This is a genomic window from Microbulbifer maximicatervae (SeqCode), from assembly GCF_052467825.1.
The window spans coordinates 755,485-870,827 of record NZ_CP174327.1 but is presented as its reverse complement, the minus strand read 5'-3'; the positions used below and the strand labels follow the sequence as shown (position 1 = coordinate 870,827).

Here is a 115,343-nt window from a genome sequence, read left to right as displayed (position 1 = left end):
ATGACAAGTAGAAAGTACCAAAATCCCCGCGTTCAAAAATAGGATTGTTTCCCTCGAGTGTATAAGCGTAGGAGATTTTGTCACCGGGTCGGATATCCTCAAGAATGTAAAGCGCATTCCACATTTCAGAGTAGAGTTTGCTGGACAGCTCCTGCTCAGACTGGAATAACTTGAAGTCCTGTTTGTCCAGGCGATCAATCACTTGATCATTGCGGGAGACGGTAATTTCGTGAACGACCAGCTGCTGGAATGCGGGGTAAAAACTAATGTTCAGTTCCGACACCTGTTTAACCCCCTGCTGATTGAGGGGCTCCATCACCAACTGAAAATAGTATTGGTGTTGTTCGTTCGTATGGGATATCTGGGAGTTGCTCAGGTGATACCTAACACTGCCTTCGGGTGCAGTGACACTACTCGAGAGGTCGACGGCATCCACCCAAGTGGGTGTTGGGGCTATGTTAATTTCAGGGGTAGCCTGGGCCAGCGATACAGCAAATAAGAGAGTCACAGCCAGAATTTGGCCGAAGGAACGATATTTCAAAATGAGCCTCGATTGTTATCTACAGCCTATACCGGCGGAGACAGAATAGATCTTGGGTGGGGAGTAAGCAGAAGGGGGCACGCAGGGCACCCTACGATTGATTCGCTCCTGTTGAACCCTGGATCTTTCCCTATAGGGCAGTGCCTGTTGCCGTTTGGCAGCGGCGCTCCGTTACCGCTTGGTGTTGGGATCGTTTAGTGAACAGCCGGTAATATACCCCAATGGCTATGGGCTGAGTATCGGATGGCTATGATCGCTGGCGTTTTGAATAAGTTTTTCGGCGGTTCAAATTGATGAAGGTAGGGTTTGTTGTGTCTGGGCGATAAAACGGTTAAAAAATAACCGAATCTTGAAGGTGGGAGGCCACCCAGCTTGTAAGCTGAGTGACCTGAGATCTGCTTATTGGGTTTGCTCCTGAACGGGCATTTCTTCGAGCTTAGCCTTTATCTCTTTCAGCTTTTCCTTAACTCGGGCTGCATTTTCGGGGCCCATGCGGATCATCAGCTTTTGTATTCCAGGGAGTTTTTCCAGTTTTGGGTCGGCAAATTTGTAATACACCGACGGGCGTATCAATTGAATCGGGCCTTCAACATCTGGCGCTGCCAGCACATTGTCGATTGCTCCAATCACCACCTGGTGGAATGACTTGTTGCGAATCCCCAGCTCGCCGTAGGCCTGGGCTAAACGGGGGTACCAGTATTGATACAAGGTGATGATTGCATCAGTGTTAGCCAGTGCGAACAATCGTACTGGTTGGTCGTAACGGCGATAGTTCTCCGGGGACAGCTGGTAGCCCTCAGCGGATGACCCGGTAACGGTGATGGGGCCGCGAATGGTTTTCAGCGGGCGATGCTTGTGAATCAGCTCACCACGGGATGCTGCGTTGGCAGCGGCCACCCATTTACGTATTACTTCGTCGGGTACCAGCCAGCGGGACAGGGCGCCGTCGGGTGCCAAGGACATTAATTCGTCATATGCGGCCTTGTCGCTCTCGTTCAGGGGGGGAGGCGGCTCTCTACCAGGCTCCTCTTCAATGACCGGCTCCTCGGGCGGCTGGGCTGGTTCCTGACTCTCAGGTTGTGCCAGGGCTTCCGGCTCGGGAGCAGTTTGGGGTTCTTCGACAACACCGATGGTGGGAATTTCTTTTTTCTTTTCCTCGCCGGTCCAGAGCCAATAGGCTGCTGCAGCGACAACGACCACCACAATAATGCCGATGATCCACCCTTGCCTAGATTGTTGTTCCGACATTCCCTGCCTCCTTTGACTGCTAACAGAATGTGACGCTTGGACCACGACAAAGCGCTGCGGTTTCTCGCGATCTGCTGGTTTTACATTACTCTGCAAAAGCGCCGCTCGCAAAATAGTTTTACTATGGGGTAATTGCACAACCTTATCGCCGGTCTTGAACCCTGCGCAGTGCCTACGCCCCCGCGCGGGAGGATGTTTGATTTACTGGGCCTATTAGAGTGGCCTGGGGAGCTTCTGAATAATTCTGAGCGGCGAATAAAAGAGAGAACAATGGGAAAATTCACCAGCTTATTGATTGGCCTGATGCTGGGTGGTGTACAAGCTGCCGTGGCTGCAGAGCCGGTAGATCCTTTTTGGCGCAATGCGACAGTCTATTTTATGTTGCCGGACCGTTTTAATAACGGCGATCGCAGCAATGACTTCCCCTACGGCCGCAAAGACGATGCGGCATACCTGCGTGGCTTTGAGGGAGGGGATCTGCGCGGCGTTATCGAGAAAATTGAAGCGGGGTATTTTAATGATCTCGGAGTCGATGCTATCTGGATGGCCCCGGTGATTGAGAACATCCATGGCTACAATGAGTCCGATAAACGCACCTACGCTTTCCATGGCTACTGGCCTAAGGACTGGACTGCCGTAGATGCCAACTTTGGCACTGAAGCAGACCTGGCGGAATTGATTGAGGTAGCTCACAGCCAGGGGATTCGCGTATTGCTGGATGTAATTCTCAATCACACCGGGCCAGTCACTGAACAGGACTCCAGATGGCCCTCGAGTTGGCTGCGCAATAGCCAGCAATGCGATTGGTCCGACTATGCCGGCAATGTTGAGTGTGCAATTCACGCGAACCTGACGGATATCCTCACGGAGAGCGAGAAAGATGTCGAGTTGCCGCCGCAACTGGTGGCAAAGTGGAAAAAAGAAGGCCGCCTGCAGCAAGAGCAGCGTGAACTGGATGCCTTTTTCGAGCGCACTGGCTATCCCCGCGCCCCCAAATATTACCTGATCAAGTGGTTAACCGACTGGGTGCGTGAATACGGTGTCGATGGTTTTCGTGTGGACACCGTCAAACACGTAGAGCCACAAGCCTGGGCAATACTGAAAAACGAAGCGGATATAGCCCTGGCGGAGTGGAAGGCTGAGAACCCGAAGAAGAAATTGGACGATCGCAATTTCTTTATGGTGGGTGAGGTTTACCATTTCGGCGTTAACAACTTTGGTCCCAGTGTTGGTCGCTCTTACGATTATAGCGATCGGAAAGTGGACTATTATCAGTACGGTTTTGACAGCCTGATTAACTTCGATTTTGCCCAGGTTGCGGGCAAGCCAGCGGAGGATATTTTCTCCAGCTATTCCTCCTCCTTGAACAGTGGTGAACTAAAAGGGCTCGGTGTCCTAAATTATCTAGGCTCCCACGATGACCATCACTCATTTGACCGCGAGCGCCAGCACACACTGAGTGCCGCAAGTAAACTGATGTTGGCGCCCGGTGCAGTGCAGATATATTACGGTGATGAACTGGCGCGCCCCATGATTGATGATCGCGCATTCGGCGACGCCTCTATGCGCACCAATATGAACTGGGATGACTTGGAAAAGCCGGAAACCCGTGCATTGCTGGCTCATTGGCAGAAGCTTGGGCAGTTTCGTCGATCGCACCCGGCAGTTGGAGCTGGTGTACACCAGAAGCTGGAGGATAAGCCTTATACATTCTCCCGCACCTTATCTGGTGAGCAGCCGGTAGTTGTGGCGATGGAACTGTCCGCGGGTGAGAAGAGCGTATCAGTTAAAGGTGTGTTTGCCGATGGTATCGAACTGACCGATTACTACTCGGGCAAGCGAGCCAAAGTTGAGGATGGCAGGGTGAATTTCGATACAGAGGGAACTCTGCTACTGCTATCTGCTAAATCGCAGTAAATCCAAAAAAGAAAGCCCCTGCAGATAGCACTGCTGGGGCTTTCAGCATCCTTGAAAATGGGATGACTTAATCGTTGTTCATTGTTGTTGTGGTGAACTGGTTACATACCATCACATCAACGTCCAACTGGCCAATTACACGCTCGGCAGTATTGCCACGCAGGAATGAGCCGGTCTCGCCGTACTGATTCATGGTTCCCATCACGACCAAGTCTGCATCGATCTCACGGGCCACCTCCTCAACAACATCACTGGTATAGCCGCGCTTTACGTGAATGCGATGGGTGGGGACACCGGTTTTATCGGCAAGCTTGGCCAAAGCACCGCGATCTGGGTAGAGCATGGAATCCAGGAAAGCGTTTACGAGGTGTAGCTCTGCTCCGTAATGACCTGCGATATAGGTCGCGCGTTCGCTGATCTGGCGATTGAGCTCGCGCTGCTCGAGGGTTTTTGCCTGGTAGTTAACGGTAGCCAATACAACTTTGCGCTCGTCCTTGGCGCCGGGGCGAATCAATACTACTGGGCAGCGCGCTGTTTTCAGGACTCGCCATTTGGATTCGGCGAAGGTAAAGCGACGGCTGCTCTTCGCGTGTACTGGTAGGTAGATCATTTCTGCGTTGCAACGCTTTGATTCCTGCACGATGGCCGCCTGCCAATCACTGGACCAGCAAACAGTGATCTCACAGGAAAGACCAGCTTCTGAGATGGGTTCACGAATTTGTTCACGGAACCACGACTCATCGCGAAATAGGTGGTCGTTAACTGCACGGGTATCCACCGCTTCACCATCAACTGCGACGAATACAGCCAGTCGCGGCTGAGGATTGCGTCCACGTGAAGTGATCAGGGCTCGCTCCAGAGCTACATGCTTCTCATCGTTAGGGTCCACTACAACGAATACGGTGCTTTGCTGCTCCATTTTTTCTCCTCAACTAAGCGTGTTACTGGCCAGTGCGACCTGCAGTTGACCAAGAGGTCTAATCTATCATGATGGGGTGGTCAGCCCGAGTACCTGACTGTCCCATTTGTCGAATTTGGCGCCTATCTCATCGAATAATTTTGTTGCGCATAATGGCGAAGTTGGGGGTGGGGGTATTGAGGTAGATCAAGTTTATAGGTAGCGCGTGCAAGCCCTACTAGAACCAAAATGCGGGTGACCAGAATTCAAAATGTATTCTTGCCTGGTAGCGTTATTGAGAGCTGGTTGGAGTATGTTGGGATTGGAATTACTTAGAGAGTGGGGGGCTAACTACAACACCATAAGTAACTATCGGCTACAGGCTCTTTGAGTTAAGCCGTGATTGGTTCTTTTAGTCTTTCCCAAAGAAACTTACTCGGTGAAGAGGGAGCGCGCACTATACGCGCGTCCCTAGTGCTCAATTCGTAAGGTTTAGACTTCCCGATACTGGTCAATGAGCGCTTTGATATTTTTCTTAAGTACAGCGCCAATATCTCCACCTGCACCGCCCACGGACAGATCACTATCGGCGTGAGCCTTGTATTTAACATCACCGGTTTCGGAGTCCTTAACAGTCAGGACAGAGTCAACGCCTCCCTTTCCTGCGCCAAAGCCAACAGCCCAGCGCAATGCGCGATTTCCGTATTGAACCTTCACATCAAGATCAACGAGCAAAGTCTTGCCTTCAGCTTCATCTAAGGAATTGACGAGTTGATAATCGCTCTCTCTGGCAAATTCCTCGAGTTCACTGCGGGTATGGAGCTCCCAATTTTTCATTTTTTCCTGTAGGGCACTATTGTTTTTGGCTGCACTTTCATTTGAGTACACCCTTACATCTTGTATTAATATATTTTTATAGTCTTCAAAACTTTGCGCTTGAACGTCTGTTTTTACGTGTGCGACACCACATCCGTATAAAGCTGAAAGTGTCACGGCAAGGCAAAACACCTTTATTCCTTTGAAAAATTTCATCCTTTTCCCCTTAATTTGAATATAAAAGCTGAAGCTTCACAGTAGGGATCGAGCCCTAGCTGTCTATTTCAGTTGCCGGCTGAGCAGTTTTATAGTTAGTGCAGATGGAATGAAGTACATGTTCACTGCCCGGTAAGTTTACAAGGAAAATACATTACTTTCTCTACTGATAAGGTTAGATCACACTTGAATGAAGCTATGGTGCCAAGTTGTAAGGCAATTTCCTTCAGATACACTATGCCAAAACTTGAGCCTGCAGTCTGAGGAACTAATCAAAATTGTCTAGCGCAATAGCTTAGATGCATAGCAGGTTTTGTATGGCAGATTGCCACATCTACTGTAAGAGGTAGGTAGATAAACTTAGTGATTTGGGTGTTTAAGTGACAAATTGAAGTGTTTTTAGAAAGGTTCTATGTTTAACGCCCGTCCCTCTTGCTAGCGACTGGTAGAGAGATCAAAACGCAAAACATGTATTTGTACCGTCGTTTGTTATATATTTTTAGCTACTGATTGAACTGACACAAATCCAGTTCCCGACCATTAAGGTAACCGTACTGGGTACCTAAAACGTAGTTAAACAAAATGTAAGCCCTGAAATGTCGCAGAGGTGTAGTTCATTGGCTAGTTATATGCTATTTATCAATTAGCAATTTCTTTATTCATTCTACTTGACTCATAACGCGCTATAAAAGGTTTAAGCGTTACAGAGAAACTGCGAAGTGAAGCTCCAGCCCTGTCTGCGTGACTTTCATTAATCTGTTATGAATTTTCGATATTCCAGTTGTCTACGACATTTGAGTAGATTAATTCTCTAATGCTAATTATTAACGTCGATATACCCAGGGCTAGCGCACCCATACCCAGTTTGAAAGTGTAGTCGCATAGCGAACTAGATAACTCGGCTAGCCGGAAGCAGTTTAACTTTTCACTTAGCACCATTTCATCTTGTGCTACAGTAAATGCGCCTTTGCAAAAATCTTTAATATTAAAATGAGCACAAGAAGATGCAGCACTGAGTGCGTACCATGCAACAAATGCAGATAATAAGGCAAGTGAAAGAAAGGTTAATTGACGCCAGCTAAACTTCAATTGCTGCCTCCATTTATACTCGTCGAACAGTCGAGTTATTTCTTGTAAGCCCAGCGCACATAATGCAGGATTATGTCGATTTTCTCGATATCCTGGATGCAATATTACTCTAGACTAGGGGAAATAAGGCATTACTACAGCTATAACGGAGCTGTGTAAACATCCAAATCATATGGAGACGCTATAGCTATAGAGTTGGCTGAAGAGCTTGCTCGTGGAGATAGACCTTGAGGTCGGGCGATTGAATAGGTGGGGGAAGGTTGGGTGGCTGAAGAGGCTCTTGTTATTTCAGTTTACTGTGCCCTTAAAGCTCCAAGCTTCAAAGAAGCGTTGCTGATGGCTGTTAATCACGATGGCGATCTAGATTCTACAGGCTCTATTAGCGGAATCCTGATTGGTGCCAATTAGGGTGTGGGTGCAATTCTTGCAAACTGGTTGGCTCAACTTGAGCTATCTGATGAGATATCAGAAATAGGTCAGGATCTACTGGAGTTTTGAGATTGGCCTGTAAGTGAGTTTGATGAACACTGTGATTATGCTCATGGAATAACTAAGAAATATCTGGGGTATTAATTTCTATCTATCTAGAGTCATTGCTAAGAAGTGCTCACATACCGTCATTACTTCAAGCATTTAAAGCTAGAGTTGTGAGTGATTCTGATTTCCCGTCTGTTTAAATTTTGGTCTTAAAAGCCAAATTATCTTCGCTATTTAGACCTGTAGCACAAATATCTACTACGCCCCCTATAGGGAGGATGTGCTCTCAAGCACTGATTATTAGCCTTCCAAATGCCCGAATAGTTGTAATTTCGGGTTTGCAGTAGCACAGGAGGTGCATATTGCCGCTGCTGTTCGGTATCTGTTCACATACTACCGGTTTATTGATGCCTTTGGTGGTCTGTGGATATCTCAGGATGAGTGATCAATTGGCCGGGTATTGAAATCCAGCGGTTTAGATACTGCGTAGTTGGGGTTTCCAAATATCTGGCTTGAATTGCAAAAAATAATAAATGGTCACCTGTGATGATAAGCCTGAACTTTTCTTCGCCGCTTTCGGTGCTTCCCACAAATTCTTTTCTTGAGCGAATGCCTATTGGTTGTGTCGCTTGAGGAGAATATTTCTAGCTCCTACTGTGGGGCGAATGCAATCCAAGTATTTGCAAGTGCCTGGGAAAAGGCGTGCTTATAGGTTGACCCTATTTATGTAGAAATGGAGAGCCATTAATCATTGGTGGGCAACTGCTCCAGGGGTTCTCCTTATACAAAAAAGATAACGACTACAGATGAGAGAAAAAGGAAAGCTAAAATGAAAAAACAATTTCCGTTAAAAGGGCTTCTGGGAGGCGCGAGTATCGTACTCGGAGCCATGTCCAGTACCCATGCCAGCGCAGGCACGGCCTTTGTACACCTGTTCGAATGGAGCTGGAATGATATCGCCAGTGAATGTGAGGAGTTCCTGGGGCCGAAAGGTTTTGACGCGGTGCAGATCTCCCCGCCCCATGAACATATCAGCCACTCCACCTGGTGGGCGCGCTACCAGCCGGTTTCCTACACTAACCTGACCAGCCGCAGCGGTACCGAGGCTGAGTTACAGAGCATGATCAGCCGCTGTAATGCGGCAGGTGTAAAAGTCTACGCAGATGTAGTCATCAACCATACGGCGGCCTGGAATGGTGGAGGCACGGGTTGGGGCGGTACCGAGTGGACATTGTTGAATCACCCCGGTGAGTTTTCCTCTTGGGATTATCACTCCGATTGCACTATTGATAACTATAGCGATGCGAATAACGTCTGGAATTGCCGCTTGAGTGGACTTCCAGATTTGGATACTGGTTCCAGTTATGTTCAGCAGACCCTGGCCGATTACCTAAATAAATTACAGGGTATGGGCGTTGATGGTTTTCGTGTAGATGCGGTTAAGCATATGTCTCCCAGCGATATGTACAGCATCATGAGTAAAGCTGGTAATCCCTGGATCTTTTCTGAAGTTATCGGCGCAGCTGGCGAAGCCTCTGAAATCCAGCCATCAAATTATACATTCCTGGGCCGTGTGACTGAATTTAAGTACGGCACTGATGTAGCGAGTAATTTTAACGGACAAATTAAAAACCTCGCCAGTATTGGTGAGAGTTGGGGACTTTTATCTTCCAGCGATGCAGTTCACTTTATTGACAACCACGATCGTGAACGTGGCCACGGTGGTGGCGGTAACCTGACCTATCACGATGGCTACAAGTACAACCTGGCCAACGTTTTTATGTTGGCACACCCCTATGGCTATCCGAAGGTAATGTCAGGTTATGACTTTACCGATACCGATATTGGTCCCCCCAATACTGGTCCGGAGAGTTGTGAAAACAACGAATGGGTATGTCAGCACCGATGGGGCAATATTGCCAATATGGTGGGTTTCCGTAACTACACCGACGGCACCAGTATGGAAAATTGGTGGGATAACGGAGATAACCAGATTGCCTTTGGACGCGGTGATAAAGGCTATGTCGTTATCAATAACGAGGGTAATTCTTTCAGCCAGACACTGTATACAGGCCTTCCTGCTGGGGACTACTGCAATGTCCTGGCGGGAGATGATGAGTGCAGTGGCGATGTTATTTCCGTAGGCAGCAATGGCTTTGCAACTTTCAATGTTGCAGCTTATTCCGCTGCTGCCATTCACGGTGGGCAGCTATCTGGTTCCTGTGGTGATGAATGTTCTGGTACAGGTTTCCCCAGCCTTTATTTCCGTGGCACAGCCAATAATTGGGAAGCAACGGCTTTTGAATTGGTAGCAGATAATACCTGGCAATTGGTGGTCAATTTTGATGGCCAGGCAGACCAACGCTTTAAGTTGGATATCTACGGTGACTGGGCCGAAAATTACGGTGACGATGGTGCTGATGGCACGCTGGATCAAACCGGAGAAGATATCTATACCTCTGTAACCGGTAACTACTTAATTGAAGTAAATGATGAGACTCTGGCCTATTCGATCACCGAGGTCTCTTCCCAGCAAGCACCCACTGCAAGTGTGACTCCAGTATCCAGCACCGTAGAAGTCAATCAGAGTGTCACCCTGGATGCCAGCAGCTCTACTGATAGCGACGGTAGTGTGATTTCCTATAGCTGGAGCAGTGGCGGTAGTTCTTCCTCGACGACTTTGAGCTTCGCCAGTGCGGGCACTTATTCCGAGACAGTCACTGTTACTGACAACGATGGCTTAACCGATAGTGCTACGGCAACCATTACCGTGACTGATCCCAATGCTGGTTATGCTCAAAACTTTACGGCATTAAATTTCCGCGGTACGCCCAATAGCTGGGGCACTCAGGCGATGACCCTGGTTGCAGATAATACCTGGCGTGCCACTGTGGTGTTTGATGGCAGCAGTAACCAGCGCTTTAAGTTTGATGTCAGCAGTGACTGGGCTGAAAACTACGGGGATAACAATGCGGACGGCTCTCTGGAGCAGGGTGGGGATGATATCTACACCGATGTATCAGGGACTTATATTGTTGAGGTTAATGATGAAAACCTGAGCTACAGCCTAACCTGTGCAGACTGTGGTAGTTACGCATCCAACTTTTCCTCACTTTACTTCCGTGGCACGCCAAATAGTTGGGGTGCTGACGTTATGGAATTAGTAGCCGACAATACCTGGGAAATCCAGGTAAATTTTGATGGTCAATCGCAGCAGCGTTTCAAGTTTGATGTTAATGCTGACTGGAGTGAAAACTACGGCGATAGCGACTCCGATAGTGACTTGGAGCAGGGTGGGTCTGATATCTACACTTCTGTAAGCGGAAGCTACAAGGTGCAGGTGAATGATCAAACTATGATGTACACACTGATCACTTTATAGCTTTTGGAGCCAAGCAGGTTGAAATTACGACCTGCTTGGCTTCTGGTCTTTAAAGTATGAAGACCAATTAATTCAGAAGCAGAATTCTATCTTGTGATATTTATTGAACCCTCTTCAGTAAGCCAGCCTAACTCATAAATACCATCATTGTTGCTATCGATAAATCTTAAGCTATTTTCGACCATCATAGGGCCTAGTTCCGGTGATGTGGAAATTATTTTTCCGGTCCATGGGTCCATTTCTACAATATAGTGCAGCTCATTATTTTCGACATTTAACAGTAGATTGCGATGTGAAGTTCCGTAATTTTGTACGACAATAGAGCGAACGTCATATCCTTCTAGGGAAGTTAAATTCTTGAATTCCAAACTGCTGTTGACCACTATAATCCATGCTTTGGAATAATATTCCATTAAAATAATAACTTCATCGATAGAATCTCCGTCTAAATCTCCTGTGCTTAATTGAGATATCTTTGAGTTAGGATTCCCTTGGCCTTCAGGAATGTCGGTGTGAATGTTGAATTGGGCTGAAATTGACTGATAGTCATCATCGCTGGTAAAGAGGCTGATAGTTTCCGTATCGGTAGAAACTACGTCTAGTAGCCCATTATTATCAATATCTACAAGCTTTATATCTATGCCTCCACCAACGTCATGGCTCCAGAGTAATTCGTAGCTATCCATATCGTAAGCATAGATACTAGCGTCCTTAGTTGTTGCTATCATGCTGGTTTTGTCATCGCTACCAAGCTGGCCTGCGGTGAGAGCAACTACTTCTTCACTCATGGGGCTACCAGACCAAACAATAGATTCCGAGAAAATGTCATAAAGCCCCGGGGTTTTCTCATTTACAAAAGCAAATTTTTCGGTGCTATCATTTTGAAGGTCTAGCATAATACCTGCTGTTATTTTATTTTCAATCTCCGGTATTGCAGAGCTAAAAGAGATAATATTTGTATCGGGGTTTAAAGACATTATGTGAGGATCTTCCCTGACGCCTTCTCCTAGACTCAAAGCAGATATCTTGGAGCTGTCTGCAGATTTTGATTTTATATCAACAAGTTTCTCTTCGAGGTCCCTCATATTAATACCAATTTCCCATTCTAATTCTAAATCTTCGTCACCTGAAAGATCTGAATAAATTTTTATTTCGTCACGGTTTCCGAAAAAATATTCTAGTTCAGGATCTGAATCCAGATTGGCTACTCTCATATTGTCCCCCCAGGCTGAGGGACGTGAATTCCATTCAGGGATAAATTCTTGAGCATCTATGTCAAATGAGTATAGCTGTGATCTGCCGACACTATTCTCTGTTGCAAGAATTCTTAGAGTTGTGTCCTCTGGTGATAAGAAAGTGGTAAATTGATTAGTTTTGACTTCATTTTCTATTTTAATTGCCTGAGTATTGGCGTCGAATAGTGTTAAAAATCCTGAGGTTGGGTGGATGCTGATTATTTCACCGATCCCATCCATGTCGATGTCTATAATATCAAGATCTGGGTTGTCCTTATCAGCATCTGTAAATCCATCTTCATAGTGCCAGCTTAAAGCATAATTGCCATCGATGTAGTCAAATACATAACCGCCGCCAAGTACAATTTCCAGTTCGCTATCACCGTCGAGATTGCCGACAGCAAATATCTCACCCAATTGAAGAGCTTCAGATTGCCATTTTACTGAATAGTCATCACTATTTAAAATAACCAGTTGCATTTGATCTTCAATATCACCAGGCTCTGAGTCGTACGAAGTATATATATCGACAAGGACAATAATTTCTAAACTCTGATCGTTATTTAAATCTGTAACGGAAACTTGCTCAATTTCATTACCTGTGAGAGTGGCTACTCTTTTAGGTTTTAAGTTGTTATCGAATAGAAATAATCCCGTCGTATCGTGAGACTGATTAAAATCTCCCTCAAGTCCTGCTAAAAGCTCTTCTTTACCATCGTTATTTAAGTCTGCGAAGGTAAGGCTAGATATGTAATAATTATTATTTCTTTTAGTGGAAATTTCTTCACCACTAGTTAATAAGTAGGGATACTCCCACTTAATAGCATATTCTTTACCATTAGAGCCGAATGCATACAACCTGCGCTCACCATTGGTGGCTACGATTTCCTTGATTCCATCGCCATCAATATCCCCAATTGCCACATCATTTGGCCAGTGTGAGATTTCAATATAGCCATTTGATAACGGTATTTCCCGTTCTGCATCTACGACTTTTAATACCCTGCTTTCGCTATGGGAGTAGTCTTCTTGAAACAGTGAAACTTCCCATTGGACGTCCATTTCTTTATCAAACATTGGTCCAGTGGGCGTCCAATTAATATTACCCTCTTCATCAATTTCCATACCATTTGGACGAGCTAGAAAATCTAGGTTATAGGGGTCGTTATCAAGGTCCTCTACTATTACCTGAAAGGCTGTCGGAATTCCATACTGGACAACGTCCGGCATATTAACAATAGACATTACAGGTAGTGCATCTTGAATCTCTGTACTAGCCGTTGCTTCACCTGTAAGCTCTCCATCCGAAACAATCACTTTTACTGCTACTTCATCATTTTTCAAGAAATGAGTAGAGGGTAAAAGATTGGTTGTGATATTAGAAACTTCTTCGTTGTTGACGGTCCAATAATATTCAATATTTAAGGGGTCGTTATCTATATCTGAAATACTGATCGTGGCTTCAATATCAGTGTTCGTGAAAGCAGGTAAATTTGAGAAGCTTAAGCTTTCAACTATAGGGGCTCTATTTTGAATAATGATGGAAGTATTTTGCGAAACAGAATCTTCACCGTCAGTGATATAAGCTTCTATACTAATTGTATCCCCGTGATTAAAATGGGATGCAGCTAGTTTAGATTCTGTTTCTTCACTGATGATTTGATTATTATTTTTCCAGGTATATGTAACTTCTAGTTGATCTCCGTCTTCATCTGAGGCATCAAGTTGAACAGATAGAACATTATCGTTGTAGGCTGGGTTTGGGGTGATAGATAAACTATTTATAACCGGAGGTGTATTACTAGCTCCACCGCCTTGTCCCGATCCTCCACTTGAATCACTACTGGATGATCCTCCGCCTCCACATGCGGTAAGTATCGAAGAAATTAGTATGATGCCTACGGTGTTAGTAATAGGTTTATCATGAAAAATACACACATCACTCTCCATATGTAAGTACCAAGTTCAGTTCTTTGCGTTGATATAGAATTGGTATTTTAGTGCCAATTTTGATGGACTTAGTAGAGCACATTATGAACAGATAAAAATTTAATTTATATACGTGTTGGTTGGATAATTGTGGGGCTTATCACACTTTATTAATGGTTTTTTACTTGTGTTGTATTTGTTGGAACGATTGTTTTATATATTTCGGTGTAGGATGTAATAATCGATGATAGGTTATAATTTTGGTAAGTTGAATTTTTTATAGTCAGTGATTAGGTTGTGGTTTGCTTTGATGTTTCTGACTAAGAGTTTTAAGTTTGTGTTGCTTTTTTTAGGTATATTTTTAATCTTTCTTGAAGCTGTAAGTTAATTGCCTTTAAGGAATAAAATAAAGAGTAAGCAAACTTCTATTACGGTCTGCTTGCTCTTTCCTTATTTTAGTAAATAGTTTTACTGCCTAGATTTCACCGTTAACTTAATTGCTCTCTCCTTCCTTGGGTATTAATGCTTGTTGTAGCGCCTGCAATTTTGCAATCTCTTCTTGATTTAACTCTGGGTTCGATTCACAACGAGGATCGGTTTTTTGCAGCAAGGCGAGTATTTCTTTTGTCAGTGGTATGGGTTCACAGCCGTGTCCGGTTTCGCAAATTAAATCCCACTGCGGTCTGGCTTGGACATGACAGGCAAAGCAGTTACCTCCAAAACGGTTAACTACATCAACAAAACCTCGCTTACGGATTTTGCTGCCTTCCTCAGAAACATCCAGTTCAAAAAACTCCCAATCTTTAGTGGCGGGGTTAAAGCCTTTTTGGTGTTTGACCATCACTTCCCCGGGGACTAACTGGACCACTGATCCAGGAGGATAAACACCTCCAGTGTTGGAGTTTGCGACCTCTAGAGTCCCATCCAGATCTCCCAGTAAATTATCCACATAAAACCCCCGCACCTTGGTCATATCTCGGATGCAGTTAAAAGTCTCGTCTGCCACCTGGATAGGTGCTTCGCTCTGTTCAGCCTTGTTAGTTTTAGCCATTGTAGGAAGTGCTACTGATGCTAAAAGTGCAGCCAAAATTATGTTTAGTGGTGAAAAATAGTGGCTAGGTTGTCGGTTCATAATCTCCCCTTGCATATCAATTTCGGCTTTTATTTAAATTGTGCGCAATATAGTTGTGGGCAATATACATGAGGTAGTGTTTATGTCAAGCGAGTTACCTGATGAGTATGGTTAGGGATTGTCGGGATTATGTTGTGAGAAAGGGGGTAGGGTGGGTATAAATTGCTGTGCTTAAGCGTTCTTGGAGGGGAGTAGTCCCCTCCAGGGCTGAGTGGCTATTTCTGGGGAGCAGTGGATATTGCAAAGATATGGCTTTCGTAGGGTGCCAACAGGATCTTTGTGGAGGCTTGGTCTTTTTCCAAGATAAGGTTTGCCACCTTATTGGATATCTGGCTTTCAGCCAGGTAGCTGCCCGGTTGTAGTTTCCAGGCCTCTAGAAGTGCTGTAGGCAACTGAAAATCAAACTCCACTGCCCTGTTATCGAAGTTGGCGATTACCAACAATTTTTCATGTTCACTCCAGCGGGCAAAGGAGAATTGTTTTTCCCCATAGCCAGAGTTTTGCTTGCGGTTGTAGCTGTGCAAGTCCAGGTAATCGCCAAGTAAGGCCGGGCTCTGTTTGGAGAAATTAAGCAGGCGCTGGTAGAAGCTGCGCAGCTCTTTTTCTTCTTTTGTCAGCAGTGCAGTGTCAAAAGCGCCCTCATTGTTCCAGCGGCGCACACTGGGTACTGACCAGTAGTCGAAAATGGTGGTGCGGCTGGCTTTGCCGAACCCAGCATCTTTGTTGGCGGGTTCTCCCAACTCCTGGCCAAAGTAAACCAAAGTAGGGGCTGGAGAGAGCGCGGCAGATACCAGCATTGCAGGTTTGCCTGCCTCTGGGTTGCCAGAAAATTGTGGGCTGGCAATACGCTGCTCGTCGTGGTTCTCCATAAAGCGCAACATATGAGAGGAGATATCTACCAGGCTTGCCTGCACCTCTGCGATTTTATCTGCGCTGCCCTTGTTCTCCATGACCGCACGAATAGCGTCGTAAGTGCCGACTTTATCGTAGAGATAATCCATTTTGCCCAGGTGCAGATAGTCCCGATAGCGTTCCGGAGTATAGATTTCGGCAAGTAACAGTGTGTTGGGGTTGTGCATTTTGATGGAGGAATTCAGGTAGCTCCAGAATTCTACCGGCACCATACCGGCCATATCATAGCGGAATCCGTCCACGCCAAAGTCCAGCCAGTAGTGGGCGATATCGCGGAATTTTTCCCAGGTGTCTGGGACTTTCTTGTCAGCCCAAAACTGGGCGTGGGCCCGGTAGTCGCGCTCGGCATATTCCTGGGGTAGCTCAGAAAAATTCTTGCTGTCATCGGGGCGAACGCCAAAATTAATTTTGACGGTTTCATACCAGTCGTGCATGGCAGGTTGTGCACTGCGCGCGCCATTACCGGTCCATTTGGCTGGACTCTCTATAAACTGCCCATCGACAAGATCATTGGCCTCACCATTGAGAGGCTGATAACTGTCTTCTGCAACGGGCACGCGGAAGTCTTCACCCACCACATAGTAGAAATTGTTGTTGCGGGCGTAGGTGACCTGGGTGTTGTCGCCAGCTCCAAAATCCTGCACGCCTTGGGGCTTATCGAGAGAATGATAGGCGCGGGCTACATGGTTAGGCACTATATCGATAATTACTTTCAGGCCGGCCGCGTGGCTGCGTTCCACCAGTGCGCGGAATTCCTGTAATCGCTCTGCTGGGTTTTTGGCCAGGTCCGGGTTTACGCTGTAGTAATCCTTGATGGCATAGGGAGAGCCGGCGCGGCCTTTGACCACATCTGGATCATCGTTACTGATACCGTATTCGGTATAGTCGCCAACGAGCGCGTGGTGCAGGGCGCCGGTGTACCAGATATGGGTGGCACCCAGAGCGTGGATTTCACTCAGTGCTTTTGGGGTAAAGTCAGCGAACTTACCTACACCATTCTCTTCGAGTGTGCCCCAGGGTTTGTTGGTACTGTTAGTGTTGCCAAATAAGCGCGGTAGCACTTGGTAGATAACGGCTTTTTTCTCCGCAACTTTTTCAGCGGGCTGTATTTCTTCCGGGCTGCTCTCCTGGCTGCAGCCGGCAGTGCCGAATAGAGCAGCACCTAGTAGGGAAGCCGAAATAAGTTTGGCAATAAACAGGGAATGTAACTTCTTCATTGTTTCCTGATGACTTGAATTTTTTTGTCAGTGAACAGCGGTTTGCTGAATTATTGATTTTTGAGCATTAAATCCAGCGGTTCTTTGTGCCAGTCAAATTTAACCAGCAGTTGCTGCTTGCGCTTGTTGTACCAGGCCCCACGGGGTGCCTGAGCAAAGTCTTTTTCACTGTCGAAAATAGGCAGGGATTCGCCGGTAACATCGAGCTGCGCAGGCACTTGTTGCCAGTTGTGGATCTTTAAAGTGACCTTGCGGGATTCCGGCATACCGGTATAACCGTCTCCTTCGCGATTAAAGGCGAAGGTTAAACCCTGCTGTTTGTTTTCAGCTGAGAAATGCAGCTTCTCGTATTTGCCTTTTTCAAAAGCCTGTGCGGTAGCGCCATCATCTTCATAAACATAGCGCTCGGACTTTGCTGCTGATGGGTGCGCGTAGTAGTCCAGGGTCAGGTTTTTACTGGAGTAATCACGGCTGCTGTGGATATCGTCAATGGTGGGAATAATGGCGCCGGCCCGCACCAGCACAGGAATAGTTTTTAGGTCCACTTCTACCTGGGCCTGATCGCCAGAATATTGTTCATCAGTCCAGTAATCGAACCAGGTGCCGCCGGGCAGTTTTACCGCGACCTCATCCACATCTTCTTCCACGACCGGGGCGACGAGGAAGTCCTGGCCCCAAAGGTAGGCATCCTTGTAGTCCAGTAGGGAGAGGTCACTTTCGGTTTCGAAAAACAGCGGGCGCATCAGTGGCATGCCGGTCTGGCTGTTTTCGAAGGCGAGGGTGTAGTTGTAGGGCAGCAGGCGATAGCGCAGTTTTACATATTCGCGCAGGACATCGCGGGTGCGGCGATCGTGGAAAACCGGTTCGGAAGCAATATGCTCCTGGGCGTGCGGGCGGTAAACCGGTTGGAATACGCCGTACTGTAACCAGCGGATGTAGAGTTCGCGGTCAAATTTCTCACCGCCGGCAAAGCCACCCAGGTCTGAATGGGTGTAGCCAAAGCCCAGCAAGCCCATACTCAGAGCCAATTCCACCTGAGGCTGTAAGCCTCCCCATTCCCGAGCGACGTCGCCGGTCCAGGGGATCATTCCGTAGCGCTGGGAGCCGGCAAAACCGGAGCGCATCATAATAAAGGGGCGGCGCTCAGGGTGCTTTGCCGTTTGGCGTTCGTGGAGTAATTGCGCCCAGGCGTGGCCGAAGGCGTTGTGAATTTCATCGGCCATACCGATTGCGTGAACGGTATCGGAGGGGTGAACTTCCGGTTCACCCAGGTCGCCCCACCAGCCGGCTACGCCCTGTTCCAATAACCCGTCGTAAATATTCCAGAACCAGTCGCGGCCATCTTCGGAGAAGACATCGATCAGGCCGGTATTGCCGAAATAGAAATCAAAACGCTTGGGTTCTCCGGCCAGGTTTTTGGCCAGGGCATTATTCGCCACGGCTTCCTGCCAGCGCTCGGAGGTGGAGAGGACAAAAGGTTCGGTCACCAGGATGGTATTGATGCCGCGTTCTTTAAGGTCGGCCATCATCTTTTCTGGTTCGGGAAAGGCTTCCTTGTCCCAGGCCAGGTTGCCCATATGACCTTTTATATCTGGGCCAAACCAGTAGAGGTCCAACACCAGGGCGTCCAGGGGGAAATCTTCTTCGGCAAACTTATCCACGGTTGCGCGGACTTCAGCTTCGCTGTGATAGCCAAAGCGCGAGGCGAAGTTACCCAGGGCCCAACGGGGTGGCAGGGGCTGTTTGCCAGTTGTGGATACATAATTTTCCAGCAACTGTGGATAAGTATCACCGGCTACCACGATGTAAGCGGTGCGCCCGGCTACAGCTTCAAATTGCAGGATATCTTCTTCGTTTGCGCCCAGATCCAGGGTGCCGGTGGCAGAGTTGTCGAACAGCAGAATGTATTTGTTGCTGGACAGTACTGCTGGCAGGGAAAAATACATCTGGTTGGATTCGGTGGTGTATCCGTAATGGGCACGGTTATACAGGGGCAGGCGTTGACCGCGACGGTCCATCCCCATAACCCGCTCTCCGCCACCCAGCAGTTTTTCCTCTGGCGACAGTGCGAAACGGAATCCGCGCATCGTCTCGGTGGCAAAGAAACCACTCTCTTCACTCAGGATTTGTTCGCTATCGCGCAAGTACTCGATTCGGAAGGGAGACTTGTGGATGACCGCAGTAAGCGAGCCAGTGCGGTAAACGAGCTTGTCCCCTTGTTGCTCCAGCGTCGTCTCGGATCGGCCGGCAGAATTGGTGGCTAACGCGAATGAGGGCAACTGCTTCAGGCCTTCGCGGCGATAGTGCACCGATAGCGCTGACGGACCAACCGGGGTGAGAATGACCTCGCCCTCACTCGTCTGTACAGTTAGTGAGTCTTCGCTCATGGTGTGATCGCGGTAGTTGCGCTGTTCAGCGGCCAGGGATTGAGCGCTCAGGCAGAGTGTAGCTGCGAGGCACACCAGGCGCAGGAGTGGGAATTTTAGGATCATCGCGCGGGACTTCAGTTGCTTGATTAGGATTCACAGTTTCGTGTTGGCCCGGCGTATACGCATGGGCCTGAGTTTATCCTAAAGCGAAGGATCTGGCCCGCATCCCCCCCTGTGGGGGAGGATGGATGCTCCGGGAGTGCGTGTGAGAATGGCAGAATAAGCATAACTAGTGATGCGGTGACCTCTATGACCCAATCAGCAAGCAGCGCCGTTGCGCCGCAAGCCCAGCAACCGCGCTTGCCCTTTTGGCAGGTGTGGAATGTCAGTCTCGGTTTTCTCGGGGTGCAATTTGGCTTTTCCCTGCAAAATGCCAATGCCAGTAGAATCTTGTCTGATCTGGGGGCGGACCTTCACTCCCTGTCCCTGTTCTGGATAGTGGCGCCGCTCATGGGGCTTATTGTACAGCCGATCGTGGGTTCAGCTTCGGACCGGACCTGGAGTCGCTTTGGTCGCCGCAACCCCTTTATTCTTTTTGGAGCCATCGCCGCAGCCCTGGGGATGGCGTTTATGCCCAATGCCGGGATTGTGGTGGCGATAGTGGCCCCCATTATCTTTGGCGGCGTTATGTTGGCCCTGATGGACGCGGCCTTTAACGTGACCATGCAGCCTTTCCGCGCTCTGGTATCCGACATGGTGCCATCAGAGCAGCGCACCCTGGGTTACTCGATACAGTCTTTGCTGATTAACATTGGCGCCATCTTCGGCTCCATGTTGCCATTCATCCTGACTAATGTGATTGGTCTGGAAAATACTGCCCGTGCGGGAGAGGTGGCGCCCTCCGTTATATGGGCTTTCTATATCGGAGCCACAGTGCTGCTGGGTAGTGTGTTGTGGACTGTGCTGCGCACCAAGGAGTATCCGCCGGAGCAGTACAACGCCTATAAAGGTCTCGACTCCGCGCAACTTGAGCGGGAGAGACAGCAAAAAGCCCCACTGGCAAAGCGCTTGATCGGTTTTTTCCAGCTGCTAATTAAAATGCCGCGCACCATGCGCCAGCTGGCCCTGGTGCAATTCTTCTCCTGGTTTGCCCTGTTTATTATGTGGGTTTACACCACGCCTGCGATCACTCAGCACGTTTGGGGAGTGGAAGCCAAGTGGTTTGATCCCGCCTATCTGGAAAGTGTCCAAGAAATTCCCGCACATATCGCTGCTGCCAAGGGTGCTGCCGGTGACTGGGTAGGAATTATTTTTGCTGCTTACTCCCTGTTCGCAGCGATCTTCTCCATTGTCCTGGCCCGTTTGTCTCAGGTGCTGGGGCGTAAGCTCACTTACTCCCTATCGCTGGCACTGGGCGGTTTGGGATACATCAGCTTCCTGTTCTTCCAGGGGGGTGATCCCACACAGGTGAATCTGTTGATTACAGAAGTTTCCGTACCCAGTGGCGCCCTGGGATTATTGCTACCGATGGTGGGTGTGGGCATTGCCTGGGCCGCTATTCTGGCGATGCCCTATGCGATCCTCTCCGACTCGCTGCCGGCGGATAAGACCGGTGTTTATATGGGGATTTTTAATTTCACTATCGCCGCACCACAGATTGTTTCCGCCCTGGTAGCTGGCTTGATATTGAAAACAGTTTTCGAAAACCAGGCAATTTACATCATTGTATTGGCGGGGGTGTGTATGTTGCTTGGCGCTATATCGGTGGCGCTTGTGAGGGAGAGTTCAGAACCCGAGCCCGCATTAAAGGCAACTACTACAGCTTGATAAGAAGTTGTAAAAGATCGTTAGAAAAGCCCCTATTTGGGGCTTTTTTATTGCCGGGATTCCAGGTTTTCCCAAATTTTTCGCATTTATGAGGCTGCGGAGTTTTATGGCGGCATTTTGACAGTCTGGTGTGAGCGTACCTAGACTGGGCGAATCTCACCGGAAATGAATTAAATTATGTCGATATTCCCTGCTATTGATCAGGCATTAGAGGCTTTTGCCAGTTTTGTCTGGGGTCCCCCCTTATTGGTGCTACTCGTTGGTGGAGGCCTCGCGCTATTAATCTATTCTCGTGGCCGTCCCTACCGCCATCTTGGGCACAGTATTGGGCTTTTAAGTGGCCGATACGATGACCCCAATGACCCTGGACAAGTGAATCACAGCCAAGCGCTATCCACAGCGCTGTCGGGAACCCTAGGGTTGGGCAATATTTCCGGGGTTGCCATCGCAATTACGATTGGTGGACCTGGGGCGATTTTCTGGATGTGGGTAACTGCCTTGGTTGGGGTGGCTACCAAGTTCTATACAGCGACGCTGGCGGTGATGTTTCGCGGTCGCGATGCCTCCGGGGAACTGCAAGGTGGCCCCATGTATGTTATTCGCGAGGGGTTGGGCCGACGCTGGATGCCGCTCGCAGTACTGTTTGCCGTGGCGGGACTCTGCGGTATGTTGCCGGTGTTTCAGTCCAATCAAACCACGCAGCTACTGCGGGAGTCTTTTGCTGAGCCCTTGGGTTGGGTAGCGCCCGGAGGTTCATTCACTTTTGATTTTGTTATTGGCTTATTAATTGCTGTTGCATCGGCCTATGTTATAGCCGGTCGTATCCAGCGTATCGGTAAATTCTCCGCAAGAGTAGTGCCGGGCATGGTGCTATTTTATCTGGGCATGACCCTTGTGGTAATTGCCAGCTTCTGGGAGCAGGTACCGGCAGCATTTGCGTTAATTTTCTCGGACGCTTTCAGCGGTCAAGCTATTGCTGGAGGTACTCTGGGTTCGGTCATCACAGTAGGGGTGAGCCGGGGCGCATTTTCTAATGAAGCGGGTATAGGCACAGAGTCTTTGGCCCATGGTGCAGCTAAAACCCGTGAGCCCGTTCGAGAAGGCGTGGTTGCCATGCTGGGCCCCATTGTAGACACACTGGTTATCTGCACTTGTACTGCCCTGGTGATACTACTGACTGGCGCTTGGCAGCAGGAAGGGGATATTGCCGGCGTTACCCTGACTGCACAGGCATTTTCTCAGGTGTTTGGGCAGTTCGGCCCAATTTTGCTACTGCTAATGGTCCTTCCGCTGGCTTTCAGCACTATCGTTACCTGCTGGTATTACGGCATGAAATGCTATGTTTTTCTTTTCGGTGGCCGCTGGCAGGGTCTTTATACCGGACTTTACATGGTGCTGATTATATTGGGTGCGGTGGCTTCTTTAAGTGCCGTAAACAGCATCATCATCGGGATGTATGCAGTAATGGCGATTCCAACAATGGTGTCTACTTTATTACTGGCGAGGCATGTTAATCGAGCGGCTCACGATTATTTTACCCGTATGGATTTAACAAAGAGAAAAGAGGCCGAGGCTTCCTAATTAAAAAAGGCGGACTAAATAGTCCGCCTTTTTTATGGTTGGTAAAAATTTACCTGTTACTTCCAATTCAAGGCACCACGGACACTTTGGTACCAACCTTGGCGTGGGCATAAAAAATCTTAGCCATATGCCAGGGGATACGAATACAGCCATGAGAGGCGGGATATCCCGGGACGTGGCCAGCATGCATGGTAACGGGGCCATTGATACGCATCATGTAATCCATAGATGCCCCGCGGAATCGAGAACCCGCAGGTTTGCGGTGGCGGCGCACATCCACATTGCTGCGCATTACATAGCCCCGTGGGCTGATGTAGTGACCGTACAGATTTGATCGATGGCTGTATTTCTTCTGTGAAATACGGAAGTTACCGGTAGGTGTGCGGTGTCCGGGTTTACCAGTAGATACTGGGGACATACCGGCCAGGCGCCCGCCTTTATAGAAGTATGCCATTTGATCACTGAGGTCGATCACAATACGCGGTGTTCCCTGAATATTGGACTTAAACCACATATGGCGGCTATGTCGTGGATTCGCCGCGTATCTGGAATGTGTTCCGTATCTGGAGTGAGCCCGATAATTCCTGTTGTATCGGGAATGCGCCCTGTAATTTCTGTTGTATCGGGGGTGTGCTCTGTAGTCCCGGTTGTGCCTTGAGTGCGATCTGTAATTCCTGCTATGCCGTGAATTTGCTCGGTAGTCCCTGCTATACCTGGAGTGTGCTCCGTAGTTTCCATGTCCATGTTGAGCGCTGTATCGCGAATTATAGCGGGAATTGGAATAATCCACGGCATAGGTCAGTGGGGCAAGAATTGCAGATCCCACAATCACTACGGCAGCGGCGAATGATGATTTTTTGCGTAGAGATCCCTTCTGTTTCGTGGAAATGGATTGATGATTTTGCAGCGAAGATCGGCTATGCATTACACACCTCTCTACTACCAGTGGGCCGTGTAAACAACCGTGGATTTTGAATCCAGCTACAGTTTGTCTTAGGGCAAGTATTTCTGCCCTACTACAGGGACAAGTCCATAGCTGGTGATTTCCCCAAAGCAGATAACCGTATACTCGGCCTCGGCTGCGGGTTGGTACTGCGGCGGCATGAACCACTACAAGTCCAAGGGATGGTAAGGTGGGTCTTAAGGGCTGGTGACAACAAAAAGGAATATACTGAGGTTCTCTTAGAGGATGCTCTTCTATTTGTTAGTGATTTTTAGGGATTTTGTCTTAGTTGCTAAGGTTTTATGAGTAATCTACCGTAACTTGCGAGTCAATTTCCAGCGTTCTTGAACCACGCCAGAATAATAGAAATAGCGTTCAAAAAGTTTTTATTATTTATTTCATCTTAGTAAGTGTCGCGACTATATCGTTATCCAAAATTATCCCCATTTCTCATTCTTGTTGTGCGGGCCATTGCGCATTAGAAAATTGAATGAAGAAATTTCCTTTTCGGGATCGCTAAAATATTTCTTTCTGGTTTGAAAACCAAGTAAACGAATCCACCCTTTTTGCGTTATGTGATAGCTGATTATTGGAAGCTCCCCTGAAAATGAAATACCAGGGTAGGGATGATTACTTTTAATATTTATTAAATAGGATTTGGCTATGACTGGAAGATCGACGTTACCCATATTTTTTCTAGTATGTATTGTAATGCTGTACAGCAATCCGGGCGTGAGTGTTGAGGTAGAGCAAGCGAATGAAGCTCTGCTTGCTTTGGATGACGAAGTAGAATTAACCCTTTCGATGCATCCACTAAATAGTTTAATGGTGAATGCGCAAGTATCGACTAGCAGTGAGTCGCGAGTGGCGATCAGGATCAACTCGGCGGTAACCGACCGTCGGCGAACAAATTATACCGACTGGGGCACAGAGCATGATATGACCCTAGTAGGTTTAAGGGCCGATACCACTTACCGTTTTACTGCACTGGCAATGCTGGAAAGTGGAGACGTTGTGCAGAGTTCGACTATTTCTTTCAAGACTGGTTCGTTACCTGAAGGCGCTCCCCCAGTTGAGGTAACTACATTTACAGAGCAAAGCGAAGGAGGTGTAACTATTTTTGCACCTTCAGGTGACAGGGATAATACCTTTTGGGGATTCGATGAAGAGGGTGAGGTTGTTTGGTACCTCCACGGAGACATTCCTCTCACCGGAGCTCCGGTAGTGCGCAATTTACAGGATGGCAATTTAATGTTGCTGTTGGATCAGGAAGCAAGGATTATCTCCTTTGCTGGTGAAACGCTGCAATCATTTGAGCTGCCAGCCTATCACCACGATGCAATTCTTCTAGAAAATGGAAATCTACTGGTATTAACAAACGCCTATGAAACAATTGATGGTCAATTGATAAAAGGAGATGCGATTCTTGAAGTGGATGGGCAGGGCAATACTGTATGGGAATGGTCTGCATTCGATCATCTCGATACTCAGCGTTTCCCCGGTGAGTTAGCCAGTCGAGAAGCGAGCAATGGTGCGCTAGATTGGACTCACTCTAACTCGTTACACTATATTTCTGCCGATAATTCGATTTTACTGTCAAGTCGCTCTCAAAGCTGGGTGGTCAATATTGATCATGATAGTGGCGAAGTAAACTGGATTATGGGTAGGGATTTGGATGCTTCCGAGGGATTTCTTGAGAAATTATTTTCATTGCAAGATGGCACCTGGATGGCTTCTCAGCATGCAGCTATGCTTGCGTCAGACGGAGACATTCTGATTTACGATAATAGGAATGAGTCCGAATACAGTGGTGAGGTCTATAATAGCCGCGCAGTGAAATTCTCTTTAAACACAGAGGAAATGGTGGCAGTGCAAACTTGGGAGTACGTTGCACCAAAGTACACCAATTCTTTAGGGGATGTAGATGAACTTCCCGGTGGGAATATTCTACTTTGCGCGGGCGGCCCATCCAGTGCTAGTACCGGCAACAATAGAGATGCATATATTGTTGAAGTCGCCGGCGATCAGACTGCAGAGACGGTTTGGGAGATGATAGTCAATGATACGAGTGTATATCGTGCTGAGCGTTTTACTTGGAATGATATATCAGTGGTAAGTGATTTATCACTTTAGATCCTCTAAATAGTTAGGCGCCAGTAACATACTTTGTTGCTGGCGATACTTATTAAAGGACTTCTAACCAGATTTGGCAATCAGTGCTCTATAGCATTGATTATGTTTCTAAAGCGGTATTCCCCCAGTAACCGTTGAATATCACTAGATAGGGCTTGAAGTGTTTTAATTAAATATGGCTTTAGCGTGATAATGTTAGGCTTTTTTTGGGGAAGTGTATGATTTGATGGAAACAGTTCTTCACCTCCTTCGAGGAACTCATCATTTATTTTTTTATTTTCCTGTGAATATCGATCTAAAAAATTAGCTCTATCTTCATCAGAGTTCCATAGGTGTGGTGATCTTGGTAGTGTTCGCTTGATTATATTTTGTGTATTGCTAGATTTTATCCATTTCAATAGTTTTGCATTTTCAGATTTTGAGTGTATTTGCTGGTTTAATATCTGTTTTAAAGCGGCCTCTTCATTTGATAGGCTCTCTCTTATGATTTTGTTAGAGTTTGGTAGGCCGGAAATCCCTAGAGCACGAAAGAAATTAACTGGTAGGTCGCCATTACATAGCTGCTCGTAAATGAGTATTTGTATATTGGGAAAGAACTTTTTGAATGCTGCTATATTTTTATAAAAGTTCAGGTTTCTATCTTCTATCTTTGATAGGAACTCCTTGAATGACAGTTTCGCTAGTGGAGATACTCCTTTCATAATATGTTCTTTGTATAGAGACTGGGCAAAATTATCTTGTCTGCGCAAGGTTAAGATGATTTTAGTTTGCTCTGGGGGTAATGTGTTGGAGAGTTGTTCTAAATAATGGTGCCGAGCCTCAATCCAGGAGCAATCTTTTGTTTTATAAGTGTGTCGACAAATAGGCTCTGCACTAATTAATAGATCAAGGTTGTTTTTCTGCGACTTTGACTTCCAATCATATGCTAGCAACTTTCCTCTGGAGATAGGTGGACTTTCAGGGTGATCGGAAAATGAGTGTGCAAAAAGATGGTGACCCTTATCTATGCTAATTAAATTTCGATGAATAATGGGATATAAAATACCTTTACTTCTTAACAGCCTTCTATATTTATAGGCGTAACATTGTATTGCTGTGGTGCCGGTTTTATGTAGCCCTGAATGTAAATATATAGTCATTATATGTTCTTTGTGTTTTATAGATCGTGATCTGGTATCTACTGCTGTTTAATAGGTGCTCATATCTATTTCGAATGATCTATTTTATATTTTATGTGAGTGTTGTGTTTTGGGGGCGTCAAAGAGCCAATATTGAAGGTTTAGTAAAAGATATTCTATTTTCTGGTCTCGGGCTCATTTTGATTTCGGTTGGCGTATGTTTTTCTATATTAATCCCAATTGTAGAGTCTATTGGTTTTAGTATAGTTGTATTTTTGTAAATTGTTTTTTCATGCCGATTTAATGTTAGGGGAGACTTATGGGTAATTTTTTCACTCAGCTACCAGGTGATCACTCTAGGGAGCATTTTGAGAGTTTGCTAGAGGGGAAAAGCTGCAGGGTTGAGCGGATTGTATCTTACGGGCAGTCCTCGCCTGAAACAGGGTGGTATGATCAAGATGAGCATGAGTGGGTGTTAGTACTTTCCGGTTATGGTGTTATTGAAATGGAAAACGGTGAGAGGCACCACCTGGGGAAGGGGGATAACTTGTTGATTAGGGCAAATCAAAGGCACCGGGTGGTGGAGACAGCTGCAGATGAGGCCACTATATGGTTGGCAGTTTTCTTTCAGTGAAGCAGTTATCTTTTAAGATATAAATCTTATGAGCTCCTATCTAGAGTTCTATACCTACCAATGTAAATCGGATCTAAAGTCCTCTGACGAGTTAGTATTGTTAGCTTTAAGACAGGTGTGTCTACTGACTAGCAGGTCAGCCTGTGCATATCTCCATATACCGAAGAGGTCTGTTAAAATTTTCGGGGCTTTGCTTAAATTGGATAGCTTTAATTTGGTCTGATCGTTTGATACCAAGTCAAATCCTTTTCTGCCAGGTAGTTTATGCTACCTGGTTTTTTATTTTAGCCTTACGTCAAGCAGTGATATCTGCATAGATTTTATAAAATTTTATTTTTGGTTATCTATAATCAGATCGACGGCTGGAGTATCTAGCGGTTATACCCTATGTATGTCTATTCTAGAGGTCTTTTTTATGGGCTAGGCCTTGGGGTGGATTTTTTATAGAAAACTATGTTTCAGTATATTTGGTACTAGGGTGAAAGACTTCAATAGTTATGGGTGGATAGATTCTGCGATAGAAGATAATTTCATTATCCCTGATAACAATTGAATACTTATTTGGGATCAGTGGCCAGAGGAAAATGATACTGCAGCTGATTTCGTATTGAGGCAGAGTGATTTTGTAAAATCTATTGGGAATGACGGCGAGCTGCCCAGCGCATCCACTTTAAGTCTTCTGATAGAAATCTATAATTAAAAGATAACTTGTTTATTATAGGTTTAGGGAATAATAGAACCTTAATTTTTTAGCTTTTAATTTGTTAAGAATTCTTAAGTTGATGATACTTGGTTTTTATCTCTTCCAGGTTGACGGTGGGTGCAGGAAACTGGGGGTTCAATTTTTTTAATGCTTCAGAAATAATTGAGGCTACAGCCAAGTCCCGGAACCATTTGTGGTTTGCGGGGATAACAAACCAGGGTGCGTATTCGGTGCTGCATTGATTTAGCATATCTTCAAAAGCACAGATATACTCATCCCAATATTTTGCCTCAGTATAATCACTTTCGCTGATTTTCCACTGTTTGGCGGGATCATCAATACGTTGCTTGAATCTCTCCAACTGCTCATCCTGGCTGATATAAAGGAAAAATTTCAGTATTATTGTGTTGCTTTCAGAGAGTAATTTTTCAAAGTTGTTAATTTGTTCATAGCGTTCGCTCCAAATGTCCATCGGAACCAGACTATGCACTCGTTCAATCAGTACGCCCTCATACTGAGAGCGGTTGAAGATTGATATATGCCCTCGGGCAGGGGTTACTTTGTGATATCGCCATAAGAAATCATGCTCGCTCTCTTCTTTTGAGGGTTCCTTAAAGGAGATCGCTCTACACATTTGTGGATTTGTTGCGCCTAATACATGCTTGATGGTGCCATCTTTCCCCGAGGCATCTATTCCCTGCAAGCAGATAAGTAGAGATGTTTTACGCTCAGCGTAAAGCTTGTAAGTGAATGAACGTATCTGCTCATCCATACGTTGGGTATCTGGGAGTGCCTCTTCACGACTTTCGTAACAATGCTTGAAGCCCGGATCTATTTCGGAGAGCTTTATCTTGCTGCCAGGCTTTACCCTGAAATCTTCGAAACAATTCATGGTTCGATTGCCCACCTTCGTTAGGCCTTTTGGGATGGCTCAGATATCACTTAATCTTCGATAAAGAAGTTTCTTGATCAGGTCCAGGAAAAACATCCAGATAATCATGTATAGCCATACCAGACCGATTATAGTCCAGGGTATCGCCGGTACCAGCCAGCCGAATCCACACATCAGCACGGTAAATGCTTGGGTGCCAATAATTGCGATAAACAGAGGGAATGCGGGTAGTGGTTTGGAAAAGAAAGCTGTACGAGAGCGCACAACGAATAACAGTAGATGTCCACCCGCTACGATCTGTAAAAATACGATAGTTTGAATTTGCTCTTTATTTAATGCGATCCAGGATTGCCAGTTGGTGTTATTGAGCCATTCCATTCCAATAAAGAGAATACCCATTGTTTGAGCAATAGAAAAAAGGCCGATAATGCTGGAGCCCAGTAATAGGTCTCGCATTTGCCAATGCACAGGTTCCTTGGGAAGCAGAGTATTATCGTAGGCAATGGTCATAATGGGAATGTCATCAAGAAGAGCCACTAGTACGATCATAACCGGGGTTAGGGGCGAGAAGCCGAACATTATGGTGGCAAAGACAACCACGACCATAATATCCAGGGTCATGGATACCCGGAAAAGTACGTAGTTAATAATGCGTTCAAATATTTTTCGGGCTTCATCAATGGCATCGACGATGGTTGATAGTCCGGGAGAGGTCAGGATAATGGCTGCAGCCGCGCGTGCGGCGTCGGTTGCTCCGCTAACGGCGATACCGCAGTCAGCTTGCTTAAGGGCCGGCGCATCGTTCACACCATCGCCAGTCATGGCAACCTGGTGACCTCTGCCTTGCAATGCTTTCACAATGGCATATTTATGTTCGGGAAAAACCCGGCCAAACCCATCTGCACGTTCAACGGTGTCGACGATAGTAGATGGCAGGTGGTCCATATCCTGGGACTTTGTAAACACACTACTGGCAGCGAAAATATTTGTTCCAATACCGACTTGGGTGGCGATTTCCTTGCCAATAGCCACATCGTCGCCCGTAATCATTTTTACTTGAAGCCCGTGTTCCCGTGCGCGCTGAATAGTGTCTTTGGAGTCATCCCGAGGTGGGTCTTCAAGAGACAGAATACCCAGGAATTGCCACGGTGAGCCGTTTGCCTTCTGCGCAACACCCAGGGAGCGTAGCCCCCTGGAGGCCTGTTGTTGCACACAAGCAGTGGCTTTGTCGGCCTCGGCACCACTCAAGCTACATAAGTCGACAATAGCTTGGGGGGCCCCTTTGCTGAAATATAGGGTTTGCCCATCCTGATTCTGTACCTTGACTTCAGTGCGTTTGCTCACCGGATCAAAGGGAGTGAATTCCTCAACCTTATATTCCTTCAGTTCTCCCTTATTTTTCAGGCCGGTAAAAATTGCCTGATCAATTGGATCACTGGCGCCTGCCTCAGAAGCGATAGCGGCGGCAAGAATTAACTGCTCGTTCTTTTTCGCGCTGAATAAGGTAGGTTCTTCGAGACATAATTGGTTTTTGGTGAGGGTGCCGGTTTTGTCTGAGCAGAGGATATCAACACCGGCCAACTCTTCGATGGACTCCAGCCGCGAGACGATCGCTTTTTTACGGGATAGTGCCAGGGCGCCGAGAGCATTGGTAACTGTGATGACCGAAGGCATGGCAACGGGAATCGAAGCGATCAGCAATACTAGTACGGTGCGAAGAATATTGATGATATCTGACCAGTGCCATGTTTCCGCAACCACGATATCGCGGTATAACTCTGTACCCACCAGAATAACGGCCAGCACTAAACACAACACGATGAGGAAGTCACCGATATGGGTGACGGCTTTCTGCGAATGTGAGGCACTTTGCCCAGCGCCTGCAACAAGTTGGGCGGTGCGCCCAAAGAATGTATTGTGCCCGGTACCAATGACAACAGCGGTCATCTCCCCCCGTTTGGCGATACTGCTGGAATAGCCGATATCACCGATGCTCTTACTGACGGGTAGAGATTCCCCGGTAAGGGCGGCTTGATCAATACTGATGGATTTCCCTTCGGTAAAGCGCACATCAGCGGGCACGACTTGCCCTAGCTTGATTCGCACTATATCGCCTGGGACCACCATCGCGGCATCGATAGATTGATACTCCCCATCCCTTAATACATTGGCTTTGGGGGCCATACTGGCCTTCAGTGCTGCCAGCGCATTGGCAGCTTTGTGTTCCTGCCAAAACCCGGCAATCGCGTTGTACAACAGCAGGGCCATAATGATGGCGAAATCGGGCCAGTGGCCAATTAATGCAGAGAGCAATGCGGCCGCTTCAATCATCCAGGGAATGGGGCCCCAGAAAAATCGCAAAAACTTAGCGAGTGCGCTTTGCTCCTTCTCCTGAATGGCATTGGGACCATATTTTTGCAGGCGGGCGCTGGCTTCATTTTTGGTGAGGCCGGCGGGTGATGTGTTTAGTTCAGTGTAAACTGCATCAATATCAGCGTTCTGCAAATCCAGCGATTGCTGGTCGCTGTTGTTTTGATTATTTGGCGACGATTCTTGACCTTGCACTTTGGGTTTCCCAATGACAAAGGTTTACCTGTGGAGTCTTTTCCAGCACTAGATAACTCAATCTAGCAGTTTGCGCCATTCGCTATGTGGACATTGGTGACGGTGGTAAGAGAAATTTGAAGGTGTAGAGTTAAAGGTAAAATAGCCGGCATTAAGCTGGCGTGAAAAACCATTATTCCTGCGGGCTATTAAAAAGGATATATCCGTAACAACTGATTAAGCTGCAGGATCAGCCTATCTTGATAACGTCGCGGTTTTTCTCCGGGGTTTCGAATAGAAAATCCGTGCTGTGGTCCTTGGCCAACAGGCCTAAGGTATAGGCTATATGCAGGTGCTTTCAGTATATGCCTAAGTTCTATTTAGCTTATAGTGCATTTCATGATAGGCCAAAACCCAACTATATAGGGTATCTACTATTAGTAGGTAAGTCCTAACCCTAGTGTTTAGGCGAACAGCACTAATTTGTTAAGCATCTACCTTTCAAGAGCGACATTAAATTAAGGATGCCACGTACCCATCTCGGTTGCTTGAACCACTGGCCGTTAAGTGAGGACTCGCAGCGATGACGATGGACATTTAGGTTGCTCTGTTATCATACCACTCGATCTATCCGTGAGTATTGGCTCTAGATCGAGATGTATCAAGGATCTGATACTATTTTAAAAATAGCGCGGCCCTCGATGAGGCCGCCTTCGAATCTGTAAACTGATTATTCAGAAATTATAGCTAAGCGCTAATGCAGAGAAAGATGGGGTTTCATTATCGACGTTATAGATTGTGTGTTCCAGGCTTATGGCCCAATTCTGATAATTCCAACCTGCTGCTATCCCATAGTACCAATCGTAACCATCGTTGCGCCATTTGCTTGATTCTGAGTATTCAACAGGTCCCCCAGTACCTGGAGCTCCAATAACAGTTGGAGCTGCAAGGTACTCCAAATACTCCCCTTTGAATTTATATTTAACATCCCAGCGCTGATATCCAAATCGAAGTACTGTATATAATGCTTTTTTCGTATCAGTAGAAATAGATAAGCCTAGTGTCTTTAACTTAATCTCTGAGTTGAGGTTTTCTGTAATGCTAAAGTTAGTATCTGTGCTTGAGTAGTGGTACATTTCACTAGACTTTCCTAAATCGCTAAATCCACCTTCTAAAGCGAGAAACCTATTGATCCGATAACCGGCTGAAAAGCTCCAGTCTTCTGAATCTGACAGTGAAAAACGATAACTATCTATAATTTCTTGGGCTTCAATATCTGTGTCAACGCTGCCATAAGATATTCTTAAGTAATAATTGTTTTCCTGAGCGATGGTATTGCTTGTGACAAATAGAGTGAATAAAAATAAGATTGTTTTTTTCAAGAGTTCCTCCGTAAGTAACGCTTCGCAAAAAGACAGCCAAATAATCGTAGCGTTTTAACTGTCTTTGAGGTCAAAGAGAGCGATTGCTACGACTTGTATGGTTGTTCTTGATCGATTCTGATGTTGAAAATCCTTTTCACTAACGGGTAAATTGAAATCCACCTTCGGCGGCCACCGAAGGCTTTGTTTGTCACAGTTCGTTGCTGCGCCGGTTTATCGAGATCGTTAACAAGTAGGAACGTGACAGACACTCGCTAGGCATAACTCGAACAGTCATGTGGGCCTTGAACCCGGATAGCAAGGCAGAGATAGCTTATCTTATGGAACCTCAAGAGATCAATGTCAGTATCGATACCGGTAGCAAACAACTGGATATTTATGTGAGACCTACTGATTAATTCTTTAGTTTTTCCAGTGATAAAAATGGTATTAAGGATACCATTAAACAACTACAAACTCTTCGCCATACAATACGATCCCATGCCAAAGCCGATGTATAAGCGATTAGTGGACTCTGGCAAACCTAAAAAGGTGGCTCTGATTTTCTGTATGAGAAAGCTGATTACGACCCTGAATACGAAGGTAAAAAATAACACCTATTGGAATGAAAGTATGACTTAAAAACTTGTTGAGCGACCATAGTCACTTATTATGAGCTACTGTACTCTCGGCTAAAATCTATACCTCCGCGTAATTTGTAATTCAAAGCTTTCCCACCCTGTAAAATTGGTGCTTTACGAACGTACATTTTGAAACCTGTGGCGCTTATTTTAAATTCCCCTTCCTGGCAGTCAAAACGAAAATCGTACTCATCGAAGCGACCATTCTTTGTTTTTCTCTCATTCACCATGTGCAGATCGGCGACTTCTAGCTCACCTTGCCTTGATTCAACGTCAAGTAAAATATTGTAAGCATTTTCAAATACCATCGTAACTGGAGCAACCCAGAACTTAAAATACGTTTCCCCTTCCCTTGGATGAATCCATTGAAAAATGTAATCGAGATCTATCATGAACTCGAAATTCTCCGTATCAGCCAGGAAACCTCATATTTTGGAGTCGTGCCACCCCATTAGGGAGAAGTCTTTCTCAGACCAAATGTTCTTTTCAAGTTCGTAGGTATACACTCTTATGCCTCATACCGCCCGCAGTATGCGAGGCTTTAAAATCAAGGCGAGGCCGAAATGGAAAAGCCGTCGATGTGCCTATCTCTCCATCAGCTTATGACCTTGGTAAGATTTCGAGTTGTCATCACTAACTATTGTCTAAAGTTCTCGATTTACCATAAACCATCCCCAAGTAAGCTACCGGCCAAACGAGGGGGCCAACAATGTATTCCTTCAAAATGAGCGAGTAGTTGGTTTTTTCCCTTATCCAATCACCAAATAGGGCAAAGAACATCGCAATCGCCATAACACTTAAAAAATACATCAGGAAAGCTTTTACTACTGGATGTACCGATTTAATCTGCATCGAAAGACCCTAGACACAAAACATTCCCAAAATGGCGGAGGTCCAGCAAATAGGTAGTATTTACGATCATGCCTGCGCTTGTCATACTTGATTACGATTAGCTTTAACTTCATTCATGACAACATGAATAAAGCCTCGTGCGAATACTACGATAGCAAAGACCAAAATTGAAATACCTAAAGCAGCACTATCGCCAACTATACCTACATCATAAATTGGGTTACTTTCACGCTCAGTTTGCAAGAAAAAGATAAGCCACAACAAAAACCATACGGCAGTACAATAAATCAGTAGTTTTTCACCCCAAGGTAATACTAATGGGAAAAATACTGTCACCGAAAGAATGCTCAATATGAAAAGTGCCATAAAGTCTCCTTACACATAACGCTAAGTGAAGGAGGGAGAGCGTAGCTCTGTGTCCCGCTTGCATGGATTGTTAGCTCATTCGCTAGCATCGGCTATATCTCCAATTTTTAGTGCCGCGTTAATCCAAGGGGTGACGTAACTGTTATTTGCTCCACCCTCAAGGATGATTGAACCACCTATGCTATCGGAGTAATACTCCAGTCGGTAGCTAGGGCCATCCATTATAATGATCTCTGACTCAGCCGGCATTTTTAATGCCAACAAATATCTCTGTTGTTTCAAATATGGCACGTTTAATTTCTTTGATGCCAATTTCTATTTGAGGGCAGTCTGAAACTTTGATAATGCGCTTGTCGAGGCCAACTTCCGGAGTATAAGCAATATAGAGCACACCATCATTTATGTGGTAACCGTACTCAGATCCAGGTGCATACCAAGGCCCTGTTAGGAAGGTGGTGCCGCCAAAGTAATCAAGGTCATCCCCGTATGCGGACTGCAATACATCCTCTTTATTCTCTTGTGACGTACAAGAAGACAAGATCATCGGTATCAGAAATGTAAATACTCGAATCTTCATAGAGAGCTAACGTTACCAGCTGGGGCCGAAAACCAGAGCAAAGCGGCGGTTTTTTGGCCGCCTCTGGCGGACTTAGTTATGTTTGTACTTGTTTATATGCATAATACTTGAACAGCATTGCTTGAATTAACGCAAAAGAACCATAAATTATTGCCGTCTCTACTACACCTGAGAAAATATATATAACGACAGTAAAAACCACTGCCGCGCCGAAATATAGAAAATAACTTCCATTGCCGTACCTGCAAATTAACCAATGAACAGGAAAACCAAACAATAGCCAGCCAACGATTGAGAATAGTAAGTAAACCCCCAGAAAAATTAATGAGAACAACCCAAAGCCCGCCCAACTATATAGATCTTGAGGAAGTCCAATTTCATACAATGTATAGATGAGAACAAGGAGCGCGGGGAAAAACACGCTCTTTAAAACTGCTGAATCCCACCTTCCTAAGTTCATCGGATGCACTCAAAAATAAAACGTCTTGCCTACAGGCTGACCGTCAGGGCGGTCCAGCCCGGAGGGCGACTGTGCGGCAACTGGTTATGTATTGATTGTAGTATAGTCATCTATGCTTTGGACTTTAAAAACTTTGTTATTTGAGAACTTAAACTCTATTTGCGCACCACCAGTTATGCAGTTTGCTGAAACTGATTTTATAACTGTACCTTCAATACCTAACTTTTTGCCCCAATCTATTAACGGGTAGCCAAAATCTGTGTCTCTACTGGCTTTAGGGTCTTCTAGGCCATTGTTACCTGAGCGCCAAAATAAAATTTCATAATCGAAGTAAACTCTGAACCAATCACCTGAAAGTTTTTATAAAGGATGTTGGCTTGATCTTCTCTTTTATTCTCACACCAAAATTCTTGAGCGATCAGCTTCTCAAGTTCTTTGTTTTCTATTTCTGGCCAATCGCCATTAATTGAAATTTTATCTATCACTTATAGAGCATAAGCTGTGCTAAACGGCACGCGCCTTTCGCTCGTCCAGTGGAGGCCGTTTTTCGGTCGGAACGGATTTTGAGTACCTTGTTATGGGCTGCATATATCAATACCCTTTTTCCTAAGATAGGTGATGAGATGATAGTTATATGTTTCCGCATATACCGGCGCAATTAATTGGTACTTCCTTTCTTCGAAGCTATCTATTACGTCGTCAATCTTTAAATACCTGACATTGCTGCCATATTCGCAACTCTTATCAATGAGAGGAACTTCATTAAGAAGCATGCCTGTAAGGCCAATCAGCCGTAAATCACCATTATCAGCCGCAGAGATAGCCTCGCTCTTTGGGTTGGCGTGTAAAATCCAGTCAAAACCCTCTTGGTAATTCTCGGGGCTTGAACAAGACGCCACTAATAAAGCTATAAAAATTACTCTAAAAATACTCATACTTTGAGAGGCTCATAACACCGTGAACAGCGGCAGATTTGGAGCGGCGAAGCCGTGGAAAAGCTTTCCAGCCCACGGAGTGAGCGATCCTGCTTTGCTTTGTTATAGCTCTTCAAGGTTATGTCACCAATGATTACACCCAGCCCTACAATCCGTAGATCGTCTACGACCATCAGCAATGGTAAATATTGCGAGCCAAAGCCTAAAGGCTTTGAGCCATTCATGGCTGGGCAGAGCTAGCACTTATGTCCGTGCATTATGGAAATTGTTCTTGCGTATTAATACAAAGGGCGTATAGGACCCCTTTAAGCTGGACAACTTGATGCCTTCTTCAATTTCAGACTCTTGTGGATGAGATTGATGAATGCATATGTTCATATCCCGAAGGGCGTCACGCTACCCTTCTTCCGGGAGGCCTTGAAACCACTCGATTCTTTGCTCTACAGGAATCTCACCTTGAGCGATACTATTTATTGTGAATTCGTATCTTTCCATGCGCAAAGTAAGCCGTCGGTCCGTCGCACTTTATTAAGTAACTAGGGCTACGCGAGTACAATTAGAGCTGCAATACCAAATACATACGTGAGCCAATACCATGCTCCAGATCCCTCTAGGTGATCTAAAAGCTTGAACACTCCTGATGCAATGGCGAAGGAAATAAGAACACCAATAATCGCACCCAGGTGAACTCCACCAAAGACCAAACTCAACAAAAGTACACCAACACCCCAAAAAATCGCCGCATTCAGCCAATTCGAAGAACGGGAAAAATACGTCATTACAGCTATTATTAAAACTATTTTTTAATCAATTGACTACTCTCACTGAACGCCCCGCACAAGGGCAGATAAATAAGTGCAGCGCTTTGGTTGTCCCAGGGACCAAAGGGGCGATTGCTGCGGCTTGTTAGCTGTATGTACCGAAACCATAACGGTATACCTCTGGAAACAGAAAACCCACCAACAGTAAAACAAATACAACAAGTACTCCAATGGCCATTGCCTTAATTGGATGAACTTCTTTTCCTTCTGGGTTGTCGGTAGCTCCTGGCATATTTTCAGGCATATGTACCATTTCGCCAAAAACTCCCAGAGCTGCAACTATAACAACACTCATATAGAAACTAATTTCAAAGAAAAATGAAATAGCAGCTGCAAGTACGACGACTAATACGAGCTTCAATGCTATCCCTTTTCCCCTAGTCATAATTTCACCAGTACAGTTAACGCCGCTATAAACGGCTCAGTAACAGTTGGCTATTATGTGAAGCGAAGCGGAGCCGGGTCAACTGTTATGTGTCCGCTTTTTTAGCAATTTAGCGGATGTAAAAAAAAACCACTTTTTTTAGAGAACTCTGATAGAGGTATTTGCTGTTTTTTGCCATTAATCATTAAATAAAACGATGAAAGCTCTATAGATTCGACGCCACGCTTGCTGACTATGAATGATTCATAGAAAATTTCATAATCCAAATTATTTTTCTTTTTCATGATTGTGTCTGCAAGATACGTTTCAGATGTAATATCATCATCGCCTTTAAGAATTAATCTATCGAAACTTTTGACTTCGATACTTGTTCGAGACGAATTAGCCGTTACGAAAAGTGATTGCTGAGGCCAGACCACTTCAGATTTTGAATAAAGCTTAAATGAAATGTCTAATCTAGTTATCTTCTGGTACTCCCAAACTTTCATTTTTACTTCGACTTCATCGAAGGAAAATATTAGCTGGTTATCAACCCCAACATGACCACGACACCATTCTTTTTCAACTTTACCGCCAGTAGCTTGTGGAAAGAAGTACTCCTCATGTAAAACCACACATGAGGAAATGAGCAAAGGTATTAACAAAATCGTAATTAGTTTGATAGCTTTCTCCAGAAGCCTAATGCCGCTATAAAAGGCGGGCAACTTGTTGCGAGTCCAGTGCGTGTAACGCACGATTTTTGATGGCTATGTTATGCATTTTTTTACAAACGCGAGTGTGCTTTTGATAATTTTGAGCTCCTTTGTAGAGCGCCAGCTGTCAATAGCCCAAACAAAGAAAAATATCCCTGGCATTGTATATAAAGTATTTAGATCTTCTACTCGCACCCACGAATAGTTATCTGGCAATAGAGGCAACGAAAATAACCAAATGCCTAGTAGCAATACCACCCATCTTGATAGTTGATGTTTCCTCTCCATTTTCTTAACCAATTCTTCTGTTTCTTTAATACCTATAATTATCTAGTATGCATAACGCCGTAATCAGACGCAGCTTATTTTGTGTGTTTTTTGCACGAATAGGGGCGCAACGACCACGCAAAAAGCGCAAAAAGTAAGATGTCGGCTGTATTGCTTTGTTATGCGCATTATCGGAGTGCACCAATGAAAGCAAATCCCGAAAATCCAATAATAAATACGCCTAGAAATGCAAAAGCTGAGATCCACTGCTTTCTTGTGGTTTTTGCTCTCTTTACATACCTAGAAAGTAGATAACCCAAGGTAGCGGCAGCAAATGCAGTAGCCATAGTAAACCAATATACGGGGTGGATCTCGCTGAAATTACCATAGATATTTAGCTGCTTATATAGCTGCCACAACGACATAAAAGGAAGAGCAATGGCTATTGCTATAGTAGAGCTTTGAATTTGATACATTATGTATGAATTTCCAGCATCTCGTCCTCTCCTATATATCTCTCTATAACTTACTTTTTTTTCCATAGTTAAAATTTTAATTCTTGGCTTGGAAGCGCATAACGTCGCAATCAGCGGCAGACTAGTTGTAGATTGTTTTGTGTAAGTATGTCGAATCCATGCACAAGACGAGCGACGACTAGGCTGTCCAAGCCACAAAGTGGCTGATGCTGGATTTCTTTGTTAGGGTTTCTTTCGGATAAATAATGTTCTTTCAGTATCACCTTCAAAAAGTCCGACTTCGTGACTTTCAGGATCAACAACTTGACCAAGACGTGATTTAGAATAACCCCAAATGACTCCTTCGTATTGAAACGGAAACTCCGAACCATTTGGATTATCGCTGTGTATGTAAATTGAGTTTTCCATTGTGTCTTCCTTTACTAGCGCAAAGCATTGAACATCGTTACCGCGATGTTCTGTAATAGACTCTGCTAGCTTTAACATTCTATAAGTTAGCTCATCACAACGGGGACGATTTTCAGGCCGAGAGCTTCCTTTCCCATCCCAATCTGGATGTGTATGCCAAAGGTCAAACCATTCGTTCGGATCGAGCTTTTTGAAAGCTTCACGACATCTCGCTTCCATCTTCTCCCAATAACGATTAATGCTTTTCTCGTATCTGCGATCCATATCTCTAATGATGCCTAACGCCTTGCTCAGCCGCTGCCGAAATGAAGCCGCTTTGTGTTAGCGTAACGTATAGCATAAAGCGCACGGAGTGTAGGCTGTCGAATGCGGTAACTTGTTATAAATTTCAATGATGTTAACTAAAAATTGAACCAATAGTCTCAAGCACACCCGTAACGGCACCAACCAAACCTTCTACGAAGGCTTCCAGAACATGAGTTAAAATCTCAACGATACCCACGGTAGACTCGGAAATAACAGTCGGTAATACAAGGCCAGCTATTGCGGACACAGCAATAGCTGAAGAAACCAATTCAACCCCATAGATTATGCTGTAGCAAATAACGGCAACTATAGATAGTGAGCAAATAGATTGAATAACCCTCAGCAATTTCGATTTTTCTTTTGATTCATTACTCATTATTTAGTCCTATTTATAACGCCCGTAGTACGCTCAGCGTAGCGAGTCAAGGCCGATGTGATTGCACTTGTTAACACATATTGATTCTCTCTCCTCCATTTTTTGCGACTTCAAAATCTTGAATAATAGCAATAATCGTTGCATTGTATTCTCGGTAGTCACATTCAATGCCTGTCGAAAAATTGGTAATCAAGAACTGAGCCGCACCTACAATTACATAGGGATGTTCTTGTAATACCAACACTTTATCTAGCTCTGGTGGCGAAGCAAGTTTTTTAGCTATTTCGCCAGAATTTCTGATCTCAATTTCTTTTGCAGGAATTGGCTTTATCTTTATTGGAGTTGGCAACTTGCTTATTTCATTTAAATTAGGGGTAAGAATAACAATCAAACCACTTTGATCAGGAGAGTTAGATGACCCCTGTATTGTATATTTCGAAGAAATAAGGTGCTCACCTGAAAAATAATCCCACAATCCCCCATGCGCAGAGTGTGAATACTTAAGTGATGAGTCTACGGGAATATTGTACACTTCTTGTGCCGTAGCAAACGTACAAATAAAAAGAAGTGTTAGAAGTCTCATTTGTTTCATAGGTATTAACGCCCGCCAACACGGGCCGGAGCTGTGAAGCAGCGGAGGTCCAGCAAATGTTTGTATTTACGATCGTGCTTGGCCTTGTTAACTGACACTCTCACTACCCGCCATATTTTTCTCATACCAAACAGGCAAATTGGGATTAACTTTCTGCCAAAGAACTCCATGATAGCTTTCTTTACGCAACTCTAATATCACCAGCACAAACGTTACAAATAAACTAATTCCGATTGTGGTGTACCAACTGACAATACCAGCTATTTCTGTAATAGTAGACATTGAAACGAAGACACCGGCCCAAATCAATTCAGGTATTCTAGACATACGGATCACGTTACAAAACAAGAAAAAGTGGCCAACGACGAACAGTACAATCGTTATCAAAATCATTGATCTGCTACTTGTCACATAAGCCAGAATAGCTGCGACGGTTAGCACCGCTATATCGAGTAACGAAGTCCTAAAGCCTGGCTTGAATTGACTCATATAGAAATTCCAGTGGTCTTGTCCACAAAAAGTAAACACTCTAGCTTTGCGTATTTTCGTTCATACTCTGCAGGACTTACATAGCCCAATGCAGAGTGCCTACGAACTCTATTATAGAAAATCTCAATGTATTCAAACACCTCAGATTTTGCTTGCTCTTCGCTTTCGAATGTTCTTGCATAGACCAGCTCGACTTTTAGCCTGCTAAAGAATGATTCCATTGCCGCATTATCCCAACAGTTAGCCTGGCGACTCATACTCGGCTTGCACTTACTTTCGGACAAGAGATCCTGGTATTTCTGCGATCGATATTGCACACCCCTGTCAGAATGAACTGGCAGTCCAGGTTTAATTGGTCGTCGCTCAAGGGCCATTTTCAATGCTCGACGTGTCAATTCATCGGTCATCTGCGAGTCAAATGCCCAACCTACAATACGACGAAAGTACAGGGCCATAACAACCCCGAAGTGCAACCACCGCTCCAGAACCCAGATATACGTAATGTCACTGGTCCAGCGGCTATTTGGTTGATCCACATCAAAGCAACGCTTAAGTAAGTTGGCGGAGACGTTAATGCTCCCCTCTACGGGCTGACTATATCGAAAGCCTTTGCCGTTTCTCGCTTTAATATGCTCCTGTTGCATAAGCTTATGCGACGTAGTTCCGCGATCATGGCTCACCTAACTCTTGAAGCTCGCAAGCAATTCTAGGCGCGCCATAACGACCTTTAAACTCAACAAACGTCTCTCGGATTTTCTCGATTGTTCGTATCTTTCTAATCGTGCGAGCAGATGGCAACCGCCCACGCCATCGATAATAACCCGATCTTGAGACTTCTAAACACCGACACATCAAGCTAACCGGGAATGACCCTACATGCTCTTGTATCAATGCGTACTTTACTCTTGGTGGTTCGCAAAGTACGCAGCTGCCTTTTTTAGAAACTCAACCTCCTGACGAGCTTCATGCAGCTCCTTCTTGAGTTTGCGAACTTCAGCGCTGCTTTCGTGTCTGGAATAGTCGACGCCATCTAAACTAATGAACTGCTTATCAGACAATCGATTAAATTGACGACGCCAGTTGTACATCTACTGTGCGCTGACGCCTAGCTCTCGCGCGACAGAAGCCGTTGTTACCCCAGGCTTTTCCGCTCTCTTAACTGCTTCTCTACGGAACTCCTCCGTATACGCCTGAGTTCTTTTCTTACCCATGATACACCTCCGTGTTAGGCCTAAACCTAACTATACAGGGTGTCTACTAAACGTGGGTAAGTCTTAACCTTAACGATTAAAGCACCTGCGACAAAACCAAAGCGAAGCGGCGGTTTGATGTCGGGTGCCTTTACATGTTATGGCTTTTACTCGCCACATTTTATACCCGATGATTCAGTAGTGTATTTTCCGGTGTTTACATCAATCGATATATAACGGCCCGTGGAATCAGTAAATTCAAAAACCTCATTTTCAAACTTAAATGGTTCATCTTGCCAGCATATCCAGGGGCGTGGGCCATTTAAAACATCGGAGCCCACATCTTGAATTTTCTTTAGCTCTGACTCACTGAAGAAATTGAGCCCAGAGAACTCAAATGAAACTTTACCAGTAACAGAATAGATAACGAGATCATGACCCGCAAATGGGTTTGCCCAGTCTAGCATGGTAACTAGCACCCCCTCGTTGCTTAAGTAAGCTGATTGTGGGGAAACCTCATTTAGCAGGTGAAAAGTTCTTTTAAGTTCATAAGTATTACCATTAAGTTGATATATCTCAGCTTTAGCATAGGGCTTATATTTATCGTCTACAGGCCACGCAGGGATGATCCTCGACATGAACTCCGTGTTCTCACTGAAAACCCCATAGGTTTTGGGCGACTTATAAAAAGTGGCCGCAGTGTTGATGGACAAGAAAAACAAAGCTGTTAGAAAAATAGAAATCCGCCTACTCATACGATGCCGCCTTTAGCCATAACGTTGCTAGCAAGGGCAACCGAAGCAACGCGTAGGCTGTCCAGCCCCGAAGGGGCTGAGCGAGCTTGACCAGCCTGGTTATGGCTGGCACGCTCGGGACTACCTACTGGCACTTTGCCAGCCATAGCTTGGCTGGCCCCTGCCCAATATTTACGAGGGAAGAATACTGCACTTTCCCCAACCAATTCCTATCTTACTGGCACCCCACAAATTTGCAGCGGACTGCCCGCATCTACCACACTTGAGCAAATACTCTTAGAACGAAACTGCTTGAATAACAACTAGTAAAAAGGGCTCAATACTGACTGCTATTTAGTGGCACTAAGCTTTCAGTTACCCGAAAAATCAATAAAGTCGACCGCCATAATAACGCCGCGGAGGGCCGAAGGCCGGGAGCTTCACTGTCTGGCATTATTATAAGCGATTTCTATGATGCACTCATTGGCACTACTCACCTGAAAACCGCACGAAGCCGCTCTCACGCTACATTTGTATTTGACAATGAATACTTCATAGCCATTTTTATCACACTTTTCCGTAGCAATTTCGACAACGTACTCTGCTTCCTTACGGGAGATTCTCCAGATTTTGTTACCTAACCCTTTGGGCAGTGAGCGAAGTGGAACCCCCGAAACCGAGACAGTGGCGCCTTTATTAAAGTATGCAATGAGTTCTTCAGACTGCTCTTGGGTTACCTCTCCTCTAAGCATTGGAGATGCCTGCCCAGGAGCTGAGATAAAAATAATTGTTACAAATAGTGCTATTGATTTCATGTCTTATAACGCCGGCGTCATTTGCCGACGCGAAGCGGCGGTCAAATGCACGCCCTTGTTATGAGGCGTTATATTTTCGGATATTTTCTGCAACTTCTTTCTGACTATCAAGCCATTCTTGGTAGTGTTTAAGAGATTTAAAATCGAACCTCTTCTGACCAGCGATAAAGTAAAAACGTTTATTGTAATCGTCTACTTCGTAGCAGTATATCGGAGGGTCTTGAGGTATCCCCCTGAAACCGGTAGCCGCTGCCCTGACTAGACCCGTAATAGCTTCTTTTTCGATCTCACCCCAAACATACGGATGATTATCTGTATAAAAGGTATAGCTCCCACCGAACGCATCTGGATATGAATTTCTGATCAGTTCGAGATGTCTTTTCGTAATCTTATCTATCTCTCGATCCTGGGATTTCATTACGAATATCATCAGAACCGATGCCAGTGCGACTGACCCGAATATTAGTAGGTATTCCATTACTCTTTAGTGCTCATAATGCCCGCGGAGGCCCGTAGGGCCGGAGCATTCTGCTTGCGTTTGTTATGCGTGATCATCATGGAACCGCGCTCTTCTGCACGAAGCACGCTGGAGTCAGTGAAAATTTCTCTACTGCACCATTAACTTCTTCAGTAGCGCCGAACCTCCATCTTTTGAAGCTTTTGATTATTGCTAGCCGTAACGCATCAGGGCTTGAATTTATAACGATGTTCTCTGGCTCACCCATTCTTAGGGAGAAGTGCACAACAAATGTCGCTCCGTCACATAGCTTACGATTCTCTCTACTAACCTTGGGAGAAACCATGACATGTATAGTGCCCTGTGGAGGGCAGTAATCATGCTCACTACAAGCTTCAATCGCCTCCGTTACACCTGACGCTGAAAATAGTAGAGCAATTAGTATCTGCTTAATTTTCAAGACGCATAACGCCTTTATAACCGGCCGCGTTGCTGCGAAGCAGCGCTTTTAGCGGTCCAGCCAGCTTGCTGGTGATGGTTTATAAACTTGTTAGGTGCTCTTTGGTATAGCGATAAAGTTTTATCTGGTGAGATAACTTTAACAGCGCCACCTTTTTTACACGGCAATAACAATAGCTCATTGCTATGAGTAAACTCAACATTGATACGAGAGCCGAAGAAATTGCGGCATATATATGTGTCGCTGTACTGATGCCAGTTGGGAACCATATCAGTTAGCGCATTGTTATAAGATATTTCAGTTACTCCGTTACTTATGGTTGCTCCGTGATAATGAAGTCCTCTAATCTTCTTTGTGCTTCCTGGTGCTATCGAATATTCATTGTGGGCTGCTTTTACCATTACCTCTGCATCCGAGCTATTAAGTACGTAGAAAGGCTCAATATAAGAACATCCGGCAATTGCAGCCGTGCAGATCATGATGAAAAATATTACGATGTTCTTCATTTTTTTTGACACCTAACGTTGCCAGCAGAGGCGGCCGGAGCGTACTGCCTGGCCTGGTTATATGACGATTGCTTCATAGCCATGGATCACGCTGCCACGGTAGCCATCCATATCTTCGCATTGAACCGCACCAAATTTATCAGCTACAACACTCATGACAAAACTTTTAAACTGATCTGACTCTTTAGCGTACGTGCCTTTTGCTCTTGGAAAGAAAGAAACTTCTGTACCAATCGGCCCAATCGGTGTGACATTGATAATATATTCTTTGTTTTTTTCTGCATACGTAATTCCATTTGGAGACGGCATACCTCTCTTTAGCGAGCGCTTTTCGGCATATTCATCTAAAACTGAAATTAACGTAGACACAAACATAAAGTCCTTTGCATCTGCGACTGCACAAAATGATGATACGGTTTGCCCAAAACCATAGCTCGGAAGAAAAGAAAATAGAATACAGATGGTTGATAATAATTTCTTCATAGTCATATAACGCCTAGCACACGGGCGGCCGAAGCAAAGCGTAGGCCGTCCAGCCCACATATTTTGTGGGCAATCGTGCTGCCTTTTGTTATGCATTAGCCTCTCCGCCAGTCTTTAATAGTTGCAATAAGTAGGGCTATGAAAATTACTAGAAGGAAAAAGGCAACACCATAGCCCACGGGACCATCTACTTTTGCTCCTTTAGCCTCCCAATGTCCATAGGTTATAAGCTGGTATAGCATTGCAAAAGATATGAAGCCACTAGTAAATACAGCTAGTAACATATGCCGCAAATTGAAAAGCTTTTTCCCAAAAGCAAGTTCCCCCCATGAAGGAGTCTCGATTTTTCTATCGAGGCCTTTTCGACGCCATCGGCGGTCTTTGAGATTAGACATAGTTTTTATTCATAACGCAGAGTGCAGGGGCGGCTGGAACGAAGTGTAAGCCGTCCCTGCGCGAAGCGCCCTTGCTGCCACGATTTATTAAGTGCTATTTTTGGCACACTTGGTCTCCGATTTCCCAGAGTGGCTTGTAAATACTAGTTTACTACCAGAATAAACGAAGAAGCTCGCCTCTTTTTCTGTGCTTAATGTGAAAGTTCCATTTTCATCCGTTTTGGTTTCTCCAAGTTTGCCAGGCAAGTGAAAAGGAATCCATTCGTTTTCCCATGCTTCTACTTCTGCTCTAGCAATCGGATTATCTTGGCAATCAGTTACCGTTCCGGTATAGGTTTGTGGTGTAGCGCAACCATTCAAAATTAATGTAAGTAAAGCAATTGCTACTGATGTTTTCATTCTCTCATGCACTTAACGACTACAACAGGGGCGGCCGGAGCGTAGCGTAGGCTGTCCCGCGAAGGGCCAAAGGCCCGCAGCAACCTGCTTGTACTTGTTAAGCATTTGCTAACACCCCAGCTAACCAAAAAATAGTGGTGTACATTAAAGCGGTAAAGCTGATTATAAATATAACTTGCAAAATGGATAGTTTGGAATGGATACCAAAATCAATGAGCTCATAAAGTTTTTTAGGGAAGTACTTTTTTATACTTAGTATAACCATAATTACTGCTATACCTACATAAAGCAACACGATACCCCAAAATCCCTCTGGTTCAATATCAATACTGATTGTTTCTGAGAGCCCAGCTCGTTTATAACCAATTACTTTGCCGCTCACAACAGCAAACACGCAGTAAGCTAACGTGAAAATGGCAAACAGTAGATGAATTAATCCAACTTTCTGCAGCATTGCTGTTCCTTACTTTAGGTGCTTAACGCCCCGCACAGGGGCAGACAAAAAAGCGTAGCGTTTTGGCTGTCCCAGCGACCAAGGGGAGCGATTGCTGCGGCTTGTTATGAGTACTACTCATTGATGTACTCTTTGATAATAAATACCTTCAAATACTCACATTCTTTCGGATGAATTGGGTTATGGTTTTTACAGTAATCTTCCTCATAACCAACTATGCGAACCGCATCCATTAACTTTGGACAGACATCCGTCGCATCCCCTTTTGCGAAGTAATACCAGCCTTGTTTTCGCGGTTTTGGACTAAAAACAACGCCTAACTCACCTTTTGCCAATGGACCACAGTCATCGACGACCAGCTCAATGTCAATTGCATTCACAGATGCGCTGCAAAGAAGAATTAGTAATACGAGATATCTAGCCATTTGAACTCATAACGCTAAGCTAACCGGCAGCCAGTGCGAAGCACGCTTTTGGCTGTCCGACGGAAGCCGCTTGCGGCCGGAGTGTAGTTGAGCGTTTTGTTATGAGTTTATGGCACATGGCTAATGCGACTGCACAAAGCTTGATGAATTAAAGCAGCTAAAGCAAATAAAAACATACACCATGCCGCAGTCCCCCAGAGAATAGTCATCACCCACTGAGTCTATTTGTGCGTAGAAAGTCATCTTCTAGCCACAACATTTTGGCCAGTCATCTTCGCCTTGCACGAAATCGGGATGGCCTCCAATTTTGTGCCCGAAGCCTGCCTCATCATTATACTTGAAGCCAATTGCTTTCTTGGCCTCAGCAGATTCAGGTGATGCCACTAGCTTTATTTCTGGAATCTTCATGACTCTCCTTGTGACCCTTAACGTTGCCAACGGGGGCGGCCGAAGCAAAGCGTAGGCCGTCCAGCCCAGCTGTCAGCTGGGCAATCCTGCTTGGCCTGGTTAAGAGGCATTTTTATTGCGATGCCACAACAAAAATAACAATATTAGAATTAGTGTATAAGATACCCCCATAACAACTACACTTCCCTCCAACTTACTTTGTGAACGACCTAAATAATCATACAAAGTGAATGGCACTGCAATGGGGCTAAAAAATAAGGCCATACTTTCAAAGTGGCTTTCTGAATGCTGGATAAGACTAATAGCAACACCAGATAAATACCAACCAAATGCTCCAATTAAGTACCAGGTTACACTATATTTAATCAGTCTCAAATTTGCCTCTTAACGCCCACAGCAGGGGCGGCTGAAGCGAAGCGTAGGCCGTCCCGCAGAGGCCCCTATAGGGGCCGACGCTAACTGCCTGTGATTGTTAGCATGTTCACTATTTGACTTCAATATCATGAATTTCCCAACTTTCAAAGTGGTTAAACCAACTAAGGATGAAAGAGCCACTAGGAGATTTTTTTACAAAGTAGCCAATTCCTTTGCCTGGCTGTTTGTAAAGGTTTACCTCACATGAGTACTCTGAAGCTCGGACATATTGTGGCGACAACGACTTTAGCACTTCTGGGATATCCTCATGCATTAAAGTGCGCTCTTCTCCATCCTTTATTAACTTCGAGCACTCATTAATTATTAGCTCGTGCTCGATACTGCCATGTTTGCTCAGAAGTTCTTTAGCCTCGCCGATTGAGTTTATATCCCACAACCAGACAAATCCTATAGTTAAGAATATAAGGATTACTGAAACTCCAATTGCTCCAAGAAACAGCCAACGCAGTATTCTATATAAAAATTTCATATTTACTGAATGCTAACGCCTGTCTCACAGGCATTTTTAAGTTTGTGAAGCGAAGCGGAGCAAGCTTACAAATGTCCTGTGCAGCCACTTGTTAGGCATGTTCGACCTCAATTTGCCATACAAACTCATGATCTCTTCCTTTCTTTAAAACCTCAACAAATGTTGTCACCTTCAGACGCTTGCCAACCTTGTAGTGTTTCATGTTTCTACGTCGATTCGCGACACAGGTATAAGAATAACTACCGCCATTATCTAGTGCTAGAGTAAAACCTTCTGCTTCATTATGCATACCTGTAAAATGAATATCTTTGATAATCCCTTGGTAAACCTTGCTGGGTACTTTACCGCTATAGATTTTTTCCCTCCATTCAGATGAGCCATATAGGCCATAAACTCCCTTTAACCCTAGGTGAGGTTTGCTTTTATCGAGAGATAGTTTCTGAGCTTGCTCAACTTGCCCAGGATGGTCTTCATGCTCAACTTCAAGGGAATAAATTTTTTTCATAGTTTAGATGCCTAACGCCAAGCTTTGGGGCGGACCGCGCAGCGGGCCGTCCCAGCAACCGAAGGTTGCGACAACAGCGCCTTGTTAGGCGTGTTGCTCGAAAACAAATTCATAGTGTGTAATTTCCTTAGGATCTAGTTTTAACAAGTTGATAGCTTCAATTAGAGACGGTTGCCGTTCTTTGCGAAAAGAAGCACCAAATTCCATGTGTGGCTGCCTTTTGCCATTAGGAAATACAGTAAAAGCATCGTACCCTAAAAAGTAATATTGGTTTTCGTAGATTAATTCTAGAGCTTTCGCTGCATGCTCTCTCGCTATCAAGTCGCCGCTTCCTATTTTGATGCTAGGAAGACCCCAACTCTTGTAGACTTCTTCTCGATCCATTTTTGACGCCTAACGCCCAGCGCAGGCGCAGCCAGCGCGGAGCGCATTTTGTGTTAATGTTTGAGCGCCAGCGAGTAACACAAAATGTGCGTAGCGTTGGCCGTCGCTCTGCCGCTGTTTGTTATGCATTTTCCCATGCAAAAGCCGGGAGCTATCTCGTGCATTAGTGGTCTTTTTTTAGAACTGACAACTTTTCTTCAAGCTGAATATTTTTTAGCGTTAAATACTCTAGAGTGTTCCATATTCTTTTGAGCTTTCGCCCATCAATTATCGCTCCTTCTTGAGATCTATTGTAAATATTAACCATATTATTGTAGATACTGGTTACATCGGAAGACGAGATACCCTCTTCCACATTAAATTTACAAAGAAATTCTTTAAATCTATCATCGTTACGAAAAATATTGAAGGATCTATTGATTTCTTCAAGGTATACCCTTTCAGCCTCATTACTCATCCGCTAAATACTCTATGCATAACGCCCACAGCAGGGGCGGCTGAAGCGAAGCGTAGGCCGTCCCGCAGAGGCCCCTATAGGGGCCGACGCTAACTGCCTGTGATTGTTAGCATGTTCACTATTTGACTTCAATATCATGACTTTCCCAACTTTCAAAGTGGTTAAACCAACTAAGGATGAAAGAGCCACTAGGAGATTTTTTTACAAAGTAGCCAATTCCTTTGCCTGGCTGTTTGTAAAGGTTTACCTCACATGAGTACTCTGAAGCTCGGACATATTGTGGCGATAACGACTTTAGCACTTCTGGGATATCCTCATGCATTAAAGTGCGCTCTTCTCCATCCTTTATTAACTTCGAGCACTCATTAATTATTTGCTCGTGCTCGATACTGCCATGTTTGCTCAGAAGTTCTTTAGCCTCGCCGATTGAGTTAATAGAGTTTATATCCCACAACCAGACAAATCCTATAGTTAAGAATATAAGGATTGCTGAAACTCCAATTGCTCCAAGAAACAGCCAACGCAGTATTCTATATAAAAATTTCATATTTACTGAATGCTAACGTTGCCAACAGGGGCAGCCGGAGCGTTTGCGTGCGAAGCGCGCCGCGTAGGCTGTCCAGCCTAGCCCCATAGGGGCTGGGCGAGCCTGCTTGGCCTGGTTATAGCTGGCGCGCGCTGAACGACCTACTTGCTCTTTGTCAGCCAACTTTGGCTGGCCACTGCCCGATAAATTTACTGGGAAAAATACCATACTTTCCCCACCAGTTAACTAACTGACTGGCACTTCACAATGGTGCAACTGACTTGCAGGGATCGTTGGCTTAAAACGAAGGCACTGGAACGAAACTGCAGTACCAGTTTGCAGGAGAGCTTTCTGGCGAAACGTGTTCAGGTAGAGATTGTTACTTGCAACAACTACAAACCATCTAAAAATTGACCGCCACAATAACAGTTAATTCAAAAGAAGCGTCTTTATATCACCCTTCTATATATTTCTGCTGCAGTCATCCAAGATTACCCAAAAAACATAGCAATATCAGTAGGTTAGAGGCTCTGGCGCAATCCTCAACAGGTAGATATATAACAGCGGCTATATATCTACCTGCTTTTCTTGCTCGTGACAATAGTGTCACCCCCTTTAAAGTCAATGACTTAGCTCGCTCTCTCCAGAAATAGGAGAAGCTTCTCTTGAATTCTGATATTGAAAGTAGAACAAGATATGAAATGCTGTATATAAGACAGTTTGAAGAGCAATGTTATGGAAGATATTCGCGGTTGAGTACCAAGTAAGACTGAATGTTTCACGGGAGTCTTCTGGTAGCATATTTCAAGTTAAGTACGGTTGTTTTAGGAAGGAGAGGTAAACTTATACTCACTGGGAGAAGCAATTCATGTATTTTGTTAAGGAAAATAGCCTCACTGATAGGGTGGGGAGATTGCGAGAGGCCTCTCTCACCTTGTACTTCAGGGAAGGACAGTCCCATTTCAAAATAGCTAAAATACAAGCCCCATTATCGGTTTAATATAAACGTTCTAAATTTTTCAATTTTTTATTTAAAAAATCATATGACGTGACTCTCCAATGGTAGTGCTTTAAATTGAGGTTGAAGGATTCTTAACTCGATGGGTTAGTATTTTTCATTAGTTGATGATTTTTGCCTTGCATTTGGTTATTTCCAATAGTGAAGACTTACCTTGAGAGGGAGCCACACCGGATATCTTTATCTGTTTTTTTATATTGCAGGCTACAGATGATGACGTGCTGGAATTAAACAGAAAAAAGCCGGCATTGTGCCGGCGGGAAAGCAGACGTCGAAAGGAAGAGACGTTGCAGAGAGACTGTAATTCTTACTCGATGCCCAGACTCGAAAATGAGCTGGGCATCTTTTAAACATTGCTAATCAATTAGGCTTTTTTACGCAGCAGCACACAGGCATCTGCGGCAGCTAGCTCTAAGCTATTTCCTTCCGCATTGCCAGCAAACAGTGCCGGGGTAATATTGTGCGCACAGGAGAACTCGGCAGGTAATTCCAGGGTGCCACTGTTTTGCCCCAGGTTGAGAACAACCAGCATTTCTTCGCTGTCGCTGCGCCTTACAAAAGCAAATAAATCACTGCCGGTGTCGATCACTTCCTGCTCTGCTGTAGCCAACGATTGGGGTAGCTCCCGGTGCCATTCGATCAGTGCGCGGAAGCGGTTGAGCATGGAGCGTTGGGCGTCCTGCTGAACCTCTACCGCCCGTTGCTGGTGTTCCCCAGAGACGGGTAGCCAAGGTTTTGCTGTGGAAAAGCCCGCGTTGTCTTCGCTGGTATTGGTCCAGGGCATCGGTGTGCGGCAGCCATCGCGGCCTTTGAATTCCGGCCACAGATTAATGCCGTAGGGGTCTACCAGGTCTTCATAGGCAATTTCCGCTTCCGGCAGGCCCAGTTCTTCCCCTTGGTAGAGGCAGACACTGCCGCGTAGTGCCAATTGCATCAACAGGAATAATGGGGCCCTGGCATCGGCTTGGTCATCGCTAAAGCCTTTGTTCCAGCGGGTTATTGAGCGGGGTACATCGTGATTGCTGATCGACCAGCAGGGCCAGCCCTTCTCGATTACGTCGCGGTTTTTTTCCAGGGTTTCGCGCAGGAAGCCCGCACTGCAATTCTCGGTCAATAGATCGAAGGAATAGGCCATGTGCAGGCGTTTTTCCGTGGTGTACTCGGCCATGATTTTATGGGTATTGTCGTCGCCAACTTCACCTACGGTCACAGTGCCGGGATACTGATCCATTAACTGTCGTACCCGCTGGAGAAACACCAGGTTTTCCGGCTGGGATTTATCATTCTGGTGCCACTGGTAGTCGTAGTGATTGACTGGTGGCAGGCCTTTATCGTCGAGCTTGAGCGGGCGCGCCGGGTTATTACCCAGGGCCTGCTGGTGGAAAATAAAGTTGACCGCATCCAGTCGGAAACCATCTACACCCCGATCGAGCCAGAACTTCATATCGGCGAGCAACTGCTCCTGGACTTCCGGGTTGTGCACATTCAGGTCCGGCTGCTCTTTAAGGAAGTTGGCCAAATAGTACTGGCGGCGGCGGGTACACCAGCGCCAGGAGCCTCCTCCGAATACGGAGACCCAATTGTTGGGAGGGGTGCCATCTTCTTGAGGATCAACCCAGACATACCAGTCCGCTTTGGGGTTGTCGCGGTTGGCGCGGCTCTCCTGGAACCAGGGGTGCTGGTCTGAGGTGTGGCTGAGGATTTGGTCGATAATCACTTTCAGGCCGCGCTCGTGGGCCGCTTCGATCATCCGGTCGAAATCTCCCAGGTTGCCAAAAATAGGGTCTACATCGCGGTAGTCGGCAACGTCATAGCCAAAATCCACCATCGGCGATTTAAAGAAGGGTGAGATCCAGATGGCGTCTACGCCGAGGGATTTTACATAATCCAGTTTTTGCGTAATTCCGGGAATATCACCGATGCCATCTCCGTTGGCGTCGCAGAAGCTGCGTGGGTAAATCTGATAAATAACGCTATTGCGCCACCACTCATAGCTGTTGCCGCTCATGGATTACTGCCTTGTTTCATTATTTGAAATGTGGAGATAGTCCACCTTTAAAGGATAGGGTGAGTATGGAGCAGTCATTGGCGGGCTTCCTCCTCCCCGGCGAGGGGGGAGAGGGGGGTAAAGGGTGACTGGCCTTGGGTGGCTTGGTATCGGCAGGCGGGGATGAGGAGCATAGTGGGCACGTCCCTGTGCCGCTGGAGCAGGACTGTTTAGGGCTTGTCCTGGACTGAGCGAAGCATTTGCTCGGCCAGGGCGATGGCCTCCTGGCGATCCTTGACGTCCAGCTTTTGGTAGAGGCTGCGAATATGGGTCTTGATGGTGCTCGGCGCCACCTTAAAGTGACGGGCGATTTTCTCGTTCGACAGCCCCGAGTGAATCGCATTCAGTACCTGCCATTCCCTTGGGGTGAGTGGGGAGTGGCGCAGGAAGTCCGGCACAGCATCGCTGGCCAGTATCTCGCGGATAATGGTGTCATCCAGTTCGATGCGAATACCACCGTCCAGCTCTGGCTGCTGTTGTGCCGCTTTGATCAGTTGTTGGGCTTTGCTGGACTCCGCATCTCCCAGGCCATTTTCCAGGGCGGCTTTTAGGATAACGATTAAAGGTTTGCCGATTTGCAGGAAACTGGCGCGAAAATCCCGCTCGTGGGAGAGAAGCAGGGCTTCACTAATAGCCTCCACAGATTGGGGGTATTGCTCCCGCAGCCACAGCAAGTGGGATTCCAGCACCCGGTTGCGCAGGCGATCTGTCTCCAGGCCGCACTCGTTGGCAACTTGTTTCAGGCGGCTCAATAGTCGATTGGCATCGGACCAGTGGTGCAGCTCAATCATCGCACGCACATGGTTGCGCCCGTGGCACTGCTCAAAGTGATTGCTGGGCCTGTCGGCGACGGGAGTAGCCTGTTCCAACCAGCTGGCGATGGCCTGCTGATTGCCCAGGGCGCGCCAGGTGCGGATGCGGGTGGCATCGGCGTTGGCGATCCAGTCCCGGTGGTAGCGCCCGTCTGTGAGCAGGCGCTCGATACGCTCCAACCACTCCAGGGCATCCTCTTTCTCCCCCCGGGCCTGGGCGATTTTTAACAGCAGGGTGTACTCAGGTAGCAGCCAGTGCTCGCCGACCCGGCGGTTGATTTGCATACCTCGGCGAGCGGATTGCTCGGCACCTTCCAGATCGCCGGACTCCCATTGAAGCTGGCCGCGCAGCCGGCACACAAATTCCGAGATGGGCAGTGTGGACAGGTGATTTTTCTGCACCAGGGTCTGCACCTTTTCCTGCAGTGTGGACGCTTTCTTCAGCAGGCCCTGGGCAAAGGCGATCTCTGTCTGTTGGCAAATGGCCCAGGCGGCACTGGGAATATCCCGCTCGGCGATCGCCAGGGCTTCAACTTCCTGCATATAGCGGTTGGCCTCTTGCAGGGCACCCAGGCAGAAGCTGGTCTCACCGGTGACCAGCAGAGCAGAGATTCTCTCGCCCAGCTGGTCTGCGCGGAGTAGGGCCAGGGCTTCTTCGGCATACTCCTTGGCTTGCAGTGTCTGCCCTCGGGCAATGGCCACCTGGGCGCGCATGGTGGCAAAGGCGCCTTCAAAGTTGCGCCACTGTGCCGGGTCCTCCCGCTGCAGCCAGCTTTCCGAGGCCGCCAGGTTTTTCTCGCACAGGTCGTATTCAAAATTCTCCCGCGCCATTTTGGCGGACAGGAGGGTAAAGCGGGCGCTGTGTTGCAGGGCTTCGTCACCGAGCCAGTCGAGGCAGTCCCGCAGCAGGCGCGATTGCCCCGCGCGCAGAAGTTGTTCCCCTCGGTCGTTAAGCAGTTGCTTTAACCGCTCGCGGTCGCCCCCGGCCAGAGCGTGGCGCAGGGCCTCCACTGGCTGGTCTAATTCTTGCCAGGTATCACAGGCAGTGCTGTGCAGTTGCAGCAAGTGTTCGCGGTCATTGATTTGCCGCTGCAGGAAGCGGGCGAAGACCGGGTGGAAGCGGAACCACTGGCGACTTGAATCCTGCGCCTGCAGGAATAACCCCCGGCGCGCGGCTTCTTCCAGCAACTGCTGACCATCCTGCCGACCGGTAAGGCGCTCTGCCAGTTGGGCATTCACCCGGGTGAGGATCGATGTGCAGGAAAGGAGCTGGCGCAGTTGGGGTTCCAGCCGCTCCAGCACTTCCTCAGCCAGGTAATCGAGAATATGACTGTGGCCCTGCTCCAGCTCTGCCAGATAGCGATCCACTTCGTTGCTGTCGCGCACCGATAAAGTGAATAGCTGTACGGCGGGGGGCCAGCCCTCACTGAGGTGATGCAGTTGGGCTGCGCGGTCGCCGTCGAGATTAAACGGCAGGCGCTGCTTGAGCAGGGTGGCGATTTCCTCAATGTTGAGGGCCAGCTCATTACTGCCCAATTCCAGTAATCGCCCTTGAACTCGCAGAGTGGCCAGGCCCAAAGGCGGTTGGCTGCGACTAGTGAGAACAATACCGACACCGGCGGGGGCGTGGCGCAACAAAAAGCGGGTAGTGTCGTGCACCTGCTGGTTGTCGATCTGGTGGTAGTCGTCCAGCACGATGCGCAGTTCGCTAGGCAGCCCCCGCAGTTCCGACAGCAGGTGGCTCACCAGGGTTGAGGGGTCTGGGCGCTGGGGCGCGGACAATAACTGGTGAGTCTGGGGGATACCATTGCCGGTCGCCCTGTGCACACTTTCCACCAGGTAGCGGCAGAATTGGCTCGGTTCATTATCGCTGGCATCCAGCGTATACCAGGCCACCGGGTTGTCCTGCTGTGAGGCCCAGGAGGTAACCAGCGTGGTCTTGCCGTATCCCGCAGGAGCCGTCACCAACAGCAGTTGATCACTGTGGCATTGGTTCAGAACCGACAGCAGGCGCGGGCGCGATAGGGCGTGCTCGGGGCAATCCGGCAGGCTGTATTTGGAAGTTAAAAGCATCGCTGCGGGAGGGATTGTTATAAATGTTTGATTTTTGTACAGCCACTATTATGCACCAGGACCCGGGTATTGTTACAGCACTGTAATAGGCCAGCTTTCTGGTGATTCCGCCTCTTGGGTGGCAAATTGGAGTGGCGCCGGTTTAGCTTTGGGCAGTATATTACTATTCGGGTTAAATCGGTCATCTCAACCCGTCGCAATGCAGTTTCTGCGGCTCACTAGTGGGTACGTTAGTTCATATTTACTGTGATGTATCCACACTGGCTCGTAAAGGGATGCATGACTGTGCAGCTTCCCCTCGCGCCACTTTCAGTATTTTTTCGATTTTTCTTTGGCAGTGAGAATGCCCCTTGTGCGGGTTTTCATCAATGTTCATTCAATTAAAAAAGCCGAGCGCTGCGAAGGCGCCGATAGAATAATAAGAAGAGGAAGCCATGGCGGATATCGTAATCCTTGCTGCTGCGGGTATGGGGGCTGTGGATAACACGTTTGCAAAGCCACTGTTTTTGGCATTGGAAACCGAGCTTGGGGAGGAGTGGTCGCGTCTCTACTGCGCTGAATTACCCGGTCTGGAGCACTTCCAGAGCAATATCGAACGCACCTTTGAGAGTATGCAGAAACGCGAACTGGACTTCCTGCGTGCACGAAAATATTTACTCTTGGGGATGTCGCAGACAGCGGCGCAGTCCGGCAATGTGGATCGTCGGGATAGCAACTACGAAAAGACCCAGCGCGAGATCTATGCGGCGCTGGCCAAGGCCGCTGATCAGGTTGATGAGCGGGCCCCGGTGATATTGATCAGCCATTCGGTGGGTTGTATCAACCTATCTAATTACCTCTGGGACGCCCAGCGGCCCAATGTCAGTTGCGGTGTTTGGCGTGAAGGCGGTCCCGCAGGAGTTCACAAAGGGTCGGCGCGTGAGAGGTTTTTGCGCCTCAAGACCTTGAGCCATTGGTACACCCTGGGGCCGACAATGCCCCTGTGGTGCGCCGATCGACCCCGGGAGCAAATTCAGGCGGTCACCTCCAATACCCGGGGATACAATTTTCGCTGGAAGAATTTTTATCACCCCAATGACCTGTTTGGCTGGCCCCTTAAACCCCTGAGCCCCTCCTATAACCAGGCGGTGTGCCGAGACTATGAGACTTGTTCGCTGAGCGATCACGGCGCTTTGAGTTCAGTGGCTTTTCCCTCGCCCCCTGAGGATTACTGGCGGAACCCGAAAGTTGTTGAGCAGCTGATAGAGGATGTGCGCTCCCTGCTCAAGACGGTGAATAAGCCCGCTCATCGGCATCCACAACCCTCTCAGCAGGCTCTCGCGGTATAATCCCCAATTACCTCAACAGTCTCCTGTAAAAGATGAAGGGCCGCTTTCTTATGTCGCTGCAATATCACCTGGTTCCGGTTACTCCTTTCCAGCAAAACTGCTCGTTGCTGTGGTGTGAAGACAGTAAGCGCGCGGCTGTTGTCGACCCCGGTGGCGATCTCGATAAGATTCTGGCGGCGGTGGAGGAGCGAGGTCTCAAGCTGGAGAAAATCCTGCTGACCCACGGCCACCTGGACCATGTAGGCGGCACTGCGGCGTTGTCCAAGCAGCTCCAGCTGCCGATAGAGGGGCCGCATAAAGGCGATGATTTCTGGATTCAGCAGTTGCCCATGCAGGCGCAGATGTTTGGTTTCCCCGCTGTCGAAGTATTTACTCCAGACCGCTGGTTGGAACAGGGAGATACGGTTACTGTAGGGGATCAGGAACTGGAGGTGCACCACTGCCCGGGCCATACCCCTGGCCATGTGATTTTCTTCCACCGCCCCAGCCAGTTGGCTCTGGTGGGAGATGTTTTGTTTGCCGGTTCGATCGGGCGTACGGATTTCCCCCAGGGAGACCACGATACCCTGATTCGCTCTATCAAAGAGCGCCTATGGCCGCTGGGTGATGAGGTTCAATTTGTACCGGGGCATGGCCCCATGTCCACTTTTGGCCAGGAGCGCCAAACCAATCCTTTTGTCGCCGACAAGCGCTTTGGTTAAGTGATACCTGGATTCCAATAACAGGCGGGAAGTACAGCGCCGGGAGTCCCATTTTATGTTTGCAGGAAAAATACGCCTTTTTCTCGCCTTGCTGGTGCTGGGGTTAAGCGGCTGCGCAGTGATTTCCGAAGAGGAGTGCCGTGCGGGGCTCTGGTATGAGCGGGGCCTGCAAGACGGCGCTCGCGGTCGCTCACAGTCGCTGGTGTACGATATTGCCCAAGAGTGTGACAGCTACGACATGCATGTGGATAGCGATGCATGGCTGCAGGGCCATGAAGAGGGTGTAGAGACTTACTGCACTGCAGAAAATGGCTATCACCAGGGGCGTAGGGGGCGTAATTACCAAGGGGTTTGCACTGGCCCTACTGCTGATTTGTTTTTACAGAATTACGAGCGCGGTCTCGCCGAATACCGTATAGAGCAGCATTACCAGCGCCTTTTGTGGCGCCGGGATAATTTAGAGCGCGAGTTGCTCTCCCTGCATTACGCCTATCGGAACACTGATAGTGAAGCCCAGGCCCAGGCATTGTACTTGCAGCGCAGCCGCCTTCGCTGGGAGCTGCGGATGTTGGATATGGAGTTGTTTCGTTATGGCTTGTTTGGCCCCACGCATTTAACGCCCGGCTATTATCCCCCCGGATTTTTTTCTGCCAGATTATTTTATTGGTAAGTAAAAAAAATTGTTGGCCCTGAATATATGTAAAGAAGTCCGGGTTAATGCTCCGGTATTACACGCACAAGAGATTTATTGTAATGGCAATTTGGCATTTAGATCCTTCACTGGAAGAACTGAACCAGGGAATATCCCAATGCATGCCCGGCTACCTGGGAATGGAAATTACGGAAATTGGCGATGATTACCTGGAAGGGACCTTGCCCGTAGACCATCGCACTCGCCAGCCCTTCGGTATTTTGCATGGTGGTGCCAATGTCGTATTGTCGGAGACACTGGGTTCCATAGGTGCCAACCTATTAGTGGATACCGATAAATTTTATTGTGTCGGTCAGGAGGTTAACGCCAATCACCTACGCCCTGTCCCTGAGGGAGAGGTTCGCGGTCGTGCAAAACCCGTGCATATTGGGCGTAGCAGCCAGGTGTGGGAAATTCTGATCTATGCACCCAATGGGAAACTCAGCTGTATTTCTCGCATTACCATGGCTGTTGTAGCTCATGGTGCCTAGTATTATCTCTTGGGTTGTGTGTGGAGATCCCGCTTGAAACAGGCCCAGGATTTTATTTTTGAAGATATTCCCTATCGCTTGGTGCGCTCGAGCCGGCGCAAGCGACTGGGACTGGTACTGTCTTCCGGTGGTGTGGAAGTGCGAATTCCACAGCGTTGTGCAGCCCGTTATGGGCATGAATTCCTGCAGGAAAATATCCAGTGGGTGAGAGCGCAGTTACTCGCAACCGACCGGCGCGCCGCGCAGGTGCCGCAATATCAGTACGCTTTTGGTGAGAGTTTTCCCTGGCTGGGACAGCAGCTTCCCTTACAGCGTGCGACAAGCAGTAAAAGTGCCGGTATTGGCGATGGTGCTATCGGGCTTTATACCCGCTATCGCCAGCCCGATGACACGCAACTGCAAACTGCTTTACAACGCCTTTACCAGCGGGAAGCATTGGCATTGTTAACGCAAAAATCCCATGTGTTGGCCGAGCAGCTGGGGTTAAGTATTTCATCAGTAAAAGTTCGTCGCACCAAAAGCAAGTGGGGTCACTGTAGTATCCGCGGTGAGCTGCAGTTTAACTGGCTTGTTTGTCTCGCTCCTGAGCCGGTGGTGGATTACTTGGTGGCTCACGAGGTCTGCCATTTGCAACACCATAACCACAGCCGCGCTTTCTGGGATTTAGTCCAAAGTGTGTGCCCCAGATTTAAAGAGTTGCGCCGCTGGTTGCGCGATAACGGTCACCGCCTGACCCTGTAACTTTTTTCTATTCTTTAGTTGTACTGAATTCTCCCAATTAATTATGAGTAAGAAGCCCCGTTTTATTACTGGCCGCAAGCCGGTTAAAAAAAACTTGCCGAGCCGCGCTGAAGCGACAATAGAAAAATTTAGTCACGATATGCGCGGTATTGCCCGGGTGGGTGGCAAAACGGTGTTTATTGATAGTGCCTTACCGGGAGAGCAGGTTAAATTCCGCTATACCGCACGGCGCGGCCGTTTTGATGAGGGAATTGTTGAGGAAGTCCTATCGGCTTCAGCGGATCGGTGCGCGCCGCAGTGCGCCTATGTGGATTCATGTGGAGGCTGTTCGGTTCAGCACCTGGAGCCATCGGCACAAATTACTGAAAAGCAAAAAATTCTTTTGGATCAGTTGTCGCGCTTTGGTGGAATTGAACCTGAAGAAATACTGCCGCCGTTAACCGCTGATCCCTATGGTTATCGGCGCAAGGCCCGTATCGGCATTCGCAAATTGAAAAAATCCCAGGGTGGTGAGTTGCTTTTTGGTTTTCGAAAAAAGCACAGCAATGATTTGGTAGATATTGATGAGTGCCCGGTACTACATACAAAAATTGCCGAACATTTAGGGTCGCTAAAAAAACTTGTTGGCGAAAGTGAAGGCCGGGCAAACTTTTCTCATCTGGAAGTGGCGGTTGGAGATGATGTGACAGCTCTGGCGCTTCGCCATTTAAAGCCCCTGTCAGATAAGGACTTGGCGCTCTGGTTAACATTTGCTAAAAGTACCGGTATACACCTGTATATACAAGGTGGGGGTGATGCTTCACTGGAGAGAATCTGGCCGATAGAAGGGGCCGCTTATCTAAGTTATCAGTTGCCGGAATTTGACCTGACGCTGAGATTTAAACCGCAGGATTTTGTGCAGGTTAATTTTGCGATAAATCGGCAGATGGTGAGTCGAGCCGTTGAGTTACTCGATCCGCAACCCTCCGAGCGTGTATTGGATTTATTTTGCGGGTTGGGGAATTTTACCCTGCCATTGGCGCGTCGTGCAGCGGAAGTGATCGGGGTCGAAGGTGTCGGCGCTTTAACTCAACGGGGTGTGGATAATGCCGCTTTGAACCAATTACAAAATGTGCACTTTTATTCTGCCGACCTGAACGAAAAAATGGCAGGTGCGCCTTGGGCTGAAGCAGGTTTCGATAAAATCCTGTTGGACCCACCGAGAGACGGCGCTCTGGAGGCTGTGCGCGGGTTGGCGCGATTTTCTGCCAGTAGGATCGTCTACGTCTCCTGTAACCCGGCCACCCTGGCTCGGGATGCCGGTGAATTGGTGAAGTTGGGGTACCGGTTGAGTAAGGCGGGTGTCATGGATATGTTTCCCCATACCGATCATGTTGAGTCGATGGCAGTATTCGACAGAATTTAGGGCCTATTGAGGCCGGGAAAACTAACGTAAACTGCGGTAAAACCGTTTAAGCGAAGTTGTTATGCAAAGCGAAACCCTAACCGATAATTTTGAAGATAATTGCGCGCGCTTTTTGCCTGAAGCTGTAGGCCAGGGCTGCGTCTGGGCCCTGCAGGGTGAGGAGGGCTTTGCACTTTGTGAGTCTGAAAAGCGGGCCGATACTGAGGTTATGCCCTTTTGGTCGCAAAGAGAATTTGCACAAGACCACTGCGAAGGAGACTGGGCTGACTATGAGGCAGTGGCAATTGACCTGGAAGAATTTATGGATGACTGGCTCACCGGCATGCATGAAGATGTCTTATTGGTGGGGATAAACTGGAATGCCGAACTGGAAGGGGTTGAGATGGAACCCCTGGACCTGCTGGAGCAGTTGGAGCAAGAGCTGCAATAAACTGCGCCATAGTGCCCCACCCAGTGGATAAAAATTACTCAACGGGGTGTCTCAAATGGGGCAGATTCTTGGCTTGCGCAAAACAGTCTACGGAGTTGCCAACATTACCGAGGCTGTGGCCTGGTATACGCAGGTACTCCAACAGAAACCCAGCTATGAAAGCGATAGCTATGCGGCATTTAGTATTGGTGATTGCGAGCTCGGATTAAATGCCGATGCGCGCAGCGCGATCAGTCGGGCCGATGGTGTAGTTGCTTACTGGCAAGTTTTGGATTTGGCCGCGCAGATTGAGCGACTCGGTACTATGGGGGCGCGGCAGCACACGGATGTAGAGGAAGTTTCTGGACGTGTGCTGATGGCGAGCTTTCTCGACCCCTATGGCAATGTTTTCGGATTGATTGAGTACCTGCAAACGCCCATTGAGAGATAGGACCATTAAACGGAGCAGTTCCTGTGGATAAGCCGCCCATTTCCAGATTTCGTTCCCCCAATCGAAGTTTTGCTGCGGAAAGCCTTGCGCAAATTGGGCGGGGTTATGTGGTTCCGGATCGAGTGGCTTTAATTACCGGCTGCTCAAGCGGTATTGGGCGGGAACTGGCTTTGGCGCTACATCGCCGGGGAACCATAGTGATTGCCACGGCGCGCCGCCCGGAAAGTTTACAAGAGCTGGCGGACCTGGGAATTGCTACAGAGGCCTTGGATGTGAATTCCCAGGCGGATATCAATCGAGTGGTTCACGCAGTAAAAGCGGCATACGGGCGGCTCGATATTTTGGTCAATAACGCCGGTTACGGTCAGATGGGGCCATTGCTGGAACTGGACACGCGAGCACTGGAAAAGCAGTTCCGAACCAATGTATTTGCCCCTCTCGCTTTGATTAGGGCCTGTGTACCTTTAATGCGTTCGGAGCAGGGCGGAATTGTGTGTAATATCGGTTCGGTTTCCGGTGTAATGCCTACACCTTTCTCCGGTGCCTATTGTGCTTCTAAAGCGGCCCTACACTCCATTTCTGATGTTTTGCGACTCGAACTAAAACCCTTTGGCATTCGGGTAATGACGGTGCAACCCGGTGCGATCGCATCGGAATTTGGTCGCCACGCTGAGACATCCCTGCGCGGTCTTTTGCCGCCGGACTCCCTGTATAAACGGCAGGAAGAGGCGGTTAGGGCCCGAGCCCAGGAGTCCCAACAGAATGCTACATTGGCAAGCACACTGGCTAAAAAATTGGTGCGTGAGTTGCTGCGAAAACGCGCTCGTCCTTTGGTGCGTATTGGCAACCGCAGCAGCCTGTTGCCCTGGATGGCCCGCTGGCTGCCGCGCAGTTTTAGGGATTGGTTTTTAATGCGGAGATTTAAATTAAATCGCCTCGCTCACAAAAGCTGAGGATTGTTATTCTGGTTTTTGCAGTGAGTGGCTGGAATCCTTCAACCACTGTTGTACTTCGTTGTAGTTGCCTCGATACAGAATTTTCTGTTCCGATTTCTTCATAAGATGGTCGTAGCTGCCGTCATAGTATTCCCGCAACAGTGACACCACGATAGGGATGTACACATCACTATTATTCGTTCTCAGTAATTCTTGGTTAGCTGAAGCTAAGGCTTCGTTGAGCTGCTTGTAGCGCAGCCCTCCCAGGCGTTTACTGATTTTATTGAGATTGAGATGTAATTCTTCCCCCAAAGATTCAGCTGCTGATTTTTCACTGCTTTTAAAGCGCTCTAAGCCCTCGTGAACATAATCTTGCACAATGCGCTGTGCCCGTGTTTCCAATGGCTCCTCGACAAGAACCCGGGGAGCGGCCTTCATGGCGGTTTGCAATACTGGAGGAAGTGCGCAGCGTCCAATTAGACGGCTTTCATCTTCAATAGCAATAGCACCTGTCTGCTGGGAAAGCTTCAGCAGGTCGATACTGATCTGATTTTCAAAATCGATTTGTGAAGGTTGGCTACTACTGGTGCGGCCAAAGCTAGAACCTCGATGTTTTGCGATCCCCTCAAGGTCGATATACCGCCGCGCAGCCTGGATTAATTCCGTTTTGCCACTGCCGGTGTGACCAGCAACAACGATAAAGGGCAGCTGGGTACAATGCTTTTCCAGCTCGTTTAACAGGAACTGCCGCATGGCTTTATAGCCACCCTCTACTATCGGGTATTCAATATTATTCGAGCGTAGCAGTTTTTGTGTCATTCGGGAGCGCAAACCGCCTCGGAAACAGTAGAGGTAACCTTGGGGGTGTTTACGTATAAATGCGCTCCATTGTGAAAGACATAAGCTTCGCACTTCATCTGTTGCTAAACGCCAGCCAAGGTCAATTGCTGCTTGCTGGCCTTTGTTCTTGTACTCAGTCCCGATCAGTTCACGTTGGTGATTGTCAAGCAGGGGGTGGTTTCTTGCGGAAGGGAAAGCGCCGCGAACAAACTCAACTGGGGCGCGTACGTCCATCAGCGGAATATCATTCAGGAAGATGTCCGTGTAATTCGCAGTATCGGTCCGCAAGGTAGCACTCCTGCTTATTTAGAAAATAGGTGGTATTTGATTGTATCTCCATTTTCTTTCCAGGCCTATGGCAACTGAAGAAGCTACTTGTATATGCAATATATGATGTGCTTAGCGTTAGATGACAGTTTGATATTTACACCGGAAATTAATGCTCAGTATGAGAGAATACTTTTTTAATTTATTGCTCGATAGCTCAGTGTTTACATTTACTTTTTGAACCTAATGCGATTCCAGGTCACAGAAGGTAAATCTTAGCTTCCCTGAATTATTGCAGCTGATTTAAAAATCCTGGAAGCATTTGGATTACATAATGGGCGGGTTGCTCCTGCATGTATAGAGGATAAAAACGTGGCTAAAAAATATATCTATATCCCGATAAATAGCGATGAAATGCAGGAATATGCGGAGGGGTTGGCGAAAGCCTGGGGCATACCGGTGAATCAAATCCTGGCCAATAAAGTAACCTCCGGTTTTGGAAAAGCCATGTATCGGTGGGTGAACCAGTGTTTGAGTAAGCTGAATCCTGCCGATACCCTTTACATCGTAACCCATGGCACGGGTGCCGGGGATGGACAATTTATTGGTGCTGAGCGCTCCACGAGTAACAACAAGCAGAAAAAAGTATATGTAAACGGCATGCCTAACTGGCAGGGAGGAGAGTGGAAAACCTACACGCCTCGACAGCTAGCAGATACCTTGGTTAAAGAGGGGCTTCCTGCTAATTTCGTTAATTTACATGTTTGTGCCTGTGGTTCCGGCTACGATGGAGAAAAGTTAAGACCTTGGGCTCAACGCTTGCGCCAGGCGATGGTTGGCACCTATAGAAATATTCAGGTCACTGGATATAGAGGTTGGTTCTCCTGCAGTACTGCCAGGGTTTGTATTAAAGTAGGTACTCAGTTTTATCCATTGGAAGAGCGGGCAGTTACTTTCTCCTGAATTTTGTACCCCTAATGTAGCTGGGGTTATGGCGTAGAAGTGCGCTCCATGTAGTTTCCCGGGTATACCCTGAATAGATAGCTGAACAGAAATCTGAGCAGCTTTTATATTCAGGGATATCTTTCTCCATGACTGTTGACCAGTTACTAATCCTGATTATTTTAAGTGTCACTATAACCCTGTTTATATGGGGGCGGTGGCGCCACGATATGGTTGCTATAGCAGCCTTATTGACTTGTGTCTTTACCGGTCTGATTCCCCCGGAAAATGCTTTTATTGGTTTTGGCCATCCAGCGGTCGTGACTGTAGCTTGTGTGTTAATCCTGAGTCGTGGCTTACAAAATACCGGCGCAATGGATGCACTTGCACAACGAGTTGTCCGCAAAAGCGGGAGTATCTCAGTATCTATATTGTTACTCATAGGGCTCGGCGCGTTTTTATCTAGCTTTATGAATAATGTCGGCGCGTTGGCTTTATTAATGCCCGTGGCTGTGGATATGGCCGAGAAACAGAAAGTGGCACTGGGGAGGGTTTTAATGCCCCTGTCTTTTGCAACGATTCTGGGGGGAATGACCACACTGATAGGTACACCGCCAAACTTGGTCGTTTCCGGTTTTCGGGCGGATTCTGGCGCTGGTAGCTATGGGATGTTTGATTTCACTCCGGTAGGTCTGGCAGTTGCGATAACTGGAGTTTTATTTATTGCATTTGTTGGGTGGCGCTTGGTGCCTACACGCAACCGGACAGGGGCCTCCTCCTTTGAAACTGGCACATATTTAACGGAAGCACTTGTTGAGGAAAAAAGTGTAGCTGCCGGTAAAAATCTACGTGAAATTTCCAAGATGCTGGGAACAGAAGATGCCCAAGTTGTGGGTGTCGTACACAATGATGCCAGGGTCTCTCCCGCGACTCCCTGGCATAAGGTAAATAGCGGTGACATTCTGGTAATTGAAGCGGAGCCGGAAAGCCTTGCTACCTGTTTGTCCAATCTCAGTTTGAAAACTGTGGGGGCTCTTGGGTCGGATTCATCGGGTAAGGCTCGACAATCGGGTAGCAATAACACCGAGAGTGATTCTCAGAATAAGCCCCCAATAAAAGCACTGGCGGATCGTACCGAAATGCAGTTGCGGGAGTTGGTTGTCATGCCGGATTCCCCCTTAGTGGGGCGCCCTATGAGGTTTTCACGCCTCGCAGCAAGATACCAGATTCACTTGCTAGCACTCTCGCGCCAGGGGCGCCGTTCGGTGCGCCGGTTGCGCTCGACACCATTACTTGCCGGTGACGCTCTGTTAATGATGGGGGCGGATAGAAACCTAAATAGTTTCGCTAGGGAAAAAGGCTGTGTGCCTCTGGCCTCAAGGGATATCAGTATCCCCAACAAGGAGAAGGCGGCTATTGCTCTGCTGGCTATGGTGCTTGGTGTCGCCGGTGCAGCGTTCGGCCTATTGCCGGCAGCAATCTCGTTTGCCACCTGTGTATTGGCTTTTATGGCGTTGAAGATAGTGCCGTTGCGAAACGTTTATGACTCTGTCGACGGGTCCGTCGTCGTGCTATTAGGGACCTTGATTGCTGTTGCTGATGTGATGGAGTCAACTGGAGCTGCAGATTTGGTCGCTCAGGTTTTGTTGGATGTCCTGGCTCAGGGCAGTGCTGTTCTGGCCCTGGGGCTGATCCTGGTGGTTACCATGACCCTGTCTGATTTTATGAATAATGTCGCCACTGCGGCTGTGATGTGTTCAATTGCCATGAGCACAGCAGAACAACTGGCGGTGAATCCAGACAGTTTCCTGATGGCGGTCGCAATTGGAGCCTCTTGCGCATTTCTAACACCGGTTGGGCACCAAAATAACACCCTAATTCTGGGGCCGGGAGGGTTTGAATTTGGTGATTACTGGAAAATGGGGCTGCCACTAGAATTGTTGGTACTGGTTGTGAGTATCCCTATGTTGCTTTGGGTTTGGCCCCTGTAATCGCAGTGAGCTCAAGCAATAGAATCGTCTACAGGCTGGGCCAGCTCCGCCATAAACCTGCTACAAAAGCGCAAAATATCAGTTACAGTTACAATTCCAACCAGCTCGCCTTCCCGCATAACCAGTACCGAGCCAATGCCTGTATCCGCCATAGCTAAGAGAATTTTATCTAATGGGTCGTGGATATCTGCAATAAAGGGACGTCTGGCACATAGGTCATGTACATAAAGCTGCTGCTCCTCTAAACGGTGTCCCGGTGCATTGGCCCTTTCGATATCCCCTCGGGAAATGACCGTCTCCAAGTCGCCTGCACGTGTTACCGGCAGGTGGCGTACTTTGTGCTCCTCCATCATTGCCAGAGCATCCTCTACCGTGGCATTGATATCGATATGGTAGGGAAATGGCGTCATCAGAGCGGCCAAAGTCGGTATATGGTGGATATTATTGTGAGTGGACATAGTATGATCTGGGTATCCAATTGTATTTGGCAATATGCTCGATTACCGTTACACAGCGACTAATTTGCAATTGACGACTGCAGCTACAATATAGCTAATTGCGCTCCCTAGGGATATCCTTTTGAGATTGCAGATATGGCCGCCTTTGTTACACTTTTTAGCCCTTATTTTGAATTATTCCTATTATATTCAAAGGTAGGGACACAAATGGTTGATATTTGCCGGTGAAAGATTATTATTCGCGACCTCAGTCGAAAAATATAATCAGTGATTCGGAGTGTTTGCCGAACCGAGCTGAAATCGGCTAGTTTTTAATAATGTATTTGCCGAATATACCTAACATCAGAACTACACGATGTGTAGTGGTATCTACTCATGTATATCGGGCAATTCATAATATGCCGGACTAAACATCACTAAGTTGCTTGCCATTGGCCAGCATGGTGTTTGTTGATTTTTTACACGGTATATCCGAAATAACAATCTGTGTCGCCCAGCGCCACAGATATATCTCTGTGTTTTTTAATAACCGTCGTTGAGGTTTATTGAATGTTTCAGGAATACGAACAACTTGAACAACAAATCGCCGAACATCAGGCAAGAATCGAAGAGTTACAAGAGCAAATGGCTCAGGCTGAACGCAAGAAAGATGGCGTAATTGCCTATGATAAAGCACTGGTAAACCTTGCTGCTGAATATCACATGGATGAAGAGGAGTTCTTCGTTGCCCGTGGCCAGCAAATCGTTGAATGGTTGGTAGCACAGCTGGGTGATGAAGATCCTGCAGACTACGTACAAACCCTGAAGGCTCGCGTTGCCCGTCACCTCAAGAAGGAAGGTGACAGCCCCCGTCGCGGTCGTCGTGCAGCACCGGCAGCAAAGGCAGCAGAGCCCAAGCTGGAAACTGGTCACTATCGCAACCCGTATACCGGCGCTACTGTTGAAAAGAAAAAGCGTAATCCTAAGGCCCTGAGCCAGTGGATTGATGAGTACGGCCTGGATACCGTAAAAGAGTGGAAAATCTAATTCTGGATGACCACTAATTTGATGCCGGATATCCGGCATCAAATATTTTTTCAAAAATCGTTCGATTTTAATTCATCGCATTATTTGGCATTTTCGCCGCATCCTCTCTTTACTTACCTTATTATATTCAGCATATGTCTGCCCCGTTATTTACCTGGGAGTTTATACTGTGCTTTCAAGACTTAAGTCGTTTATTTTCTGTACACTTTTTGTTCTGGTTGGGGCTTCAAATTGGGTTTTAGCCGACTCTTCTGAGTCTCAGGTTATTTACTTAATACGCCATGCAGAAAAAGAGAAAGGGCCCGGGGTGGGTCGCGACCCTCATTTGACTGAGGCGGGCCAGCAGCGTGCTCGGCAACTCGCCTATATTCTTGGGGGAGTGGGTATAGATGCTATCTATAGCACTGACTACAACCGCACCCGGGAAACGGTTGAGCCTCTGTCAAAAGAGCTGGGGCTTGAAGTGGAAATTTATAACCCCAGAGATTTAAAAGAATTTGCTAACTCTTTGCAGAAGGCGGGAAATCGAATTTTAGTGGTTGGGCACAGCAATACCACTCCAAAACTGGCGGAATTGCTCGGCGGTGAAAAAGGGCGACCCATTCGAGAGGCTAGTGAGTTTGACCGACTCTATATCCTGGTGCGTGATAATGAGGGGGTAACCACTTTGATACAGCGCTATGGCCCGATGAAATCCTCGCAGACTGAAAATGCAGTTTCAGAGTCATCTTAATTAATAATTTCTTTTATAAAAGTATCGACTACCTGTGACGCCAGTCCGTGGCGGTGTTCCTTGAAGGCATCGCCGACACTACTGCGCTCCAGGTTCAACTCTATGGTGTGAGCTCCAGCCTGATTGGCACATTCAACAAATCCCGCTGCTGGATAGACGTTTCCAGATGTGCCAATGCTGATAAATAGGTCGCAATCGGACAACGCCTGATAGATAGTTTCCATTTCCAGAGGCATTTCTCCAAACCAGACCACATGGGGGCGAAGGTTTCCCGCCTGCTGACAACAACTACAGGTATCAGCTATCGAAAGATCCGAATTGAGGGGATATAGTTTTCCGCTCCTACGGCATCGCGCTTTTAGTAGCTCTCCGTGCATATGAATTAGCTGCTCACTGCCCGCGCGCTCATGCAGGTTGTCAATATTTTGAGTAACCAGTAAGTAATCCCCTTGGAATTTCTGTTCCAGTTCGGCCAAGGCGAGATGGGCGGGGTTGGGATGGATATCTGCAGATAGCAGCTGCTGGCGGCGTTCATTGTAAAATCTATGTACCAGTGCCGGATTGCGATCAAATGCCTCTGGCGTTGCGACATCTTCCAGGCGATGGTTTTCCCACAGGCCATCGGCACCGCGAAAAGTACCTATGCCAGATTCAGCTGAAATTCCTGCGCCGGTAAGTACAACGATTTTTTGATACTGTTTTTTCATTTTATATTTTCACGCTAGGGCTTTGCCTGGATCTACAGAGGAGCTCGCATCCAGCTCAGAGGTCTTAATTGATGGGCTGGTGTGACTCATAATGTTACCGCCCTGGCACTTCCATGTGCAGGGTTTATTGGTAGCACTATTAGTTAATTTTGCACTAACTTTCTAATTTTCCCTTAGCTCCATGGAATTGATCCTTTAGTGCATCTTGAGCTTCGGCTTCACAAACCGGTTCGCCTGTCCGATTAGGTAGAGCAGCATAGCTCTCGGCCAGCCGTGAATTGCCGCCAAGTGCATACGGTAGAGCGAGCGATAGGCAAGGCCAGCAAGGCGCCCTTCTACGGTAAGACTGCCTTTAACCAGCGCCCCCATCAGGTTGCCAACGGCAGTGTACTGACTGAGGGATACCAGAGAACCTCGATCGCGATAATAAAAATGATGCAAAGGTCTATCTTCAAATAGGGCAATAATATTGTCGCCAACCAGGGTAGCCATTTGCTGTGCTGCCTGGGCGCGCGGAGGCACTCGCTGGTGATTGCCATCGATGCAACTGGCGCAGTCCCCCATGGCAAATATCTTTGCGTCAGTTTGGGTCTGCAAAGTAGTTTCCACTTCGATTTGATTGAGTCGGTTGGTACTGAGGCCATCCAGCTGGGTGAGGAATCCCGGAGCTTTGACGCCGGCAGCCCACACTCGGATTGCGGCTGGGAGTTCCCTGCCACAGGAGGTGGTAAGTCCACGTTCGTTTGCTGAAGCAATATGGTGGCCCGTAAGGATATTAACCCCCATCTTGGCCAGTTCGCGTTCAGCATTATTTCCAATTCGTTTTGGTAGTGCTGGGAGTAGGTGCTCACCCCCTTCTATCAAGGTGATTTCCATCGCATTGGGACGAATGCGTCCATAGTTGCCGACTTGTTTTACGGCATCCACCAATTCAGCAGAGAGTTCTACACCGGTTGCACCGCCGCCAACAATTGCCACTTTTAACTTATCATCAACATGTGTCTCCAGCCGCAGGAAACGATTGAGAAGGTTTTGGTGAAATTTTTGTGCTTCGTTGCTGCTATCCAGGAAAAAGCAGTTTTCCCTGACGCCGGGGATATGAAAGTCGTTACTGTGCCCGCCGATACACAGCACTAAATAATCGTATTCCAATTCCCGTGCGGGTACTAACTCGCTACCGTCCTCATCATTAACAGGTCCGAGCCCGACTACCTGTCGTTCACGATCCAGGGACTGCAGGCTACCCAACTGAAATTCATAGCCGTGAATGCGGGCATGCACTTGATAATTCAGTGCATCCATATTGGCATCCAATGCGCCGGAGGCAACCTGGTGTAGCAGTGGTTTCCAGAGGTGGGTGCGATTTCGATCAACCAGAGTAACTTGTGCAGCGGGGGACTTGCGGCGGCGCTTAAAGAAAGGGGTAAAAGAAAAATATTGACCGAGCCGCGTAGCCAAATGCAGGCCGCTGGCACCGCCGCCAATAATGACGATCTTTTTCATAGGGGTCTTCCTGTCGATTGCTAAAAGCCGACTCCCCAATCTGTGAAGACCTTTTTTGGTATCGGGAAATATGTCACCGATGTTTTTTCTAACGCCAGTATGTCGCGCTGAAAGACAGATGACAAGTTAATAAAGTCGGTGAAGGCCTCTCTCAATAGAAATCATACAAAGCTCATAACCGGCTGTTGTTCCGGTTTCGCAAAATCCTTAAACCTGGCCTGGTACTGTCTCGTTGTCCTGTGAAATTAGCGCTCGCCAGTCTGCAGACTTGCGCAAGTGTACGCTTACTTCTGGATTCTGTGAGTCTGTTACTACACCGATAATTGACGCCTGGGTGTAACCGCGTTCTAGCAGTGCGCCCACGCAGGCTTCGGCTTGGTCAATAGGAACAGCAGCGAGGAGCCCCCCGCAAGTCTGTGGATCGGTAATCAATGACCACTGTGGCAATGGCTGCCACTCCTGGGGGTTTTCTACAAAGGCGTAGGCATTGGCGTTTTGCGGTTGCAGGCTGGATAGCCATCCGCGCTCGATACAAGTGGCGGCGCCGGAGATTAGCGGTAGATTCTCAGCGATCAGTGTCGCGCTTAACCCTTCAGGGCCGAGCATTTCCAATAGGTGGCCCAGCAGGCCAAAGCCCGTGACATCTGTCAGCGCATTGGCGTTATGGCGGGCAAATATCTCTGCGGCGTCGGCATTGCTATGTAACATGGTTTCCAGCGCCTGCTGCAACCATAGGCCTTTAGCCTCTCCCGCGCCCTCTGCTGCCAGGATAGTGCCTACTCCCAATGGCTTGCTCAGGATCAAGCAGTCTCCCCCGCGGGCCCCCGTTTTTTCCAGGAGCTGCTCCCGCTCGGAAAATCCATTGACGGTTAGGCCCATTAGCATTTCAGAACCTTCGGCGGTATGCCCTCCAGATAGGGCACAGTGGTGCCGGTTCAGCTCGTGGATGGCGCCTGCGAGCAACTGCTGTAGGTCTCGCCGGGTAATTTCCTCTGCAGCCGTAGGCAGGGTTGCAAGGATTTGTGCAGTGGCGGGTCGAGCATTCATAGCAAATAGGTCGGATAGGGCGTGCAGAGCCGCCAGGCGACCAAATATCCACGGATCATCTACAGGTGCACGCAGTTGGTCGGAGCTCTGCACTAATAAATGATTAGCCGGCAGGTCCATAACTGCGGCATCATCACCGACGCCCTTTAACAGGTATTCCGAATGCTGATCCGGAAGGGTCGCCAGCGTGCGGCGCAGGATGTCGGCTCCAACTTTTGCGCCACAGCCATTACAGCGCATAGGAGATAGAGAAGAGCCTGAGCGCTGGTCGACGATGTCTTTGGTTTTGGCAGTGTGATCAGCCATGTCCATTGGCAGCTCACTGAAGCGTCGCATAAATGTGCGGTCGATAGAGTCTTTCCATCGCCACATCAGACCGCTTGCAGCGGCGAAGCCATTTCGAACTGCCACAGCCCGCTTGCCACCACAGGAGAGCAGGCTGAGAAAATCTTTTTGTGGCCGGTATTGTTTTAAGCGGCGTCCGGTCAGGGAGGCGCGCAGATTGTGAAATAGAACTGGCCCCTGGCGAACGGCGTAAACCCCGGCCTTGGGTAGAGGCTCTGGGGCGAAACTGGCCACATCACCAGCTGCAAAAACGTCTTCCCGCCCCTGGACGCGAAGTGTTTGATCCACCACCACAAAGCCTTTGTCATCGAGGGACAGGCCCGAGTTGGCCAGCCAGGGGGGAGCACAGGCATTGGTGGTGAGTATTACTTGATCGAGGGGCAGGCAGTCACCGCTCCCATTAACGACACCCTGTTCGGTAATTTCATTAACGGTCCAGTTATGGTGTAACTGAACCCCTAGCCCTTGCATCTCCTTTGAGACTAATTTGCGTGCTCTGACTGGATAGCCCTGGGGAATTGCTGCGGCGCCATGAATCAGGTGAACCTCTACCTGCTTTTTCTTAACGGCACCTTGTAAAGCGTGAGCCATTGCCATCGACAGCTCGCAACCTCCGGCACCGCCGCCGACAACTCCTAAGCGGAAAGGTGAGGTGTTTTCACCAACCTGTTTTTGCAGCTTTTGCCAGAAACGGTAGAAATGCCCGATAGGTTTTACCGGGATTGCCAATTCGGAGCCCGGTAACTCGCGGGCGGGAGTCGCGCCGACATCCAAAGAGAGCAGGTCGTACTCTATGGGAGGTCTACCCAATAGGGATACGGTGCGATTATCGATGTCAATTTCGTGTGCACAGGCCTGTATAAAGCGGGCACCAGCGGCCCGGCAGAGCCTGGCAAGATCTATATGAGTGTCTTCCAGGGAGTAATGGCCTGCAACCATTCCGGGCAACATACCGGAGTAGGCGGTTTGCACTTGGGGAGAGACCAGGGTCAGACGCGCGCCTGGCAGAGGGTTCATGGCCCACATTTGCAGCACAATAGCATGGCTATGGCCGCCGCCGACCAAAAGGATGTCCTGGTAGTTTGGATGCTCCTGCATGTCTACTCACTGGCTGGGTAACAGAAAAAATGAGAGGCGGTAAGGATACTGGCTTCCCAAACTTCCGCGCCGCGCAAATACACCCCTGGATAAATAGTAGACAGTTCGCATTTGACTGCGAGCGAATGGACGACGCAGCTGCTTATTATCGCGAATAGCAGCGCCAAGGCAAAAAAATCCCCAGGTGCTGGTCTTTACTGTATGGGCCTAATTGCAGTTGTAATCTGCATAAAATTCATTTTCTGGCGCTTAATTCTAATGCCCCCAGAGCCCGCTTCTCAGAGTGCCTTTTTCCGTCGCTTAATCTGGTGGCTGCTAGCAGGGCTATTGCTGGTGGAAGTTCTTCACTGGTGGGCAGCAAATTGGGTACGGGTAAAAGCTGGCGACTGGATGGAGGAGCGAGGCCTCGAATTCCATGTGGATCACTTGCGTGTATCGCTGCTGGATCTAAGTGTTATAGCGATTGATGTAAAAGCTGAGAATCGCGAAGGGCGGGGATTCTCCGCTCATGAGGTAATGCTCGATTACAGCTGGTGGCAATTGTTATGGGGGCGAGCTCATTTACCCAAGGCATCGGTGAGCGGTGCCTATATGGACCTGCAATCTTACCCGGGTGAACTGTACCGGGAGTGGGAGGTGGGTGGTTGGAATCTTGGAGGTGGAGCGCGGCAGGATCGCGATTTCAGGCTGCTTATAGGTCGCGCCCAGATACGGAATAGTGAACTTTGCTACCTGCACAAGCCTATTTGGAACCAAGCTACCTGCGCAGCCATCGGCAAGCTCCAAACCGATAAATTCACGCTGGCGTTATGGCGCAAAGGTGATGTTCCCCTGAATGTAGATATTGCTATTGGGGATTTACAGGTCAGTGATTTATTGGCCTGGGAGGGAGGTAAATCACGATACAACACGGTGATAGGCAGTTTGGAAGGAACTCAGGTCAATTTTTCCTGGCCGAGCCTCAATACAGATCTTAACAAGTTTACTGCGGAATACTTTATAGGATGCCCGCCACAGCGCTGGGCCGATGCAATAGCAGGGCTGCAAAGCCTGATTGGACATTGCGCCTCCGCCCGCCGGCTTGCCGCAGCAGGTGATATGAAATTCGGGTTTGGCCGCAAAGCTCGTGCCCAGTGGCGGCAGCTCAATGGTGAGAGTGTTGTACTGAGGCACAGTGATCGCCTTTGGCAGGATTGGCGGGCCGGGGTTATTAGTATCAGTGAGTTTAATTTTGAGCGCCCGAAAAAGCGCTTGGGATGGAGGCGAGGCTTTGCCCAGGCATTTGATTGGTGTCCACGACATCTGCGTAACGCTAATTCCCACCTGTGTCTGCGAGCGGCTAATTTAGACCTGCCGGAAAAAACGGTTTTCGACTGGAACGATCGCTTAAAAATAAATACAGGGGCCAGTTCAATTAATCGGGGCTACCTCTTGGATATGGCTCGATCTACCAGCCATCCCATCAGGGCTAATAATGGCGTATTTGGTCCTCTTCAGTTTTATGCCAAAACGCGAATATTATCTTTTGCCCACCTCGCGATTGAAACAGCCAATGGGTGTGTACCGGGTGGTCTGTGGCAGAAACCCGATCACTGTGTCTCTATGGTTGGTCTCAAAAGTACAGAGGAGTTTGCCTTTCAGTTCGGCTCTGCTGAACACAATATTGATTGGGGGCTTTCCAGCGGTCCTCTACAATTGGCTCAATTTTCAATAGGTGCCAGAGGTCGTCCCAGAGCTAAACTACAGGACCTACGCTGGCGGGCCATTGATACAATAGGTCGTAACGGCCCGCTATCTGCTCAGGACTTTTTTATCCAGTCACTATCCGGGTGTTTGCCGCAGGACTTTCTCCCCTTGGATTGGCAGCCTTTGTGCGCACGTTTAAACAGTTTTTCAGGGCAGGGACATTTTGCCTGGCAGGGAGGTGAAGATGGCTATGCCATTTTGGGAAAACTGCGCCTTCACCGATTACTTCTAAATGATTCCGCTGGTGCAGGAAATGGCTTACTGATACAGCAGTTTGAAAGTGGCGATAGCTTATTTAAAAGAAAGGTTACAAATAATCCTTGGGTGGCGACCAGTCAGTTACCGGGTATTCCTCAAGGAGTTGGTGATGATAATTACGGCACCGAAAAAGGAAGACTGGATCAACAAAATATTGATGCGGATAAACATCCTGACGACTTAGGGCTGGCCACCATAGAAAACCCAAACCTGGATATAAAAAACCTTGTTTTGAAGAAACTGGCTGGCTGTCTCACTGAAGGTTGGAAAAGGTTATTTTATCGCGCCAATAAAAACCACGAAAATCTGCCAGTTTGCTTTGATATCCGCTCATTAGAGCAAAGGGAGCCACTCTTTATTTCCTGGCAGCAGGGGATAGATCTCTTTGTAAAAAAAATCTCCGTGGTTAGTGCTGAAGCGAAGACAAAGGGAGGTAGGAAATTATTTGACTTAAAAAAGATAGAGCTACCCCTTGCCAGGCTAAGGCATAGACGTACACCAGACTCTGAATCTTATATCGCTTTGCCCGGTGCAAATGCTGAGCAGTTGAGTGGCTGCTTTCCCGGCGGTAGGCAAGTGAGTTCACTAAATATTCACTGTGTAGATGTTGAGCGCCTTTCACTGGGAGATTACTCCTTCGTTTATTTCAGCCAACGCAATCTAATTGCCAATATGGATGACTCAGCAATTCAATCCGTGCAGCTGAAAAACCTGTCTGGCGCGAATGTTTTTGACATTGGAGGTGTACTTATACCAAAGCTAGAGTTGCTATGGTCCCGGGAAAAACCTACCCAGTCAAAAATTGCATTGCAGGATGTTGCTGCTGACAGAGTAACCTTGTGTCTTCCCTGGCTAGCAGAGGCGTATAAATCGATACCGACCTGTGTATTTGGGCAAGATATCCATTCGGTAGGGCAAAGCGGTTGGTCGATCGAAGAAGTGGAATTAAAGGAGGACTTTGAAACTGTACCCATGTTGCAACTGGGGCGAGTATTCACGAAGAAAACGTCTTTTTCCTCCAATACTCTCGATTTTTATGGGCTCAATATCGATGATGTTCTGCTTTGTGGGTTGAGATCTTATTCTTCTGAAAATGATGAAGATATGGGTCTTGCCGATTGCATTGAGACCCCACAAATAAGCTTTGGTGATTCCTGGGTAAAATTGGGTATAGATTCAGGCGCTCCCCGCTTGGATTTAGGGCCGTTAAAGAGTAAGCCTATCGCGTTTTGGCAAAAGGGTCGCGACTATTTAGAAGCTGGTGTGCAGGGCTTGGGTTGGAGTCGATTTATCTGGGATAGAGGTGCAGAGTTCTCAGTGTCGAATCTAAGCTTGCAGAATATCCGGGCGTGTACGCGGGATACGGGGCTTGCAGTAACTGTGGATAAGCTGAGTCGGGCCAGGGCAGGTGACTCCCACCATTGTTTTGGGGTTGATAAATTATCCATGCCGGGATTACAGAAAATCAAATTGTCAGACCCCTGGTCAGTTCAAGGTTCTGTAGAGTTGGTTGGGCTATCAATACCCAGGAAAAATTTGGGGCCACTGAAAATACCAAAATTTGAAATTGATAATATCTCCTTGCAAGGGGAATCTTTGGCGAAAGCCTCTGGTGCGAGGGGATGTATGCCAGGGGGACTATTAAAAGACGAAAAGATAGCGCCCTGTTATGAATTTGGGGCCTTTAGTATTGGCAAGGCAGAAGGTATTAATGGCACTGGCGGAAGGCAGCTTATCCTTTCTGGGATAAAAATAAGTAATGTACAGTTGCATGAGCAAAATTTCCCACAGGAATTGCCACTTAAACTTTTATCCGTATCCGGTATGGGGGCCGGGCACTTAAATATCAGTCGGCAGGGAGTTGACTTCAAGGATTTACAGTTTAAGGAAATTGCAGGATGTTTTCCCAGTGGTTATCTGGATCAGGGAGATCATTGCTTCAGCTTCTCGAGTTTAATGCTGGAGGGGAACTACCGCCGTGGTCAGGGGGCAGAACTTGCTGTTGTGAGGGTCAATGGCATAACTTTACTTTCACCCTCTGGGGAAGAGTTAGTGCACGGTGAAAGCATAACCTTGTCGCATTTGCTCTTTACCGATACCGAATGGCGCTTTGCCAGTGGTGAGGCAATTCACTTTCATTTTTTTGAGAGAAACCCGGATAGTTTGGATTTTGATCGCCATAGATGGATGGCTGATTTTAAGTCCCTGTGGGTTGAAGGTTTGAGCTATTACCGCCCTAAGAAAACACTCACTATTGGTTTTATCGACTTTCTGCGCCCTCGATTTATTCTCTTAAGGGATTTATCGGGGAAGTTTCCGGTGGCCCGAAAAATTAATGAACTGCGAGGCTTTGGTGGTATTGACACATTTGCTTTCAGGGAGAAGGGCAGCCCGCCGCTACTTTATCATCTCGGTGACCTCTACCTAAAACACGGCACTTTTAGTTGGGTAGACTATCAAGATGAATTCAGGGCCCGCTTACCGGTCCGGGATATCAACTTTAATCTCAGTGATTTAAGTAACTTGGCCGAACACCCCCCTGCGGTGATTGTTGTTAATGGAAGGCCTGGCGGATTTGGTGAGGTTCAGATAGGGGGAACTGTAGATTACTTGGGAGATAAAAAATGGAATGCTGATCTTACCGGATATCTCAGCAGCGTAAATTTGATACCTGCTACGCCTTATATGGCCAAGTTGTTGGGTTACAAAATTCTCCAGGGGCAGGGGGATGCGGTAGTTAATATTCGGGTATTTGAAAATGAACTCGATGGCTTTGCCGATATACGACTGGAAAAACTAAAAGTTCGCCGGGTGCGGAAAGATGATCAGCTACCGGTGAAGTCCACGCTGATTCCCTTGAATATTGCTCTATGGTTGCTGAAAGACGGGCGGGGGGATATCAAGTTTGGCATGCCTGTTAGCGGCAATATTCGCGATCCCAAGTTCTCCTTTAGTTTTGTATTTAGTGAGTTGCTACAAAAGGCAATTATAGATGCCTTGATAAGCTATTTGACTCCCTATGGCGTATATTTGTTGGCACGTTATGCCTGGGGGCGTTTCAGGGCGAAATCATTTGCGTCTATTGACTTTGAGCCTGGAAGTGCAAAATTAACTAATTTAGCACTGTCACAACTACAGCGTATGGTCTTTGTTTTACTTAAGAACCCTGACGCACGACCAGGAGTATGCGGCATCTCTAATGCCCGGGACTGGCAAGCCCTGTCCCCCTATTCCATGGCAGGTATGAGCAGAAGCGGAAGAACTCAAGTTGCTTTTTATCAAAACCCATCTCTGGAACTTCGTGAGGAACTTGAAAATTTGGCAATGGAGCGAAGCCGAAATGTCGAAAAGTATTTGATTGATGCGGGAATAGAGGCTTCAGAATTAATCCCTTGCGCACCTGACTATATTGGTAAGGATTTTGGTGATCCAAGGGTGGAATTTTCGAATTAAATAAGTATGTAACATTTATATCTTTATAAATAATGGAACAAATTTCCGTCGTCCCTTCCTGCCTTACAGATTGTGGTAGCTTCGTATCGCTATAGGTTTGTTAGGGTGTCAAGGCCGTTATTGAGGGCAGCGTTAATTATTTATTTTGCTGTAATTAGTGCGTATAAGATTGTTTGCCTTCTTTTTGTGAAACGATTCACTGTGTTTAAATATGCATCAGTTTTTCGGCTTTTTTTAAGATTCGTTATTTGCAGGGTGAGAGTTGGGACATTTTTACAGGTTGTTGTGTGGTTAAGTAGTCTCCAGATCTGCCTTTAGATTAACGTAATTTTCAAATTAATTTGAATTATGGCTTGCAAGTTGCTTCCTTGATGCGGTCGTAGAATTCCGGCATAGTGAGTCTGACATTCAATATATCAAAAATTTTTCTCCTAACATTGTGTGTGTTTTTAAGTTCTGAATACTCATTAGGGCTGCATATGAAAAAAATACTAATTATGCTTGTTTTTTTATTCGCCCCTCTTCTTTCCGCAGAGCAGGCGAAGGAAGAGCGGGAACCCCTAAAAACTATGTCCACTTGTTTGATCATGAATGGTTGGAATGCTTGGGGTATATGGCAGTATGATGTTTATGCGCTTGCCCGAGATAAGGTTCTTATTGGAAGTAAAGATAATCACTTTCTAATTTCTTCTGTGGATACTGGGTATTCTCATGTAATCAACGGGAAAACTGTGGCTTATTATCCCGAGGCTAAGTCTTTAAATGATCTAGGTGAAGCTTGCCAGGAAAATTGCCCGGTTAATTATGAGAAGCGGGTCAGCTGGTTTCAGCGACGCTGCAAGGAATATTAATAAAAGTTAGTTTGTAGTTTTATTTGTGAAAGGTTTCACAAATATTTGATTCTATTCGTTTCCTGATATAAGTAATAGTAAGGTAAAACAATATGACTCAAGTGCACGGAAGTTGCCTCTGTGGTTCAGTGACAATTAGCGCATCTTTGCCCTCTTCAAATCTGGGGGTTTGTCACTGCGGTATGTGCAAAAAATGGGGCGGTGGTCCTCTGTTGGCGGTGGATTGTCAAACCAGTGTTGAGATTACCGGTGAGGAACATGTCAGTGTATTTGATTCATCAATTTGGGCTGAACGGGGTTTTTGTTCAAAGTGCGGTTCGCACCTCTTTTATCGCTTAAAGGAAACTTCCCAGTACTCAGTGCCAGCGGGGATCTTTGATCTTCCGGCCGAGACAACAATGACCCATCAAATCTTTATCGATGAAAAGCCGGATTACTACGAATTTACCAACGATACCCAGAAGATCACGGGGCTGGAGATAGTTACCGAGTACTCATGATAGTGAGTGCTCGCTATCTATATGGGTATCTTTTAGTCAAGACGGAATATGCGCCCGGGATTCACTTTAGGGTTACTATAGCGTCCTAAGGCTGTATCGCCGCTCCCCTCAATGGTGATTTCAGCTTAGAAGGGTACCAAAAGGGTCATCTGCATGGGTTTCGCTCACTGCGGCGGCTCTTTTAGCATCTTTGCGTTGGTATCCGGATGTCTCGTTCTGGAAGCACCTAATCTTTTAAGGTGCCGAGAGCATTAAGATGTAATCGGAAGGTAATACGGACTGGCTAAATTCCATGACTGAAACCCAAATTGTAGAAATTTTCCTGGCCAACCAATGGTGGTCCATCCTGGCGTTGGTGGTAATTGTAATTGGCGTAACTTTATGCTGGTTTGGTGGCCTGATGGCTGCGTTGACGGCCTTGGGTAACAAGCGCTGGGTTTGGGGGATTGTAACGATCGTCCTCGGGCCGATTACCGGCATTCCCTATGCATTGCGTTACAAAGAGGCGGAATATGCCCGATCGCTGATGCTGCGGGGTGTATGGGCCTTGCTGGTAGGTCTGATTATCGCCGGGGCTATCTTATTCTTTGGCCGTTAAAGGTTAATAGAGCGCTGGTTTTCAGGTGTCCAGCGCTCCTTCCTTCGATCGAATCATCTCTCCACAGACTTTAGACATTTTTAATCAGGCGATCAGTGCGCAGGCGCTCCCGCTTATCAAAGAGCTGCCTTGAGGCCAGGGCAACGGCGAGAAAAGTGCCGAAACCGGTGCCTGATGCAATCGCAAAAAGAATCAGGATTTGATATTTGACGGCAATTGTAGGGGAGGTGCCAGAGAGAATCTGCCCTGTCATCATTCCCGGCAAAAATACTATCCCAGCGGCAGCCATGGAATTAATTGTCGGCATCAATCCTGCCCGCATCGCATCCCGCCGAAACTCCAAGCTGGCTTGTTGCCAGGTATGCCCCAGCATCAAGCGATTCTCAATAATATCCCTGGAGCGGTGCATACTTTCTGTTAGACGGTCCAGGCTTAGGGCAACACCAGTCATTGTATTCCCCAGCAACATACCTAAAAGAGGAATGGAATACTGGGGTTGGTACCAGGGAGTAGGGCCAATCAGTACGGCCAAACTTAATATGGTGATACTGAAAGCGGATACCAGCATTGATAAGGTGCCTACGGCAAAGCTCCAGCCACCGAGCAGGCGATACTTTTGTCGGGCTGCCACTTGCTGTCCGGCAAATAGCAGCATTGCCAAGGCCAGAAGTCCCACCCAAAGTAGGGTGCCAACTGCAAAAAGGGTTTCCAGTACCAGTCCTACCAGGGTGAGCTGAATAGCCGTGCGTAGAGCGGCAACAATTAACGATCTACTTAGTTGTAGTCGCGCTATATGAGTGCATACGGCTAGAGCCAATACCAACCCCGCTGCCAAAGACAACTGCCACCAGGACAGGTCGATTACACTCATCGATGGATCTCCTGTTTTTTCAGTTGATTACCAACAATGGCCAAGTGGCGGTGAGCTACCCTTCGAATCTGCTCCTGGCTATGAGCTACCCAAATCGTAGGCAGCTTGTGCTCCTCAATGAGCTCTGTCAGCCATTGCTCTACCTCCTGCGTAGATCTGGCGTCTAGGTTGGCAGTAGGCTCATCTAGAAGAAGCGCTTGGGGTTTGTAGGATATTGCGCGAATAAGAGCCAGGCGCTGCTTTTCTCCCGAAGACAGTCGATTGACTTGCCACTTTACTGCATCTTCAGGAAAGCCGAGAAGTTTAAGTGCATCATTCATAGGGGTTGCGAAGTGATCGCCGACAGTTTCTTCCCACCAGGCAGTCTGTGCAGGAACCAACATCACATGGTTTCTCCACTGGTGTGCTGGATATGTACTCTGGGATTTATTCTTAAAGCATATGTCGCCTGTGTAGGGTTCAAGGTCAGCTATGGCTCTGAGTAAGCGGCTTTTCCCTGAGCCAGATGGACCAGATAAGCAAATAATTTGGCCAGATGCCATGGTTAAATTTATATTTTGAAGACAACCTACAAAAATATTTTTTAGTACCAGAGTCGACATGAGTTTCGTGGAGATTAGTGTTTAATAGAAATTATCAGCAAATGATCATTTGTGTAAAGTAAGTTTTATCTTTTAATTTCTTATTCTTTGTATATGAATTTTGGGTCTTTCTTGGGTTGGGGAATGTCTTGATACTCTGGGGTTATGGATTAAATCTATAACCTGTAAAAATTGTAGACTCTGTTAAGGAAGGTGACAATGAAAATCTGGTGATATAAATTTGTAGGTATTGTTGTGGTTATTGTTTTGTAATTTTATCTAAGAATCAGTGGAAGAGAAAATTTTAGTCGTATCGATATTTTAATCTGTATGCCGGAAGCTATTATTTTAAAGGGCTTGATTTTTAATAAGTGCAGTCGGTAAAGGGTGGGTCAGTTGATAGAGTTGGTTCTTATCCTGATCATGAGGAAGGCACTAATGAGATAATTATAGTTGAGTGAGAACGGTATCAAATTTACAGCCTAAGAAAATTGGCACTTACAGAAAGTAGTAGAAAAGCTGTTGGAAAGACACCCCTTGTCGATCAGGTAAGAATTGAGATGTAGTACTGGTTTGCGTGGATGCTGACAAGGATAGGCACAGAAAGTGACTGCTGGTGAGTAGCAACAAATAGACATCACAACTCGGAAAGAAATAGGTTCCCAGTAGAGGGCAAGTTATATAAAGAGGCATACGGTTGTATCGTTGCAGTATGAGATGATCTATTCACTAATTTATTTTCAGCCCAAATGGTGGAGCCTTATACAAGGTACCAATAGCGATAAGGACTTCCAGTATGACCTCGACAAGAGGCAATTGAACCGCTGTGCGTACTGCCGCGACAATCAGTGACTTGCTGCGCTGTGATCGTGTGATATTGGAGCAAATTGCCAGGACGACTACCAACGTCACAGCCAACGATAATTGCCATTATCAAAGATGATCACACTAATTGTTACTTAATAAGCTACTCCCATTAATTTCAAAATGCCTGCTCTAGACTCGTTGGATCTGCCCTTTCTTATGGGGCGTCCAGGTGGTGGGATATTGGTGATTGCTGATTTCAACCATAAGTCATGCTTCTATTTTACTATTAGTATCTGTCTCCATATTGACACTGGGCCCATCCTGTAAAAAAGCTTGTGCGGTGTAGGAAAGCTCAAGAATAAGTGTCAAGCGTTGTTTCTCTATGAAAGGATAGCCGGCTTATCTGCCGGTCTGTCGTATTCTCGGGAAATCTTAAAGTGTTTAATGTATGCCCCATTGGTTGATTAAAGTTTTCGCCTATTGTTTCGTCCCACTAGGCATTTTGCAGTGGTACCAACATAACTTGCTGCCGCCACTTGTGATTTGCCATTTCCTTTTGGCTTTTGTCATCAAATGATATCAATGTCATGGGGTTCAATGTCTGTAATGGCTCTGAGTAGACGGCTTTTACCCGAACTAAAGGGACCTGAGGACAATTGATTTTTCCTGCCAGTACTTTTAGTTGTACTTTTTTAAGTGGGCCAATGCTCAGTGATTCCAGCTTTAGCTCAGGTATAATCGTGTCTATCTATTTCAATTTCCTTCACCTTAAAAGTCGGTGGAATACTCAAGCTTTGTGGATATGGCTGAAGAGTCGAGTTTTATCTCCCTGATCAATTTGATTAAAGGTTCTAGTTGGTAGTCAAGCTGATATGATGCGCGTCTGTTAACGCAGAAGCTGTACAAAAAACAGCCGTTAGCAGGTGTTAAATTATATTGGGGATAAAACATGTACAAAAAATTAGCGGTGCTTTCTATAGCTACATCTCTTTTTGCGGGTTGCGCGTCGGTTCCTATGGAGAGTGATGAGTTATCTAATAAAGCTAAAGAGTTCAATTCACCTACTGAGGGGAATGCTGGTCTCTACATCTATAGAGCTTCTGGTCCCGGTACTACTCTGAAGAAAGATATCTGGGTTAATGATGAATGTGTTGGTCAATCTGCACCCAACGTCTTTTTCTACCAGGAGGTTATTGGGGATAAAGAACATAAGGTCTCAACCGAGTCGGAGTTCTCCCCGAATGACCTACTGGTTGATGTAAAAGCAGGTGAAAATTACTTTATCGAACAATACATTAAGATGGGTGTGTTCGTTGGTGGTGCAGACTTGAAACTTGTTGAGTCTGAAGAAGGTAAAGCTGATATTACAAAATTAAAGCTTGCTAAAGCTGGCGAGTGCAGCCAGAAATAAAGTTGGCTCTGAGAGAGGCGCACTCAGTAGGTGTGCTTCTCGAAATTTTACCTGGGAGTCCTATTTCCTTAAGAATGCATTAGGCTGGTTCGATACCCACCGGACTTTTTGGGTAAGCTTTAGAGATTGTATTGAACTTACAATGAGCTTCTCCCCTTCCTTTTTCAGCTTCCCTTTGAACCTCCCGCTCCAGTCCGCCATAATCCGCTCCTTCCGAATCGAATAACGAGAGCTGTATGACCGACACCTCTGTTTATGAGGCCACAGAGCGCCTGCCGTTAAAGGAGTACACCGAAAAGGCGTACCTGGATTACTCCATGTATGTGATCCTAGACCGCGCCCTGCCGAATATCGGTGATGGCCTTAAGCCTGTACAGCGGCGTATCGTTTACGCCATGAGCGAGCTGGGCCTGAAGAATACTGCCAAGTATAAGAAGTCCGCGCGCACCGTTGGTGATGTGATCGGTAAGTACCACCCCCACGGTGATAGTGCCGTGTACGAGGCGATGGTATTGATGGCACAGCCGTTTAGTTATCGCTACCCCCTGATTGATGGCCAGGGCAACTGGGGCTCGCCGGATGATCCCAAGTCCTTTGCCGCGATGCGTTACACCGAGTCGCGCATGGGTAAATATTCGGAAGTGCTGCTGTCGGAGCTGGGTCAGGGCACTGTGGACTGGCAGCCTAACTTTGACGGGACCATGGATGAGCCCTGCGTACTGCCTGCGCGGGTGCCCAATATTCTATTGAACGGTACCACCGGTATTGCCGTGGGTATGGCTACGGATATTCCCCCGCATAACTTGCGCGAAGTGGTCAACGCGACTGTAGAGCTGCTGGAAAATCCCAAGGCCACAGTAGAAGAGCTGTGTGAGCATATTCTCGGTCCGGATATGCCCACTGAGGCAGAGATTATTACGCCGCGGGATGATATCCGTAAGATTTACACCTCCGGTCGCGGTTCTATCAAGATGCGCGCCCTGTGGAGTAAGGAAGACGGCGATATTGTCATTACTGCGCTGCCCCATCAGGTGAGCGGTGCCAAGGTGTTGGAGCAGATTGCCCAACAGATGCAGGCGAAGAAGCTGCCCATGGTGAGCGACCTGCGTGATGAGTCGGATCACGAAAACCCGACGCGCTTGGTAATTGTGCCGAAATCCAATCGGGTGGATATGGAATCGGTGATGAATCACCTGTTTGCCACTACCGATCTTGAGCGCAACTACCGCGTCAATATGAATATGATCGGTATCGACGGGCGCCCGCAGGTGAAGTCCCTCGATAAAATCCTGCGGGAGTGGCTGACTTTCCGCGCCACTACCACCCGCCGTCGTCTGCAGTTCCGTCTGGATAAAGTTGAGAAGCGCCTGCACCTGTTGGCAGGTTTGCTGGTTGCCTTCCTCAATATTGATGAAGTGATCGAAATTATCCGTACCTGTGACGAGCCCAAGCAGGAGCTGATGGATCGCTTTGAGCTCACGGATATCCAAGCGGACTACATTCTCGATACCAAGCTGCGCCAGTTGGCACGCCTCGAAGAGATGAAGATTCGCGGCGAGCAGGCGGAGCTGGAAAAAGAGCGAGATACCCTCACCAAGACCCTGAATAGCGAGCGTCGCCTCAAGACCTTGATCAAGAAAGAGCTTCTGGCCGCAGCCAAAGAGTTTGGCGACGATCGCCGTTCCCCAATTGTGGCTCGTGAAGAGGCCAAGGCGTTTAGTGAATCTGAGCTGCTGTCTTCAGATCCCATCACCGTTATCGTTTCTGAAAAAGGTTGGATTCGCGCGGCCAAGGGCCATGAAATTGATGCGGCAGCGCTCAGTTATAAGGCGGGGGACAGTCTCGGTTTTGCCGCACGGGGCAAGAGTAACCAGCCCGCGTTATTACTCGATAGCACCGGTCGCAGTTACTCCATTGCTTCCCACACATTGCCTTCGGCACGAGGGCAGGGCGAACCCCTCAGTGGGCGTATCAATCCCCCCTCCGGTGCCACCTTTGAGGGCTTGTTGATGGGCCCTGATGAGCAGCGAGTGTTACTGGCTTCCGATGCGGGTTATGGCTTTATCGCCAAGCTCTCTGATTTGCAGTCGCGCAATAAGGCGGGTAAAGCCATGCTGACCCTGCCCAAGGGGGCCCAGGTACTTTCCCCTCAATTGCTGGAGAGTCTCGATGACGTTCTGCTGGCAGCGGTGACCACCGAGGGGCGCATGTTGGTATTCCCTGTGACTGAGTTGCCGGAATTGTCCAAAGGCAAGGGCAATAAGATTATCAATATCACTTCGGCCCGAGCTGCGGCCCGCGAAGAGGTGGTCATTGGTGTTGCTGTATTGAAGGGCAGGGACCAACTGGTCGTTCACGCCGGTAAGCGCCATACCAAGATCAAGATCTCGGAGATGGATCACTATCGCGGCGAGCGTGGCCGGCGCGGCAACAAGCTGCCCCGGGGCTTCCAGAAGGTCGATAAGATCGAGGTTCTGGAGAAATAGGCCCATCCCGGATGCAGGTCGAAAGGGCGGTCCTAGTGACCGCCTTTTTTAATGGGGTTTTGGGATATTGATAACTCGCACATTGATGAAATAATAAGCAGGCTTATAATGAGCGGCCTTAGACAGGGAGAGCAGATATGTCCAGGGAAGATGCCGCTACTGAAATGAGTTTTGAACTACACAGTGCAGCACGGCTGCTGCGGCGAAACTTTGACCGCAGAGCCAAGGACCACGGGCTGAGTGGATCCCGCTGGCAGGTGCTTTGGCATCTACTGCGTGAGGAGGGCCTCAAGCAGGCAGAGTTGGCCGAGCGCCTGGACCTAGCGCCGATCAGTCTGGCCCGCCAGCTGGATAACCTCCAGCAGGAGGGGCTGGTGGAGCGGAGGCCCGATCCCGAGGACCGGCGCTGTTTCCGTATTTATCTGACGGGGCAGGCAATGCCGGCCCTTGAGTTACTGGGCGGCGTAGCCCAGCAGACCCGCAGTGAGGCACTTGCGGGCTTTTCCGCCGCAGAGGTGGATCAATTGCAGTCGCTGCTATTGCGGTTGCGCAAGAATTTGACACGTGAAGAGATTGAATGTGACTGAAAAGCTGTCCATTAAGCTAGACCGCGCCGGGCAACGAGAGTTCGCACTCTCCTTTTTCCTGGTACTGGCCGTCCTGATAGGGGGATGGAACCTGTTGCGCGGCAGCGATATTGTCGAGACAGAGAACGCTTACGTGAAAGCGGACAAGATTTCCCTGGCGCCCGAAGTTAGTGGTGTTGTCACCCAGGTGCTGGTGAGTGCCAACCAGGTCGTGGAGAAAGGGCAATTATTGATTCAGATCGACCGCACGGCCTTCGAACTGGCGGTGACTGAGGCGGAGGCGCGCCTGGCCCAGGTGCGCAACGAATTGCTCGCTCGCCGTTCAGAATATGCTGAAGCAGACGCAGCGTTGCAGCAGGCACGCAAAGATGCGGACTTTTACCGCCGCCAATTGGAGCGCAATGAAAAACTGAGCAAGGTGGCGTTTTCCGAGGCGGAGCTGGACAGCGCCCGCCAGCAGCTGGAGCGCGCTCGCGCCCAGATCACCATTAATGCTGAGAAGCTCTCCAGCTTGCGCGCTGAACTGGGAGGTGATCCCAGTATTGCCCTGGAAGAGCAGGCAGATTTAAAAGTGGCTCAAGCGCAGCTGGATACAGCCCGCTACCAGTTATCGCGCACGCGCATTATTGCTCCCGTGGATGGCACTATCGCCAATACCGTACCCAAGGTGGGGGAGATGGCCACTCTGGGCATTAACCTGCTGCAAATGATTGGCTCCACTGGCCTTTGGGTGGAGGCCAACCTGAAAGAGACCGAGCTGGGTCGCGTGCGCACGGGCCAACAGGCGGAAGTGACCCTGGATGCCTACCCGGATTTTGAGTGGCAGGCTCAGGTGGACAGTATGAGCCCCGCCAGTGGCAGTGAGTTTGCTTCCACACCGCCGCAGAATGCCAGTGGCAAGTGGGAGAAAGTCGTGCAGCGGGTGCCGGTGCGATTGCGTCTATACCCCCTCAAGGATTCTCCGCCTCTGCGCGCAGGTATGAGCGCCAAGGTACGAATTGATACCAGTGAAGACGATAAAGTGGTGTCGGCCCGTGCAACGAGCGGTGAAAGCGGCAGGGTGGTGCTTTAACTGGGTTTGAGAGAGAGGTTTCTGGGCCCGATAGAACTCGGGCCCGAGAGCTGCACCTAGTTGCTTATTGAACTCGGTGCCAAGTTTGGGTGCGGTAGAGGAAGCCCAGGTAGCCGCGCAGCTTAAGGGTGTTGTCATCCTCCAGCCAGACTTTAAGGTCGTAAACCTTGCCTTTTACCGGGTCGAGAATTTCCCCGTCCTCGTATTTTTTCCCTTTCTTTTCCAGCCCGCTGATGACATCCATGCCGACAATGGGCTTACCTTTTAGGTCGCCTGGGCACTTGTCGCAAACGGTGTCGTTAGGCTTCATCAGAAGATCCACTACCTTGCCGTAATACTTCCCATCCTTCTCATAGATATTGACGATGGACTTTGTCTCTCCGGTCTCGTCATCGATAGTGCGCCAGTTGCCCAGGATATCTGCAGCACTGGCCTGCAGGGCGAACAGCAGGCCAAAGGTGGCCAGAAGCAGGTTTCTAATCATCACTTATTTTCCTATGTAAAGTAGGGTGACCCGGATATTACATCAAGTCACCTGCGAGGGCAGTGGGCTAGTCGTCATCAGGTAAAATCTAACAGTCAAAAAGTAGCATTTGGCCACATATCCCTGCCTTTTCTCTCTATTTGTCCCAATTTCGGGACCTTTGTGAGTTACCCAAAGGCACCTTTAAGAGGAACAGCTCAAGGGGATACGCTTGCCGGATTCTGGCGGTGCACTGGCCCAGACTTCCCGCTCCGGGTGCTCGGCGAAAGGGGATTGCAGTAACTGGCGCAGAGTCCGCAAAGGATGATAGTCGCCATCTTCAGCAGCCTCGATGACCTTCTGTGCCAAATAGTTGCGCAGAATGTATTTCGGGTTGACTGACAGCATGGCCAAATTGCGCTCCCGGGAGTTATTTGCCTCCCGGGTGAGGCGGCGATCGTAGTGCTCCAGCCATTGATCCAGGGCGCTGTGGTGAGTGGGTTTGAGTAACTCGTGCAAAGCGCTGGCCGGACGCTCCCCCCGGTAGTGGGCCAGGGCTCGGAAAAACAGGCTGTAGTCGGCTTGGCCGTGTTGAAGCAACTTCAGCAGTTCCGAGCAGAGGGCCTGGTCGCCATCTTCTTCTTTTTCCAGCCCCAGTTTGGCTCGCATACGTTGCGCATAGGCTTCGCTTACCACCGGCTGGAATTGCTCCAGGCATTCGCGCAGAGCGTCTACACCGACAAAGGCCGACAGTGCATGGGCGAGAGCATTCAGGTTCCACAGCACGACACCGGGCTGTTGCTCAAAGGCGTAGCGGCCGGTGTGGTCGGAGTGATTGCAGATAAAAGTGGGGTCGTAGTCGTCCAGGAAGGCGTAGGGTCCGTAGTCAAAGGTGTCGCCAATAATCGACATGTTGTCGGTGTTGAGCACGCCGTGGGCAAAGCCTACGGACTGCCAGGCTGCAACTAGCTCTGCACTGCGGCGGGTGGTAAAGCGCAGCAATGCTTCAGCTTGGTCGCCCACTGCCATACCCTCTGTACCCGGTATAAAGCGTCGGCAAATAACCCCGATCAACTCCTGCAGGGCCTCCAGTTGTTTGGTGTAAAACAGGTATTCAAAGTGACCGAAACGCACGTGGCTCTCTGCCACTCGGATCAGCATGGCCCCGGTTTCGATTTTCTCACGGGTGACAGGTTCGTCGCTTCCGACAATGCACAGTGCCCGGGTGCTGGGAATACCGAGGCCGTAGAGTGCCTCACTGGCGAGGTACTCCCGTATGGTGGAGCGCAATACTGCGCGGCCATCACCAAAGCGGGAGTAGGGCGTTTGTCCTGCACCCTTTAAATGCAGTTCCCAGCGCCGGCCTTCACTCTCGATTTCACCCAACAGCAGTGCTCGCCCATCCCCCAGGTCAGGGTTGTAGACCCCGAACTGGTGACCGGTGTATTTCATCGCAAATGGGCGGCTTCCCTTAAACAGGCGGGCGCCGCAGCCCAGCTCGGCCCAGGCGGGGTCAGATTTCTCATTGGGATCTATTCCCAATAGTTGCAGCACTGAAGGGTTGGTGTCGATTACCTTGGGGTGGCGAAAAGGAGTGGGTGCTATGGGGGTGCCAAAGGCTTCCCCCATATCCGCATAGTGGTGTTTGAGAGTGACTTCGCTCAGTTTCATAGCTTTTGATTGTAGGGTGAATATTCGAGTAAAACGCCAGTGTCCAGAGTGGCTCACAAGGGCCCCTGGCTCTTATACCGCCGTTATCTGTAGGGGCCGATTTTGCGAGCGCCAGTGTTGCTCTTCCTGCTCCAACAATTCTGCAATTGCCGGGCTATCCTCCAGCCACTGTTGATCGGCTTCCAGGTGATAGGCGTCTCCCTGGTCATATAGCTTTAAGCCATCCAGGCTGCGTTCGGTGCGGTCCCTGTGAATAATACATCCGAGGCGCAGGCATAACAGAAGGTCTGGGCTGGGGTGGAAGCCATAGTGCTCCCGTGGCGGTTTGATTCTTCCCCGTTGGTTGTGCACCAGATAGGCCAGGTGCTCCTGTTCACTTTTGGCAAATCCGGCCATATCGGCGTGTTTAACCATATAGGCCCCCAGCTTGCGGAAGCTACTGTGAGTTAGGGCCAGGCCGGTTTCGTGCAACTGGATAGCCCAATGCAGTCGCACCTTGCCTTCTGGTGGGTATTGGGGGCGCAACTGCTGCAGGAGCTTGAGTGAGGTGGAACTGACACGTTTAGCCTGGTTGGTATCTACCTGCCAGCGCTCTACCATGGCGGCAATCGTATCTGCACGTCGATCCCCGCCGTGCAAGCGCCCGGCCAAGTCGTGCACTATGCCCTCGCGGATTGCATAGGGTGAGACTTCCATACGCATAATGTCGAGTTCGCAGAATATTGCATGCAGTATCGCTAAGCCGGCAGCGAATACCGGCCGACGCTCTTCATCCAGGTAGGGTAAATCCAGGTCCGAGATATGTTTGGCGGAGGAAACCCGGTGCGCAAGCTGATCGATATCCCCGCGCTTGATCGCCTTTACTTCGCCATCATTGCAAATCCTGGCAACCGCTTTGATAGTCCCGGAGCAACCGGTAACTTCCGCGCCTTCGGCAATATGCTGTAGCTCCTGCAATTCGGCCCGCGCCGCTCGCCGCGCGCGTTGGAAGTGGTTTACGGTATTGCGGCTGATCAGGCCATCAGCAAAGAAACGTTTACTGTAGGAAACACAGCCTATATCCAGGCTTTCCAGTTGCTGTGGAGTATCACCACCGCGAACCAGCTCCGTGGAGCCACCGCCAATATCAATAATGCAGCGCAAGCGAGGGGGGCCATTGGCGGCGGCGAGAACCCCGGTGAAGATCAGGCGGGCCTCCTCGATACCGCTGATAATTTCCACCGGCACTCCGAGTATTGATTCCACTTCTTCCAAAAAACCATCGGCATTGGCCGCAGCCATGCGCAGTGTATTTGTACCCACAACACGCACATGGTCGAGGGGCAGTTTATCCATCACTGGCTGAAAGCGTTGCAGAGCGGTCAGGGCCCGTTCGGTTACCGCCGGGTCCAAGTGGTGGTTAATATCCAGCCCCTCGGCCAGGCGCACCATGGCTCTGTCTGTGTGCAGGCGTACCATGCGCTGATCGCGAAATTCCGCCAGGAGCAGATGGAAACTGTTTGAGCCCAAATCTAGGGCGGCATAGCGTTCGTTTGGAGCTTGCATCAATATCCCGTTGAAAGCGCTAATGTATGGAGTCGGACGCTCTATTATTCATTTTGCCACTTTTCAGTCCAATAGTGAGTGCAGTCAATTTACAGCGCACCAAAAAGGCGCCACCTGTAAAAGTGTTACAAAATTATTAAATATCTTTTATAAATAAAAGATATTTTTTATTTATTTGTGCCAATTTATGGACTGAAACAGTGTGGCAGAAAACTGTGAAGCCATACTAGATCGTTATATTGCTATAGTCGCTTGCTCACAGCCACATTTCAGTGGCATATTTCTTTACTTAATCTTGACCCTCAGCCCCGTGTTAAGACTGCTTCCAGAATAATCTGGATTTTTAAACTGCCGTCAGATACTGGGTGCGTTTTATGGTTTTGCAATGTCTAACGATGTGCCTCTATTTCCCAAAGAGTTGAGCTGGCTTTCATTTAACGAGCGTGTTTTACAGGAGGTGGAAGATGAAAGTGTGCCTGTTATTGAGCGCGTACATTTTTTGGGAATCTTCTCTAATAACCTAGATGAGTTTTTCCGTGTGCATGTTGCAGCGGTACGTCGTTTAGCAGCCTTTTCCGTTGGCGGAGAAAAGAAGGAATACTACAGTAGTCTATTGCAATCGATTAATAATCGAGTGTTGAGGCTACAGTTGCGCTATGCGAAGGCCTATAACAAAGCTTTAAAGGATCTGGCAAAGCATGATATCCATGTGGTTAGGGAGACTTCGCTTAGCGATAACCAGCGCCAGTTTGTAGAAAGTTACTTTCACCGGGAAGTGCTGCCAGAGTTGGAGCCATTCTTTATCGACGGGCGCAAGCCCATGCCTTTGATTAATGAAACCAGTATCTATTTTGCGATAGCACTTGAATTGGATGATGGTACCGAGCGCTATGTGGCAATGGAGATTCCTACGGATACACTTCCCCGCTTTGTGGAGATTCCTCCACGGGAGGGGAAGCGGGAGAAAGTCTACATCGTTCTCGATAATATTATCCGGGGATGCCTTAAAGAAATATTTCGCCATGTGGTGCCTATCGCTAAAGCCAGCGCCTATACCTTTAAGATCAGTCGCGATGCTGAGTTGGAGTTAAGTGAAGAGGTAACCCAGAATATTCTCGATCGAATGGAGCGCTCACTAAAAAAGAGAAAGCGCGCAGATCCAGTGCGTATGGCATACGATGGTGATATGCCTGAGGCTTTACTGGAGTTGGTGAAGAAGAAACTGAAAATGGGGCGTTATGATACCTATACCCCCGGTGGGCGTTATCACAATTCCAAAGATCTGATGAAATTCCCGGGAGAATCCGCCCGACTTCGCTATAAGCGCCTCACACCACTGCCAGCCTTACCGAAAAATGAAAGTGTATTTTCACAGCTATGCGCAGGGGATCGGCTTTATTATTATCCCTATTATGACTTCCATGCGATTGTCAATTTCCTGGCCTCTGCCGCACTAGACCCTCAAGTTAAAGAAATTCGGATTAATCTCTACCGGGTAGCAAAGAACTCCCGTGTAGTTGCGGCTCTGGTTAATGCGGTTCGCAATAACAAAAAAGTGACTGCGGTGGTGGAGTTGCGGGCACGCTTTGATGAAAAGGCCAATATCCATTGGTCCCATGAGTTGAGCGATGCCGGGGTGAATGTGGTGTATGGCATGCCCAACCTAAAAGTACATTGCAAGTTAATTTCTGTGCTTCGCCGCGAGGATGGCAAAGATCGTTTCTACAGCCATCTTGGCACCGGTAACTTTAATGAGAATACAGCGAAGGTCTATTGCGATTTTAGCTTATTGACCAATAACCAGGAGCTGGGTCGGGACGTGTACAATGTATTTGAGTTTATGCAGGCACCGCGTAAGCGCCCTTCTTTTAAACGTATTATCACTTCACCATTTTTCTATCGGGATGCGATTACTGCTGCGATAGATCGTGAAATTGATGCCGCCCAGGCAGGGAAGGAAGCGGCGCTATTTTTCAAGTGTAATAACCTTGTGGATAGTCAGATTATTGAGCAGCTGTATCGTGCCAGTGCCGCAGGTGTAAAAATTCGTATTATCGTTCGTGGGATGTGTGCATTGGTTTGTGAAACTCCGGGCGTATCAGACAATATTCGTATTATCAGTTTGGTAGATAAGTACCTGGAGCATGCCCGGGTCTATATTTTTCACAATGGTGGTGATGAGCTGATGTGGTTGTCTTCGGCAGACCTGATGAAACGAAACCTGGATCAGCGAGTTGAAGTCACTTTCCCGCTTATGAATCCGGAGCACCAGGCTACAGTTCGCAAAATTATGGAATTGCAGTGGAGTGATAATCAGAAGGCGCGGCTGATTGATGCCAAGCAAACAAATTCCAAGTTGGCTAATGAGGGACGAAAAGGTTGTCGATCCCAGGATGCCATCTATCGCTTTTTAAAGCAGCGTGAGGCGGAGTAGTATAGATCGCCAATAATGGGCTGCAGACCTTCCTTAGATTAAATGGTGACCCTTCAGTTTGTCTGTGGGGTCACAAATACCATTTGCACTGCTAACATCATTATTCTACCCAGTTTAGGCTTCACTCTTGATAGCGTGCATCTTTTCTCTATTTATTGATCCCGCTACCAAGATAGAAACTCTACTGTTGGTTTTATAGCCGATATCACAAGGAGTTAATCCAAAAATACGCTGTCACCTTGTTCTATTATTTTATAGTTAGCCAGATTTTAAGCTCTGTACCAGTGGGCGGATTTGGGGAGACTGGTATCTGTATTTTGGTGACCAATAGTAGAAGCGTTGGTGAAGTGCTCTATCTATGCTAAATGATATTCCTCTATTTCCCAGCGAATTAAGCTGGCTATCTTTTAATGAGCGAGTACTACAGGAAGCTGAGGATGAAACAGTCCCGGCTATCGAACGGGTACACTTTCTTGGAATTTTCTCCCAGAATATGGATGAGTTTTTCCGCATTAAGGTGGCTGGTGTACGGAGGTTGGCGAGTATTGATTCTGGTGTGGGGCAGAGGGAGCACTTTTCCCAGCTATTGAAAACTATTAATGATCGTATTTTGACACTTGAAAAGCGCTATGCTGAAGCTTATGTCAAAGTGTTATCGGGATTGAAAAAACATAGTATTTATCTTGTTCGAGAAGATAGCTTAAATAGCCATCAGTTGGGATTTGTAAAAAATTATTTCCATAGCCTGGTTTTACCGGAGTTAGAGCCTTTTTTTATCGATGGCAGGTCAGCAATGCCATTGCTGAGTGACAACAATATCTATTTCGCTATCACTTTGAATTTAAAAGGAGAGCCAAGCAGATATGCAGTTATGGAGATTCCCACTGCTATTCTTCCCCGCTTCCTGGAAATCCCATCGCGCCAAGGCAGGAAAGAGAAAGTTTACATCGTTCTGGATAATATTATTCGAGTGTGCCTGGAAGAAGTCTTCCGCAATGTTCTGCCTATTCTTTCTGCCAAGGCATATATGTTCAAGATAAGTCGGGATGCAGATATTGAGCTGGGAGAGTATGTCAACCGGGATATTCTCGAACGTGTTGAACGGTCACTCAAACAGCGTAAGCGTGCAGAGCCGGTACGTCTTGCTTACGACATGGAAATGCCTAATACGCTGTTGGAGCTGATTAAGAAAAAGCTGAAGATGGGGTCCAGGGATAGTTATACCCCTGGTGGGCGTTATCACAACTCCAAAGATCTTATGGGCTTTGCCCCGGACTCCAAAAGTTGTCGGTATAGAAGGCCGGCACCGCTCTTATCTTTATCCACCAGTGAAAATATTTTTGACCAATTGCAAGACGATGATGGATTGTTCTGTTATCCGTACCATGACTTTTGGGCAATAACAAATTTCCTTGCTTCGGCCTCTATTGACCCGCAGGTAAAAGAGATACGTATTACCTTGTATCGAATGGCGAAAAACTCAAGGGTAATCGCGGCGTTAATTAATGCGGCTAGAAATAATAAAAAAGTAATTGCGGTTGTTGAATTGCGGGCGAGTTTTGATGAAAAAGCCAATATTTATTGGTCCCGTAAATTAATAGAAGCGGGAGTGTTGGTTGTTTACGGCGTTCCTGAAATGGAGGTTCATGCGAAGTTAATTTCTGTAGTCCGCCGTGAGCAGGGAAAGAATCGTTTTTATACCCAGTTGGGAACAGGAAATTTTAACGAGAGTACTGCTCGTGTCTACTGTGATTTCAGTGTGTTGACTAATGATCAGGGAGTGGGTCGCGACATCTATAACTTGTTTGAATTTATGCGATTCCCCAATACAAAACAGGTTTTCAAGCATATTATCGTTTCTCCTTTCTCATTGAGAAGTTCCTTTGAGCAGGCCATAGACCGGGAAATAGAGGCGGCCCTCGCTGGGCGTAAAGCTGGCATATTCTTTAAGTGCAACAGCCTGATAGACAGCAAACTGATTGCCCACCTTTATCGGGCGAGCGCTGCGGGAGTAGAGATTCGATTACTTGTTCGCGGTGAGTGCTCTTTGGTGTGCGACACCCCTGGATTATCCGACAATATTAAGGTGATCAGTTTGGTGGATAAGTTTCTGGAGCACGCAAGGATTTATGTGTTTCATAATGGTGGCGATGAACTGATGTGGATGTCCTCTGCGAACCTGAAAAACCGCTGTCTGGATCAACGGATCGAAGTCACTTATCCGGTAACCAATTCTCGACACCTCCGAACCATTAAGAAGATCATGGAATTACAGTGGCATGATAATCAGAAGGCCCGCTTAATTGATGCCGGTCAAACCAATACCAGATTGGCTAATGAAGGGAGTAGGGGCTGTCGGGCCCAGGACGCTATTTACCGCTACTTGAAGAAGCATTCCCAGAGGTACTAAAAAAGGCAGAAGGGAAATTGTACGGTGCCCAAGAGCGTATGGGCCTAGATGCTTTACAAACCTAATCGGGTGTCTTCACCGCATGTCTCAAATACGGTCTATCACGCTAGAGGCAACTCTTTTCTTTAGTTGGGGCTAAATCCCACCAGTTGTCCATCACTAAATGAAAAACGATATCCCTGGCCCACCTTCAGCCGCTGGCCGCAGGGGGATTGAATCGTAATACGGGGATATTGTGGTGTTGAGATCCAGGTCGCAAAGTCGCCTCTAGGTCCGCGTCCCAGCAGCTGGTAATAATCTCCATAGTTACAGAAGGCTGCTGGCGTACACCTTTCCGCGCCCCAGACATAGGCAATCACGTCGAACTGTTGGGGGAGGCCGTATGACTCTACGAACGGTTGTCGCGGATTTTCGGTAAAAGTAAACACTTCATCAAAGGACAGGGTTGGAAACCCCCGGGCGGGGGTTGCGCAGCTAACTACGTGGGGTTTTCCTGTGATTCGTGCGTAAGGTGGTGGGCGCTTTGCCGGCGGAAGCTTACCGGGGATGGACATCTCGCTGGGGAAATAGCCGCAACCGCTGGTCGTCAGCAGGGAAAAAGTTGTGGCAACTAGAGCCCAGCGAAAAATATGCACGGATTATCCGCTCCCTTGGAAAAGTCCTCCTACCAATATAGTCATAGATTGGTCGTCTACTTTTGTTGTGCACGGTTATGGGAGCGGCGCGGGAAACGCCACTTGCGTCGATAGGGGAAAGCACTCTCCACATGCCCGGCGCGAATACGATCTTGTAAGAGTTTCCAGAAGCGATAGTTGTATAAATCGCCGTGCTGTTTTTCGAATGCAGCGCGTGCGGTGGGATTGCCAGAGAAGAACAGGCGGAATTCTTCCGGGAAGACGTCGGCTTCTGCGACGGTATACCAGGGCTTGTCGGCCAGCTCCTGCTCAGAGGTATGAGCTTCGGGAATCTTGCGGAAGTTACATTCCGTCAATGGGCAGAGTTCATCGTAATCGTAGAAGACTACCCGCCCGTGACGGGTAACCCCAAAGTTTTTCAGCAACATGTCGCCGGGGAAGATATTTGCGGCTGCCAGCTGTTTGATGGCATTACCATACTCTTCCATGGCCTCCTTGGTTTGCTCTTCATTGGCGTGTTGCAGGTAGAGGTTAAGCGGTTCCATACGCCGCTCTACATACAGGTGTTTGATGATGACCCGCTTCTCATCAATGATCAGTTTTGATGGTGCCACTTCCTGCAGTTCTTTGATCAGCTCTTCACTGAAGCGATTGCGGTAGAAAATAAAGTAAGAATACTCCTGGGTGTCAGCCATACGGCCGACCCGGTCAGAGCGAGATACGAACTTGTACTTTTCTTTTACGATCTTCTCGGTGACAGTTTTCGGCTGGTCGAACTCATCTTTAATGACTTTAAATACCACCGGGTAGGAGGGCAATGTGAATACACTCATCACCATCCCTTTAATGCCCGGTGCAATAACAAACTTGTCGTTACTGACCTTCATATGGGCGAGGATATGGCGGTAGAACTCGGTCTTACCGTGTTTGTGGAAGCCGATAGAATTGTAAAGCTCAGACTTCTCCTTGAGCGGCATAATGGTGGACAGGAAGCGCACAAAGCGGGAGGGGATTGGCGCATCCACCATAAAGTAGGAACGGGTAAAGCTGAAAATGATACTGGCGGAGTCGTTGTTGTAGATAAGGGTGTCCACAAAAATACCGCCGCGCCCGTTGTTTAGGCAGGGCAGGATCATGGGGATAACTTCGCCGTTCAGGATAATGCGCCCTACCAGATAGGCCGCTTTGTTACGGTAGAAAACCGACTCCAGCATATCCACCCGCAAGTGTTTCTCGTTGTCCACATTGGCCAGAGGTGCATTGCGCAGGGATTCGCAGATATGGGCAATGTCGCGCTCCATATTCTCCCAGGGCGTGGAAAAGCTGAAATCCTTGAGAATATCTTCGATCATACACTCGAGGCCGTGGCGGCCGCTGTAACTGATATAGATGCTGTAATCCCGTAGCGGTTTGTCTTCCGGTGCTCGGGACGGCTTGACGAAGATATTGCTGTCGTGAATGTTGGTGTGGTGAAACTGGCTGCAAAACACCGAGTTAAAAAAGGTCTCGGCGATCTCATAATTGCTGTGATTGGCAATCAGCTGTGCATAAGTGGCGCGGGCATCACGCCACAGCTCCAGCTGGCTGGTGTCCTTGCTGGTTACCGAATGGACCAGGTCCACCACTTGGGTGACCTTGGTTTTGTACAGATCGATCCGGGCTTTATTGGCCTCGTGTGACGCCTGCCAGGAGGCGGTTTCAAAGCGGGCCTTGGCGCCCAAAGTGATGTTCTGATAGTCTGCGAAATAGGCGTCAAAACCATTGAGGATGGTTTTAGCGATGCGTCGGGCGGTCGGTGAGTGATTCGTCATGCACTAGACTTTTTTTCTAAGTTACAAGTTACGCTTGCGCCAGCAGTTACCGTAGATAACGGCGTTGGACCCCCTAAGCACACCTCGCTCCGGTCCTGCCCATACTGCCTGGGGCTCTAATTAAGCGGATAGTAGCACGGCACGTCGGAGTCCCAATTGAACGATTGGATCAGTAGCTTTGTCTTTTTCTTTGCTGTGATTGACCCGGTGGGTACTCTGCCAGTGTTTATCGCAGTCACTTCACGACATGCAGAGTGGCAAAAGCGCAGGATAGCCTGGCTGGCAGTACTCGTCGCAACCGGGATCTTGTTGTTCTTTTTGGTCGCAGGGCAATTCTTCCTCGAGGCGATTGGCGTGCCCCTTTCTGCATTTCAGGTAGCTGGAGGCGTCGTCCTGTTCCTGTTTGCCTTAACCATGATATTTGGTGAGAGCAAGCCAGAGCAGGAGATAGAAATCATCCGTGAGGGACATGAGACAGCGATTTTCCCTCTTGCGGTGCCCTCCATTGCCTCACCCGGAGCCATGCTCGCGGCTGTGGTACTCACAGATAACCATCGATTTGATGTGGTCCATCAGCTGAGTACAGCATCTGCCATGGTAGCAGTGTTGGCGATAGTGATATTGCTGCTGCTAACTGCCAACTGGATATATCGATTTATTGGTGATGCCGGGGCCAGTATCGTAAGTCGAGTTATGGGGCTGATCCTGGCCTCCGTAGCAACAACCAATGTGCTTGTCGGGATTCAGCAGTTCTTTTCAATTTAGCTCCTGGCATTTGGTTTTGTACTGGTTGAGCTAAGGCTGCATTTCTTCTAGTGAAGAGAGTATTGGATTACCGGTTAGGTGTTGGAATTGCGCCCAAGCCTGAATTTCTACTTTATTCACTGTGATTTTGGTGACTTCTGAAGCGGTAAAATGATAGAGCTATTGCTGCTGATTTTTGGCATCTTGATTTGGTATATCAGTACGCTTGCGGCCGGGGGCGGGGCACTGCTCCTTGTTCCAGTGATTAGCTTTATCGTTGGTCCACACCTGGTAGCACCAACGGTAACCATTGCCAAGTGCCTGGCTTCGCCATACCGGGCACTGGTTTTCTGGTCCTATATTGATTGGCGGGTAGTACGCTGGCTTACCCCGGGAAGCTTAGTCGGGGCATTGTTAGGTGCATATTCCTATACACAGATGTCCCCAGAGTGGATACAAATAGTGGTTGGGCTTTTTTTAATGTCCACGATACTTCAGTATCGCTTTGGCCATAGGGAAAGATCTTTTCCCATGTCACTTCCCTATTTTTTACCTCTGGGATTGGTGACCGCTTTTGCTTCCGGTCTTATTGGGGCAATGGGTCCCCTTAAGAACCCTTTCTTGCTGAATTATGGCCTCGAGAAAGAATCCCTGATAGCTACTAAGGCCTTTAATGGGCTATTAATGCAGCTTGTAAAGCTGGGAACTTATATTACATTCTCGGCGGTATCCCTAGAGTTGGCATTCTATGGTGTGGCGGCTGGGCTCGGGGGGATTATTGGTGTAACCCTCGCTAAAAGGAGATTGAATCAGGTCAGCTTTAAAAAATTTAGGAAATACACTCTATTGGTAATGTTTTTGTGTGGCTTGGTATTAGTGATAAAAGCGATTTATGACATGGCTTAGATTTATAGGGATAGTATTTATAATTTATTGCTAGAACTAACCGTTTGGAAAGCAAAGAATTAAAATTCGCTCCCCTAATTACAATACTATCATCATAAGAATTAGTATAATTTTCATATCCAGTTTATTAATGGCTGCGTTCGAATCCTGCATAGGTGTGATACTGCTGGGGGGTTAGGCCTGCATGGCGTGCCTGAAGATCCTTGGGAAGATCGCCTAAATAGATGACGCGAGTGGGTTCTGCCGTCTTGAGCCAGCGCTCTGAATAACTCTCCCAGGTGTCCACATGTTTATGCGCGGCACTTACATCTTTGAAATGCTCGTATACAATAATTTCTCCACTATCAGAAATATAGTACTGGTAATTCAATGTCCCCGCTTCTTTCTGCGAGACTACCTCTACCATTTCATCAACAATTGACCTAAAGGCCTGCTCCTGTCCGTTCTTTATTTTCGCCTCCACAAGCCAGCCAACATTATTAAACATAAGTATCTCCAATACGGTTTAAGAGACTTTGACATAAGTGGTAGAGCAACAATTTTTAGGTCCTGGGAGCATGCTGACTGATAAGCAACCTGTCGCTAAATACCAGAGGGGGAGTAACTGCTCTACTCAGGAAGAAGATCAAGTGATGGTCCTAGATATTGTAGACGACATCGTGGCGTCTAGTTTGGTAAGGCTAGCTATTTGATAGCTCTCCAGTTGCACTGAACCTCACCGGGCTCCTTGTATAAGAAACCTGCTTCAGGAGTGACTATTGGTTCATTGTTTGGTCTAAGGGAGGGTTCAATGCTTGGGTTGTGAGATAAGCCCAATTGTATTCAGTTGTTCTTTAGAGGCTCCTTAATATCTAAGAGTGGCATATTTTCTATATGTACTGATTGGTAAACAATGATGAGATCCCCGGATCAGCAACAATTTCTAAATTTAGCGTTCTAGAGACAATATTTAAATTTGATGTGGGTAGTCAAATGTAATCGTTAACAGGAATTTTCTCTTTGGCGTATTTAAGATTTTGTATCCTAATTAATACCTGACTTTAAGGCTTAGCCCCAAGGTGTAAGACGGCGTAACAGCCTGTGTACCCTTATTTCAAGCTAAAAGGCATAAAACACATTACTTAAGCGCTTGATAAATGAAAAGTGAAACTGCCAAATAGGGGGAGCAGAAAAAAGTTGTACCTGATAATTTAAAGTCCTTGCTAGTGTGTTTTTTGTACAGGTGCGGACTTGTAGAATTCATACATAGCTATTTTATGTAAGTATGAATTGATGACTTTCTTGTATGGAAGCTATTTCTCTGAAATACAAAAAGCATCATCAATTTACTTTGGAAGTCAGTATCCATTATGACTGATTTGGTCTTTATGAAGACGGAAATTGTTGCACATCTACATAGTAAGAATGAAAAAAACAATTGGTAAATTTGAACTGTGGACTCAAAAGGGTGGCCCTAAATGGCACTACCGTTTGGTTTGTTATGCAGTGCTGATGTTTGCCATACTTCTTTCTATGCCCAGTTACCCCCATACGGTTGTGGATATCACCTCGTTGGACGGAGGAAGTAAACCGAGTGGCCTAAATGCAATTTGGCATGATCCATCGGGGTTTGGAAGCATTGTTGATGCTGAAAAAGCTTACAAAAATAAACTTTTTCTTCCCCTGGGAACTGCCGGATCTACCGGGCTTAAATCCGGAGCCTTCTGGTCTCACTTCATATTAAAAAACTCCAGTAGTGAAACAGTTTATGTCTCAATTGAATATGTGGATAACCAGCTCGATGGGCTGACGGCCTTTTCTAGGATTCAGGGCGGCAGTCAGCCTTACACTGAGCTGGCAAGTCTGTCTGCGAACCAGCCTTTTTCCAGTCGAAAAATCAAGCATCATCGTTTTGCGTTCCCACTTAAAATCCCCCCCTTCGCATCAAAGGAAATGATGGTTAAATTTGATGTTGGAGTTTTGGGCGTTGCCTTTCCCAGTATGCGTATTTGGAGACCTGAACAACTTGAAGAGAGGAGTAAGGCTGAGGCCATTTTAACGTCATTTCTTTTTGGTGGTTATTTTTTGATGGCCATTCTTGCGCTGATTGGTGCTATTACTGCGCGTAAGAATATCCTGTATCTATACTCGTTATATTCCGTAACGAAAATTTGGGTGTGGGGATCTTTACTGGGATATACCCATCAATATTTGCTCCAAGAACAATTTGATTGGCGCTATCAATCGATTAGTAGTGCTGTGGCGATTCTGACCGGAATTCTTTTTGCCCGATACTTTCTTGAAACGGAAAAGTACACCCCAAGATTGGATTACTTTTTAAAATTAATTTTACTCAACGGGTTATTCCTGGTTGTTTGCGTTGTACTGCAGTGGGAGGCTCTGGGGCACATCTCTATGATGCTCGCTCTGTTTTTCTATCCTGGCGTTGTTGTTGTCGCATTGGTGCGTTGGCGACAGGGGGATACTTCTGCGGCAGTTTTTGCTTTAGCCTGGAGCGTTTTGGTGTTGGGGCTTTTGGTACAGGCGATGAGGGATCTCGGTTATGTGGTGCACAATCCAATTAATTATTATTGGCCCCCGGTTGCCTCTTTTGTTGAGATGTTGGCAATAATGATAGCTATTGGATTACTGGTAAAACGTTTACGGCAACAAAAAGAGACTGCAGAAAAAAGGTATCTACTACACCTGGAAGCTTCGAGAACCGAGCTGGAGCAACAGGTAAAACTTCGCACACAGGAATTGGAGTACGCTAAAGCCAAGGCTGAAGAGGAGGCGCGCACAGACCCGCTAACAGGTATTTTTAATCGCCGCTGCTTTTTTGAAGAGGCCAGTAATCTAGTGGCTGTGGCAATTAATAACCAAATGCCATTGTGTGTATTAATGCTGGATATCGACAATTTTAAATCTGTTAATGATATTCATGGCCACTTAATCGGCGATCAGGCACTCTGTGCGACTGCCCGAGTAATTTCCCAACACGTACGGGATGTGGATATCTTCGGGCGTATTGGTGGGGAGGAATTCGCGCTAGTACTCAGCTCCAATGTCGAAGGAGCTATGAAGGTTGCCAATCGTATACACCGGGATATCGCTAAAATCGTGATTAAAAGTGCAGTTGGGCAAGCTCAGTTTACCGCAAGTATTGGCATCGTCCGTCTGCAGGGGCGAGAAGATATCCTGGAGCTAATGCGACGAGCAGACTCTGCGTTGTATCAGGCCAAACGCGCTGGACGTAATCGTATTGTGGAGTGCGCTGAAGCTACGTAAATTAGCGTACGTAGGTAACTGCATTGAGTACTTTTTGACGTATATTCTCCGGAAGGGGCACCAGGCCCAAGCTTCCGGCCTGGCTTTGGGATGCGTTGCTCAACATAAAGACGAGCATTTGCCGCAGTGCTTGTGCTTTTTGATCATCCTGGTCTGCGTAGAGTAACAGCCAGGAAAAGCTCGTAATGGGATAGGCGGTTTCTCCTTTGGGGTCCCAGATCCAGGCGATTAGGTTGGGAGCTCCACTAATTGGTAATGATGCTTTTGGAAATTCAATCTCTGAAAGAGCCTCTGCTCCGCTCTTGGGGCCTGCGGCAATATAATTTCCCGCGTGGTTTTCCAGTAAAGCCACAGGCAGGTTTACCAGTTGGGCAAACCCGTGTTCGACATAGCCAATGGCCCCGACTTTCTTGCGAACCTTAGCGGCTACGCCTTGATTGCCCGGTGCTCTTTTAAATCTGGGCAACTTTGGCCAACTGGGTGTTCTGTCCAAACCAATTTTTTCGCGGAAATCCTGGCTCACGCTACTCATATGTCCAGAAAAGATATACGAGGTCCCCGAACTTTCAGAGCGGGTGACAACGGTAATCTCATCTCTGGGCAACTTGATATCGGGGTTTGCGGCTGCGATCTTGGGGTCATCCCAGTGGGTTATTTCTCCCAGGAAAATCCCCACATAAGCTTCCCTGGACAGTTTTAGCTTGTCGATCCCGGGAAGGTTAAACACCAGTACGACTTCCCCAGCAGTAACCGGTAGTACCACGCCACCGCCTTTCAGGTTGCGTAACTCATCGATCTCAATAGCGGCATCTGAGGCGGCAAAATCAACTGTATGGCCGAGGAAGTCCCTGATGCCGTCACCGCTACTGCTCATCTCGTAGAAAATAAATATATTGTTTTCCCGATGGGTGAACTGCCGAAACCACTCGACATAGATTGGGTAGGGGAAACTGGCGCCGCTGCCCCGGAGATTTACAGGATTTTCTGGTACCTGGGCAGTTCCCGGTGTGGCGGCAAGGATAAAACTGGCGGTTGCCAGCACAGCGGTAAGGCGGCGTATAAGGGTTGCACACCTCGATATCATAGGGACCTCGGCTTATAGGCCTCTGACAACATGCCTTTAGGCGGGGTGAGAGGCCAAAAACTGCTTTAGATTAAAATTTTAGCAGGGTCCCTGGTTTGTCATATCAATTGCCTAGCTACCGACTATTTGGTCGTCCTCACGGTAAATGGCCAGTACTGATGGCCGAGGCGGTAACAGGGGGTTATTATCTGGCCAGCGGTGCAGGGGTTGGTCATAAGTGGAGTTGCGTGAATCGGCCGGATGTTGCACGGCAATAAACAGGGTTTTTCCGTCGGGAGTAAATTCCGGCCCGCACACTTCAGCTCCTTGCGGGCAGCCAAAAAAATGCTTGGGTGCAGCCCGCAAAGGCCCCTCAGTAGACATTGCCCAAAGTCCATCGTGAAATCCAAAGCGCTCACAGCCATCAGTAGCAATCCACATATTGCCCCTGGGGTCGAAAGCGACGTTATCGGGATTGGCAAACCAGCCGTGCTCAGAGATATCGTAAGGGGACTGCTGTCCATAGGCGCCCCTTTCAGCGGGGTTTTCAGCATTGGGGTTTCCACCAAGTAGAAATTGCTGCCACTGAAATTGTGCGCTTGTGTGGTCGCGGTTTCCCTTCTTCCCGGGGGGCGCTATTTCCAATACATGGCCGGCAGTATTGCGGGCGCGGGGGTTGGCGGCATCGGTATCGCTGCGCTTCTTGTTTTTGGTCAGCATTACATAGGTGCAATCATTGTGGGGGTTAGTCTCCACGTCCTCCGGCCGATCCATTGGCGTGGCTCCCAGTAGCGCGGCTGCGCGGCGCGCATCAATCATTACATCTGCTTGATTGCGAAAACCATTCTCTGCGGTCAGTGGGCCCTGGCCATATATCAGCGGCAGCCATTCGCCACCGCCATCGTCGGCAAAGCGCGCGGCATAGAGCGTGCCATTAACGAGTAGCTTTCGGTTTGTATCGGGATCTTCGGGCTGATAGTTATCTTGGGATACATAGCGATAGACAAATTGATGTTCATCATCATCGCCGCCGTAAGCAACGATCGGTTGTCCCGGTTTACAGACCAGGGTAAAGCCTTCGTGCTCAAAACGCCCCAAACTGGTCAGCTTGCGCGGTTTTGATTGGGGGTTATAGGGGTCAAACTCCACCATCCAGCCGAATCGGTTGGGCTCTTTGGGTTCTACCTGAATATCAAATCGACGGTCGTGGTCACCCCAGTTGCGATTTTCTGGTTTTATACCAAAAAGTTGATGGTTTTCGATCTCCCGGGAATCTTCGAGCTTTTTTGGGTCTCCCTGAAAAGCGCCGCCAAACCCCTCTTCGGCAATTAATACGGTTCCCCATGGAGTTTTTCCTCCTGCACAGTTACCTATGGTGCCGAGGACCTGGGTTCCGCTGGGATCTTGGCGGGTCTTTAAACGTTCGTCGCCTGCGGCGGGGCCAGTGATTTCCATTGGCGTCGTAGAAGTTATCCGCCGGTTATAGGGACTGTCAGCTACTACTTTCCAGCCCTGTTTACTTCTTCGAATTTCCACGATGGAGTGTCCGCAGGCGGCCTGTTCAATGGCCACATGCTCGGCACTCACTCCTCTGGTGGCACTGTATTCGTCGTTATAACCGGGGAACATTAGATGGGGCTGGGTGTATTCGTGGTTGACACATAAAAGCCCGCGATCACTATTTTTGCTTTGTATATGCAGGTATCCCTGGGTAGAACTGGTCCCCACTGCCAAGGGCATAAAAGCAATAAAATCGTTGTTGTAACCGAATCGCTGTTCCTGGCCGCTGGCGCTAAGTTCTTCAGGCTGAAAAGGTGTTCCCTCTCTATTTAAGGGATCTCCCCACCTCAATAGAACCGTGGATTTATAACCCTCTGGTAGATGGTGTTGGTAATCCAGTCTATGGGGGATTTCTTTAAAGGTGAGGGAGTTGCGTGTGGGATTTTCACTCCCACTACAGCCGGGTAGTAAGCTGCTTACAGCACCAGAGGCGGTTACACCACCCAGGACTTTAAATAGAGATCTGCGTGCTGGGTTTTTGGGGCTTTCGTTCATGACTGCTCCATATTTGGCTTCAGTATATGACGCTTTTTACTGTTAATTGCCTTGATGGTTCTTTTTAAGGCGATTGATATCTGTGTAAATAGCAGGGCTTACATCTATCGTCGCAGTACTAATTGACTATGTGATGACAAGCTTAAAAAAAATGTCACGTAAAGTTCATAGCGGCCTTCTAGTCTGCGTCCAATTCAATAAGCCACCGGCAAAGTGGGAGTGGGACGCAATGAAATACAGAACTTCAGGCTTGCGGTTACTGGGAATGCCATTGGCGGCTCTGGCGACTGCCATCATTAGCGCGAATACTGTCGCAGAGAATGACCAGGCTATGGAAACTGTGACAGTTACTGCTCAGGCGAGTAATGCGCGCAGCGATTTGGATCGGCAGCGCGATGCCAATAAAGTCGTAGCGGTGCAAACATCTGATGCGATCGGTGAACTCCCCGATGCCAATGTCACGGAAGCGTTACAGCGGATGCCGGGGGTATTTATTGCAAGGGATCAGGGCGAAGGTCGTTTTGTCGGGGTTCGGGGTATAGACCCAAATTTGAATGCGGCGACAATTAACGGCGTGAGCCTGCCAGCACCGGAAACAAACACTCGGGCGGTAGCCCTGGACGTCATTCCATCGGACTTATTGGCGAGTTTGGAGGTGTTTAAAACGCTTACGCCAGATATGAGCGCAGACTCTATTGGTGGTGCTATTGAGATCAAAAGTCTGAATGCCCTGGATTATGACAGCAATCGCTACAAGTTCAGCGTAGAGAATAGTTACAGCGAGCTGCAGGAAGAGTACAGCCCCAAAGTGGCTGCGACCATGACCAATATTTTTGAACTTGATGGAGAGCGCCGTCTCGGGGTGGCCTTGGCGCTAAGTCACCAGGAGCGGGAATTTGGCTCAGATAATATTGAGACTGACGGTAGCTGGGAAGAACTGACCGCTGAAGATGGCTCTGTCGCTAAGGGGGCGACCGAAATAGAACATCGCGATTACAGTATTACCCGGGAGCGCACAGGTCTTGCTGCCAACTTCGACCTGGAACTGGGCAGTGACTCAAGCATCTATCTCCACAGCTTGTACTCTGATTTTTCTGATCAGGAAATCCGCCAGCGCAATTCCTGGAAGCTCGATGATGAACGCGATGAGCCGGAGACTATTTCAGGCAACTCGGCAGAATGGGAAGAGGCCGCGTTGGAGAAGTCCCTGAAGGACCGTCTGGAAGAACAGGAAATTATTTCTGCGGTATTTGGCGGAGAGCATAATTTTGAGCAATGGGGAATGTCCTATGCCTTGGGATATTCCCATGCAGAGGAATCTGAACCCAATCGACGCGATACCGATTTTGTCTTGGACTCCCTGCGTTTGGGGTATGTTGAAGCTGGTGATACTCCCCGTATGGCGATGGGAAGTGAGGATGTTGAAGCAGTATTGGACCCGGCCAGTTATCAACTCGATGAGTTGGTCATTGAAGATAACTTTACTGAAGATGAAGAAATCAGCTTCCGTATTGATCTCAGTAGAGAAATTGATTGGGCTGGCAATCCTTCAGTAGTTAAATTCGGATTACATGAGCGTCAGCGAGAAAAGGCTGGTGACTTAAATGCGACTGTATATGAAGGGTTTGGTGGGAATTACACTCTGGCGAATTTTTCTCGCAATAGTATCGATTATGGTTTGGATGCATTTGGACCTGGCGTCAATGTTGGAAGCCTGAATAGTTTTATCAATGCTAACCTCAGTGATTTTGACATAGATGAGACGGAGACCGCTTTGGCATCCGCCCGTGACTACGCAATGAATGAAGACATCACGGCCTTGTATGTGATGAATTCTATTGAGTTAGACCGCTCCCAGCTGGTTTTTGGGGTTCGCTATGAGCGCACTGAATTTACTGCTGACGGTGTGAATGTGGCGGAGTCGGAAGAGTCCCTGCCGGGTGCCGATTTAATTGCAGAAGAGGTTTATGCCACTGAGGTTAACTACGAGCGGGACTACGACAACTTCTTCCCCAGTATTAATTACAAGTTTGATTACAACGATAATGTAGTTCTCCGTGCAGCCTATTCGGAGTCCTTATCGCGTCCATCATTTGGCTATTTGAACCCCTCTCCGGCCAAAATTGAATACGATGATGGGGAACTGGAGGTTGAAGCTGGAAATCCAGAATTAGACCCCTATGAATCCCGCAATATCGACCTGTCTGCCGAATACTATGCGGACGACCTGGGTATGTTCTCTGTGGGACTTTTCCATAAGAGTATCGATAACTTTATTGTCATGTCTGAGGTTTCCAGTAATACCGATTTTACCCGTTTTGTAGGGAATTTAGCGGTTGATGATGCTGAAGTATGGCAACCGATTAACGGAGACAACGCCCGTATCAGCGGTGCCGAACTGGCCTGGACCCAAGGTTTTGAAAATGGGTTCTTACTCAGGGCCAATGCAACATTTACCGATTCAGAAGCTGATCTGGGTCTCAATAGCAGTGATCGCAGTGACAAAATATCTATGCCCTCCCAGGCGGATTTTGTCGGCAACTTTATTGTGGGCTATGAGCACGGCGCCTTTAGCATGCGCCTGTCAGCAGCTTTCCGCAGTGAACGCCTGCTGGAAGTTGACCTCGAAAATGAGTCCAATGACCGCTACGAGGAAGACCATTTGCAATTGGATTTGTCGGCCCGCTACCGCTTTGATAATGGCCTTCAACTTACTTTCACTGGGGTTAACCTCACGGATGAGCCTTACTATGTTCACATGTCTGGGTTTAATGGTCAGTACGAAGAATACGGTTCGACTTATGCGATTGGGCTGAGCTATAGCACTTTCTAGAGTTTTCACTGGAATTTTTGGATTAGTGTAATTTTTTACCCTGATAAAGCCCCTGCAATATTGTGGGGGCTTTGTTTTTGTAAAAATAATATTTTCTGTCAGTTACCGGTAAGTCCTAAGCAGGTTTTATTATGCGTTTTTCAATAGTGGGTGTTTTGTCCTGCCTTATATTACTCGGATGTGATCTTGAAAAGGATAGTCAAAGATTATCTTCACAAAAGATCATCTCTTTAAAGGGTGTGATAGCTGAACAGATTCAGCTGGTCAGTTTCTCTGAGCAGCAATACTTGTTGCTATCCAGTAAAGATAAGGGGCTATTGCTTGTAGATGAGTCCGCAGAAATACAAATTCAAAAGGATGGCAGAGTAGAGGCACTTGCCATTCAGCCAAGGGAAGATGGCAACTACCTGGTGGCCGCTTACGAAGAGCAGGAAGCGCAATTACATCTTTATCAATTATTTACTGATCTAAACGATGATTTGCAGCTTCAACTTTTAGGAAAGCTTGAGAGTGCCAAGCCTGTGAGCGCACTCTGCTTTTCTCTACAAGCAGGAAGAGATCACCTGTTTGCCATTGGAGAGGACGGACGGGGGTTTGAGTACCTGCTTTCTCCCAGTGATGAGCACTGGGACTTTACCGAGATCCGCCCAATATATTTGGGGGAGGAGGTTAATAGTTGTAGCGTGGATAACCGTCGGGGGCGATTACTGGTATCACAGCCGCCTGTAGGGATATTGGCATTGAATGCCGATGCAGAGCGAGATGAGGAGCGTGAGCTTTTAATCTCGGCGAAACAGCTCGGTGATGATTTCGGCAGCTTGCGACTGGGTTATCAGCAGGACCAAACCTGGATTGCTGTGAAACAGGGAGTACAGGTTTTCGACTTGTCAGGAAGTGGTAGGCCCGACCAGTCTTGGACATTGCCTGCAGAAAGTCCTGCCTCTATTGCAGTTTTTGGTGATAGGTTGGCCGTGTTAAATGATAAGCAGAGTGAAATAACCTATTTCCCGATAAATACCAAGCTGACCAGCGTTACAGATAATCCGCTTGAGATTATTCCCACTGTTGCCGCCAGGGGACAAACTGACCCCGTTCACTCTTATGGGGATGCTGCTGATGATCCCGCTATTTGGGTGAACTCTCATTCGCCGGCAAACAGCCTGATTTTTGCTACAGATAAAAAAAAGGGGCTCAATATCTATCATCTATCAGGCGGCTTAAAACAGCACTTTCCGGTAGGCAGGGTTAATAATGTTGATATCCGTAAAATTTCCCACCCTAATATTGATGCGATTGCCGTTGCCTCCAATCGTACTAACCCCGGTTTGGATCTATTTTCTATTAGTACAATGGGCGAGGTGGAGTATCTTGGGTATCGGGGTATAGGGCTTCATGATCCCTATGGCTTGTGCCTGCAACAGGACGATAGTGGGCTTTATGCCTGGGTTTCTGACAAGCAGGCCAGCTTGCATCAGCTCAAAATCAATGTCTCTGAATCCTCCAATGAGTTTGAGATTGAGCAGGGTATCCAGTTTGATGACTATGGACAGGTTGAAGGCTGTGTTGTGGATGACCAGTTCGGAACCCTGTTTTTTGCTGAGGAAGACCGGGGGATTTGGCGGCTGGACCTAAAGTCCTTATCGGAGGCCTCTCCAGAGTTGGTGGCAGAAGTGGATGGTGAAAAGCTGGTGGCAGATATAGAGGGATTGGCACTTTATCAGGATGGCGACAAGGGCTATCTAGTGATATCCAGTCAAGGTAATGATAGCTATGCACTATTCAGCCGCAGTGGGAATGAATTTATTACCCATTTTCGGGTTGGTATGAATCCCCAGCTAGGTGTGGATGGCAGTTCGGAGACCGATGGTTTGGCCGTTACCAGTTCAGCTTTGGGTGCGGAATATCCTCAAGGTTTATTAGTTGTTCAGGATGGGCGCAACCGAATGCCCAGCGCAGCCCAGAATTTTAAATTGGTTGATTGGAGGGATATCAATCGTCTGTTGTCTCACTAGCGGTATTGGGGTTTTCAGGCTGGCTTAAATTGTTAATATTGCGGGCTCTCTGAACCAGGTAAACCAGAGAGCTCGCAAGTATCACTCCAACGATATCGGCGGCCAGATCAAGTAAGTCAAAAGTCCTTGAGCGAACAAATGCCTGGCTTATCTCTTCAATCAGGGCAAAGCCAAGCACTGCGATAGCACCATAGTAAATTCTAATAAAGCCGAGCTTAAAATAAGTGGCGCGGGTGGCAGGTATCAGGATAAGGCCAAAAGTACCAAACAAGGCGACATGGCCTAGTTTATCGCCATAGGGGATAGTACGGACAAGGTCAAAAAATATACTACTCGATCCGGTATTGGCTAGATAGATAATCCAAAGAATAAAAAGAAAAAACAGTAGGGCTGAAGCCTTGAGAAATCTTGGCATAATACTTATTGATACAGTTTTGTTTAATCTTGTGAAGTCTAGATGTTGATTTTATCTATATCTTATGAGAGGGGAAAGAGAGGCCTTAAAAAGCTGTGAGTTAACCAGATTGTGATGGCTCAGTATCAATTATTTTTGACTTGCAGTCTTCACATAGATAGACGATTCCCCTCAGATCTTGCCACCTGCATCCGCTGGTATATTCACAGCGCCGCATCTTGTTATTGCAATTACTGCAGATAGGGGGGTTGTTAATTTTCTTCTGTTCCAGTTGCCAGTTAAGACCGTATAAAGTAAGTATAACCCCAAAGGTAATGGCCATTAAAAGTTCGTCATATCGTTGAGCGTTACCCGAAAGAAAAGCTGAAATAATAAGTATTATAGTGAAAAATAATAGTGAAAATGTTTTAATTGATTTATATTCATCTTTTAATCGACTTTCAAATTCTATTTTTGCTCTATAGTCTTCACTGTATTCTTTTATATCTTTTGCTTGTAGGTTTTTTTTCTTATTTTTCATTTTTTTATTGTTTGAATCGG

The 115,343-nt window shown here is 47.7% G+C and carries 108 protein-coding genes and 2 pseudogenes (1 of these 110 running past the window's edge); 35 read left to right on the top strand and 75 right to left on the bottom strand.

The features are described from left to right. Positions 1-541 carry the 5' portion of a DUF3857 domain-containing transglutaminase family protein gene (locus ACJJII_RS03855; RefSeq protein WP_444918355.1) on the bottom strand. The gene continues 1,457 nt to the left of window position 1, outside the view, so the window shows 541 of its 1,998 coding nt (coding positions 1-541); the start codon lies at positions 539-541; its stop codon lies beyond the left edge, outside the window. A 399-nt stretch (positions 542-940) separates the two neighbouring features. Next, a complete protein-coding gene (locus ACJJII_RS03850) occupies positions 941-1,789 on the bottom strand; it encodes a DUF3014 domain-containing protein (protein WP_444918354.1) in 849 nt (282 codons plus the stop codon). A gap of 270 nt (positions 1,790-2,059) precedes the next feature. Between ACJJII_RS03850 and ACJJII_RS03845 the strand changes: the two genes are divergently transcribed. Continuing rightward, positions 2,060-3,706, top strand: a complete 1,647-nt coding sequence (locus ACJJII_RS03845; RefSeq protein WP_444918353.1) for an alpha-amylase family glycosyl hydrolase — start codon at positions 2,060-2,062, stop codon at positions 3,704-3,706. Positions 3,707-3,773: 67 nt separating this feature from the next. Here ACJJII_RS03845 and ACJJII_RS03840 read toward each other — a convergent pair whose 3' ends face one another. The 3 genes from ACJJII_RS03840 to ACJJII_RS03830 all read right to left on the bottom strand — a co-directional run bounded on the left by ACJJII_RS03840 (position 3,774) and on the right by ACJJII_RS03830 (position 6,725). Next, entirely contained in the window at positions 3,774-4,625 is an 852-nt protein-coding gene (locus tag ACJJII_RS03840) for a universal stress protein (protein WP_413663505.1), read from the bottom strand. Positions 4,626-5,096: 471 nt separating this feature from the next. Continuing rightward, positions 5,097-5,636, bottom strand: coding sequence for a hypothetical protein (locus tag ACJJII_RS03835; RefSeq protein WP_444892156.1), 540 nt, complete (start codon positions 5,634-5,636; stop codon positions 5,097-5,099). A 759-nt stretch (positions 5,637-6,395) separates the two neighbouring features. Then, positions 6,396-6,725, bottom strand: coding sequence for a hypothetical protein (locus tag ACJJII_RS03830; protein WP_444918352.1), 330 nt, complete (start codon positions 6,723-6,725; stop codon positions 6,396-6,398). Between the two features lie 264 nt (positions 6,726-6,989). On the opposite strand from ACJJII_RS03830, the gene ACJJII_RS03825 reads away from it, so the two are divergent. Both ACJJII_RS03825 and ACJJII_RS03820 read left to right on the top strand, forming a co-directional pair. After that, entirely contained in the window at positions 6,990-7,133 is a 144-nt protein-coding gene (locus ACJJII_RS03825; RefSeq protein ID WP_444918351.1) for an ADP-ribosylglycohydrolase family protein, read from the top strand. Positions 7,134-8,031: 898 nt separating this feature from the next. Then, a complete protein-coding gene (locus ACJJII_RS03820; RefSeq protein WP_444918350.1) occupies positions 8,032-10,584 on the top strand; it encodes an alpha amylase C-terminal domain-containing protein in 2,553 nt (850 codons plus the stop codon). Between the two features lie 86 nt (positions 10,585-10,670). Here ACJJII_RS03820 and ACJJII_RS03815 read toward each other — a convergent pair whose 3' ends face one another. From ACJJII_RS03815 to ACJJII_RS03800, 4 genes are all read right to left on the bottom strand, one after another. Continuing rightward, positions 10,671-13,757 (bottom strand): FG-GAP repeat domain-containing protein, encoded by a 3,087-nt coding sequence (locus ACJJII_RS03815; RefSeq protein WP_444918349.1) that lies wholly within the window; start codon positions 13,755-13,757, stop codon positions 10,671-10,673. Positions 13,758-14,241: 484 nt separating this feature from the next. After that, positions 14,242-14,880: a hypothetical protein gene (locus ACJJII_RS03810; protein WP_444918348.1), complete on the bottom strand. Its 639-nt coding sequence runs from the start codon at positions 14,878-14,880 to the stop codon at positions 14,242-14,244. A 215-nt stretch (positions 14,881-15,095) separates the two neighbouring features. After that, positions 15,096-17,009, bottom strand: coding sequence for an alpha-amylase family glycosyl hydrolase (locus ACJJII_RS03805; RefSeq protein WP_444918347.1), 1,914 nt, complete (start codon positions 17,007-17,009; stop codon positions 15,096-15,098). A 50-nt stretch (positions 17,010-17,059) separates the two neighbouring features. Continuing rightward, positions 17,060-19,501: a glycoside hydrolase family 31 protein gene (locus ACJJII_RS03800; RefSeq protein ID WP_444918346.1), complete on the bottom strand. Its 2,442-nt coding sequence runs from the start codon at positions 19,499-19,501 to the stop codon at positions 17,060-17,062. A gap of 186 nt (positions 19,502-19,687) precedes the next feature. Between ACJJII_RS03800 and ACJJII_RS03795 the strand changes: the two genes are divergently transcribed. Then, entirely contained in the window at positions 19,688-21,205 is a 1,518-nt protein-coding gene (locus tag ACJJII_RS03795; RefSeq protein WP_444895946.1) for an MFS transporter, read from the top strand. A gap of 177 nt (positions 21,206-21,382) precedes the next feature. Then, positions 21,383-22,786, top strand: a complete 1,404-nt coding sequence (locus ACJJII_RS03790; protein ID WP_108734679.1) for an alanine/glycine:cation symporter family protein — start codon at positions 21,383-21,385, stop codon at positions 22,784-22,786. A gap of 67 nt (positions 22,787-22,853) precedes the next feature. On the opposite strand, the gene ACJJII_RS03785 is transcribed toward ACJJII_RS03790, so the two are convergent. The 3 genes from ACJJII_RS03785 to ACJJII_RS03775 all read right to left on the bottom strand — a co-directional run bounded on the left by ACJJII_RS03785 (position 22,854) and on the right by ACJJII_RS03775 (position 24,418). Continuing rightward, the gene (locus ACJJII_RS03785; protein WP_238152069.1) at positions 22,854-23,300 is read right to left on the bottom strand and encodes a L,D-transpeptidase family protein; all 447 of its coding nucleotides are present in this window, start codon (positions 23,298-23,300) and stop codon (positions 22,854-22,856) included. Then, positions 23,258-23,581: a hypothetical protein gene (locus ACJJII_RS03780; RefSeq protein WP_444918345.1), complete on the bottom strand. Its 324-nt coding sequence runs from the start codon at positions 23,579-23,581 to the stop codon at positions 23,258-23,260. Before ACJJII_RS03780 ends, ACJJII_RS03785 begins: the two co-directional genes overlap by 43 nt. Positions 23,582-24,166: 585 nt before the next feature. Next, entirely contained in the window at positions 24,167-24,418 is a 252-nt protein-coding gene (locus tag ACJJII_RS03775; RefSeq protein ID WP_444918344.1) for a hypothetical protein, read from the bottom strand. A 22-nt stretch (positions 24,419-24,440) separates the two neighbouring features. On the opposite strand from ACJJII_RS03775, the gene ACJJII_RS03770 reads away from it, so the two are divergent. Then, positions 24,441-25,862, top strand: a complete 1,422-nt coding sequence (locus ACJJII_RS03770) for an aryl-sulfate sulfotransferase (protein WP_444918343.1) — start codon at positions 24,441-24,443, stop codon at positions 25,860-25,862. A gap of 80 nt (positions 25,863-25,942) precedes the next feature. On the opposite strand, the gene ACJJII_RS03765 is transcribed toward ACJJII_RS03770, so the two are convergent. Then, positions 25,943-27,001, bottom strand: coding sequence for a hypothetical protein (locus tag ACJJII_RS03765; protein WP_444918342.1), 1,059 nt, complete (start codon positions 26,999-27,001; stop codon positions 25,943-25,945). Positions 27,002-27,299: 298 nt separating this feature from the next. Between ACJJII_RS03765 and ACJJII_RS03760 the strand changes: the two genes are divergently transcribed. Continuing rightward, positions 27,300-27,614 (top strand): cupin domain-containing protein, encoded by a 315-nt coding sequence (locus ACJJII_RS03760; protein ID WP_444918341.1) that lies wholly within the window; start codon positions 27,300-27,302, stop codon positions 27,612-27,614. A 764-nt stretch (positions 27,615-28,378) separates the two neighbouring features. On the opposite strand, the gene ACJJII_RS03755 is transcribed toward ACJJII_RS03760, so the two are convergent. The 44 genes and pseudogenes from ACJJII_RS03755 to malT form a co-directional block, all read right to left on the bottom strand. Continuing rightward, positions 28,379-29,209, bottom strand: a complete 831-nt coding sequence (locus ACJJII_RS03755; protein WP_444918340.1) for a polyphosphate kinase 2 family protein — start codon at positions 29,207-29,209, stop codon at positions 28,379-28,381. A 39-nt stretch (positions 29,210-29,248) separates the two neighbouring features. Beyond that, a complete protein-coding gene (locus ACJJII_RS03750) occupies positions 29,249-31,774 on the bottom strand; it encodes a plasma-membrane proton-efflux P-type ATPase (RefSeq protein ID WP_444918339.1) in 2,526 nt (841 codons plus the stop codon). A 713-nt stretch (positions 31,775-32,487) separates the two neighbouring features. Beyond that, positions 32,488-33,135, bottom strand: a complete 648-nt coding sequence (locus ACJJII_RS03745; RefSeq protein WP_444918338.1) for an outer membrane beta-barrel protein — start codon at positions 33,133-33,135, stop codon at positions 32,488-32,490. Next, positions 33,110-33,163, bottom strand: a pseudogene (locus ACJJII_RS03740) (hypothetical protein); the annotation flags it as partial. The pseudogene ACJJII_RS03740 and the gene ACJJII_RS03745, both read right to left, overlap by 26 nt. 621 nt (positions 33,164-33,784) lie before the next feature. Continuing rightward, positions 33,785-34,147 carry a hypothetical protein gene (locus ACJJII_RS03735; RefSeq protein ID WP_444918337.1) on the bottom strand — a complete coding sequence of 121 codons (363 nt, stop codon included), beginning with the start codon at positions 34,145-34,147 and terminating at the stop codon, positions 33,785-33,787. Positions 34,148-34,388: 241 nt separating this feature from the next. Then, positions 34,389-34,607, bottom strand: a complete 219-nt coding sequence (locus tag ACJJII_RS03730; RefSeq protein ID WP_444918336.1) for a hypothetical protein — start codon at positions 34,605-34,607, stop codon at positions 34,389-34,391. Between the two features lie 81 nt (positions 34,608-34,688). Beyond that, positions 34,689-34,973: a hypothetical protein gene (locus tag ACJJII_RS03725; RefSeq protein ID WP_444918335.1), complete on the bottom strand. Its 285-nt coding sequence runs from the start codon at positions 34,971-34,973 to the stop codon at positions 34,689-34,691. Between the two features lie 75 nt (positions 34,974-35,048). After that, the gene (locus ACJJII_RS03720) at positions 35,049-35,222 is read right to left on the bottom strand and encodes a hypothetical protein (protein ID WP_444918334.1); all 174 of its coding nucleotides are present in this window, start codon (positions 35,220-35,222) and stop codon (positions 35,049-35,051) included. Beyond that, a complete protein-coding gene (locus tag ACJJII_RS03715; RefSeq protein ID WP_444918333.1) occupies positions 35,212-35,472 on the bottom strand; it encodes a hypothetical protein in 261 nt (86 codons plus the stop codon). The genes ACJJII_RS03720 and ACJJII_RS03715 overlap by 11 nt, the downstream gene beginning before the upstream one ends. A 154-nt stretch (positions 35,473-35,626) precedes the next feature. Further along, positions 35,627-36,010, bottom strand: a complete 384-nt coding sequence (locus ACJJII_RS03710) for a hypothetical protein (RefSeq protein WP_444918332.1) — start codon at positions 36,008-36,010, stop codon at positions 35,627-35,629. A gap of 284 nt (positions 36,011-36,294) precedes the next feature. Then, complete coding sequence (locus ACJJII_RS03705; RefSeq protein ID WP_444918331.1) at positions 36,295-36,495, bottom strand: hypothetical protein; 201 nt, start codon at positions 36,493-36,495, stop codon at positions 36,295-36,297. Positions 36,496-36,585: 90 nt separating this feature from the next. After that, entirely contained in the window at positions 36,586-36,945 is a 360-nt protein-coding gene (locus tag ACJJII_RS03700) for a hypothetical protein (protein ID WP_444918330.1), read from the bottom strand. 123 nt (positions 36,946-37,068) lie between these two features. Beyond that, positions 37,069-37,326 (bottom strand): annotated as a pseudogene (locus tag ACJJII_RS03695) (DUF5958 family protein); the annotation flags it as partial. 525 nt (positions 37,327-37,851) lie between these two features. Next, the gene (locus tag ACJJII_RS03690; protein ID WP_444918329.1) at positions 37,852-38,127 is read right to left on the bottom strand and encodes a hypothetical protein; all 276 of its coding nucleotides are present in this window, start codon (positions 38,125-38,127) and stop codon (positions 37,852-37,854) included. A gap of 125 nt (positions 38,128-38,252) precedes the next feature. Then, on the bottom strand, positions 38,253-38,855 hold the full coding sequence (locus tag ACJJII_RS03685; protein ID WP_444918328.1) for a hypothetical protein: 603 nt from the start codon (positions 38,853-38,855) through the stop codon (positions 38,253-38,255). 443 nt (positions 38,856-39,298) lie between these two features. Continuing rightward, on the bottom strand, positions 39,299-39,652 hold the full coding sequence (locus tag ACJJII_RS03680) for a hypothetical protein (protein ID WP_444918327.1): 354 nt from the start codon (positions 39,650-39,652) through the stop codon (positions 39,299-39,301). Positions 39,653-39,808: 156 nt separating this feature from the next. After that, positions 39,809-40,258, bottom strand: a complete 450-nt coding sequence (locus tag ACJJII_RS03675; protein WP_444918326.1) for a hypothetical protein — start codon at positions 40,256-40,258, stop codon at positions 39,809-39,811. 133 nt (positions 40,259-40,391) lie between these two features. Beyond that, on the bottom strand, positions 40,392-40,676 hold the full coding sequence (locus tag ACJJII_RS03670; protein ID WP_444918325.1) for a hypothetical protein: 285 nt from the start codon (positions 40,674-40,676) through the stop codon (positions 40,392-40,394). Positions 40,677-40,746: 70 nt separating this feature from the next. Beyond that, positions 40,747-41,268 (bottom strand): hypothetical protein, encoded by a 522-nt coding sequence (locus tag ACJJII_RS03665; protein WP_444918324.1) that lies wholly within the window; start codon positions 41,266-41,268, stop codon positions 40,747-40,749. Positions 41,269-41,355: 87 nt separating this feature from the next. Further along, a complete protein-coding gene (locus tag ACJJII_RS03660; protein WP_444918323.1) occupies positions 41,356-41,757 on the bottom strand; it encodes a hypothetical protein in 402 nt (133 codons plus the stop codon). Beyond that, a complete protein-coding gene (locus tag ACJJII_RS03655) occupies positions 41,754-42,401 on the bottom strand; it encodes an IS3 family transposase (RefSeq protein ID WP_444918322.1) in 648 nt (215 codons plus the stop codon). Before ACJJII_RS03655 ends, ACJJII_RS03660 begins: the two co-directional genes overlap by 4 nt. 255 nt (positions 42,402-42,656) lie before the next feature. Further along, positions 42,657-42,845, bottom strand: coding sequence for a hypothetical protein (locus ACJJII_RS03650; RefSeq protein ID WP_444918321.1), 189 nt, complete (start codon positions 42,843-42,845; stop codon positions 42,657-42,659). Next, positions 42,846-42,968: a transposase gene (locus ACJJII_RS03645; protein ID WP_444918320.1), complete on the bottom strand. Its 123-nt coding sequence runs from the start codon at positions 42,966-42,968 to the stop codon at positions 42,846-42,848. It lies immediately after the preceding gene. 146 nt (positions 42,969-43,114) lie between these two features. Then, positions 43,115-43,702, bottom strand: coding sequence for a hypothetical protein (locus ACJJII_RS03640; RefSeq protein ID WP_444918319.1), 588 nt, complete (start codon positions 43,700-43,702; stop codon positions 43,115-43,117). After that, the gene (locus ACJJII_RS03635; RefSeq protein WP_444918318.1) at positions 43,699-43,848 is read right to left on the bottom strand and encodes a hypothetical protein; all 150 of its coding nucleotides are present in this window, start codon (positions 43,846-43,848) and stop codon (positions 43,699-43,701) included. The genes ACJJII_RS03640 and ACJJII_RS03635 overlap by 4 nt, the downstream gene beginning before the upstream one ends. A gap of 273 nt (positions 43,849-44,121) precedes the next feature. Further along, positions 44,122-44,496: a hypothetical protein gene (locus tag ACJJII_RS03630; RefSeq protein WP_444918317.1), complete on the bottom strand. Its 375-nt coding sequence runs from the start codon at positions 44,494-44,496 to the stop codon at positions 44,122-44,124. Between the two features lie 58 nt (positions 44,497-44,554). Then, positions 44,555-44,974: a hypothetical protein gene (locus ACJJII_RS03625; RefSeq protein ID WP_444918316.1), complete on the bottom strand. Its 420-nt coding sequence runs from the start codon at positions 44,972-44,974 to the stop codon at positions 44,555-44,557. Positions 44,975-45,050: 76 nt separating this feature from the next. Further along, positions 45,051-45,413 carry a hypothetical protein gene (locus ACJJII_RS03620; protein ID WP_444918315.1) on the bottom strand — a complete coding sequence of 121 codons (363 nt, stop codon included), beginning with the start codon at positions 45,411-45,413 and terminating at the stop codon, positions 45,051-45,053. Positions 45,414-45,427: 14 nt separating this feature from the next. Beyond that, the gene (locus ACJJII_RS03615; protein WP_444918314.1) at positions 45,428-45,919 is read right to left on the bottom strand and encodes a hypothetical protein; all 492 of its coding nucleotides are present in this window, start codon (positions 45,917-45,919) and stop codon (positions 45,428-45,430) included. 57 nt (positions 45,920-45,976) lie between these two features. Next, entirely contained in the window at positions 45,977-46,402 is a 426-nt protein-coding gene (locus tag ACJJII_RS03610) for a hypothetical protein (protein ID WP_444918313.1), read from the bottom strand. A 95-nt stretch (positions 46,403-46,497) separates the two neighbouring features. Further along, on the bottom strand, positions 46,498-46,797 hold the full coding sequence (locus ACJJII_RS03605; protein ID WP_444918312.1) for a hypothetical protein: 300 nt from the start codon (positions 46,795-46,797) through the stop codon (positions 46,498-46,500). An 87-nt stretch (positions 46,798-46,884) separates the two neighbouring features. Further along, positions 46,885-47,196 carry a transthyretin-like family protein gene (locus tag ACJJII_RS03600; RefSeq protein WP_444918311.1) on the bottom strand — a complete coding sequence of 104 codons (312 nt, stop codon included), beginning with the start codon at positions 47,194-47,196 and terminating at the stop codon, positions 46,885-46,887. A 97-nt stretch (positions 47,197-47,293) separates the two neighbouring features. Further along, a complete protein-coding gene (locus ACJJII_RS03595; protein ID WP_444918310.1) occupies positions 47,294-47,650 on the bottom strand; it encodes a hypothetical protein in 357 nt (118 codons plus the stop codon). Between the two features lie 113 nt (positions 47,651-47,763). Next, a complete protein-coding gene (locus tag ACJJII_RS03590) occupies positions 47,764-48,030 on the bottom strand; it encodes a hypothetical protein (protein WP_444918309.1) in 267 nt (88 codons plus the stop codon). Positions 48,031-48,321: 291 nt separating this feature from the next. Then, positions 48,322-48,483 carry a hypothetical protein gene (locus ACJJII_RS03585; RefSeq protein ID WP_444918308.1) on the bottom strand — a complete coding sequence of 54 codons (162 nt, stop codon included), beginning with the start codon at positions 48,481-48,483 and terminating at the stop codon, positions 48,322-48,324. A gap of 99 nt (positions 48,484-48,582) precedes the next feature. Beyond that, entirely contained in the window at positions 48,583-48,858 is a 276-nt protein-coding gene (locus tag ACJJII_RS03580) for a hypothetical protein (protein ID WP_444918307.1), read from the bottom strand. A 109-nt stretch (positions 48,859-48,967) separates the two neighbouring features. Next, positions 48,968-49,387: a hypothetical protein gene (locus ACJJII_RS03575; protein WP_444918306.1), complete on the bottom strand. Its 420-nt coding sequence runs from the start codon at positions 49,385-49,387 to the stop codon at positions 48,968-48,970. Positions 49,388-49,478: 91 nt separating this feature from the next. Next, complete coding sequence (locus tag ACJJII_RS03570; RefSeq protein WP_413662945.1) at positions 49,479-49,892, bottom strand: immunity protein RhsI2 family protein; 414 nt, start codon at positions 49,890-49,892, stop codon at positions 49,479-49,481. Positions 49,893-49,976: 84 nt separating this feature from the next. Beyond that, positions 49,977-50,276, bottom strand: coding sequence for a hypothetical protein (locus ACJJII_RS03565; protein WP_444918305.1), 300 nt, complete (start codon positions 50,274-50,276; stop codon positions 49,977-49,979). A gap of 163 nt (positions 50,277-50,439) precedes the next feature. Beyond that, positions 50,440-50,733, bottom strand: coding sequence for a hypothetical protein (locus tag ACJJII_RS03560; protein ID WP_444917897.1), 294 nt, complete (start codon positions 50,731-50,733; stop codon positions 50,440-50,442). 118 nt (positions 50,734-50,851) lie between these two features. Further along, the gene (locus tag ACJJII_RS03555; RefSeq protein WP_444918304.1) at positions 50,852-51,280 is read right to left on the bottom strand and encodes a hypothetical protein; all 429 of its coding nucleotides are present in this window, start codon (positions 51,278-51,280) and stop codon (positions 50,852-50,854) included. A gap of 12 nt (positions 51,281-51,292) precedes the next feature. Continuing rightward, positions 51,293-51,487, bottom strand: coding sequence for a hypothetical protein (locus tag ACJJII_RS03550; protein ID WP_444917903.1), 195 nt, complete (start codon positions 51,485-51,487; stop codon positions 51,293-51,295). A gap of 1,154 nt (positions 51,488-52,641) precedes the next feature. Then, positions 52,642-54,285, bottom strand: a complete 1,644-nt coding sequence (locus ACJJII_RS03545) for an alpha-amylase family glycosyl hydrolase (protein ID WP_444918303.1) — start codon at positions 54,283-54,285, stop codon at positions 52,642-52,644. A 209-nt stretch (positions 54,286-54,494) separates the two neighbouring features. Then, positions 54,495-57,209, bottom strand: a complete 2,715-nt coding sequence (gene malT, locus ACJJII_RS03540; protein WP_444918302.1) for an HTH-type transcriptional regulator MalT — start codon at positions 57,207-57,209, stop codon at positions 54,495-54,497. A 434-nt stretch (positions 57,210-57,643) separates the two neighbouring features. Here malT and ACJJII_RS03535 point away from each other — a divergent pair, with 434 nt between their 5' ends. The 9 genes from ACJJII_RS03535 (at position 57,644) to ACJJII_RS03495 (ending at position 64,379) form a co-directional block, all read left to right on the top strand. Beyond that, positions 57,644-58,537: a hypothetical protein gene (locus ACJJII_RS03535; RefSeq protein WP_444918301.1), complete on the top strand. Its 894-nt coding sequence runs from the start codon at positions 57,644-57,646 to the stop codon at positions 58,535-58,537. 50 nt (positions 58,538-58,587) lie between these two features. Beyond that, a complete protein-coding gene (locus tag ACJJII_RS03530; RefSeq protein WP_108734664.1) occupies positions 58,588-59,238 on the top strand; it encodes an MBL fold metallo-hydrolase in 651 nt (216 codons plus the stop codon). Positions 59,239-59,293: 55 nt separating this feature from the next. Then, positions 59,294-59,908, top strand: a complete 615-nt coding sequence (locus tag ACJJII_RS03525; RefSeq protein WP_444895986.1) for a DUF2799 domain-containing protein — start codon at positions 59,294-59,296, stop codon at positions 59,906-59,908. Between the two features lie 83 nt (positions 59,909-59,991). Beyond that, positions 59,992-60,420 (top strand): hotdog fold thioesterase, encoded by a 429-nt coding sequence (locus ACJJII_RS03520; RefSeq protein ID WP_444892114.1) that lies wholly within the window; start codon positions 59,992-59,994, stop codon positions 60,418-60,420. A gap of 33 nt (positions 60,421-60,453) precedes the next feature. Beyond that, complete coding sequence (locus ACJJII_RS03515) at positions 60,454-61,161, top strand: M48 family metallopeptidase (protein WP_444918300.1); 708 nt, start codon at positions 60,454-60,456, stop codon at positions 61,159-61,161. Positions 61,162-61,204: 43 nt separating this feature from the next. Then, entirely contained in the window at positions 61,205-62,566 is a 1,362-nt protein-coding gene (gene rlmD / locus ACJJII_RS03510) for a 23S rRNA (uracil(1939)-C(5))-methyltransferase RlmD (protein ID WP_444918299.1), read from the top strand. 61 nt (positions 62,567-62,627) lie between these two features. Further along, positions 62,628-62,996: a DUF2750 domain-containing protein gene (locus tag ACJJII_RS03505; protein WP_444895989.1), complete on the top strand. Its 369-nt coding sequence runs from the start codon at positions 62,628-62,630 to the stop codon at positions 62,994-62,996. 55 nt (positions 62,997-63,051) lie between these two features. Further along, positions 63,052-63,426 carry a VOC family protein gene (locus ACJJII_RS03500; protein WP_444918298.1) on the top strand — a complete coding sequence of 125 codons (375 nt, stop codon included), beginning with the start codon at positions 63,052-63,054 and terminating at the stop codon, positions 63,424-63,426. 23 nt (positions 63,427-63,449) lie between these two features. Then, positions 63,450-64,379: an SDR family oxidoreductase gene (locus tag ACJJII_RS03495; RefSeq protein ID WP_413663457.1), complete on the top strand. Its 930-nt coding sequence runs from the start codon at positions 63,450-63,452 to the stop codon at positions 64,377-64,379. Between the two features lie 6 nt (positions 64,380-64,385). On the opposite strand, the gene mnmH is transcribed toward ACJJII_RS03495, so the two are convergent. Further along, positions 64,386-65,489 (bottom strand): tRNA 2-selenouridine(34) synthase MnmH, encoded by a 1,104-nt coding sequence (gene mnmH, locus ACJJII_RS03490; RefSeq protein WP_444918297.1) that lies wholly within the window; start codon positions 65,487-65,489, stop codon positions 64,386-64,388. 351 nt (positions 65,490-65,840) lie between these two features. Between mnmH and ACJJII_RS03485 the strand changes: the two genes are divergently transcribed. Together ACJJII_RS03485 and ACJJII_RS03480 are read left to right on the top strand one after the other, a co-directional pair. After that, positions 65,841-66,431: a hypothetical protein gene (locus ACJJII_RS03485; RefSeq protein WP_413663455.1), complete on the top strand. Its 591-nt coding sequence runs from the start codon at positions 65,841-65,843 to the stop codon at positions 66,429-66,431. 128 nt (positions 66,432-66,559) lie between these two features. Further along, the gene (locus tag ACJJII_RS03480; RefSeq protein WP_444918296.1) at positions 66,560-68,401 is read left to right on the top strand and encodes an SLC13 family permease; all 1,842 of its coding nucleotides are present in this window, start codon (positions 66,560-66,562) and stop codon (positions 68,399-68,401) included. Between the two features lie 11 nt (positions 68,402-68,412). Here the strand turns inward: ACJJII_RS03480 and ACJJII_RS03475 are convergent, their stop codons facing one another. Then, the gene (locus ACJJII_RS03475) at positions 68,413-68,859 is read right to left on the bottom strand and encodes a CBS domain-containing protein (protein WP_413663453.1); all 447 of its coding nucleotides are present in this window, start codon (positions 68,857-68,859) and stop codon (positions 68,413-68,415) included. Positions 68,860-69,408: 549 nt separating this feature from the next. Between ACJJII_RS03475 and ACJJII_RS03470 the strand changes: the two genes are divergently transcribed. Continuing rightward, positions 69,409-69,885: a DNA binding protein gene (locus tag ACJJII_RS03470; RefSeq protein WP_282931121.1), complete on the top strand. Its 477-nt coding sequence runs from the start codon at positions 69,409-69,411 to the stop codon at positions 69,883-69,885. A gap of 169 nt (positions 69,886-70,054) precedes the next feature. Beyond that, positions 70,055-70,618 (top strand): SixA phosphatase family protein, encoded by a 564-nt coding sequence (locus ACJJII_RS03465; RefSeq protein WP_444918295.1) that lies wholly within the window; start codon positions 70,055-70,057, stop codon positions 70,616-70,618. On the opposite strand, the gene cobB is transcribed toward ACJJII_RS03465, so the two are convergent. The 3 genes from cobB to ACJJII_RS03450 form a co-directional block, all read right to left on the bottom strand. Continuing rightward, the gene (cobB, locus tag ACJJII_RS03460; protein ID WP_444918294.1) at positions 70,615-71,325 is read right to left on the bottom strand and encodes a Sir2 family NAD+-dependent deacetylase; all 711 of its coding nucleotides are present in this window, start codon (positions 71,323-71,325) and stop codon (positions 70,615-70,617) included. The genes ACJJII_RS03465 and cobB overlap by 4 nt on opposite strands. Positions 71,326-71,520: 195 nt before the next feature. Then, complete coding sequence (locus ACJJII_RS03455; protein ID WP_444892108.1) at positions 71,521-72,828, bottom strand: NAD(P)/FAD-dependent oxidoreductase; 1,308 nt, start codon at positions 72,826-72,828, stop codon at positions 71,521-71,523. A 207-nt stretch (positions 72,829-73,035) separates the two neighbouring features. Then, entirely contained in the window at positions 73,036-75,318 is a 2,283-nt protein-coding gene (locus ACJJII_RS03450) for a slr1591 family oxidoreductase (RefSeq protein ID WP_444918293.1), read from the bottom strand. A 258-nt stretch (positions 75,319-75,576) separates the two neighbouring features. Between ACJJII_RS03450 and ACJJII_RS03445 the strand changes: the two genes are divergently transcribed. From ACJJII_RS03445 to ACJJII_RS03430, 4 genes are all read left to right on the top strand, one after another. Beyond that, the gene (locus ACJJII_RS03445; RefSeq protein WP_444918292.1) at positions 75,577-80,775 is read left to right on the top strand and encodes a DUF748 domain-containing protein; all 5,199 of its coding nucleotides are present in this window, start codon (positions 75,577-75,579) and stop codon (positions 80,773-80,775) included. A 479-nt stretch (positions 80,776-81,254) separates the two neighbouring features. Continuing rightward, positions 81,255-81,626, top strand: a complete 372-nt coding sequence (locus ACJJII_RS03440) for a hypothetical protein (protein WP_444918291.1) — start codon at positions 81,255-81,257, stop codon at positions 81,624-81,626. A gap of 92 nt (positions 81,627-81,718) precedes the next feature. Further along, entirely contained in the window at positions 81,719-82,126 is a 408-nt protein-coding gene (locus ACJJII_RS03435) for a GFA family protein (protein WP_444918290.1), read from the top strand. A 292-nt stretch (positions 82,127-82,418) separates the two neighbouring features. Continuing rightward, the gene (locus ACJJII_RS03430) at positions 82,419-82,724 is read left to right on the top strand and encodes a hypothetical protein (protein ID WP_282931129.1); all 306 of its coding nucleotides are present in this window, start codon (positions 82,419-82,421) and stop codon (positions 82,722-82,724) included. Between the two features lie 70 nt (positions 82,725-82,794). Here the strand turns inward: ACJJII_RS03430 and ACJJII_RS03425 are convergent, their stop codons facing one another. The 3 genes from ACJJII_RS03425 to ACJJII_RS03415 all read right to left on the bottom strand — a co-directional run bounded on the left by ACJJII_RS03425 (position 82,795) and on the right by ACJJII_RS03415 (position 85,094). Then, entirely contained in the window at positions 82,795-83,595 is an 801-nt protein-coding gene (locus ACJJII_RS03425; protein WP_444918289.1) for an ABC transporter permease, read from the bottom strand. Further along, positions 83,592-84,197, bottom strand: coding sequence for an ABC transporter ATP-binding protein (locus ACJJII_RS03420; protein ID WP_444918288.1), 606 nt, complete (start codon positions 84,195-84,197; stop codon positions 83,592-83,594). Before ACJJII_RS03420 ends, ACJJII_RS03425 begins: the two co-directional genes overlap by 4 nt. A gap of 708 nt (positions 84,198-84,905) precedes the next feature. After that, a complete protein-coding gene (locus ACJJII_RS03415; protein ID WP_444918287.1) occupies positions 84,906-85,094 on the bottom strand; it encodes an ABC transporter permease in 189 nt (62 codons plus the stop codon). A gap of 838 nt (positions 85,095-85,932) precedes the next feature. Between ACJJII_RS03415 and ACJJII_RS03410 the strand changes: the two genes are divergently transcribed. From ACJJII_RS03410 to ACJJII_RS03395, 4 genes are all read left to right on the top strand, one after another. Next, the gene (locus ACJJII_RS03410; RefSeq protein WP_282931133.1) at positions 85,933-86,394 is read left to right on the top strand and encodes a DUF2846 domain-containing protein; all 462 of its coding nucleotides are present in this window, start codon (positions 85,933-85,935) and stop codon (positions 86,392-86,394) included. Positions 86,395-86,630: 236 nt separating this feature from the next. Further along, entirely contained in the window at positions 86,631-88,880 is a 2,250-nt protein-coding gene (parC, locus tag ACJJII_RS03405) for a DNA topoisomerase IV subunit A (protein ID WP_282931134.1), read from the top strand. 137 nt (positions 88,881-89,017) lie between these two features. Beyond that, positions 89,018-89,467, top strand: coding sequence for a MarR family winged helix-turn-helix transcriptional regulator (locus tag ACJJII_RS03400; protein ID WP_444918286.1), 450 nt, complete (start codon positions 89,018-89,020; stop codon positions 89,465-89,467). Beyond that, the gene (locus ACJJII_RS03395; RefSeq protein ID WP_282931136.1) at positions 89,460-90,539 is read left to right on the top strand and encodes an HlyD family secretion protein; all 1,080 of its coding nucleotides are present in this window, start codon (positions 89,460-89,462) and stop codon (positions 90,537-90,539) included. The genes ACJJII_RS03400 and ACJJII_RS03395 overlap by 8 nt, the downstream gene beginning before the upstream one ends. A 64-nt stretch (positions 90,540-90,603) precedes the next feature. Here the strand turns inward: ACJJII_RS03395 and ACJJII_RS03390 are convergent, their stop codons facing one another. The 3 genes from ACJJII_RS03390 to ACJJII_RS03380 all read right to left on the bottom strand — a co-directional run bounded on the left by ACJJII_RS03390 (position 90,604) and on the right by ACJJII_RS03380 (position 94,218). Then, on the bottom strand, positions 90,604-91,023 hold the full coding sequence (locus tag ACJJII_RS03390) for a DUF2147 domain-containing protein (protein WP_108734638.1): 420 nt from the start codon (positions 91,021-91,023) through the stop codon (positions 90,604-90,606). Positions 91,024-91,206: 183 nt separating this feature from the next. Next, complete coding sequence (locus ACJJII_RS03385) at positions 91,207-92,673, bottom strand: protein adenylyltransferase SelO (RefSeq protein WP_444918285.1); 1,467 nt, start codon at positions 92,671-92,673, stop codon at positions 91,207-91,209. A 72-nt stretch (positions 92,674-92,745) separates the two neighbouring features. Beyond that, entirely contained in the window at positions 92,746-94,218 is a 1,473-nt protein-coding gene (locus ACJJII_RS03380; protein WP_444918284.1) for a Ppx/GppA phosphatase family protein, read from the bottom strand. 385 nt (positions 94,219-94,603) lie between these two features. Here ACJJII_RS03380 and ppk1 (ACJJII_RS03375) point away from each other — a divergent pair, with 385 nt between their 5' ends. After that, positions 94,604-96,652 (top strand): polyphosphate kinase 1, encoded by a 2,049-nt coding sequence (gene ppk1, locus ACJJII_RS03375; protein WP_444918283.1) that lies wholly within the window; start codon positions 94,604-94,606, stop codon positions 96,650-96,652. 358 nt (positions 96,653-97,010) lie between these two features. Beyond that, positions 97,011-99,062 (top strand): polyphosphate kinase 1, encoded by a 2,052-nt coding sequence (gene ppk1 / locus ACJJII_RS03370; RefSeq protein ID WP_444918282.1) that lies wholly within the window; start codon positions 97,011-97,013, stop codon positions 99,060-99,062. Between the two features lie 125 nt (positions 99,063-99,187). On the opposite strand, the gene ACJJII_RS03365 is transcribed toward ppk1 (ACJJII_RS03370), so the two are convergent. Together ACJJII_RS03365 and aceK are read right to left on the bottom strand one after the other, a co-directional pair. Then, complete coding sequence (locus ACJJII_RS03365; protein WP_444918281.1) at positions 99,188-99,697, bottom strand: hypothetical protein; 510 nt, start codon at positions 99,695-99,697, stop codon at positions 99,188-99,190. 56 nt (positions 99,698-99,753) lie between these two features. Continuing rightward, positions 99,754-101,508 carry a bifunctional isocitrate dehydrogenase kinase/phosphatase gene (gene aceK / locus ACJJII_RS03360; protein WP_444918280.1) on the bottom strand — a complete coding sequence of 585 codons (1,755 nt, stop codon included), beginning with the start codon at positions 101,506-101,508 and terminating at the stop codon, positions 99,754-99,756. A gap of 156 nt (positions 101,509-101,664) precedes the next feature. On the opposite strand from aceK, the gene ACJJII_RS03355 reads away from it, so the two are divergent. Further along, positions 101,665-102,273, top strand: a complete 609-nt coding sequence (locus tag ACJJII_RS03355) for a MarC family protein (RefSeq protein WP_413663436.1) — start codon at positions 101,665-101,667, stop codon at positions 102,271-102,273. Between the two features lie 150 nt (positions 102,274-102,423). After that, positions 102,424-103,158, top strand: coding sequence for a sulfite exporter TauE/SafE family protein (locus tag ACJJII_RS03350; RefSeq protein ID WP_444918279.1), 735 nt, complete (start codon positions 102,424-102,426; stop codon positions 103,156-103,158). A 127-nt stretch (positions 103,159-103,285) separates the two neighbouring features. Here ACJJII_RS03350 and ACJJII_RS03345 read toward each other — a convergent pair whose 3' ends face one another. Continuing rightward, the gene (locus ACJJII_RS03345) at positions 103,286-103,645 is read right to left on the bottom strand and encodes a putative quinol monooxygenase (protein ID WP_444918278.1); all 360 of its coding nucleotides are present in this window, start codon (positions 103,643-103,645) and stop codon (positions 103,286-103,288) included. A gap of 917 nt (positions 103,646-104,562) precedes the next feature. Between ACJJII_RS03345 and ACJJII_RS03340 the strand changes: the two genes are divergently transcribed. Beyond that, a complete protein-coding gene (locus tag ACJJII_RS03340; RefSeq protein ID WP_444918277.1) occupies positions 104,563-106,425 on the top strand; it encodes a sensor domain-containing diguanylate cyclase in 1,863 nt (620 codons plus the stop codon). A gap of 1 nt (position 106,426) precedes the next feature. Here the strand turns inward: ACJJII_RS03340 and pstS are convergent, their stop codons facing one another. Together pstS and ACJJII_RS03330 are read right to left on the bottom strand one after the other, a co-directional pair. Next, positions 106,427-107,509: a phosphate ABC transporter substrate-binding protein PstS gene (gene pstS / locus ACJJII_RS03335; RefSeq protein WP_444918276.1), complete on the bottom strand. Its 1,083-nt coding sequence runs from the start codon at positions 107,507-107,509 to the stop codon at positions 106,427-106,429. A gap of 111 nt (positions 107,510-107,620) precedes the next feature. Next, positions 107,621-109,543, bottom strand: a complete 1,923-nt coding sequence (locus ACJJII_RS03330) for a PhoX family protein (protein WP_444918275.1) — start codon at positions 109,541-109,543, stop codon at positions 107,621-107,623. Between the two features lie 229 nt (positions 109,544-109,772). Here ACJJII_RS03330 and ACJJII_RS03325 point away from each other — a divergent pair, with 229 nt between their 5' ends. Together ACJJII_RS03325 and ACJJII_RS03320 are read left to right on the top strand one after the other, a co-directional pair. Continuing rightward, positions 109,773-112,376, top strand: a complete 2,604-nt coding sequence (locus tag ACJJII_RS03325; RefSeq protein WP_444918274.1) for a TonB-dependent receptor — start codon at positions 109,773-109,775, stop codon at positions 112,374-112,376. A 131-nt stretch (positions 112,377-112,507) separates the two neighbouring features. After that, the gene (locus ACJJII_RS03320) at positions 112,508-114,388 is read left to right on the top strand and encodes a phytase (RefSeq protein ID WP_444918273.1); all 1,881 of its coding nucleotides are present in this window, start codon (positions 112,508-112,510) and stop codon (positions 114,386-114,388) included. Here ACJJII_RS03320 and ACJJII_RS03315 read toward each other — a convergent pair. Both ACJJII_RS03315 and ACJJII_RS03310 read right to left on the bottom strand, forming a co-directional pair. Further along, positions 114,366-114,803: a VanZ family protein gene (locus ACJJII_RS03315; RefSeq protein ID WP_444918272.1), complete on the bottom strand. Its 438-nt coding sequence runs from the start codon at positions 114,801-114,803 to the stop codon at positions 114,366-114,368. The genes ACJJII_RS03320 and ACJJII_RS03315 overlap by 23 nt on opposite strands. 100 nt (positions 114,804-114,903) lie before the next feature. Then, on the bottom strand, positions 114,904-115,323 hold the full coding sequence (locus ACJJII_RS03310) for a hypothetical protein (protein WP_444918271.1): 420 nt from the start codon (positions 115,321-115,323) through the stop codon (positions 114,904-114,906). Positions 115,324-115,343 lie beyond the last annotated feature (20 nt).

Bases quoted from the DNA above. Each gene is read 5' to 3' on its own strand.
- ACJJII_RS03665 (WP_444918324.1), bottom strand. From the start codon at position 41,268: ATGAAACAAATGAGACTTCTAACACTTCTTTTTATTTGTACGTTTGCT.
- ACJJII_RS03795 (WP_444895946.1), top strand. From the start codon at position 19,688: ATGACCCAATCAGCAAGCAGCGCCGTTGCGCCGCAAGCCCAGCAACCG.
- ACJJII_RS03505 (WP_444895989.1), top strand. From the start codon at position 62,628: ATGCAAAGCGAAACCCTAACCGATAATTTTGAAGATAATTGCGCGCGC.
- ACJJII_RS03470 (WP_282931121.1), top strand. From the start codon at position 69,409: ATGTTTCAGGAATACGAACAACTTGAACAACAAATCGCCGAACATCAG.
- ACJJII_RS03315 (WP_444918272.1), bottom strand. From the start codon at position 114,803: ATGCCAAGATTTCTCAAGGCTTCAGCCCTACTGTTTTTTCTTTTTATT.
- ppk1 (WP_444918283.1), top strand. From the start codon at position 94,604: ATGTCTAACGATGTGCCTCTATTTCCCAAAGAGTTGAGCTGGCTTTCA.
- ACJJII_RS03780 (WP_444918345.1), bottom strand. From the start codon at position 23,581: ATGCCGTGGATTATTCCAATTCCCGCTATAATTCGCGATACAGCGCTC.
- rlmD (WP_444918299.1), top strand. From the start codon at position 61,205: ATGAGTAAGAAGCCCCGTTTTATTACTGGCCGCAAGCCGGTTAAAAAA.
- ACJJII_RS03455 (WP_444892108.1), bottom strand. From the start codon at position 72,828: ATGAAAAAGATCGTCATTATTGGCGGCGGTGCCAGCGGCCTGCATTTG.
- ACJJII_RS03660 (WP_444918323.1), bottom strand. From the start codon at position 41,757: ATGAGTCAATTCAAGCCAGGCTTTAGGACTTCGTTACTCGATATAGCG.
- ACJJII_RS03310 (WP_444918271.1), bottom strand. From the start codon at position 115,323: ATGAAAAATAAGAAAAAAAACCTACAAGCAAAAGATATAAAAGAATAC.
- ACJJII_RS03420 (WP_444918288.1), bottom strand. From the start codon at position 84,197: ATGTCGACTCTGGTACTAAAAAATATTTTTGTAGGTTGTCTTCAAAAT.
- ACJJII_RS03805 (WP_444918347.1), bottom strand. From the start codon at position 17,009: ATGAAGAAGTTACATTCCCTGTTTATTGCCAAACTTATTTCGGCTTCC.
- ACJJII_RS03700 (WP_444918330.1), bottom strand. From the start codon at position 36,945: ATGAGTATTTTTAGAGTAATTTTTATAGCTTTATTAGTGGCGTCTTGT.
- ACJJII_RS03500 (WP_444918298.1), top strand. From the start codon at position 63,052: ATGGGGCAGATTCTTGGCTTGCGCAAAACAGTCTACGGAGTTGCCAAC.
- ACJJII_RS03530 (WP_108734664.1), top strand. From the start codon at position 58,588: ATGTCGCTGCAATATCACCTGGTTCCGGTTACTCCTTTCCAGCAAAAC.
- ACJJII_RS03555 (WP_444918304.1), bottom strand. From the start codon at position 51,280: ATGAAATTTTTATATAGAATACTGCGTTGGCTGTTTCTTGGAGCAATT.
- ACJJII_RS03325 (WP_444918274.1), top strand. From the start codon at position 109,773: ATGAAATACAGAACTTCAGGCTTGCGGTTACTGGGAATGCCATTGGCG.
- parC (WP_282931134.1), top strand. From the start codon at position 86,631: ATGACCGACACCTCTGTTTATGAGGCCACAGAGCGCCTGCCGTTAAAG.
- ACJJII_RS03435 (WP_444918290.1), top strand. From the start codon at position 81,719: ATGACTCAAGTGCACGGAAGTTGCCTCTGTGGTTCAGTGACAATTAGC.
- ACJJII_RS03445 (WP_444918292.1), top strand. From the start codon at position 75,577: ATGCCCCCAGAGCCCGCTTCTCAGAGTGCCTTTTTCCGTCGCTTAATC.
- ACJJII_RS03570 (WP_413662945.1), bottom strand. From the start codon at position 49,892: ATGAAAAAAATTTATTCCCTTGAAGTTGAGCATGAAGACCATCCTGGG.
- ACJJII_RS03425 (WP_444918289.1), bottom strand. From the start codon at position 83,595: ATGAGTGTAATCGACCTGTCCTGGTGGCAGTTGTCTTTGGCAGCGGGG.
- ACJJII_RS03760 (WP_444918341.1), top strand. From the start codon at position 27,300: ATGGGTAATTTTTTCACTCAGCTACCAGGTGATCACTCTAGGGAGCAT.
- ACJJII_RS03610 (WP_444918313.1), bottom strand. From the start codon at position 46,402: ATGAAGAAATTATTATCAACCATCTGTATTCTATTTTCTTTTCTTCCG.
- ACJJII_RS03765 (WP_444918342.1), bottom strand. From the start codon at position 27,001: ATGACTATATATTTACATTCAGGGCTACATAAAACCGGCACCACAGCA.
- ACJJII_RS03345 (WP_444918278.1), bottom strand. From the start codon at position 103,645: ATGTTTAATAATGTTGGCTGGCTTGTGGAGGCGAAAATAAAGAACGGA.
- ACJJII_RS03565 (WP_444918305.1), bottom strand. From the start codon at position 50,276: ATGGATCGAGAAGAAGTCTACAAGAGTTGGGGTCTTCCTAGCATCAAA.
- ACJJII_RS03720 (WP_444918334.1), bottom strand. From the start codon at position 35,222: ATGCCGGCTGAGTCAGAGATCATTATAATGGATGGCCCTAGCTACCGA.
- ACJJII_RS03615 (WP_444918314.1), bottom strand. From the start codon at position 45,919: ATGAAGAACATCGTAATATTTTTCATCATGATCTGCACGGCTGCAATT.
- ACJJII_RS03630 (WP_444918317.1), bottom strand. From the start codon at position 44,496: ATGAAATCAATAGCACTATTTGTAACAATTATTTTTATCTCAGCTCCT.
- ACJJII_RS03840 (WP_413663505.1), bottom strand. From the start codon at position 4,625: ATGGAGCAGCAAAGCACCGTATTCGTTGTAGTGGACCCTAACGATGAG.
- aceK (WP_444918280.1), bottom strand. From the start codon at position 101,508: ATGACGAATCACTCACCGACCGCCCGACGCATCGCTAAAACCATCCTC.
- ACJJII_RS03790 (WP_108734679.1), top strand. From the start codon at position 21,383: ATGTCGATATTCCCTGCTATTGATCAGGCATTAGAGGCTTTTGCCAGT.
- ACJJII_RS03820 (WP_444918350.1), top strand. From the start codon at position 8,032: ATGAAAAAACAATTTCCGTTAAAAGGGCTTCTGGGAGGCGCGAGTATC.
- ACJJII_RS03585 (WP_444918308.1), bottom strand. From the start codon at position 48,483: ATGAAGATTCCAGAAATAAAGCTAGTGGCATCACCTGAATCTGCTGAG.
- ACJJII_RS03340 (WP_444918277.1), top strand. From the start codon at position 104,563: ATGAAAAAAACAATTGGTAAATTTGAACTGTGGACTCAAAAGGGTGGC.
- ACJJII_RS03645 (WP_444918320.1), bottom strand. From the start codon at position 42,968: ATGGGTAAGAAAAGAACTCAGGCGTATACGGAGGAGTTCCGTAGAGAA.
- ACJJII_RS03680 (WP_444918327.1), bottom strand. From the start codon at position 39,652: ATGGAAAAAAAAGTAAGTTATAGAGAGATATATAGGAGAGGACGAGAT.
- ACJJII_RS03770 (WP_444918343.1), top strand. From the start codon at position 24,441: ATGCTGTACAGCAATCCGGGCGTGAGTGTTGAGGTAGAGCAAGCGAAT.
- ACJJII_RS03330 (WP_444918275.1), bottom strand. From the start codon at position 109,543: ATGAACGAAAGCCCCAAAAACCCAGCACGCAGATCTCTATTTAAAGTC.
- ACJJII_RS03475 (WP_413663453.1), bottom strand. From the start codon at position 68,859: ATGTCCACTCACAATAATATCCACCATATACCGACTTTGGCCGCTCTG.
- ACJJII_RS03675 (WP_444918326.1), bottom strand. From the start codon at position 40,258: ATGGATCGCAGATACGAGAAAAGCATTAATCGTTATTGGGAGAAGATG.
- ACJJII_RS03655 (WP_444918322.1), bottom strand. From the start codon at position 42,401: ATGCAACAGGAGCATATTAAAGCGAGAAACGGCAAAGGCTTTCGATAT.
- ACJJII_RS03560 (WP_444917897.1), bottom strand. From the start codon at position 50,733: ATGAGTAATGAGGCTGAAAGGGTATACCTTGAAGAAATCAATAGATCC.
- ACJJII_RS03380 (WP_444918284.1), bottom strand. From the start codon at position 94,218: ATGCAAGCTCCAAACGAACGCTATGCCGCCCTAGATTTGGGCTCAAAC.
- ACJJII_RS03605 (WP_444918312.1), bottom strand. From the start codon at position 46,797: ATGTCTAATCTCAAAGACCGCCGATGGCGTCGAAAAGGCCTCGATAGA.
- malT (WP_444918302.1), bottom strand. From the start codon at position 57,209: ATGCTTTTAACTTCCAAATACAGCCTGCCGGATTGCCCCGAGCACGCC.
- ACJJII_RS03450 (WP_444918293.1), bottom strand. From the start codon at position 75,318: ATGCAGGAGCATCCAAACTACCAGGACATCCTTTTGGTCGGCGGCGGC.
- ACJJII_RS03440 (WP_444918291.1), top strand. From the start codon at position 81,255: ATGAAAAAAATACTAATTATGCTTGTTTTTTTATTCGCCCCTCTTCTT.
- ACJJII_RS03575 (WP_444918306.1), bottom strand. From the start codon at position 49,387: ATGAAATTTTTATATAGAATACTGCGTTGGCTGTTTCTTGGAGCAATT.
- ACJJII_RS03785 (WP_238152069.1), bottom strand. From the start codon at position 23,300: ATGTGGTTTAAGTCCAATATTCAGGGAACACCGCGTATTGTGATCGAC.
- cobB (WP_444918294.1), bottom strand. From the start codon at position 71,325: ATGAAAAAACAGTATCAAAAAATCGTTGTACTTACCGGCGCAGGAATT.
- ACJJII_RS03640 (WP_444918319.1), bottom strand. From the start codon at position 43,702: ATGAGTAGGCGGATTTCTATTTTTCTAACAGCTTTGTTTTTCTTGTCC.
- ACJJII_RS03520 (WP_444892114.1), top strand. From the start codon at position 59,992: ATGGCAATTTGGCATTTAGATCCTTCACTGGAAGAACTGAACCAGGGA.
- ACJJII_RS03480 (WP_444918296.1), top strand. From the start codon at position 66,560: ATGACTGTTGACCAGTTACTAATCCTGATTATTTTAAGTGTCACTATA.
- ACJJII_RS03775 (WP_444918344.1), bottom strand. From the start codon at position 24,418: ATGGGTAACGTCGATCTTCCAGTCATAGCCAAATCCTATTTAATAAAT.
- ACJJII_RS03430 (WP_282931129.1), top strand. From the start codon at position 82,419: ATGACTGAAACCCAAATTGTAGAAATTTTCCTGGCCAACCAATGGTGG.
- ACJJII_RS03320 (WP_444918273.1), top strand. From the start codon at position 112,508: ATGCGTTTTTCAATAGTGGGTGTTTTGTCCTGCCTTATATTACTCGGA.
- ACJJII_RS03810 (WP_444918348.1), bottom strand. From the start codon at position 14,880: ATGAACCGACAACCTAGCCACTATTTTTCACCACTAAACATAATTTTG.
- ACJJII_RS03390 (WP_108734638.1), bottom strand. From the start codon at position 91,023: ATGATTAGAAACCTGCTTCTGGCCACCTTTGGCCTGCTGTTCGCCCTG.
- ACJJII_RS03350 (WP_444918279.1), top strand. From the start codon at position 102,424: ATGATAGAGCTATTGCTGCTGATTTTTGGCATCTTGATTTGGTATATC.
- ACJJII_RS03525 (WP_444895986.1), top strand. From the start codon at position 59,294: ATGTTTGCAGGAAAAATACGCCTTTTTCTCGCCTTGCTGGTGCTGGGG.
- ACJJII_RS03725 (WP_444918335.1), bottom strand. From the start codon at position 34,973: ATGGCACTTTTCATATTGAGCATTCTTTCGGTGACAGTATTTTTCCCA.
- ACJJII_RS03385 (WP_444918285.1), bottom strand. From the start codon at position 92,673: ATGAAACTGAGCGAAGTCACTCTCAAACACCACTATGCGGATATGGGG.
- ACJJII_RS03845 (WP_444918353.1), top strand. From the start codon at position 2,060: ATGGGAAAATTCACCAGCTTATTGATTGGCCTGATGCTGGGTGGTGTA.
- ACJJII_RS03635 (WP_444918318.1), bottom strand. From the start codon at position 43,848: ATGGCTGGCAAAGTGCCAGTAGGTAGTCCCGAGCGTGCCAGCCATAAC.
- ACJJII_RS03550 (WP_444917903.1), bottom strand. From the start codon at position 51,487: ATGGTATTTTTCCCAGTAAATTTATCGGGCAGTGGCCAGCCAAAGTTG.
- ACJJII_RS03600 (WP_444918311.1), bottom strand. From the start codon at position 47,196: ATGAAAACATCAGTAGCAATTGCTTTACTTACATTAATTTTGAATGGT.
- ACJJII_RS03835 (WP_444892156.1), bottom strand. From the start codon at position 5,636: ATGAAATTTTTCAAAGGAATAAAGGTGTTTTGCCTTGCCGTGACACTT.
- ACJJII_RS03625 (WP_444918316.1), bottom strand. From the start codon at position 44,974: ATGGAATACCTACTAATATTCGGGTCAGTCGCACTGGCATCGGTTCTG.
- ACJJII_RS03800 (WP_444918346.1), bottom strand. From the start codon at position 19,501: ATGATCCTAAAATTCCCACTCCTGCGCCTGGTGTGCCTCGCAGCTACA.
- ACJJII_RS03710 (WP_444918332.1), bottom strand. From the start codon at position 36,010: ATGAACTTAGGAAGGTGGGATTCAGCAGTTTTAAAGAGCGTGTTTTTC.
- ACJJII_RS03595 (WP_444918310.1), bottom strand. From the start codon at position 47,650: ATGCTGCAGAAAGTTGGATTAATTCATCTACTGTTTGCCATTTTCACG.
- ppk1 (WP_444918282.1), top strand. From the start codon at position 97,011: ATGCTAAATGATATTCCTCTATTTCCCAGCGAATTAAGCTGGCTATCT.
- ACJJII_RS03410 (WP_282931133.1), top strand. From the start codon at position 85,933: ATGTACAAAAAATTAGCGGTGCTTTCTATAGCTACATCTCTTTTTGCG.
- ACJJII_RS03735 (WP_444918337.1), bottom strand. From the start codon at position 34,147: ATGATAGATCTCGATTACATTTTTCAATGGATTCATCCAAGGGAAGGG.
- pstS (WP_444918276.1), bottom strand. From the start codon at position 107,509: ATGATATCGAGGTGTGCAACCCTTATACGCCGCCTTACCGCTGTGCTG.
- ACJJII_RS03650 (WP_444918321.1), bottom strand. From the start codon at position 42,845: ATGTACAACTGGCGTCGTCAATTTAATCGATTGTCTGATAAGCAGTTC.
- ACJJII_RS03400 (WP_444918286.1), top strand. From the start codon at position 89,018: ATGTCCAGGGAAGATGCCGCTACTGAAATGAGTTTTGAACTACACAGT.
- ACJJII_RS03670 (WP_444918325.1), bottom strand. From the start codon at position 40,676: ATGAGTAATGAATCAAAAGAAAAATCGAAATTGCTGAGGGTTATTCAA.
- ACJJII_RS03755 (WP_444918340.1), bottom strand. From the start codon at position 29,209: ATGAATTGTTTCGAAGATTTCAGGGTAAAGCCTGGCAGCAAGATAAAG.
- ACJJII_RS03535 (WP_444918301.1), top strand. From the start codon at position 57,644: ATGGCGGATATCGTAATCCTTGCTGCTGCGGGTATGGGGGCTGTGGAT.
- ACJJII_RS03730 (WP_444918336.1), bottom strand. From the start codon at position 34,607: ATGCAGATTAAATCGGTACATCCAGTAGTAAAAGCTTTCCTGATGTAT.
- ACJJII_RS03545 (WP_444918303.1), bottom strand. From the start codon at position 54,285: ATGAGCGGCAACAGCTATGAGTGGTGGCGCAATAGCGTTATTTATCAG.
- ACJJII_RS03850 (WP_444918354.1), bottom strand. From the start codon at position 1,789: ATGTCGGAACAACAATCTAGGCAAGGGTGGATCATCGGCATTATTGTG.